The organism is Salinicola rhizosphaerae, from assembly GCF_014652715.1.
Classification (GTDB): Bacteria; Pseudomonadota; Gammaproteobacteria; order Pseudomonadales; family Halomonadaceae; genus Salinicola; species Salinicola rhizosphaerae.
This window is the reverse complement of sequence record NZ_BMZI01000002.1, coordinates 246890-336327: the sequence shown is the minus strand read 5'-3', so window position 1 is coordinate 336327 and position 89438 is coordinate 246890. Positions and strand designations below refer to the sequence as shown.

Sequence of the window (89438 nt, the reverse complement as noted above, 5' to 3'; positions counted from 1 at the left end):
CCCGCCGGCCGTGACAGAACGGTGACGATTACATCGTGAAAATATGACAGCGATATGACAGTCGCGCCAACCTGACCGCTGCGATGGCCGCCGAGCGGTGGTCTACACCACCGGCCAGAGGGTCAGCACCAGCCCGGCGAACACCAGCAGACCGGACCAGAAATTGTTGAGAAAGGCGCGAAAGCAGGGGTCGCGCTGGCGATGACGAATCAGCCACTGCTGATAGACGAAGGTGGCCGCCATGGCGGCTAGTCCGAGCCAGAAGAAGCCGCCCAGCGTCATGCGTACGCCGATCCAGCCGAGCAGCACGAGGGTCACGAGCTGCAGCAGGCCGATGATCAGCTTGTCGGCGCGGCCGAACAGTCGCGCAGTGGACTTGATCCCGATCTTGATGTCGTCATCACGGTCGACCATGGCGTACTCGGTGTCGTAGGCGACGGTCCAGGCGACATTGGCGACCAGCAGCAGCCATGCTTCCAGCGGCACGTGAAGCGTGATCGCCATGAATGCCATCGGAATGCCCCACGAGAAGGCCATGCCCAGCACCACCTGTGGCAGGTGGGTGTAGCGCTTCATGAACGGATAGATCGAGGCCAGCGCGGCGCCGCCAAAGGAGAGCAGGATGGTTTGCCAGTTGGTGAAGCAGACCAGCACGAAGGCGGCGGCGACCAGTGTCACGAACAGGCCCTTCGCCTCGCGCTCGTGGATGCGGCCCGTCGCCAGCGGACGGGCTTTCGTGCGTTTGACGTGTCCGTCGAAGTGGCGATCGGCGTAGTCGTTGACCACGCAGCCGGCGGCGCGCATCAGATAGACACCGATGACGAAGATCAAAAGCGTCGGTCGATCCGGCAACCCCTCGGCAGCGAGCCACAGCGCCCACAGCGTCGGCCACATCAGAAGCCAGGTGCCGATCGGCTTGTCCAGCCGCGTCAGACGCAGGAAGTCGGGCAGGCGAGCGAGGCCGCGGGGCCGGGCGGCTGAATCATCGTCGCCGTGTGAGCGGGCGGCTGAATCGTTGGCGCTGGACATGGCAATCTCCGTGACGGCGGGCGCAGCGACCTTATCGCAGTTGCGCCTCGGCTTCGAGCGCTGCGCGCCGCGTGATGCCGAGCTGGCGATCCAGCCCGAGATCCTCGGCCATTTCGAATCGGAAACACTCCTGGACCAGCAGCTCGATGGCGCCGTGGCGAAACCGCGAGCGACGTATCCAGTCGCCGGCCGCCGCTGGGCCGAGGCGCGCCAGCTCGATCGGACCGCGCTCGAGATCCGGCTGCGCAAACAGCCAGCTTCCCAGCGAGCGTTCTCCCAGCGTGCGCAGTCGCCGCCGCCCGATATGCGTGAGCGGGGCCACCGAGCGCGCGCTGACCCACGCGCGCTCGCCGCTCATCAGCGCTACTTCACGGACCCAAGCGACCCGGTCAGTTGGCATTCCCAGCGCCTGCGCTTCGTCGCGGTAAGGTCGCGCGATGCCCTGGCGCAGCAGACGGACGCTGAACGATGCCGGCGAGGCGGCGACGAGGCGGGCGGTCAGCGAGTCGGTCGAGGCGAGCCAGCGCCACCACGCGGCACTCAGGCGGAAACGCTGCGCCCGTGCCGGTATCCAGGCCGGTGGCGTCGCGCCGCGCGAGCGATGACGCGCTGCCTCATGGGAGGCTGCGTGGTTCGAGGCCGCTTGGTTGGAGGCAGCAGTGGAGAGGGAAACTGATGACACGCAGGGCTCCGCACAGAGAGATTGCCGGACCGCGCGCCTCGGCGGTGGCCTCGTGAATCGGCGCGTAGTGTACCATGGCGGTTCGATTCACCGAGCGACACGACGAGCGACGCATGCCGCGATTTGACGATCGACGAGGAGAGTGGAACCCGCTGGTGATCATCGGCAGCGGGATGGCGGGTATCGGGTTGGCGCGGGCGGTTCGCGCCCGTGACACCGCGCGTGACATCACCCTGATCAGCGCTGACAGCGGTGACGAGTACACCAAACCCCTGCTCTCCAGCGCCTTCGCCAAGCACCAGACGGCAGAGCAGCTGGCATCGCGGGATGCCGTCGGCGTCGCTGAGGCGCTCGACGTGCGAATCCGCACCCACACCCCGGTCGACGCCATCGAGCCCGACAGCCGCTGCCTGCGGATTGGCGCCGAGCGCGTGCCCTACGCGCAGTTGGCGATCGCGACCGGCGCGGCGCCACGCCAGCCGTTTTCTCTGTCGGCCGCCGTATCGACGCGGGTCTTCCAGATCAACGATCTCGACGACTATCGCCGTTTTCGCGCTGTGCTCGACTCGCATCCGGGCCAGCGTGCCCGCGTCGCCATCATCGGTGCCGGGCTGGTCGGCTGCGAATATGCCAACGATCTTCACGCCGGGGGGCACCGCGTAGCCCTGATCGCGCCGGAGTCCGCACCGCTGCCGCGCCTGCTGCCTCACCCGCTCGGCACGGCGCTTGGCGAAGCGTTCGCGCAGGCCGGCATCGACTGTCGCTTCGGACGCACCATCGAGTCGTTCCACGACAGCGGCGAGAGCGTGACCCTCGCGCTGGATGACGGCGAACGTCTCGACGCCGACCTGATCCTGCTGGCGACGGGTCTGGCCCCGCGCACGGCGCTAGCGGCCGCAGCCGGGCTTGCGGTGACGGAAGCCGGCATCGTCACCGATCGCTATCTGGCAACCAGCGATCCGAGTATCTTCGCGCTGGGTGACGTCGCCTGCGTCGATGGGCTCAACGCGATGTACGTGCAGCCGCTGCAGGCGAGTATCAAGGCGCTGGCCGCCACGCTCTGCGCCACGCCGACGGCGGTCACCTATGGCGCCTGGCCCGTGGTGGTCAAGACACCGCTGCTGCCGTGCGTGGCGTTACCGCCGAGAGAGATGCCCGCCCGCTGGCGGATCGAGGGGGAGGCAGAAGACTTCAGCGCCTATGCCGAAGACGAGGCCGGCCGCCTGCTCGGGTTTGCCCTCACCGGGCGCTGCGTTCGTCGTAAAGTCGAACTGGCGCGAGCTGCACCCCCGTTGCTAGGCTAGCGACGGTGGCCTTCGCGGCGTCGGACAGGAATCAGCGGCGTCAGCGACGAACCAGTTGCGTTAGCCATGAATGTCATTCGACGCTGGACAAACCGCGTCCCGAGCTGCGTATCATGCGCTCGGAGGGCAGTTCGCTCTCATCGAGAACAACAACTCGTTACCGATGCGAGGCGTGTCGAGTGACGCTATTGCCAAACCAGGAGGGCTCTATGCGTAAGCCAGAACTCGCTGCGGCGATTGCCGAGCGTGCGGATCTTTCGAAGGACAAGGCCAGTCAGGTGCTCAACGTCATTCTCGACGAGATCACCGGTACGGTTTCCAAGGGTAGCGACGTCACCCTCATCGGGTTCGGTTCCTTCACGGTCCGCGAGCGTGCCGCGCGCACGGGCAAGAACCCGCAGACCGGCAAACCGTTGAACATCCCCGCCAGCAAGACCGTGGCTTTCAAGCCCGGCAAGGCTCTCAAGGACGCTGTCAGCAAGTAACGCGCAGACGCTTCCCGACCGTGGCCGGCCAAAGGCTCGGTTCAGGGCTCGCTCATCCGCCAGTGAGCGACGCAGCGGCCGATCTACCTCCAATGGGTGGGTCGGCTTTCTTGATTCCCCCGCGCGATCACCGAGGTAAGGTGGCATGAAACTCAAGCTGATGCTGTGGTGGCTGGGCGTGCTGCAGAAGCGCGCGTTGAAGCGAAAGGCGGCGTTTCGCGAAGGGGTGGAACGGCTCGAACGCTTCGACTGGGGCGTCGGGACCGAGGATCTCTCGATTGCCCGGCACTATCGCCTCACGCCCAGGGCGGTGGAGAGTCATGCCGGCCTGCCGGTCGACCTGGCCCTCGAGCTCCGATTTCGCGACGCCGACAGCGCCACCCGGTTTCTGCGCAAGCCGTCTCAGCGTGCCTTCCGCGAAGGGTTGTTCGGCGGCAACCTCAGGCTGGTCGGCGATTCCCGTGACCTGGAACGACTGCAGGGCTTGCTCAAGTATCTTTGAGCTACGAGCTACGAGCTACGAGCTACGAGCTACGAGCTACGAGCTACGAGCTACGAGCTACGAGCTACGAGCTACGAGCTACGAGCTACGAGCGCCCGAACGGCAACGCCCCCTGACGGAACGAACTGTCAGGGGGCGTTTTTGCAGGCGGGTGACGTCACCCTCTGAGTCTTGCGTGCGCGCTCACTGTGCGTCGGAGGACTTGGCCGCCTCGGCCTCGCTGGAGAGGCGAATCAGGATATCATCGCTGACACTCGGCACGTACTGATCGAGACCGAACTCGCTGCGCTGGATCGTCGTCTCGGCATCGAAGCCGAGCGCCGGCACCTTCGCCATCGGATGTTCACCGACGTTGTTGAGCGTGGCATGCAGCACGACCGGTTTGGTCACGCCCTTGATCGTCAGGTCGCCGTGAACGTCATAGGTTTGGTCACCGGTCGACTCGATCTCGGTGCTCTTGAAGGTCGCCTCGGGATACTGCGCGACATCGAAGTAGGCCTCGCCCAGAAATTCCTGAGTCAATGCCGGCACCTGGGTATCGACGGTCTTGACCGGAATCGTCACATCGACGCTGGAGTTCTCCACATCGTCGGCGTCGAACTGGATGGTGCCCTTGACGTCCGAGAAGTTCGCGGTCGGGTGGGAGAAGCCGAAGTGGCTCCAGGACATGACGACGCTGGTGTGGGTGGGGTCCATCTGATAGGTGACCGTATCGGCCATGGCCGAGCTGGCGCCGGTGCCGGCAATCAGAGCGACACTCAGGGCCGCGGATCGGATCAGGGGGCTGGAAAACATGGAAAACTCCTTTGGCATTCGCGATTGACGAGTCGGGTGCTGTGCAGATCATCGAGGACGCAAGTCATCGAATGGTCTCGCCGCGCGTTTGGCGGCGAGACCTGTGCTGAAAGGCGTTTTGGGCCTGTTTACTGCAGGTTGACGGTCGGCAGATCGAATACCAGGACCTCGGCATCCTCGCCGCCCGCGAGGGTGACTTCTGGCTCGTCGGCCAGCATCAGCGCATCGCCGGCCTCGAGTCGCTCGCCGTTGACCATGAGGCGTCCGCGGGCGACATGCACGTAACCCTGGCGTCCGCCAGCCAGCGGCACGCTGACACGCTCTTCGCCGTCGATCAGTGCCGCATAGATCGAGGCGTCCTGAGCGAGCTCGAGCGAGCCATCGCGACCGTCTGCCGAGAGTATCAGGCACGGTTTGCCGCGTTTGTCGGCTTCGGTGAAATCCTTCTCGGCATAGTTTGGCGTCAGGTTGCGCTCACGCGGGAACAGCCAGATCTGCAGAAAATGTACCGGTTCGCTGTCGGAGTGGTTGAACTCGCTGTGCTCCACGCCGCTACCGGTCGTCATGATCTGCACGCGTCCCGGGCCGATCGACGAGCCGTTGCCGAGCGTGTCGCGATGGGCAAGCTCTCCGCTCAGCACGTAGGAGAAGATCTCCATGTCGCGATGGCCGTGCTGACCGAACCCCTGGCCGGGCGCGACGCGGTCCTCGTTGATGACCCGCAGCACACTGAAATGGACGTGCTCCGGGTCGTGGTAACCGGCAAAGGAAAAGGTGTGATAGCTCTTCAGCCAGCCGTGATCGGCGTAGCCGCGTTCGTTACTGCGTCGAAGCGTCAACATGGGCTGTCTCCTGTAACGGATCATCGGTTGGGCGAAGCCATCCGATGCGGTGATGGAAACAGTTTAGCGGTTAGATAATCGAACAAAAGCGGCTTTTTACGCACGAATTCGTGCATAAAAACGAATGTATGGAGGCGAAAGGGCTATCACGATCGCGCCTCGCGAACCGCTTTCGCGAGTTCGCGTGTCAGCGCCAGGGCGGCATCGACGCCCTCATCCGCGAGCCGCTCGACCAGGGCGCTGCCGACCACGACCGCATCCGCGATTCTGGCGGCGCCGCTGGCGCTTCCGGCATCGCGCACGCCGAAACCGATCGCGACGGGCAGTGCGCGGTGTCGCCTGAGCGCGATGACCTGGCGTTCGAGCGCGTCTGCGTGGTCGAGATCAAGCGCCCGGCTGCCGGTGACCCCGTTGAACGCGATGCGGTAGACGAAGCCGTCACCCTGGGCCAGCAGCGCCGGCAGACGTTCGCCCGGCGTGGTCGGTGCCACCAGCGGTATGCGTGCCAGGCCGAGATCGCGCGCCTGGGCAGTGAGCGTGGCGCCATGTTCGTATGGCAGATCGACCAGAATCAGCCCGTCGATGCCGGCCTCTGCGGCGGCTTCGAGAAAGCGACGCTCGCCGTAGCGCACGAGCGGGTTGAGATAGCCCATCAGCACCAGCGGCGTTCGATCGTCCTGACGGCGGAAATCACGCACCAGGTCGAGCGTGCGCGCGAGTGTCTGGCCTCCCTTCAACGCGCGCTGGCCGGCACGCTGGATCGCCACGCCATCCGCCATCGGGTCACTGAATGGCATGCCCAGCTCGATGATATCGGCGCCGGCAGCGGGCAACTGCTCGAGCAGCGCGCGACTGGTATCGAGGTCGGGGTCTCCGGCCATGACGTAGGTCACCAGGGCGCCGCGCTGTTGTGCGCGGCATCGCTCGAAGCAGCGCGCGAGGCGAGAGTCGGTCTGAATCTCGGTGTCGCTTACCGTGGGGATCATGCGCGGTTCTCCTCACTGACGAGATGATCGATGATGGTTTTCATGTCCTTGTCGCCGCGACCGCTCAGGCAGACGATGAGCGATTGGGTGGGTGGGCGAGACGCTGCCTGCCGCCCCGCTTCGGCGAGCGCATGGGCGGATTCCAGTGCCGGCAGGATGCCCTCCAGCCGGCAGCAGAGCGCGACGGCGGCCAGCGCCTCGTCGTCCTTCGCGGTCACGTAGCGCGCGCGACCGCTATCGTGCAGCCAGGCGTGTTCGGGCCCGATACCGGGGTAGTCGAGACCGGCGGAGATCGAATGGGCATCCAGGATCTGACCGTCGTCGTCCTGCAGCAGATAGGTGCGGTTGCCGTGAAGAATACCCGGTGAACCGCCGTTGAGACTCGCCGCGTGCCGGCCGCTATCGAGCCCCTCCCCGCCAGCTTCGACGCCGATCATCTCGACCGCATCGGCGAGAAACGGATGAAACAGTCCCATGGCATTGGAACCGCCGCCAACGCAGGCGATCAGCGCCGTCGGCAGTCGACCGGTCTGCGCCAGTATCTGTTCGCGCGCTTCGCGCCCGATCGTCGATTGAAAGTCGCGCACCATGCGCGGATAGGGCGCCGGACCCGCGACCGTGCCGATGACGTAGAAGGTGTCGTCAACACCCGCGACCCAGGCACGCAGCGCCTCGTTCATCGCATCCTTGAGCGTCGCGGTGCCGCTCGTCACGGCAATGACCTCGGCACCGAGCAGGCGCATGCGCTGGACGTTGGGCTGCTGGCGCTCGATATCCGTCGCCCCCATGTAGACCGTGCACCGCATGCCGAGCCGCGCGGCGACGGTCGCCACGGCCACTCCGTGCATGCCCGCTCCGGTCTCGGCGATCAGCCGATTGCGGCCCATGCGTCTGGCCAGTAGTGCCTGACCGAGTGCGTTATTGATCTTATGCGCGCCGGTGTGATTCAAGTCCTCGCGCTTCAGATAGAGGCGCGCGCCGCCGAAATGCTCGGTCAGGCGCTCGGCGAAGTAGAGCGGCGTCGCCCGGCCGACATAGTCGCGCTGCAGCGCTGCCAGCTCGGCGTTGAATTCCGGGTCATCTCGGGCGGCGTCGTAGGCGGCCTCGATCTCACCGATCAGAGGCATCAGGGTTTCGGCGACATAGCGCCCGCCATAACGGCTTCGGGACTCGCCATCGGGGCCAACGTTGCAAAAAAAGCCATTACTATCGGGAAATTCGCGCATTGCGGTCGCTCCAGCGAGATCGATGATCTGAGATTAAGCTGAGCACGCGCCGATAAAAATCGATAAAGTCTCCGTGACAGGTCAGGAAAACTCACGTGAAATCACTGCCACCACTCAATGCGTTGCGCGCGTTCGAAGCGACCGCGCGGCTGGGTAGCGTCGGTGCTGCGGCCGACGAGCTCCATGTCACGCACGGCGCGGTGAGCCGGCAGCTGCGCACGCTCGAGCGCCATTTCGAGACGCGTCTTTTCGACAAGGCGGGACGCGGTATCGCGCTAACCGCCCACGGGCGACTTTTACACACCTCGGTCGGGGAAGCGTTTCGACGACTGGAGACGGGATGCGCGACGCTGTCGCATCAGCTCTCGGATACGCCTTTCACTCTGGCTTGCCCGGGTAGCTTGCTCGCCCGCTGGCTGATCCCCCGCCTTGACCGTCTCAACGCGGATCTACCCGAGCTGCGCCTGCGTGTGATCTCCAGCGAGACCGAACTCGACCCGCGGCGCGAGGACGTCGATGCGACCCTTCGTTTTGCCGCACCGCCGTGGCCCGGGGATCTGCGCGTGATTCCGCTGCTGGCGGAGCGGATCGTCGCCGTGGCCACGCCCGATGTCTGGACGCAGTCCGCGATCCGCAATCCGCTCGCGGCTATCGAATCGCTGACGCTACTGGATACGGCGTCACGACCGCAGGCCTGGAGCCAATGGGCTTCGGCGATGGCAGTCGATGCCGCCATTCTGGACAGCGCCCGGCGCCACGGACGCCGCTTCGAGCACCTTTACTATCTGCTCGAAGCGGCGCTCGCCGGTCTCGGCGTTGCCATCGCGCCCCACTTGCTGGTTGAAAGCGACCTCGCACAGGGCCGCCTGGTGGCGCCCTGGCTGGCCGTGGAGACCGACGCCTGCCTGGGGCTGTGGCTCGCGCCGCGCCGCGACGAGCGCCGGGGTCAACAGCTGGCCAACTGGCTGGAGAAGGCACTGGCTGATGACGCCGCTCGCGAATGACGAGTGACCGTCGCGAGGGGTGAGCTAGTTGAATTTGCGCTACAGTGGTGCGAGACGATCCATCCCTCACGACACCTATCGAAGATGACTCTCTCTCACCGGTTTCATGTCCCGCTCGAGCGCCCCTGTTGATTCTTGATCTGGAGGATCGCCACGATATACCCGCCCTGCGCCGGCCGATCGTTCTGCTCGCCGCATTGGTGGCAGGTTTCGTGCTCGCCCAGCTCTGCCTCAGTCTCAGCAGTGCGCTTCACTGGACGGCCATCGACCCCATCTCGACCCTGCCCTGGCTTGGCTGCTTCTTGGCGACGGTGCTCATCATCCGGCTCGCCCCGAAACCCGCAAGACGCCGAGCCGCCTGCGTCTTCGCTCCTTATCTGGCCTGTCTGGGGCTACTGATCTCGCTGTGGATCGGCGATCTGACCGGGCTGTCGTTATGGGACGGCACGCCCGGGCTGGGCCTGGTCGGCGAAATGCTATCGCTGTTCCTGCTGCTCGCCGTCATCGTGGGGCCGGTGATTGCTCTGCTCTCGGCCGGCTGGCTGGTCTGGACCGACTCTCGGCATGTCAGGCGCAGCCGCTGATGGCGGTCTGCAGGTTTCAAGAGGCGATGAGGCGTGGGTTCATGAGGAAGCGTCTGCCGCGCGTTGGCGGTAGAGGTCGCTGGCACGGTTCAGATGATCGCGCATGGCGCGTTCGGCGCCTGCCGGATCGTTAGCTGCCAGACGCTCAACGATGTCGTGGTGCTCGCGAATGGAGACGTCTTCCGCGCCTCGGAAGCTGACGATGCCGACATAGTAGTCCTTGAGCCAGTGCAGCATGGCCCGCGCCGTGGCCGCGAAGATCGGGTTGCCGGTCATTGCGGCAATGGTGTGATGGAAGGCCATGTCGCGTTCGATGAAGGCCTCGCCGTGCTCGCTGGCCTGCATCTCGTCGATCAGGCGGCGGAGCGTTTCGATGTCGTTCGGCGTGGCTTTCTCTGCCGCCAGACGCGCCATGCCGGTTTCGAAAAAGACGCGGGCCTGCTTGAGGTGATCGATGTTCTCGTCGGAGTCGTCGAGCAGGAACCGCGCCGTGGTATCGAACTGCGAGATCATCGAACCGACGGTGACTTCGCTGACCCGAGCGCGCTCACCGTGGTTGATCGTGATCCGGCCCATCGATGCCAGCTGCTGCATGGCCTCGCGGATCGCTGGGCGGCCGACGCCGTAAAGGCTCATCAGCTCTCGCTCGGGGGGCAGTTGATCACCGGGCTGCAGTCGCTGGGACTGAATCAGCGCCAACAGACGATCCAGCACTTCTTCCGATAATTTGCGCCGCCGAATGGGCCCCGTTGCCTGATCGCTCATGAAATATCCTGTCTTGAGACGGCGTACTCGCCGGTCGCACCAATGGCAAGTGCCTAGGATAGCCGCTTCGACGATCGGGATCAGCTCAACGCTCCCAGCGCTCGGGAACGACCGTCTGATGAATTGCCGCTGCGCGATAGGCGGCCTCGACCAGCGCCAGGGTGTTGAAGTTGTCCTCGCCCCGCGTTTCGACAGAGCGGCCCTGGCGTTGCGCACCCAGCCAATCGCGCTGGAAGGCGAGCACGCTCTGCTGGATCGGCCGCCACGGCGCTTCGCTCCAGGCCGGCGATTCGGGGCGAACGTCGCGAATCTCGCAACCGCCTTCGATGGCGTGAATCTCCAGCGTGAAGTCCTGACGCAGCCGCAGTGATCCGCGCTTGCCGTCGATCTCGATCAGACTCTGCGGGAACGGGTCGTCGGCGAGTCGTGTAGCGTAGCTGCAGTCGACCACGGCGGTGACGCCCGTGTCGTGGTGCAGCATCATCGTGGCGACGTCTTCGCCGTTGATGGCGGGGTTGACCCGAGCGATCTCGCAGCCGAGTCGATCGACCTCGCCGAACAGCGCGCGAGCGATATCCAGCACGTGAATGCCCAGATCCTCGATGATGAAGCGCTCGACCTCGGCCAGATAAGGCTGCGCCCGGTAGACATCGAAGCCGTTGCGGTAGCTGATGCGACCAAAGAAAGGCTGCCCGATCGCGCCGTCGCGCAGGGCTTCGATCGTGCTGCGTACCGCCTGCTGCCAGCGGAAATTTTCGTGAATGCCGAGCGTGACACCGCGCGTTTTGCAGTGCTCGATCAGTTGGCGAGCCGTCTCCAGCGAGCCGGCGAAGGGCTTCTGGCAGATGATATCGACGCCGTGATCGGCGGCCAGCGGGACCAGCGCGGCGTGGGCCTGGGTCGTGGTGGCGATATCGACGAAATCCAGGTCGCTATCTTTGCCGTCAGCACCGCCCCCGGCGAAGGCTTCGAACATCGCGTTGGCATCGGTGAACGTCGCCTCGATGCCGAATAGCGTCTGGAAATGCGCCAGGCGCTGCGGATCGCGATCACACAGCGCGACGATCTCGACCCTTTTCCCGTCGCGCTGAAGCTGTTGCCACGCCTGCATCTGGTTCTCGGCAAAGAAGCCGCAGCCGATCAGCGCGCCCCGCACGGTTCGTTCTTCGGCCATCTGAATCCCTCCCGTGTCCGCTGCTATTGATGGTCTGTCCCGAGCACGGCGCACTCGGGTTGGATGACGTCAGAGCATTAAATCGGCGAGTTGAGATCATGTCATCATACCAAAGGTCGAATGGCGCCCGCCGCCAGAGTCGCCATCATCGATTCGACACGCTTCGCGAATCGCATCGACGAATGGAGACGAGCGCATGGCGGCGAACGAAACAGCGGCATCCCAGCAGTACGGCACGGCGATAACCGAGCCGGCGCTGCGCCAGGTTCGGCTGGGTGATGTGTCGTTTGCCTGGCAATCGGGCGCCCTGCGCTGGCTAACCGTCGGCGATGTTGAAGTCGTACGCGGCATCGCCGCGGTGCTGCGCGATCCGCAGTGGGGCACGCATGCGCCGGTCGTCGATGACGAACGGATGACGATAACGGATCGCCACGCCAGCCTGACTCAGGATTTCCATCTGCCGCCGCAGAACGCTGACGAGGTCGCCAACGCTAAGCCACTGCTGCGTGGGCGGTTGCTTATCGAGGCGAGTGAGCGGCATGTCACGGTGGATCTCGTCCTCGACGCGCTGATCGATTTCACCACCGCGCGTAGCGGCTTGAGCGTGCTGCTGCCGCTCGCGGGTATCGTCGGCGAGGAGATTCAGGTCTGGCACACGGATGGCCGGCAGGAAACGGCTCGGCTGCCTTGGCTGATCAGCCCCTCGCAGCCGCTGTTCGATATCCGACAGCTCCAGCTCTCGCCGGCGCGCGATGTCACGCCTAATTTGACGGTCACGCTCGCTTTCGACGGCGACGTGTTCGAGATGGAAGATCAGCGCAACTGGTCGGATGCCTCGTTCAAGATCTACAACCGGCCGCTGGCCTGGCCGACGCCCTACGTGCTGAAGGCGGGTGAGACGCTGAACCAGCGAGTGACGGTCTCGCTGAATGGTGGGGCGAGAACCGAGCTTGAATTGGGCGAGAGCGAGCCGAGCATCCATGCGCCAACGCCGCTGACCATGCCCTCCATCGGCTGCGGCGTGTGGCTGGATCGCCTGGACGATCTCGAACGCCTGGCCCGGCAGCTCGACGCGGTCGCGCCGCGGCATCTCGATGTACTGCTCGATCTGCGCAAGCCTCGGGCGATCGACAAGCTGGCCGGTCTGATGACAATCGCTGCCGAGCATGACATCGCGGTGTGGTTCTATGTGATCTGCGAGGATCATGAGCCAGAGGCCTCGTTATCGGCGTTGGCGCAGCGACTCGAACGGCTGCCCGACGTGAAGGAGCGCCCGCTAGCAGGAATGTTGGTCACGCCGGCGGCCTACCTCGAGAGCTATCAGCCGGATGGTGACTGGCCGGCGGGCACATCGCCGGCGGAGGCGCTGGCGGCGGCGCGTAAAATCTGGCCGGAGATGACGCTCGGCGGCGGCGTGCCGACCTACTTCACCGAGCTCAATCGCTGCCGGCCCGATCCGGCCGCGATCGACTTCATCACCCATGCCGTCTCGCCCATCGTCCACGCAGCGGACGATCGATCGGTGATGGAGGCGCTGGAGAGCGTGCCGTATCTCGTCGCTTCCTGCCGCGCATTGGCGCCGACCGTTCCCTATCGCATCACCACCACCGTCATCGGCGCCTGGACCAATCCCTACGGCAAGAGTCTCACCCCCAACGATGGCCGTCAGCGAGTCACGCTGAGCGACAACGATCCGCGTCAGCATGGCCAGTTCGCGGCGGCGTGGACGCTAGGCTTCGCCGCGCGTGCTGCCGAGTCCGGCGTCGAGGCGCTGACGTTCTCGTCGCTGGGGCCGCCGTTCGATATCGGCGAGATGCCGCTGCGCCCCGTGGGGCACGTGATCGCGGGGCTGGCGCGAGCGTCGGGGCAGAGACTCTGTCGCAGCCCACTCGAAGAGAGCCCGAACAGCCCCGCGTCTCTGGCGACTCTCGCCTGGCGGATTGGGGCCACCGAGGCGAATCCAACAGCAACCGAAACGAGGGGTATCAGCGAAGGGTGGATGGTCAACCTCGCTGCCGAGCCGGTGATGCTGGGCCTGAAGCGGGTCGATATCGTCGACTTGGCACTGCTCGAAGCGGCGCATGATGGGTTTCAGCCGGCGCCCGAACTCCAGGCTCGACTGGTATCAGGCGAGAGCGTGACGCTTGCGGGATTCGCGGTTATCAAGCTTCGTTGGCGCGATCTCTCGATCTCGACAGACTGAAATCGGGCGCACGATCGGCTCTAAGACGTTTGCCGTATTGTCGAAGTGGTATGATGACCTGATGATCGTATGACAGCCCTAACGAACTCCGAGGGGAAGCGATCATGAGTCAGGCAGCAACATCGACAGTGGAGACGTCGGCCATTCGCAAGGTGGCGTGGCGTCTCGTGCCCTTCGTGGCACTGATGTTCTTCGTCAACTACCTCGACCGCACGGCGATCTCCTTCGCCGCGCCCAATGGCATGAATGCCGATCTGGCTCTGAGTGCGGCCCAGTTCGGTTTCGCTTCGGGGATCTTCTTCCTCGGCTACATCTTGCTGGAAGTGCCCAGCAACTTGGCGCTGCATCGTTTCGGCGCGCGCAAGTGGCTGGCCCGGATCATGGTCAGCTGGGGCGTCGTGGCGCTGCTGTTCACCTGGGTGGATAGCGCCGGCGGCCTCTACTTTCTGCGTTTCTTGCTCGGCGTGGCCGAGGCCGGCTTCTTCCCCGGCGCGATTCTGTTTCTGAGCCTGTGGGTGCCGGCACGCTATCGCAGCCGGATTCTGGCGCTGTTCTATCTGGCCCAGCCGCTGACCACGGTGATCGGAGCGCCGCTGGCAGCAGCGTTGATCCAGCATGACGGGGCTTTCTTCGGGCTGGCGGGCTGGCGCTTCATGTTCTTCGGCGTGGCGATTCCGGCGATCGTGTTGGGCATCGTTGCCTGGTTCTATCTGGTCGACCGGCCCGCGGATGCGCGTTGGCTGACCGCCGAGGAAAAGGCCTGGCTGACCGCCGAACTCGAGGGGGAGTCCCGCGAGAAGAGCGGGACCAGTCACGAGAAGAAAGGTCTAAAGCAGGCGTTTTGCAGCGGTCGGGTCTGGGCGCTGTGTCTGATCTATTTCGGTTTCATCTACGGGCTTTACGCGCTGGCGTTCTTTCTGCCGACGATCATCGGCGGCTTCGAAGCGCAGTTCGGGACCTCGTTCGATTTGATGCAGAAGGGGCTGATCACCGCCATTCCCTACCTGCCGGCCGCCGTCGTGCTCTATTTCTGGTCCCGCGATGCCACCCGCCGCGGCGTACGCAGTTGGCACATCGCCCTGCCCGCGTTCACCGGCGCCGTCAGCGTGCCGCTGGCGCTGTTCATGGACTCGCCAGCCGCCACGGTGGCCATGATCACCATCACCGCCTGTTCGATCTTCGCCGCGCTACCCAACTTCTGGACGCTGCCGACCCGTTTTCTCGACGGTGCCGCGGCCGCAGCCGGCGTGGCGCTGATCAATACCATCGGCAATATCGCGGGCTTCTCGTCCGGCTATCTGACCGGCGCGCTGCATGATCTGACCGGCAGCTACACCCTGCCGATGTTCGTGGTCGGCGGGTTCATGGCGATGGCGGGTGTTTTGATGCTGCTGATCAGTCGCCAGCCGCGACCCGGCGTCTCGGCATCGCAGCGCCCGGCAATGGCGCGGCACTGATGCCTCCCCCATCAACGGATCAGCAGAGGGTCACCATGGCCACGGGATTGAGCACTTACGCCTTCTTCTGGCGCGGATCGGATCGCGTCGCGGAGCCGATGTCGCTGGAAGCGATGCTCGAGGAGACCGCGACACTCGGCGGCGATGTGTTCCAGATCTGCGACTACCCGGCGATCGAGGCCTTCGACGCGGCGCGTCTGGCGCAGCTGCGGGCTCAGGCCGAACGCCTCGGCGTCACGCTCGAGCTCGGCACCAAGGGGCTCGGGCGCGATCACCTCGGGCGCTATCTCGAGATCGCCGAGCGGCTTGGCGTCTCGCTGTTGCGCAGCATGGTGTATGCCGGGGACGACCGGCCGACCACCGAGGAAGCGACTCGGCGGCTGGAAGCGATGCTTCCCCGCCTGCGCGATCAGGGTGTGACGCTGGCGCTGGAGACCTATGAACAGGTCAGCGTCGATGCGCTGATGGGCGTGATCGAGCGCATCGATGATCCGCATATCGGCGTGTGTCTCGATCCGGCCAACTGCGTGGCGGCGCTGGAAAGCCCCGAGTCCGTCATCGAGCGCACCGCGGATCGAGTCGTCAATCTGCACATCAAGGATTTCCACTTCACCCGCGCGGCCGGCTGGGTCGGTTTCCAGCTCATCGGCTGCCCGCTGGGCGAGGGGCAGCTGCCGTTCGACGCCATGATGCGGCGCGTCGATCCGGCGTCTCGCGGTATCTCGCAGGTCATCGAGCACTGGCTGCCCTGGCAGTCGGATGCAGAGACGACCTGTCGGCTGGAGTCCGAGTGGACTCGGCATAACCTGAACTTTCTGAGGAGTCATTCAGCATGACGCAAATCTATCGATCGATCGTGGTCGTCGGTGCCGGCGGCAAGATGGGCATGCGCATCTCGGACAATCTGGCGCGCAGCGACTTCAACGTGCACTACTGCGAGAACGCGCCCGAGGGCCAGCAGCGCGTACGCGACGCCGGGCGTGAGGTGGCCGGCATCGAGGCGGTCATCGGCGACTGTGATCTGCTGATTCTGGCGGTACCGGACATCGTGCTCGGCAAGGTTTCCGAGGCGCTTGTGCCACAGATGAAGGCGGGCGCGACGCTACTGACACTGGACCCGGCAGCGGCCTACGCCAACCTGCTGTTCCAGCGTGAAGACGTGCACTATGCCGTGGCGCATCCCTGCCATCCGTCGGTTTTTCTCGAGCGCTACACCAAGGAGGAGCACGCCGATGCCTTCGGTGGCGTGGCGGCCACGCAGTCCGTGGCGGCGGCATTCGAGAGTGGCAGCGATGCGCAACGAGAGGCGCTGGAGGCGGTGATCCGCGTGATGTACGCCCCGGTCGACGAGGTGCACTGGATTACCGTGACCCAGCTGGCCTACCTCGAGCCGACGCTGGTGGAGACCGTCACCTGCATGTTCGGCACCTTCATGAAGGAGGCGCTGGACGAAACCGTGGCGCGCACCGGGGTGCCGCAGAAGGCCGCCGAGGCGATGCTCTACGGGCATATCCAGATTGCGCTGGCGGTGGCGTTTCGCAGCACCAACCCGTTCTCGGACGCCTGCATGATCGCGATCGATTACGGCCGCGAGAACATCCTGCGCGACGATTGGAAGAAGATCTTCGATCAGTCCGAGCTCGACAAGGTGATCGCGCGGATGCTGAAGATCGATCACGTACGCCGCGACGCGCCGTCACTCGAATCCACGACGTAATCGTCGCGTCATTGGCGCTACTGTTGCGTTTCCTTGGCCTTGGCCTGCATCCGCTCCATGGCGCGACGATAGGAGCCGCTGCGCACCGCCCAGCGCATGACGGGGGCAATGGTGCGGATGCCGGCTCTCACCGCGTGGCGCTCCGGCGTAGACATCTCAAGGCTGAGTAGCGTCGCCGCCCAGGGCGGCAGCAGATCGATCCCGGCGCGCATGAACAGCGCACCGGCCGGGCGGATGATCGGGCTCGGCGGCAGTGCATGCAGCAGCACGTCGATGACATCGCGCGTGCGAGCATCGCAGACCAGATTGCGGCGCTGGCGTTCGAGATAGGCATCGACTGCGGCGCGGCTTCTCGGCAAGTGGCGGGCGCCCAGCGCTTCGGCCACGCGGGCGGTCTCGTCGAAGTAGCGATCCTGATCCGCGAGGCTGAGGCGCGGATTGCGATAGCGCAGATGCGCGGCGAGAAACCGGCTCATCTCGGCGACGTGCACCCAGGTTAGCAGGTCGGGGTCGCTGGCGGCATACGGCGTGCCGTCGGCGGCGTTACCGTGGACACCCTCATGGACTCTGCGCACCCGCTCCAAGATGCGCTCGGCATCGTCACGGGCGCCAAATGTGGTCACGGCGATGAACTGGCTGGTGCGTCTGAGCCGGCCGATCATGTCGTGACGGAAGTTGGAGTGATCCCAGACACCGGCCAGCGCCAGTGGATGCAGCATCTGCAGCAGCAGCGCGCTGACCCCGCCGCACATCATCGAGGTGAAGTCGCCGTGAACCTGCCAGGCGATCGTCTGCGGGCCGAAAAGCCCCGGATCGCCTTTTGGCTGGGTGTAGTCGACGCCGCCGAGCGTGCGTCCGGTCAAATGACCGACGCGGTTCTCGATGGCATCGCGAAGGCGGGTTATCTGGTTCACGTCGTCGGCTCTGCCTCTTTCGTTTGCGCCTTCGGCACACCGTCGCGGATGGCACGCGAAAAGGCTTCGCTTCCCGCATCGTAAGGCACGGCCTGGGCCCGCGGGTTGATATAGCCGCGCTGGCGCAGCGTTTCGAGCGGCAGCTGCGTGTCCAGGCCATCCACGTCGTAGACGTAGGCCGGCAGATAGCCGGAAAGAATCAGCCGGATGTCCTTGGGCAGTCCCGGCACGATCTTGTCGACCATGTCGAAGACGATGGTGGTGCAGTTGCTGGTCAGCGTGTTGTAGAACTCAGGGTTTGCGCGCAGGTCGTCGGCTTCGTCGAGATAGGCCAGAAACAGCTCCCGCCGCGCCTCGGGCGACAGCCCCACGTTATAGAGATAGACATCCTCGCCTCTGACGTTGCTGCGCAGGCGCAGAATGTCGTTTTCGTCGGCGGCGATCAGATTGACTTCGAACTGCTTGAAGAAGCCGCCGCTGATCGAAAACGTTTCATCGCTCTCGCGGCGGATCTCCACCGAAAAGGTCAGATGCCGACCATCGTCGAAGCCGAAGCTGACCAGGGTGTGGGCGATCGCCGGGCCCATCCAGTAGGAGACGATCATGTCGACCGAGTCGAGCTGCGAGAGATCGTATTCGCGCGTTTCCCAGCGGGGTATCGCGATGTCCGGCGTCTGCCACTCGAAGTCGCGCACGTTGTGCAGCGTCACCTGGTTGCCGTTGCGTTCATAGGAGAGCTGGCGGGCGACGTCGGGGGCCCAGTCGCGGTCGTTGCGCGGCATCAAACCCTGCCACCAGGCGACGATGGCGACCAGCGCAATGACGAAGCTGCAGCGTGCCGCCAGCGCGAGATGGGGCCGTGCGCGCTGCCAGAGCGGCGCCAGCAGGGCGATGCCGCCGATGAGGCACCAGACGGCCTGGGTCGATATCATCACGCCGTGCGCGCCGGGTAGCTCGAAGTGGAGCGCGAGAATCCCCCAGCCGATAGTGACGATCAAGGCGACGCCACGCACGCCATGGCCAAGGATTCGAAATAGACGACGAGCCGGACGAACGGGGAAGACCATGGCGCTCCAGAAAACGGTGGCGGTCGGGATCGCAAGCGCCCGAAGAGGGTCGGATACGCAGGCGGAAGTGAGCGATGGTGCCGGACAAGGACGAGGGAATAAAGCGCTGTCGAGCGGATGATCGATCAGCGTGGTGGCGTTATACTAAAGTCTAATCCGTCATGCCGGCTCGGCATGACGAGAACGGATGCCGAGCCCTTGAGTTCGTCTTCGCTCTTCGACTCAAGGTGCCTGTCAACTTCTTGCCTGACAGGCTATCGTGCCCCGATAGCCAAGACCCTGGAGAAGCCGAGATTTCCGATTCGCTGTCTCATTCGCTGCGCCGTCTCTGGACGCTCGACAAGTTCGCCTACAGCTTTCGTGTCTTCCTCGCCTTCAGCGGTGCCATCGCGCTGAGCTGGTCTCTCGATCAGATCGCGCTCGCCATTCCCCTGTTTCTCGGCATCATCGCCAGCGCACTCTCCGAGACCGACGACAACTGGGAAGGCCGGGTGCGCGCGCTGCTGGTCACGCTGATCTGCTTTTTCGTCGCCTCTACCTCGGTGGAGCTGCTGTTTCCCTGGCCCTGGCTTTTCGCGCCGGGGTTGGCGCTCTCCGCGTTCGTGCTGATCATGCTCGGCGCCATCGAGCAGCGCTATGCCACCATCGCTTCCGCCACGCTGATTCTCTCTGTCTATTCGATGATCAATATCGAACAGCATGGTGGCGCCACCGAGGGAAATTTCTGGCATCAGCCGCTGCTGCTGGTGGCCGGCGCGGCCTGGTATGGCCTGATTTCGGTCATCTGGTGTCTGCTCTTCTCGCGCCAGCCGGTCAAGCAGAGCATGGCGCAGCTCTACCGTGAGCTGGGCGAGTATCTGATCATCAAGGCTACCCTGTTCGAGCCACTGCGCGGGCTCGACGTGGAAGCCCGGCGCGTGGCACTGGCGCGTCAGAACGGCCGGGTGGTCATGGCGCTCAACCAGGCCAAGGAGATGATCTTTCGCCGGCTCGAGGGCCAGCGCGGCAGCCGCAAGCTCAACCGCTACCTGCGGCTCTACTTCATCGCTCAGGACATTCACGAACGCGTCAGCGCCTCGCACTACCCTTATTCGGCGCTGGCCGAGACTTTCTTCCACCACGACGTGCTGTTCCGCTGCCAGCGCCTGCTCGATCAGCAGGGCAGAGCCTGCAAGCGGCTTGGCAAGGCGCTGCTGCTGCGTCAGCCGTTCGACCATAGCTTGAGCGAGCAGGCGCTCGAGGATCTGCGCGCCTCGATCGTCTATCTGCGCGCTCAGCGCAATCCGGCGTGGACACCGCTGTTGCGCTCGCTGCAGGCGCTGGCGCGCAACCTGGCCACGCTCGAGGATCAGCTCTCCAGCGCGCACAATCCCGACGCGGTTGCCGATCAGCAGGACGCGAGCCTGTTCAACCGCTCCCCGCGCAGCTTCAAGGACGCCTGGGAACGGGTGCGCCTCAACCTGACGCCGGGCTCGCCGACCTTCCGCCATGCGCTGCGCCTGCCGATTGCGCTGCTGGTCGGCTACGGCGTGCTGCATCTGGTGCATCCGACGCAGGGCTTCTGGATCCTGCTCACGACGCTATTCGTGTGCCGACCCAATTTCGGCGCCACGCGACGCTTTCTGCGCCAGCGCATCATCGGCACGATACTGGGGCTGGTCGTCGGCTGGGCCCTGATCAGCCTGTTTCCCGATCCGCTCATGCAGTCGCTGATCGCCATCGTTGCCGGCGTCGTCTTCTTCGCCAATCGCGAAAAGCACTACGTGATCGCCACCGCCGCCATCACCACGTTGGTACTGGCGAGCTTCAATCAGGTCGGCGACGGTTTCGACCTGATCATGCCGCGCCTGATCGACACGCTCATCGGCGCGGTGATCTCGGGGCTCGCGGTCTTCTTCATCCTGCCTGACTGGCAGGGGCGGCGACTCAACAAGGTAGCCGGTGCGGCGCTCTCCGGCAGCAGCGCCTATCTGCGCGAGATCATCCATCAGTACGAAGCCGGCAAGCAGGACGACCTGGCGTACCGACTGGCGCGGCGCAACGCCCACAACGCCGATGCCGCGCTCTCCACCGTGCTTGCCAACATGCTTCAAGAGCCTGGCCACTACCGCAAGAAGGATGCCGACGAAGGCTTTCGTTTCCTCGTCGTCTCGCACACCTTGCTGGGTTACCTCTCCGCGCTGGGCGCACATCGCGGCACGCTGACGCCGAGCGAGGCCGACGCCGACATCTACGCCGCTGCGCGCCGGCTTGCCGATGCCTTCGACACCATCGCCGCCGCGCTGACAACGCGCCAGACCATTTCAGATTTCAAGTCGGCGCAGAACGAACTGATTGCCGTCTTCGAGCAGGAGCCGACCAGTGCCCAGGACGAAAGCGACGACGAACGTCGCCTGATTCAGGCGCAGCTCGCCCACATCAGCCGCCAGCTCGTGCCGATGAGCGAAGCCGCGGCGCGGTTGATCGAGACACAGACGCAGATGGCCCAGGAGGAGAAGGCCGTCGCGGAGGCGGCCTGAGTACCGACCTCACACCTGCCCATACCGCCCTGCCTCGTCGCCCAGCCAGCGCTGGATCAGCGCCGGTGCGACGTCCGGGGCCTCTTCCAGCAGCGCTTGCGCCAGGGCGGTGACGGTGTCGAGCAGGTCGCGGTCGCGCTCGAGGTCGGCGATCTTCATCTGTGCCAGGCCGGTCTGGCGGGTGCCGAGTACTTCTCCAGGGCCGCGCAGTTCGAGATCCTTCTCGGCGACCTTGAAGCCGTCGGTGGTGTCGCGCAGGATGCCGAGCCGCTCGCGCGAGTGGTGCGAGAGCGGCGGGTGGTAGAGCAGCACGCAGTAGCTGTCGACGCTGCCACGCCCGACGCGACCGCGTAGCTGGTGGAGCTGGGAGAGCCCGAGACGCTCCGGGTTCTCGATGATCATCAGACTGGCGTTGGGCACGTCGACACCGACCTCGATCACGGTGGTCGCGACCAGCAGGTCCAGCTCGCCGGCCTTGAACGCGGCCATCACGTCACCCTTCTCGGCGGCCTTCATGCGTCCATGAACCAGGCCGACGTTGAGTTCCGGCAGCGCTTCGACCAGCGTATCGCGGGTGACTTCCGCCGCCTGGCAGGTGAGCGCCTCCGACTCCTCGATCAAGGTGCAGACCCAGTAGGCCTGACGGCCTTCGGCGCAGGCGTTGCGGATGCGCTGGATCACTTCCGGGCGGCGTTCGTCGGGCACGGCGACGGTGTGCACCGGCGTGCGCCCCGGCGGCAGCTCGTCGATCACCGAGAGATCGAGATCGGCGTAGGCGCTCATCGCCAGCGTTCGCGGGATCGGCGTGGCGGTCATGATCAGCTGGTGCGGCGTCAGACCGCCGGCTTCACCCTTCTGGCGCAGGGCCAGTCGCTGGTGCACGCCGAAACGATGCTGCTCGTCGATGACTGCCAGACCTAGCTTGTGGAAGTGAACGTCATCCTGAAACAGCGCGTGGGTGCCAACGGCAACCTGCACGCGGCCGTCGGCAATGGCCGCCTTGGTATCGAGCCGCGCCTTGCCCTTGAGTTTGCCTGCGAGCCAGCCGACCTCGATGCCGAGCGGTTCGAACCAGGCGCGAAACTGGCGGAAATGCTGCTCGGCGAGAATCTCGGTGGGCGCCATTACCGCCGCCTGGCAATGGCCAGCGATGGCATTTAACACCGCCATGGCCGCTACCACGGTCTTGCCCGAACCGACATCGCCCTGCACCAGCCGCAGCATTGGCACTTCGCGCTCGAGATCGCGGCCGATCTCCTCGAGCACGCGACTCTGGGCGCGGGTGAGCGAAAACGGCAGCTGGGTCAGAAAGCGTGCCTGCAAATGGCTCGCGGCGGCGAGCGCCGGGGCGCCGTCGGTCTGGATACGCAGCCGCACCTGACGCAGGCTCAGTTGATGGGCGAGTAGCTCTTCCAGGGCGAGGCGTCGCTGCGCCGGATGACGACCGTCGGCGAGGCGCTCCTGCGGGGCATCGGGCGGCGGTTCATGCAGGTAGCGCAGCGATTCGATCAGGCTCGGCAGGCGAAAACGCCCGCGCAGCGATTCGGGAATCCACTCCGGCAGCGCCGTCGGCTCCGCCTCGAGGCGCTTCAGTGCCTGCTGAATCAGCGCCCGCAGGCGTGGTTGTGCCAGGCCTTCGGTGGCGGGATAGATCGGCGTCAGATGCTCTTCGACCGGGGCGGAATCGGCCTGAACCAGGCGATATTCCGGATGATAGATCTCGAGCCCCGTGCTGCCGGCGCGGGCTTCGCCGAAGCAGCGCACCTGCACACCCCTGACGAACTGCTTCTGCTGTGCCGGCGAGAAGTGAAAGAAGCGCAGGCTGAGAATGCCGGAGCCGTCCTTGAGCCGCACCAGCAGGCTGCGGCGTCGGCCGCGCACCACATCGGCAGCGCTGACTTCGCCTTCGACGACCGCTTCCACGCCGGCACGTAGCGTGCCGATCGGCGTGATGCGGGTGCGGTCCTGATAGCGTAGTGGCAGGTGGAACAGCAGGTCGGCGACGCGCTCGATACGCAGACGTGAGAGCTTCTCGGCCAGCGCCTCGCCGACGCCGGAGAGCGACGCGACCGATTCGTCGAGGCTCATGCGGCCTCGACGTCGCTACCCTGAATTTGATCGATCGCCTGGATCAGCGCGTCGATCGCCTTGGGCCGCGGGAAGCTGGCACGCCAGGCGAGCGCCACGCTGCGTGTGGGCACATCGCCCTTGAATGGCCGGCTCTCGAGCAGTCCACCTTCATAATGGCTGGTGCCGATGGCGAGCTTCGGCAGCACCGTGATGCCGAGCCCGGAAGCGACCATGTGGCGGATCGTCTCGAGCGAGCCGCCCTCTGCGATCAGCGTGTTTTCGGGGTTATTGAGCTGGGCGCTGATGGCCGGGCAGGCCTCCAGAATCTGATCGCGAAAGCAGTGTCCTTCGCCCAGCAGCAGCAGGCGTTCGGTCAGCAGGTCCTCCTTGTCGATGGCGGTCTTTTCGGTCCACGGATGATCGGCCGGCAGCAGCACCTCGAAGGGCTCTTCGTAGAGCGTCTTGGTGACGACATCGGGCTCGTTGAACGGCAGCGCCACGAAGATGGCATCGAGCTCGCCGCTGCGCAGTTTTCGGCGCAGCACGCCGGTAAAGCTCTCTTCGATATAGAGCGGCATCTGCGGGGCGATGCGCGAGAGTGCCGGAATCAGATGCGGGAAGAGATAGGGGCCGATGGTGTAGATCGCGCCGATCCGCAGCGGACTGATCAACTGATCCTTGCCTTCGGTCGCCATCTCCTTGATCAGCGTCGCCTGCTCGAGGACTCGGTGCGCCTGCTCGACGATACGCTCGCCCAGCGGCGTGACCTGAACCGTGGATTTGGAGCGCTCGAACAGCGCGATGCCGAGCTCGTCCTCAAGTTTCTTGACCGCGACCGAGAGCGTCGGCTGCGAAACGTAGCAGCGCTCGGCGGCGCGACCGAAATGACGCTCTTGCGCCAAGGTTACGATGTAGCGGAGTTCTGTTAGAGTCATGTGGCGGGACCGAAAGGCTCCCCTATTGTCCAGAGACAGGGTTCAGAAGTCTGGGTCAGACAACGTTCCAGCGCAGACTGCAGCGAATTGGCACAGGGTACCGCAAAGCGTGAAGGCAATGCTGGATTGCGCGGCTCGCTTGCACAGCTCGATTGTCTTGACTGACCCGATTGTCTTGATTGATTAGCGCCGGGCGCGTCTTTGACGTGTCCGTCCCGAGATCGTCTCTCGTGGTCGTTCGTGTCTTCACGGGCGAGTTAACAAGGATGTTTTACCAAGAGGCCAGGGAAAGGTGAAGAAAACCACATTAATTCTCGGCTGCGGCGATATCGGCACGCAGCTCGGGAAGCAATTGAGCGATGCCGGTCATCGCGTCATCGGGGGGCGTCGCAACGTGGCGGCGCTCGACGGCACCGGCATCGAGCCGGTCGCTCTCGACGTGACTGATGAAGCGGCGCTCGCCGCGTTGCCGGACGCGGATATCCTCGTCTACGCCGTGACCGCCGACCGCTTCGAGGAGGCGGCGTACGAAGCGGCCTATCCGCAGGGCTTGAAAGCCGTCATCCAGGCATTCAGCGGGCGAGAGAAGCCGCCGCAGCATGTCTTTTTCGTCTCCTCGACCAGTGTCTATGGTCAGCAGGAGGGCGAGGAGGTCGACGAGACCTCGGCTACCGAGCCCAGCGGCTTCTCCGGCACCCTGATGCGCGAGGCCGAACAGGCCCTGCTGGACAATGAGCTTGCCGGCACGGTGGTGCGCTTCTCCGGCATCTACGGGCCGGGTCGCGATCGCTTGATCCGCCAGGTAAGCGAAGGGCGCATCGCCGCCGCCAATCCGCCGATGTACTCCAACCGGATTCACCGCGATGACTGTGCCGGCGTCATGGCGCACCTGATTCAGCGCGCCGTCGACGGCAAGTCTCTCGAGCCGGTCTATCTCGCCAGCGACAGTGATTCCGCACCGCTGCACGAGGTCATGGCGTGGATCGCCAAGCGCCTCAAGGTAGAGGCCAACGAGGTCATTCAGTCACCGCTGCGCCGCCGTTCCAGCAAGCGCTGCAACAACGCGCGCCTGCTGGAGTCCGGCTACGCCTTTCGCTACCCCACCTTTAGGGAAGGCTACGAAGACGTGCTCCAACAGGGCGGTTTTCTCGCCTCGGACAAGGCCAAGGCCTGATCGGACGCGTCAGTCGAAGTCGTGCGCCTGCGGTGCACGGCTTCGTGCCAGCGTTCGATAGCGCGAGCCGCTCTCCCCACGCGCAGACGCCACCAGCGCCAGATGATCGAAGCGCCACTGAATCGAGGTCGCAAGCGACGACCTCGATGCAGGACGCGTGGCCTGACGTACCAGACTGACGTGCGGTGTGAACGCGCGGTGCGGCGGTTTGAAGCCGTGGCTGGAGAGTCTCGACCAGAGCGCCTCATACAGGGCGGATAGCGCGGGAGCGGCCGCGCCGCCTGCCCAGACGATACGCGGCTGAGGGAAATGGCCGAGCCGATCCAGCGTCCAGACGCTTTCCAGCGCTGGCCATGTCTGAGTCAGCTCGAGCAGCGGCGTCAGCCGCGAGGCGTCGACGCTGCCCAGAAACGCCAGCGTGATATGCAGGTTCTCCGCCGGTAGCGGATAGCCGCCGCAGCGAGGTGCCAGGTTTTCGGCCTCGGCGGCCAGGGCCCGGCGACTGGCGTCGTCGGGCCACAGGGCGAAGAAGAGGCGCAGGCTCGTGCTCACGCCCGCTGCTCAGTCGCCAATCACCATGACGGCTTCGGCTTCGACCTGACTGCCCTTGGGCAACTGGCTGACGCCGACGGCGGCGCGAGCCGGGAACGGCGGCTGGAAGAACTCTTCCATCACCTTGTTGACCACGGCGAAGTTGTCGAGATCGGTCAGGTAGAGGTTGAGCTTGACGATATCCTGCAGGGAACCGGCGGCTTCCTGGCATACGGCGGAAAGATTGGTGAAGACCTGGCGCGCCTGGGCCTCGAACTCCTGCGATACCAGCTCCATCGTCTCGCCATCCAGCGGAATCTGTCCGGAAAGATAGACGGTATTGCCGGACTTGATCGCTTGCGAATAGGGGCCGATGGCGGCCGGTGCTTTGTCGGTGTTGATAACGGCTTTGTTACTCATGGCGTACCCTCCAGCGTTATATGGATGCCTTTGCGGCAGTGCCTGCGTGTCATCCTGCTCGCCGATTCATTCGGCACGAATGTCGAAAAATCGGGTGTCGTTAAACAGTCTTTTGAATGAGTTCTTCGTCACATAAACGAGATGACGAAAAAACGACGCCCCGCCGTGGCATGCCACGGCGGGGCAGTGGTTCAGCAATCAACTTCTGGCGCGAACGATGCGTCCGATGTGATTCAGATTCCGCAGGCGCTTGATGATCCGTGCCAGATGGATACGGCCCTTGACCATGATCGTCAGATTGACGATCGAGAGTCGGGCGCCGCGCTCCTCGATGCCGATGCGCTCGATGTTGGCATCGGCGTCGGTAATCAGGCTGGCCAATTCGGCGATCAATCCACGCCGCGTCTCGACCTCGATGCGCAGCGGCACCGGAAAGTCCTGGTCGATCTGCTTCGACCAGGTCAGCGAGACCAGCTTGTCGGGATCGTCGCGCAGCTCTTCGAGATTACCACAGTCGTGGCGGTGCACCACGATTCCCTTGCCCATCGACAGATGGCCGACGACAGGGTCGCCCGGTAGCGGATAGCAGCAGCGACCGAAGCTGATCGCCATGCTTTCCGAACCGTTGATGACGATCGGCCCGCTGTGGGGCGAGTCGTCATGCTGCGAGGTCTCGGCATCCGTGGAATCGGCGGCACTGTCGATCAGGCGGCGCGCCGTGGCGTGTGCCAGCCGCGTGCCGAGGCCGATGCTCTCGAGCAGGTCGTCTTCGGCCTTCAGGTCGAGCTCGGTGAGCAGCGCCGCCAGCCGGCCCTCCGGCAGCGTCTCGAGGCTGGATTCGAAGCCGCCCAACGCGCGATTGAGCAGGCGTCGACCGAGCTGAATCGCCTCGCTGCGCTGCTGATTCTTCAGCGCGTGGCGAATCGCCGAACGCGCTTTGGCCGTGATCACGAAGTTGAGCCAGGCCAGATTGGGCCGCGCCCCGGGGGCGGTGATGATCTCGAGCGTCTGACCACTCTCCAGCGGCGTCGATAGCGGCGCCAGGTGCCGATCGATGCGGCAGGCGATGCAGCTGTTGCCGATATCGGTGTGCACGCTGTAGGCGAAATCGACCGCCGTTGCCCCCTGAGGCAGCTCCATGATGTCGCCTTTGGGGGTGAAGATGTAGACATCGTCCGGGAAAAGGTCGTTCTTGACGTGCTCGATGAACTCCAGCGAATCGCCGGCGTGGCGCTGCATCTCGAGCAGTCCGCGCACCCATTCGCGGGCGCGGGCGTGGCTGCCGGCCGCGATCGGGCGCTCGGTCTGGCCCGCCTTGTAGAGCCAGTGGGCGGCGATGCCGTTGTTGGCCATCGCTTCCATCTCGCGGGTGCGAATCTGCACCTCGATCGGCATGCCGCTCGGGCCGAACAGTGTCGTGTGCAGGCTCTGGTAGCCGTTCGCCTTGGGGATGGCGATGTAGTCCTTGAAGCGCCCCGGCACCGGTTTATAGAGGTTATGGACCGCGCCGAGGATGCGATAGCAGTTGTCGACGGTGTCGGTGATAATGCGGAAACCGAACACGTCCATGATCTCGGCGAACGGTTTGCGCTGGTCGTGCATCTTGCGGTAGATCGATAGCAGGTGCTTCTGCCGGCCGACGACGCTGCCGACCAGGTCATCCTCGTCGAGACGGCGCTGCAGGCTGTCCTGTATCTGGCGCATGGTCGAGCGGCGGTTGCCGCGGGCGCGCGCCACGGCGCGCTTGATGCGCTCGGCGCGCATCGGGTGGATCGCCTGGAACGAAAGATCCTCGAGCTCGACCCGAATGGTGTTGATGCCCAGGCGGCCGGCGATACGCGCGTAGATCTCGAGCGTTTCGCGGGCGATGCGGCGCTTCTTGTCCGGGCGCAGCGCGCCGAGCGTGCGCATGTTGTGCAGACGGTCGGCGAGCTTGACGATGATCACGCGGATATCCTGCGACATCGCCATGACCATCTTCTGGAAGTTTTCGGCCTGGGCGACCGCCTTGTCCTCGAAGGTGATCTGGGTCAGCTTCGAGACGCCGTCGACCAGATCCGCCACCGCCTCGCCGAACTGGCCCGCCAAGGCATCCTTGGTAATGCCGGTATCCTCGATCACATCGTGCAGCATGGCCGCCATCAGGCTCTGATGGTCCATGTGCATGTTGGCAAGGATGTTGGCGACAGCGAGCGGATGGGTGACGTAGGGCTCGCCGGAGCGGCGGGTCTGGCCGTCGTGGGCCTGCTCGGCGTAGTAGAAGGCGCGCCTGACCTGCTGTATCTCCTCCACGGGGAGATAGCCACCGAGGCGATCGGCCAGGTCATCGATGGTGAACATGCAGCGCGCCCGTTGTCGAGGATCGATACGTCAAGGACCGAGTATCGTGGATCGGAGGTTGCGGATCGAGAGATTCGTGTCCTCGGAAACCGTGAGTCTCGGCGAGATCGTTCTCGGTCCGCCGAGACGGTTCCGGCGGCCTTGAGGGAGGCCGCCGGAGTCGGAGTCAGATATCGAGGTCGTGGCTCGGCTCAGGGCGCGGACGCGGCGGCGCGGCTTCGACCGGCTCGTCGAGAATACTCTCGTCGATCTGGCCGGTGGCGATCTCGCGCAGCGCCATGACGGTCGGCTTGTCGTTTTCCCACGGCAGCAGCGCATCGCGGGAGCCGCGAGAGAGCTGACGTGCACGCTGGGAGGAGATCATCACCAGCTTGAAACGGTTCTCGATGTGGTCAAGACAATCTTCGACGGTCACTCGTGCCATGGTGATAACCCTGCTGCGAAAGTGAGGCAAATGCCCCGGATCCGGCCGACGCTCGGCGGATCGATTCAGGGACCTTTGCGGGACCGTGCAGTCTACTGGAGTCTCGTCACGACTGACAAGCGTTCGGCACGGCGAGGTCACGTCACTCCACGCCGTGAAGCAGTTCTGCCAGCAGCGGGGCGTAGCGCTCTCTGACCTTGTCCAACCGCGAGCGCCGAGCGTGAACGATGCACTCGAGCTCGGTCAGCGCATGGTCGAACGTGTCGTTGATGACGACGTGCTCGTACTCGTCGAAATGCGACATCTCGCTGACCGCGTCGCGCATGCGCCGCTCGATCACCGAGTCGTCATCGGTACCGCGCCCGGAAAGGCGCTCGCGCAGCGCCGCCAGCGAGGGCGGCAGGATGAAGATCGACTCCGCCTCCGGTGCCAGCTCCCGGACCTGCCTGGCGCCCTGCCAGTCGATCTCGAGAATCACGTCCTCGCCGACTGCCAGTCGCTTCTCGACCTCGACCCGCGAAGTCCCGTAGTGGCGATCGAACACCCAGGCGTGCTCGAAGAACTCGCCACGCTCGACCATGGCCTCGAACGCCTCCGGTGTAACGAAGTGGTAATTGACGCCATCTTCCTCACCCGGGCGCATGGCGCGGGTGGTGTGGGAGACCGAGACGCCGATGGCGGCGTTGCGCTCGAGCAACGCTCGCACCAGGCTGGTCTTGCCCGCGCCGGAAGGGGCGGAGACGATGTAGAGCGTGCCTTGCGCGCTGGGCGTCGGACTGGCGCCGCCGAGAGGCTGGGACGACGGATGAGCGGAGTGACGAGGCGTCGATGAGGCTTGCGACATGACAGAGCGGCCGTTCGGCAATGCGTGAAGCCGCCTAGTATGTCATGGAAAGCGCATGACACGGAAAGCGCCGTGGCAGGAGCGCCGCCGTGACAGGCGATTCGTGACGAGGGAGAACGCTGGCGAACGGGATTTCCGATGCGCCGGGGCGCACGGCCGCGGTCACGCGTTACCGGCGGCTCGCCCTCGGAAGCGGCATTTCGATGGCATCGATCAATCACGCCAGTACGAAAGTCTATACTGGTACGCTGTACATCGAGTGTTCACCACCGAAGTCTCGTCGAGACGGAACGAGCCTGACTCTACCTCGGATTTCGCGCCGGCGAGATCCGACGACCGGCAAGGATGCTGCTCACCATGACCGATTCCCAAGGCAACGACTCGCGCCGCGCGGGAACGTTTCTCGGCGCCGCGCTCGCCTTCGCGACCACGATGATCGGCACCACGCTGCCGACGCCGCTCTATCCGCTCTACCAGCAGACATTCGGCTTTTCCCAGCTGATGATCACGGTCATCTTCGCAGTCTATGCTGCCGGTGTGATCGCGGCGCTGCTGATCACCGGGCGCTGGTCGGACCAGCTCGGCCGCCGGCCGCTGCTGTTCGCGGGCCTGGTCGCCTCCGCGCTCAGTGATCTCGTGTTCTGGCATGCGGACGGCCTCGGCATGATTCTGGCCGGCCGCGTGCTTTCCGGCGTCTCCGCGGGCATCTTCACCGGAACCGCGACCGTCGCGGTGATGGAGCTGGTGCCCGCCTCCTGGGAACGCTACGGCACGCTGGTGGCGACCGCCGCCAACATGGGCGGGCTGGGTCTGGGGCCGATCCTCGCGGGCGTCCTGGCTGCGCTCTTTCCCATGCCGCTGGCGTTGCCGTTCATCGTTCATCTGATTCTGGCCGTCGTCGCGGTGATCTGCGTCTGGCGCGCGCCGGAGACCGTCGACCGGCCCGAGCGCATCCGGCTCAGCGTGCAGAAGCTCAAGGTACCTGCGGAAGTGCGTGGCGTCTTCGTGCCGGCGGCGATCGCCGCCTTTGCCGGGTTCATGGTCTGCGGGTTCTTTACCGCCGTCGCACCGGCGTTTCTGGGCGATGAGCTGGGCTATACCAACCATGCCCTGATCGGATTCGTGGCCGGCGTGCTGTTTCTAGCCTCCACGGTCGGCCAGATGGTCCAGGGACGTCTGCCGGAAACCGGTCGGCTGCCGATCGGCTGCGCGATTCTCCTCGTCGGCGTGGTCATCGTCGCCTGGGGTATTGCCGGGGCACAGCTGGCCGGCTTTCTGCTGGGGGCGATCGTCGCCGGCGTCGGCCAGGGCATCGCGTTTCGCGCGGGGCTGGGCGCGGTGGCGGCTGCCAGCCCCGACGAGCACAAGGCGGCCGTGGTCTCGACCTTCTTCGTGGTCGCCTACGTTGCCATATCCGTCCCGGTGATCGGCATCGGGCTGGTCGGTAGCGTGTTGAGCCTCAACGCGACCGGGCTTGCGTTCGACGGCCTCGTCGCTCTGCTCTGCTGTGTGGCGCTGGTGCTGTTGCTGAAGCGGAAAAAGGGGCAGGCAGCGTAACGATCGGCCGGTGCGGGAAAGGATGCGGCGATTTCCCCGGGGTTCGCGGTTTGCCAGCTCTGGTATCATGGGCGCCCGCCACGACAATCCGCTTGCTTCAGGAGTGACCGATGACCGCCTCGCCCGATACGCTCACCATTCGCCGACCCGACGATTGGCACCTGCACCTGCGTGACGGCGCGGTCACCGAAACGGTGTTGCCTTACACCAGTGCCATTTTCGGCCGCGCCATCGTCATGCCCAATCTGGTGCCGCCAGTGACGACGATTGAAATGGCGCAGGCCTATCGGGCGCGGATTCTTTCGGCCTTGCCGGCCGGGCATGACTTCACGCCGCTGATGACCTGCTATCTCAACGAGAGCGTGAGTCTCGATGCGCTGACCCAGGGCCACGCCGAGGGTGTGTTCACCGCCGCCAAGCTCTACCCGGCCAACGCGACGACCAACTCCCAGCACGGCGTCAAGCGCGTCGCCGATATCTACCCGCACCTGGAGACGATGCAGCGCATCGGCATGCCGCTACTGGTCCACGGCGAAGTGACGCGCGGCGAGATCGATATCTTCGACCGCGAGAAGGTCTTCATCGACGAGGTAATGAGCGATATCCGCCGTCAGTTCCCCGAACTGAAAGTGGTGTTCGAGCACATCACCACCGCCGATGCCGCCCAGTTCGTGCTGGAAGGCGACGAATTCCTCGCCGCCACGCTGACCCCCCAGCACCTGGCGCAGAACCGCAACGACATGCTGGTCGGCGGCATTCGCCCGCACCTCTACTGCCTGCCGATCCTGAAGCGCCAGGAGCATCAGCGTGCGCTGCGCCAGGCCGTCGCCAGCGGCCATCCGCGTTTCTTCCTCGGCACCGACTCCGCACCCCACGTCACCGCCGCCAAGGAGACCGCCTGCGGCTGTGCCGGCGTCTTCAACGCCGAGGCCGCGCTCTCCGTCTACGCCGACGTGTTCGAACAGGAAGGTGCTCTTCAGCACTTCGAAGCGTTCTGCTCGGAGAACGGCCCGCGCTTCTACGGCCTGCCGCTGAACGAGGGCACGGTCACGCTGACGCGCCAGCCGACGCCGGTGGCCGCGTCGGTCGGTACGGGCGATAACACCTTCGTGCCCTACCAGGCCGGTGAGTCGCTGACCTGGCAGGCGACGCGCGACGACTGACGTTTGGTCGTCGGCCCGGAGACGCCACGCCGATAACGCCTGTCCAGATAAGCCAACGGCCCGCCAACATCGCGTTGGCGGGCCGTTCGTTTTTGCCAGTGAACCGTTTTGGCGGTCGTGGCGTCCGTCAGTTCGCAACGCCGATCAGTTCGCGGTGGCCTCGGTGAGCGTCGCGCCCTTGCGTAGATGCTCGGGCTCGCGGACCAGCGTCGAGCCGGCGAGACTCACGACGGCGGCAAACATGACGTAGAACGCCGGCGCCATCGGGTTGCCGGTGACATCGATCAGCCAGGTGATGATGAAGCCGGCGAAACCGCCGAACAGCATTACCGCCAGGTTATAGGCGATCGAGAGCCCGGTGGAGAGCACCCGTGGCGGCAGGATCTCGGAGAAGGTCACCACCACCACGCCGGTGTAGCCGGAGATCGCGATCCCCAGGATCAGCTCGCAGAGCAGCAGCGAGCCCAGACCGGGGAAGTGGTTGATCATCGCGAACATCGGATAGATCAGCACGAGGATGGCGAGCGACGAGCCGATCAGCCACGGCCGACGGCCGGTGCGGTCGGCGAGATGACCGGCGATCGGCGTGCATAGCGCGAGTACGCAGCCGCCGAGCATGCCGCCGGCAAAGCCGACGCTCTCCGGTAGATCGAGAAAGCGCTGCGAGTAGCTTGGCAGGTAGAAGAGAATCGCGTAGGAGCAGACCGTCCACAGCGCCACCAGCGAGAAGCTGACCAGCGTCTCGCGGGGATAGCGGCGCACGATCTCCGCCAGCGGCGAGTGCGATCGCTCGTCGGCCTTGAGCACGCCGGGCTCCTTGAGCCGCCGGCGGATATAGAATCCGAGCGGCCCGGCGAGTGCGCCGAGGATGAACGGCACGCGCCAGCCCCAGGCGTGCAGCGACTCGGTCGACATTGCCAGGCTCAAAAGCGTCCCGCTGGCCGCGCCCAGCAGGATCGCCACGCCGATGCTCGACTGGATCCAGCTGGCGTAGAACGCCTTGCGCTTGAGCGGGGCATGCTCGGTCAGAAACGCCGCGGCACTGCCCATCTCGCCGCCTGCGGCGAGCCCCTGGGCGAGACGCGCGATGACGATCAGGATGGGCGCCCACACCCCGATCTGTTCGTAGGTCGGGGCGATACCGATCAGCAGCGTCGCCCCCGCCATCAGCATGATGGTGAGCATCAACGCCGGCCGGCGTCCGACGCGGTCGGCATAGATCCCCAGCAGAATGCCGCCGAACGGGCGGATTACGAAGCCGACGCCAAAGGTGCCAAGTGCGAGCAGCAGCGAGGTCATCTCGTCGTCGCTGGGGAAGAACTGCGTCGCGATGATCGCGGCAAAGAAGCTGTAGACGGTGTAGTCGAACCACTCGAGACCGTTGCCGATCACGGTGGCCACGATCGCGCGGCGGCGCTGGCTGGTGTCGGCGTCGTGGGAAGAGGCGGCTTCGCGCATCAGGAGCTCCGAGTCGAGGTTGAGAGATCGCCGAGGTCGGCTGCGGGGTTGGCGCGCGTCGCCTCGAGAGGCGTCAGCGTAGTTTCCAGCGAGGTAAGCGCGGCTTCCAAGCGTGACGCGGCGTACGTGAGTGCATCGTCTGTCGCGACTTCGCGAGGAAAGGCCGACGGCAGTTCGGCCAGCGCGGCATCGAGGACGGCCTGACGGCTCGACCGACGCTGGGCTGCCGGCAAGGCGAACAGCGCGTGGTGCAGGCGATCGAGCCGCGCGGGCGAGAACACGGCATCCCAGTGCTCGCGTTCGGCACCGAGGGCACTCGGCGTCGGGCGTTCGCGACGCAGCGTTTCGGTGGCATCGGCGTCGAGTGCGGCGCGGCCCGCGGCATCGTCGACGACGGCGATTCCGTAGTCGCGGCGCGCGGCGTCCCGCGAGACCAGCCCGCGGCGCACGTCGGCCAGCACCGCCTCGGGTTCGCGGTCGAAAGGATGCCCCCAGCCGCCGCCGCCCGGCGTGTAGAGCGCGATCTCGTCGTTTTCGGCCACGGCGAGCATGTCGATCTTGCCGAGCGATCGCGGCGCTTCGCCGGCCCGGTACAGCTCGAGCCGCGCGGGTTCGCCGGCGCCACCGCCCTGGGTGCCCCAGGGGCGGAAGGTCAGGCGTTCCATGCCCCGCGCGAGCACGTGCCCCTGCGCGCCACGGATGCGAAAGCGCAGCATCTGGCCGCTGCCGCCACGCCACTGGCCCGCACCGGCGGAGTCTTCGCGCAGGCCGTAGCGCACGATCTCCAGCTCGGTTTCGGCTTCCACCGTCTCCACCGGATTGTTGGAGAGGTTCGAGATGCTGCTGTCGCGGCCGTCGGCGCCGTCGAAGCCCGCGCGGCCCCCGGTGCCGCCGACCATCGGCTCGACCACCTGGACGTTCTGGCCGCCCCCGTGGCGCGCCGGCTCGGCAATCACCACCGGAATGATGGTACCGCCGCTGGCCGCCGGCATCGTCTCCGGCAGCGCCTGGCCGAGCACGCCGTTGAGCGCATCGTTGACGCGAACAGCGGCGGCGTGGCGAACCCCGACGGCGGCGTTCGGCAGCGGATTGACCAGACTGCCTTTGGGGGCGGTGACGTCGATCGGCGCCAGCAGCCCGCCGTTGATCGGAATGCCCGGATCGAGCGTGACCATCAGCGCAAGGACGCGCAGCGTCAGCCAGGCGTGCGGCCGGCCGTGGCTCGGAATATTGATCGCCGCGGCCACCTGCGGGTCGCTGCCGGTGAAGTCGAGATGGATACGGCCGTCGGTCAGCGTCACCGCCAGCGCGATACGCACGGGCGCGCCGCTGCCGGCCTCGTCGTCGAGAAAGTCGCTGAAGCGGTAGGTCCCTTCGGGCACCTTCGTCAGCACCGCACTGCCGCGCCGCGCCGCGTACTCGACCAGGTCGCGCTGGACGTCGAGCAGGGCGGCGACGCCGTGCTGGGCGATGGTCTGGCGAAGCCGCTCGCGGCCGGTGCCGACAGCGCCGATCATCGCGCGCAGATCGCCCATATTGGCCTCCGGCGTACGCGAGTTGGCGCGCAGCAGGGCGGCCACGTCCTCGTTCAGCTCGCCGGCACGCATGATCTTCACCGGCGGGATCTGCAGGCCTTCCTGATAGATCTCGTGGTTGGTCGGCGAGATGCTGCTCGGCACCTTGCCGCCGACGTCAGACGCGTGCAGGAAGCCCCAGCCGTAGGCGACGATCTCGCCGTCATGGAAGAACGGCTCGAGAATGTGCAGGTCGGGCAGGTGCGTCGCCAGGCCGCCGGAGCGCGCGGGATCGTTGGTCAGGATCACGTCGCCGGGCGCGAGATCGCCGTAGCGTTCGCGCGCGGCCGCGAGCGTCGCCGTACAGTCGAGGCCGACGAAGCCGGAGACGCCGAGCGCCCGCGGGTAGGCGAAGAAACGCCCGTCGAGGCCGACCAGCGCGCAGCAGAAGTCGGCGGTCTCCTTGACGTAGAGGGTGCGCCCGGTGCGCTGCAGCGTCAGGCACATCTCCTCGGCGATGGCGGTCAGCTTGTTGCCGAGGATCTCCAGCGTGATGGGGTCGAGTTTCATGCGCGCGGCTCCTCGTCAGCGAAAGACTCGTCGGCATCGGCGGCGAGATGCAGGTTGCCCAGGGCGTCGACGCGGGCGTGCCACCCGTGCAGGATCACCACGGTGGTATCGTCCTGTTCGACGATGGCCGGCCCGTCGAAGCGATCATTGGCGCCCAGCTCGGCGCGGGCGTAGATGGCGGCCTCGTGCCACTCGCCCTGCAGGAAGAGACGACGGTGCGTGCGCGGCGTGGCGCCTTCGCCGGCGAAACGCGACGGGCTGGTCGCGTCGACCAACCGGCCGACCACGGCCAGACGGATGGTCGAGACGTCGATCGGCGTGGGCTGGTCGTGGCCCTCGTCATTCCCGAAGCCTTCATCACGAAAGCCCTCATCTCGAAAACCATAATGAAGCTCGTGCTCGCGGTGGAACGCTTCGCGCAGGGTGGCGGCATCGAGCTCGGCCAGGCGGTCGGCGGCGAAGGCGACATTGAGCTCGTAGGCCTGGCCGGCGTAGCGCATGTCCAGCGCGGGCAGCAGCTGAACATCGTCGCCGTCAGCGCTCTCGAAGCCCTGATCGGCCAGCCAGTCGCGGGCCTCGTCGATCATCGTCGCCCAACGGCGGGTAATCTCACCGGCGGCACGATCATCCAGCGTCACGCGCAGGCTGCGTACGAAGTCGCGGCGTAGGTCGGCGGTCGCCGCGCCTAGGGCGCAGAAGGTGCCCGGCTGCAGCGGCACCATCACGCGCGGCAGGCCCGCTTCCGCCGCCAGCCAGTTGGCGTGAGTCGGACCCGCGCCGCCGAACGGCACCAGCGTGAAATCGGCCGGGTCCAAGCCGCGCTGGGCCAGCCCCTTGCGCAGCTCCGCGGCCATCTGCGCGGTGGCGATCTCGAGCGCGCCGGCGGCGGCGCGCACGCCGGCGTCTTCGCCGCTCATCGCCAGACGCGCGGCGACCGCTTCCAGCGCCTGCGAGACGTCGCGGGTGTCGAGCGTCATGGTGCCGCCGGCGAAGACCTCGGCATCGAGCACGCCGAGAGTCAGGTAGCAGTCGGTCACCGTCGGTTCGGTACCGCCACGGCCGTAGGCGATCGGACCGGGATCGGCGCCGGCGCTCTCCGGGCCGACCTTGAGCACGCCGAGTTCGTCGACCCAGACCTTGGAGCCGCCACCGGCGCCGATGGCGGAGACGCCGACCACCGGTACCACCAGCGGCATGCCGCCGATTTCGGTGCGCGTGACCATCTCCGGCGCGCGCGCCTGTGAGACCGCGATATCGCTGCTGGTGCCACCCATGTCGAAGGTGACCAGGCGCGAGACGTCCGCCTCGTTGCCCAGGCGAATCGCCGCGACCACGCCTGAGGCGGGTCCGGAAAGCACGGTGTCGATCGGCCGCGCCAGCGCCGTTGCCAGCGACATCGAGCCGCCGTTGGAGGTGGTGACCAGTAGTGGGGCGTCGATGCCGAGCTCGCCGATCAGCTCGGTCAGGCGAGCGAAGTAGCGATCCATCAGCGGCTGGATATAGGCGTTCAGCACCGCCGCCATGGTGCGCTCGTATTCGCGAATTTCCGGCCAGGTCTGGGCGGCGGAGAGCACGCTGATCGTGTTGCCGTGACGCGCAAGCGCGGCGGCGAGTTCGGCTTCCTGCTCGGGCTGGAGATAGCCGTTGATCAGCATGATCACGGCGGCATCGACGTCGAGCGCGGCCAGGTCGGCGGCGACGCGCTCGATCTCGGCGGCGTCGGGCCAGCGCGTGATCGCGCCGTCGCGGTCGAAGCGGGCGCCGATCTCGAGCACGTTCTCGCGCGGGATCAGCGGCGTCTCGCGGGTGGCGTGGAAGTCGAACGACGACGGCATGCGCGCGCGGCCGATTTCGAGAATATCGCGGAAGCCTTCCGACACGATCAGCCCGACGCGGGCGCCGCGACGCTGGATGATCGCGTTCAACCCGATGGTCGTGCCGTGCTGGATCGCGGCGATGGCCGACGGCGGCAGTGCCTGCTCGGCGATCAGCCGGGCCAGGCCGTTGCCCACGGCCTGCGCCGGGTCGGACGGCGTGCTCGGCTCCTTGTGGAAGATCGGCGCCTGTCGCCCGCTGGGGTCGAACAGCACGAAATCGGTGAAGGTGCCGCCGACATCGATGCCGACGCGGAAGTTGTTGTCGTTCTGGGCCATGTCAGAAGGAGCCAAGTGTCATCTTCGGATTGGACTGTCGCGGCGCGCGCGTGGCGCCGTCGCCGGTCGTCGAGTCGGGTGTCGGCCAGCGCGATCGGGCCGGTCGTTCACGGGAGCGTCATTCTACCTTAGTCATGTAGTTGTTTGTCTCTTCCGCACTCGTGACGCGAAAGCGGGCGGTGCGGGAATCCCCAACGTAGTGCTCGGCCCAGTGGCTCGCCTCGCGGGCGAGGGTGGCCACGCCGTCGAGTATCCGTTCGACCTGATCGTCGCCATGCAGATAGTGCAGGCTCAGCCGCACCCAGCCCGGCTTGGCCAGCTCTTCGCCGTTCTCGAGCCTGGCCAGCAGCGCCTCGGAGGCATCGTCGTCGATCGCCATCAGGCGATGGGCATAGGGCCCGGCGCAGGCGCAGCCGCCACGAGCTTGGATGCCGTAGACGTCGGAGAGCATGCGGGTGAAGAGCTGATGGTGGATCGGCGCGCCGTGTGCGTCTTTCACCTGGAACGAGAAAATCGGCAGCGCCGGGGCTTCCGGATTGCCGAGCAGGCGCAGGCGCGGCTCGGCCTGCCAGCGTGCCAGCGCCCGTTCGCGCAGGGCCGCGTCGCGCTCGCGAATGAAATTGCCACCCACGGCGGCCTTGACCAGCAGTGCCAGCGCGGCGCGAATATCGCCGATCACGTTGGGCGTACCGCCCTCCTCGCGCGCTTCGACCCGCCCGCTATAACGGTGCTGCCACGGCGAGACGAAGCTGACCGTGCCGCCCCCCGGCTGGGTCGGGACGTTGCCGTGGACCACGCTGTCGCGGAACACCAGCACGCCGGAAGCGCCCGGTCCGCCGACGAACTTGTGCGGCGAGAAGACGATGGCGTCCTTCTCGCAGCCCGCCGCCGGCGCCATGTCCATCGGCAGGTAGGGCGCGCCGCCGGCGTAGTCCCAGATCGCCAGCGCGCCGTGACGCTTCAGGCAGCGCGTGACCGCGTCGACGTCGGTGAGGGTGCCGGTGACGTTGGAGGCGGCGGAGAAGCTGCCGACGATCAGCGCGCTGCCGGCCGCGGCCGTGAGCGCCGTTTCCAGCGCCTCGAGATCCGGTCCGCCCGCGGCGGCTTCGGGGATCTCGACGAGATCGGCGCCGCTCTCGCGCCACGGCAGCAGGTTGGAGTGGTGCTCGTAGGGGCCGATCAGCACGGTGATCCGTTCACCGGCGCGTACCCGCGCGGCGATGCCGAGCAGCGCCACGAGTCGATTGAGCCCCGCTGTGGCGCCGGCGCCGTTGAAAACGACATGACAGCCCGCGCCGTTGACCTCGTCGCGCACGATCTCCCGCGCCTCGGCGCGCAGCCGGGTCATCGTCTGGCCGCAGAAGGAAGCCTCGGTGTGCGAGTTGGCATAGAAGGGCAGCACCTGTTCGGCGATAAAGCGCTCGACCTGGCGCAGGGCGCGTCCGGAAGCGACGTGGTCGGCGTAGAGCAGGCGCCGGCGGCCGAAGGGCGTGTCGAATTCGACGTCGTCGCCGATCACGCCGGCGCGCAGGCGGGCAACAACGTCGGGATGGGCCAGGGAGTCGCGGAACGCGTGCAGCGCGGACATGGTGTCTCTCTTGTCAGTCGGTGAAATCGGCCGGCGAAGCCGATCGATGCGACCTTAATGATACGAGAGCTGCCGTCGTTCACAGGTTGTAAGATTGACGACGAATCATGCCGATTGTGGAGAATTTGAACGAATGACAGGCGTTAAGATGGATCATTACAACCTCGCCATTCTGCGAACGCTGCAAACGCATCCGACGCTTCCCCAGCGCGAGCTCGCCGAGCGCATCCATCTCTCCCAGAACGCCTGCTGGCGGCGGCTGAAGCAGCTCGAGTCAGCCGGCGTGATCCAGGGGACGCGGCTGGTGATCGGCCGTGAGGCGCTGGGCATCGATCTGGTGGTGTTCACCATGATCCGCACTCGCAGCCACTCGGCCGACTGGCTCACCGCCTTCCGCGAGCATGTGCTCGGCATCGAAGAGATCAGCGACTTCTACCGCATCAGCGGCGACTACGACTATCTGCTCAAGATCGTCACCCGTGACATCGCCGGCTTCGACCGGGTCTACCAGCGGCTGATCGACGGCTTCGAGATCGATACCGTCACCTCCTACTTCGCCATGGAGGCGCTGGCCGAGAATCGCCCGCTGGCGCTGTAGCGGGGCCGCCCCTGGTTGCCGCCCTCTCGCCGCTGTCCTAGAACGACACGCTGGCGCCTAGCGTCACCTCCAGCGGTTCACCGACGACAACACGCGTATCGCCGCCGCTCGACGGGTAGTAGGTGGTGTCGAAGAGGTTCTTCACGTTGAGCTGTAGATGGGTCTTATCGCCCAGCCAGTGCGTATCCCAGCCGACAAAGGCGTCGGCGACGGTATAGTCGTCGAGCGTGAAGCTGTTGTCATCGTCGCCTTCGCGCGAGCCGACGTAGCGCACGCCGCCGCCGACGCGCCAGCGGCCATATTCAGGATTCACCGCAAGATCCTGTGCCAGCAGCAGTGATGCCGTGTGTCGGGCGACGTTCGGTAGCTCGTTGCCTTCGGTGTCGCCGTCGGCGTCATCGAGAATCCTGGCGTCGGTGTAGGCGTAGCTGGCGAGCAGCGACAGGCGCTCGGTCAGTTGCCCCTGCAGCGCGAGCTCCACGCCCTGCGAGCCGCTCTTGCCGATGGCGCGGGAGACGCCGTTGTCGCTGACCACCACGTTCTCCTTGGTAATGTCGAACCAGGCCAGCGAGGCTTCCATGCGCTCGTCGAGCAGCCGTCGCTTCAGCCCGACTTCCCAGCCGCGCCCCTCCTCGGGGTCGAAGGTCTGGCCGCTGTCGCTGTCCGGCGTGTTGGGCACGAAGGATTCGCTGTAGCTGGCGTAGACCGAGGTCAACGGATCGATGCGGTAGAGCAGGCTGGCATGCGGCAGGAAGACGGTATCGTCGGTATCGGTCTCGACCACGAACGGCCGACCCTGGCCGCCGTACTGTTCGGTGTACTGATAGCGCCCGCCGAGGCCTAGAATCCAGCGCTCGCCCAGATGCACGTTGTCGTCGACGTAGGCGGCGGTCGAGTTGATTTCGTCGAGCCGGTGGCTGCGGCTGGTCTGGTAGGTGGCGCCATCCAGACTCAGATCACCGTCGTCCGGATCGTAGATCGAGATCGTATCGGTGTCGCCGCGATAGCGGTCGGCGAGGTAGTCGCGACGCCGCTCGTGATCGACGCCCAGCGTCATCTCGTGACGCAGACCGGCAAGATTCACATCACCCAGCAGCTCGGCCGCAGCGTAGATCACCCGCCGATCGTAGCCGTGATTGGCGTCGGCGCGACGCGTCGCGATGCCGTCGCCATCGACGCTCAGCACGCGAGGCTGGCCGTCGTCGTACTGGCGTCGGTTCCAGCCGTAGGTGAGCCGGCTGGTCCAGGCAGTCGAGAGATCCTGCTCCCAGCGCGCGGTGACGGACTGGTCGTGCCCTTCGACGCCGGACCAATCCTCGTCCAGCCGTCGCGTACGCGGGATATCGACCGCCTTGCCGTCGACGAAGGCCGTGCCGCGGTCGAGCGTCAGATCATAGTCGCGATACTCGTAGGCGAGCCACAGCCGGGTGTCGTCGTCCTCCCAGGCTAGCGACGGGGCGATCACCGTCTGGCGGTTGTTGCCGAAGTCGCGCCAATAGTTTTCGTCCTGCTGACCGACGATGAAGCGGAAGGCGCCGCCGGTGTCACCCAGCGGCCCGGTGACATCGACGCTGGCATCGCCGCCGCCGAAGGAGCTGCCCTTGCCGCTGATGCTGCGCTGCCAGGTGTATTGCGGCTTCTTGCTGACGATATTGATCACCCCGCCCGGCTCCTGGATGCCGTAGCGAAACGATCCCGGGCCCTTGAGAACTTCGACGCGCTCGGTGGTGAATAGCGGAAAGGTGTTGCGTGGCTGGCGGATGCCGTCGCGCAGGATGGAGCCGTCGCTGTTGCTGCCGAAACCGCGCTTGATGAATCCCGCTTCGGTGCCGCCCATGGTGTTGCCGAGCGTCACCCCGGGCACGTAAGCCATGGCGTCCGTCAGCGAATCCGCGCCGCTGTCGCTGATGACCTGCGACGTCAGTGCGTCGACGGTACGCGCTTGGGCCAGAAAGTCCGTACGGCGGCCGGTCGCCATGTCGGAATCGCCCGGTCGATAGCCCTGTGCCTTTGTTGCCACCTTGGCCGCCGTGACGGTGAGCGGTTCCAGCGTTGCGTCGTTGTCGACGGCGGCGAATAGCGGCAGGCCATGGAGGGTGGCGAACGCCGCGGTGATCAGGGTGAGCGAGTGGCGAGAAGGCACGAGGAGAATTTCCGTTAGGTTCGATTAGGGATGTGTGATCGGCGTAGCGGCCAGGATGCTTGTGCCGACGCTATCGGATTGGGCGCCAGGTGCATCGCGCAACCTGTCTCCGGGCTCTGCCGGAGCCTCGGCGCTGGCCGCGGCTTTGGACGTGTCACCGGAAGTGGCTTCGGACGTATCACCGGAAGTGGCTTCGGACGTATCACCGAAAGTGGCTTCGAACGTGCCCCGGGGCGAGATCGGCAGAAAATCCGCGAACAGCGCTCGGCGCGTCGTTGCGGGATCGAGCGCCGCGCACTGTCGAGGATGCAGCCACTTGGCGATCGCCTGCAGCGCCACCGCCGAGAACGGCCCCTGGTGATAGCCGTGCCACAGGGCGTGAAACCGTCCTTCGTTCACCGCCGAGAGCGATGCCCAGCCCGGCCTTTGCGACACGATGCGGGCCATGTCGCGCTGTGTCGTCTCGGGCGCGACACCAAACCCCTCGCGAATGGAGCTACCGCCGGGCCAGCGCGCCGCGGTGGCGATGATCACGTCTGGATCGCGGGCCAGAATACGTTCGGGATTGAGCACGTTCTCGCTGCCGGGCGTCAGGTTGGCGGCCAGATTGTCACCCCCGGCACGGCTCACCAGATCGGCGATGCCGCTGTCGAAGTTGCTGCGACAGCAGTCGACCTTGAGCCCGGGCGCGATATCGATCAGTACGCTGGGCGCCTCGAAGCGTTCCGGGGCGTTGTCGATGCAGTCGTCGACGGCATCGACGGCGCTCTCGAGCCGGCTGACGAGCGCGCGAGCGCGGGGGTCGACATCCAGTACGCGACCCAGCAGCGTCAGAGACGGCCCGGTATCCGCAAGCGGGTGCTGCTGAAAGTCGATGAAAACCACCGGGATCTCGAGTGCCGTGAGCTGATCCAGCAGCGGCGACTCCCGCAGTTCGGCATAGCGGGCCAGGTTGATGACGACCAAATCGGAATGCAGCGTGAGCAGCGACTCGGCGCTGAGCCTGGCATTGCCGCCGCCGAGCGACGGCAGGCGGGCGAGTGCCGGAAAGATTTCGGTGAAGCGTGCCTGTGCCTCGTCGTCGAAGCCGGCGAGCGAGCCGTGCCAGCCGCTCATCCGGGCGACCGGGTCGGGCAGTAGCGCGGCGAGTGCGAACAGGTGTCTAGGGTCGTCGAGGAATATTCGCTGCGGTACGTGATCGAGCGTGACCTGCCGGCCGGCGAGGTCGGTGACGGTCAACGGTGGCTCGGCAGCATTGACCGGCACCATCGACATTGCGGCGAGTAGCAGCACGGCCATCAATCGCAGCATCAATGCCGGTTGCCGCAATGTCTGTCGCGCAGCGAAGCAAGAGAGGGTGACAAGCCGGTGGACGCGGTGGCCGTTGGCGAGCATCGGGCAGTTCTTGTAGTTGATTAAGTATAATCATTATCATTCTTGTTCAAGAAGGGGTCAACAACCGAAGAGGCCAGCAACCGGAGGATCAACGATGGGCGGGGCAGCAGCGAGACCGTCATGATGGAATGCACCGATGAGCATACCGACACTGAACGTGTCAGCGTTGGCGGTGCGTGAGAGGCGTCGGCGCCCCTGACGCCATCATCTTTTATGATGCTAAAGACCAATGCCCGAAATTTGTTCCTTGCGACGATTTGGGGCCACACTGGCGTCACTCGTCAAACATCATACAAATACGCCGATAACGTTATCGCGTACGCCCCGCGCGTCACGCAGACCATCGATCAGGAGCCGACATGACCGATTCGACCGCCCCGCTCAATATCCATATCTACACCGATCCCGAGTTTCGCCAGTCGCGAGACTTCGCCGATGAGCGGGTGCTCGGCATTCGCGACGAGTTCGACGGGCTGGCAGCGCGCATCGCATTGAGCTTCAGTCATGACGAAGCGAGTTTGAACGCGGCGCTCACCGATGCCGAGGTACTGATCCTGGTCGGTAGTCTGGATCTCGCCGATGTCGCTGCCCGAGCGCCGAAGCTACGCTGGATTCACATCACCAGCGCCGGCGTCGATCGCATCCCCCTGGATCGCCTGCCCGAGCACGTGCTCGTCACCAACGCCAAGGGCAATCATGAAGTACGCACGCGCGAGTTTTCGATGACGGCGCTTTTGATGCTCAACAATCGCCTGCCGGACTTCGTGACGCAGCAGCGCGAGAAGCGCTGGGCGCAGACCGCGCTCGAGCCGATCGATGGCAAGACGGTGGTGATTCTGGGAATGGGGGCACTGGGCAGCGGGGCGGCACGCGCGGCGAAGCATCTCGGGCTCAAGGTCATCGGCGTCAGCCGCTCCGGACGGGAGCACGAGCTTGCCGATATCAGCATGCCGCAAAGCGAGCTGAAAACGGCGCTGGCGGAGGCTGACTTCCTCTTGATCACGCTGCCTCTGACGCCGGAAACGCGTCACGCGGTCGGCGCCGAGGAGCTGGCGGCCATGCCCGAGCGCGGCGGCGTGATCAACATCGGCCGCGGCCCGGTGCTGGATGTCGCGGCGCTGGCCGAGCGACTGGAAGCCGGCAAGCTGCGCGGCGCGGTACTGGATGTGTTCCCCGAGGAGCCGCTACCGGCGGACTCCCCCTACTGGACCACGCGCAACCTGATCGTCACTCCACACAGCGGGCTCTACGATGCCGACTACGTGCCACGCTGCCTGCGCTTCTTCTTCGCCAATGTCGAGCGCTATCTCGACGACCGGCCGCTGGAGAATCGCGTCGACACGGCGCTGGGATACTAGGCCTTGCCTTCGTACTGCGCGTCCTCGACCTTCTCCATCCAGGTCACCGGGCTGCCGTCGATCGACTCCTGAATGGCGATATGGGTCATGGCGATGTCGGGCGCCGCGCCGTGCCAGTGCTTTTCGCCAGCGGGAAACCACACCACGTCACCGGGGCGAATCTCTTCGATGGGTCCGCCTTCACGCTGGACTCGGCCGAATCCTGCGGTAACGATCAGCGTCTGACCTGCCGGGTGCGTATGCCAGGCGGTTCGCGCGCCGGGCTCGAACGTCACCGCGGCACCGCTGGTGCGCCCTGGCGCTTCGGCGGTAAACATCGGGTCGATGCGAACGGTGCCGGTGAAGTAATCTTCCGGGCCCGGCGCGGAGGGCTGCGTGCCTGCGCGATTGATTTTCATGACAACCTCCTGATGGGTGGCGATAGCGCTATCGGTGATAGCCTTTGCAGGTTAGCAATCCCCTCGCGATTGATAAGGGGCGCACACCGGCAGCACCTATGAGAGGAGTTCATGAATGCTGAGAGAGAACATGACCGGCCTGGTGGCGTTCGCGACAGTGGCCAGGGCAGGTACGTTTACCAAGGCCGCGGCGCAGCTTGGCGTCTCCCAATCGGCGCTGAGTCATACGGTCCGCGATCTCGAGGCGCGGCTCGGTATCAAGGTGCTGGCCCGCACCACCCGCAAGGTCGCGCCCACGGTGGAGGGGCAACGCCTGCTCGAGCGGGTGGTGCCGATGCTCGAAGAGCTCGAGAGCGAGCTATGGTCGATCATCGACACCCGCGACAAGCCGGCTGGCAACTTTCGCATCACCACCACCGACTACGCGGCCAACACGCTCGTCTGGCCCAAGCTGCGCCCGGTCTTGAGCCAGTATCCGGACATTCATGTCGAACTGGTCACCGACTATCAGCTCACCGATATCGTCGAGTCGCAGTTCGATGCCGGTATCCGGCTGGGCGAGCAGGTCGGTGAGGGCATGATTGCGGTGCGCGTCGGGCCGGATTTCTCGATGCGTGCCGTGGCGTCGCCCGACTACTTTCGCACTCATGGCAAACCGCAGACGCCGCAGGCGTTGACCGAGCACCGCTGCATCAATCTCAGGCTGCCGACCCACGGCAGTCTCTACGCCTGGGAGTTCGAGAAGGAGGGGCGTGAAATTCGGGTCAAGGTGCAAGGTCAGCTCACGTTCAATACCATCGAGCCGGTGCTGCAGGCCGCCATCGACGGCTACGGTATCGGTTACTTGCCGGACGGCCTGGTGGCGGATGCCATTGCCGCCGGCAAGCTGGAGCCCGCGCTGGAAGCCTGGTCCCCGCCGTTCACCGGTTATTTCCTCTACTACCCGCATCGCCGGCAGTCCTCGCCGGCCTTCTCGATCCTGGTCGAGGCCCTGCGCCAGGTGTGAGTTCCCGGTGGCATCGCACGACAGGCCATCGGCGATACCCTTCTACCGCCGATAAAGACCTCCTCGGTGCGCTCGGGCGTGGACGCGGTATCGGTTCGCGGTTTCTGGATTCATGAGTTCGTTTCATGGCTGCTTGCGGCTGTACGCCATGGTTCGATGACTCGTGCTGTGCAAAGGTTTGCCGTCGATAGATGTTGTTTCTCGCTCGATCCTGTCGATTCGACGGTGATCGCGACTATCGACCTTGACGCCAAGCCGAGGAGGCCATGATGAAAGCGCCATATCTGATCGCCATGTTGGGGCTAGTTATGACCGCGGGTACCGCTCAGGCGGATAGCACGCAGATCAGCCATCTTCAGGACCGGAATACGGTGGTAGGCAGCGAAGCGCTCTTCGCAGGCCACGCTCTGATCGATCCGCTCTTCGACAGCAACGATGTTCGCCACATCACCGGCGGCAAAGTCACGTTCTCGCCGGGTGCCCGCTCCAACTGGCACACCCACCCCGCCGGTCAGACCCTCGTCGTCACCGATGGCAGCGGCTGGATCCAGGAAGCGGGCGGGGAGAAACGCGTGATCAAGGCGGGCGACGTGATCTGGATACCGCCGGGCATCAAACACTGGCATGGCGCATCCGATACGCATTCGATGACGCACGTCGCCATCCAGGAGCAGATCGATGGCAACGCGGTCGAGTGGCGGGAGCCGGTCAGCGACGAGCAGTATCGGAACTGATCCGGCGATACGTTCTACCTCGAGCCCTTGTCTCATGCGCAACTGCTCGAGTGATGCACCGTTCTTCCACCGCCGCTTTCTGGAGCTCTACATGCGCACCACGCATTTTTGTACGATCCCTCTTTTGGGCTTGCTGGCGGCCTGCGGCCAGTTGCCGGAATCCCAATCGTCTCGGGACTTCTCGCCCGCTCCGAGCGAGGCCGAGACAAAGCGGGTTTCCCCGGCATTCGCACATTACACCGATGACAAAGTCATCGATGATCTGTGGCATCGAGCCGACCTGAGCCCCAGGGATCGCAGCATCGTGACCCTGTCGGCGCTGATCACGCAACAGCAGGCCGCCGAGCTGCCCTATCATTTCAATCTGGCGCTCGACAACGGTGTCACCGCCGACGAGCTCTCCGAAATCATCACGCATCTGGCGTTCTACACCGGTTGGGGCAACGCCACCGCTGCGGTGGCGATTCTGGCCGATGTCTTCGAGGCGCGTGGCATCGACAATTCCTCATCGCCCGCTATGCCCATACAGCGCTTGCCGCTGAACGAAGAAGCGGAAGCCAAGCGTCAGCAGCTGGTCGCGGAGCGCTTCGGGGATGTCGCCCCAGGTGTGGTCGAGTACACCACCGATGCCCTCTTCCTCGATCTCTGGCTGCGCCCCGGCCTGGCCGCGAGAGATCGGAGCCTGGTCACCGTCAGTGCCCTGGTCGCCGCCGGCCAGCCCGAGCAAGTCACCTTCCATCTCAATCGCGCCATGGACAACGGGCTGTCGAAGGCCGAAGCCTCCGAGACGCTCACCCAACTGGCGTTCTACGCCGGCTGGCCCAAGGTATTTTCGGCCATGCCGGTGTTCAAGTCTGTGTTCGAGTCGCGCGGACTGATTGCGGGTTGACCTTCCCTGCATCATCAGAAGACAGAGCTGCGATTGACGCACGCGACGAGTGGATTCACGAGGATACTGACGCGATTCATGAGAAAAACGACTAGGTCTTAGCGCGGTAGAGCGCTTATCAATCCCCATAGTCGCCTCTAGGCTTTTCGTTTCATTTCTCGTCTGTACGAATCGTCAAGGAGACAGCCCGATGTCAGCCGATTTTACTCATAAAGTTGCCCTCGTCACCGGCGCCGCCATGGGCATGGGTTTCGCCACTGCCCGAGCCTTTGCGGAAGAAGGCGCCAAGGTCGTGCTCTCCGACATCAGTCAGGAATCTCTCGACGAGGCTGTCCGGACACTCGAGAACGAGGGGCATGAGGTGACCGGGATTCGCTGCGATGTCGCCCAGGAAGCCCAGGTCGCCAATCTGGTCGCGCAGACCGTATCCACCTATGGCCGTCTCGACGCCGCCTTCAACAATGCGGGCGTTCAGAGCGATGCCACGGAAACTGCCGATGCCACCAGCGAAGAGTTCGCACGCGTCAATTCGATCAATCTGTTCGGCGTGTGGTGCTGCATGAAGTACGAGCTCGCCCAGATGCGTAAACAAGGCAGCGGCGCCATCGTCAATTGCTCTTCGCTGGGCGGCCTGGTCGGTCTGCCGGGCCGCTCGATCTATCACGGCACCAAACATGGCGTGGTCGGAATGACCAAGAGCACGGCGCTGGAATACGCCTCGCGCGGCATTCGCGTCAATGCCGTCTGCCCCGGCACGATCGATACACCGATGGTGCAGAAGATGGTCGAGAGTGGCGATCTAGCGCTCGAAGACATCTTCCGGGAGCAGCCGATCGGCCGCCTGGGCCGTCCTGAGGAGATCGCCTCCGCCGTCCTCTGGCTGTGTGGTCCGGGTTCCACTTTCGTCATCGGCCACGCTTTGCCGGTCGACGGCGGCTTCACCGCGCATTGAACGCCGGGGTCCGCCGTCCGACGCTCTTCTCCCCCTTGAAGTAACCGCACTGTCAATAAACCCCGAGGAGTCTCCATGCCCCATCTCACTCTGAAACTGGCCTCTGGCCGTTCCGAGGCCGTGAAGCAGCAGCTGGCGGAGGCTTTCACCCGTGATCTGGTCGAGATTGCCGGCGCCGAGCCTGGGCAGGTCTCTATCGCAATCGAAGACGTCGACATTCAAGACTGGCGCCGCCTCGTCTACGAGCCGATCGTTGCGCCGGTATTGCCGGTGCTCTACAAGCAGCCTGGCTACGGTTCCGAAGACCTGCTCTGACGTGACGGCCATCACCAACCTTTACCTGGACGCCAACTTCCCATGCGGATTCTCTTCGTTATCGGCGGCTGCCATCTCGGTGCCGTGCTCGACGAGACGCCGGCTGCTCGCGCCTTCGCCGATCTCCTGCCGCTCCAGTTATCGCTAAGCGATTTCGGTGGCGGCGTGGAGAAAGTCGCTGACTTGCCTCGTTCTCTTCCCGTAAGCGAGGCGCCGGACGGCATGGCGCCGCAAGTAGGTGATATTGCCTACTATGCCCCTTGGGGCAATCTGGCGATTTTTCGCCAAACGTTCGGGTATGCCAAGGGATTGGTAAGGCTAGGGCAATTCGCCTCGCACTTTGCCGAGCTGGATCGCAGCGGTCGGATCGTCGTCACCATCGCGTTGGATGAATAGCCCTTTCCTACCCGCCAGGAGCGTGCAGCTCTGGCGATCACCAGACATGCATGAGCGAGCGACATGTCTCAAGACGCGATCACACCGTCTGCCACAGTAGCGGGTCAGGGTCGCCTAATGTGTCGGCGATGATCTCGAGCGCACGCTCCAGCGCTTCGCGGCTTTCGGCGGCACTGATGCAGACGCGGATCGCCTGAGGCGCGCTCACGGCGCCCAGGCAGAAGCTTTCCGCGCTGCTGACGTTGACGCCCTGCGCCTGCAGCTGGCCGACGACCTGGCTGGTACGCAGCTCGCCGGGCAGGGCCAGCCACAGATAGAACCCACCACGCCGGCCGCGAGGCGAGAAGTCACCCAGCTTCTGCATGGCGCGATCGAAGCGCCATTCGAGCTCCTCGCGCTGCCAGGCGAGCAGCGCATCCGCGTCGCCATTCTCGATCCAGCGGCACACCAGCGAGGCCATCAAGGGCGGCGGCATCCAGCTCTGCGCACGCAGTGCCGCCGTCAGCCGCGGATGCAGGCTCGGCGGCGCGCGCATGGCACCGACGCGCAGCCCCCCGCCGAGCAGCTTGGAGACCGAGAACAGCGTCACCGTGCATTCCGGCGCCAGTCGGTAGAGCGGGGTGACGGGATCGTCGTCGAGCCGGGGATGAATGTCGTCCTCGATCAGCCAGAACTGACGTTTGCGCGCCAGCGCCACCAGCGCGTGGCGGCGCGCCTCGCTGAGTCTCGCAGTAGTGGGATTGTGGCAGTCCGGCATCAGGTAGAGGGCGCGAAACGGCTGCTGATCGTGGGCGCGCGCCAGCGCCTCGACGTCGATGCCCTCCTCATCGAACGGAAGCGCCACGCTCTTCAGCGAGAGCTGCTGCAGCGCGCTGATCAGGCCGGGATAGGTCAGTCGCTCCGCAGCCACGCGCTCCCCCGGCGCGAGTAACGCGCTGAGACTCAGAAAAATGCCGTGCATCCCGCCCTGGTTGATCACCAGATCTTCCGCCGCTACCGGGCGGCCCAGTGTCGCCAGCCAGCGCGACAGCACCTCACGCTGCCAAGCCTGTCCCGCTTCCGGCTGATAGTCGATCGCCGCGCGCAGCAGCTCGGGGTCGTGCTGAACCGACGCCATGGCGCGCGCCAACGAGGCCGCGCGCTGCGGATGTGGCGGCGGCAGGGAGAGGCTCAGGTCGACGACATCACTCTCCGGCGAGAGCTGACGTACGTGACTGAAGGCCACCGTTTGGGGGCTCGATTCGCGTACGTAGGTGCCGCTGCCGACACGGGCGGTGACGGCGCCGCGCTGTTCCGCCAGCGCATAGGCGCGGGTCACCGTGCCGACGGTCACACCAAGCGCATCCGCCAGCCGTCGCTGCGGCGGCAGTTTGGCGCCGGCAGTCAGGTCGCCGTTGGCGACGGCATTGGCGATGGCATCGGCCAGCTGGCGGTAGCGCGGGCCCTGCCCGGAGAGTTCGGGAATCCAAATTGTCATGGTGACAAAAATCGCGTTGACCGCGTCAATTAACGGTTTATGCTCGGATTGTTTGGCTTTTACGCCGCAATGTCAATAAATTGTACCCATACGATTTTAATCCAACTGATGAGGTGTCCGATGGCGACCGCGCTGACGTTCCGTGATCTTCCCCATACTCGTGAAAGCCTGGCGACGGTGGTGATGGTTGCCGAGGATGGCGTGGTGATCACCGACGCGACGCTGTTCTATCCGCAAGGTGGCGGGCAGCCGGGTGACCGTGGATCATTCATTACTGCCGATGGCCGCGAGCTGGCGGTACACGACACACGCAAGGGTGAGAATGGCACGGTTCTGCACCGGCTCGATCCGGACCATGGCCTGGTTGTGGGTCAGAGCGTGACGCAAAAGCTCGACTGGCCGCTACGGCACGCCCACATGCGCATGCATACCGCGCTGCATCTGCTATCGGTCGTGGTGCCGCACGGCGTCACCGGTGGCAGCATCGGCGCTGATCGTGGCCGGCTGGACTTCGATCTGGGTGACGCCAGTTTCGACAAGGATGAACTCACCGCGCGTCTCAGTGGGCTGATCGAGGCCGACTATCCCGTAACCAGCGAATGGATCGCCGAGTCCGAGCTCGATGCCCATCCCGAACTGGTGAAGACCATGTCGGTGGCGCCGCCTCGAGGGGCGGGCGACGTTCGCATGGTGCGTATCGGCGATATCGACTATCAACCCTGCGGCGGGACTCACGTGGCCTCGACCGCAGAGATCGGGGCGGTTCGGATCGCCAGCATCAAGAATCGCGGGGCACGTAACCGCCGCTTCACGCTCGTCTGGGCATCCGAATCGGGAGGTGGGCAATGATGTCGCTTGGCTGGTGGTTCTCGGTAGCACTCTTCTCCGTCTCGATGACCGGTACGCCAGGCCCCAACAACGTGATGCTGACGGCGTCCGGTGCGCTCTACGGCTATCGCCGTACCCTGCCGCATATCTTCGGCATCATGGCGGGCTGTTTCGCGCTGTTCATGGCCGTCGCGCTGGGCCTTGGCGTACTGTTCGAGCGCTTCCCGCTGATCCAGCAGGGGCTGAAGATCGTCGGTGCGGTCTATCTGCTCTATCTGGCGTGGAAGATTGCCACCGCGCCGCCACCGGATCTCGCCGCCAGCGAGGGCGGCCGGCCGCTGACCGCCTGGCAGGCCGCGACCTTCCAGTTCGTCAATCCGAAGGCGTGGGTGATGGGCATCGCGCTGATCGCCGGCTTCATGCCCGCCGACGGTCCGCTGCTCATCAACGCTTTAGTGCTTTCGGCGTTCATGGAGGTCATCGGCTTCTTCTGCATCTCCTGCTGGGCCGGCTTCGGCATGGCCATCGGCCGGCTGCTGAAGACACCGCGCGCCTGGCGGGTTTTCAACGGCCTCATGGGGCTCGCCACCGCCGCCTGCGTCGGTTTTATCGTGACGTGAAGCGACTCATCTTTCTATTCAGATCGAGAAGTGATTAGTCCATCGGCGAGCGGGATGCAGCGTGAGGCGCGCGGCGCGCAGGCGTTCGAGCCTATGGGGTATAGGTGAAATCGTCGAGCACCGCGCAACGAAGCGCAGCGCCCGCGCAGCCATGGAATCATCGCTTTCTCAGCGTGTGGCCCAGCCCTGGCTATGCAGATACTCCAGCATGAACGGCCGCGACTCCTTCACGATCAGCCGCTGTATCAGTTCGCTCCAGGTTTCCACGCGCTGGTTGCTGCCGCGGCTCTGGTAGTAGGCGCGCATCTCGTCGTCGTAGGCGGCAAGCGCGTCACGGTCCAGCGGCTGGTAGCGGTTCTTGTGGACCAGCATCGAGAGCGGCAGACGCGGCTTGAGATCGGGTTCGGCATCCGGCCAGCCGATGCAGAAACCGAACAGCGGCAGCACGAATTTCGGCAGGTCGAGCAGCTCGGTCACGGCGGCGATATTGTTGCGCAGCCCGCCGATGAATACGCCGCCGAGTCCCAGCGACTCCGCCGCGACCATGGCGTTCTGCGCCATCATCGCCGTGTCGACCGAACCGAGCAGCAACTGCTCGGCCAGCCCCAGTTCGGCTTCCGGGCAGATCTCGAGATGACGATTGAAGTCGGCGCAGAAAACCCAGAACTCCGCTGCCTGGGCGACCCATTTCTGACCGCCGGTGAGTTCGACGAGCGTGTCGCGCATGGCGGCATCGGTGACGCGCACGATGGACGAGCATTGGAGAAAGCTCGAGGTCGAGGCCGACTGGGCCGCCGTGAGAATCGACTCGCGCTGTACATCGCTGACAGGCTGTTCGGTGAAGGCGCGGATCGAGCGGTGACTCTTGAGCAGATCGATCGTGGGGGTCATGGGTTGACTCCTGAGGAATTCGAGAGGCGCATGATCGCGCGTTTGACGGCGGAAAAGAAAGTTCGCCTGCTCAAGAATCGCTAGAACGACGAGCCCGGCTGCGTCAGGAATGCGGACTCCTCGGGCGTCGAGCGGCGCCCGAGAATGGCGTTGCGATGTGGATAGCGCCCGAAGCGCTCGATGATGTCCCGGTGGCGCTGCTCGAAGCGAAGCTGCTCCTCCATGCCCGGCTGGTCGAACAGCCGTACGGCCTCGCCGTGAATCAGCAGCGACTCGCTGTGCATGAACGGCATGTAGAGGAAAATGCGCTGCGACACCGGCAGGGCCATGTCGTGACCGCCATCGATCGCTGCCTGCGCGAGACCCAGTGCCAGTGGGTCCTGGGCGAAGGCCTGCGGTTTGTCGCGGTGGATGTTGCGCGAAAACTGGTCGAGCACGATCACCTCGGCCAGCCGGCCCTGCGCGGACCGGCGCCATGTCCACATCTCGCCGCTGGCGGCTGCTGCCAGCGTGGCGCCGAAGCGCTCGGCGATGGTGCGATCGAGCGCGGCGTCCTTGGCGAACCACTGCTTCGGCGTGAGTTCATCGAACCAGAAATCGAGGACGGGCTGATGATCGATACATTCGGGGGCAGGCATGGCGTGGTGGGCTCTCCATTCGGGGTGGCCGCATGTCGTTGGCGTTTCGCGCTGTCGGGTGACGCTGGCGGCACAGCATAGCGCGGCCCGACAGCGGGAAGCATCAGCTCGGTTCGATCGACTGGTCGTGTAGCGGCACGCGTGAGAGCTGTGCCATCGCCTTACGGTAGGCGTCGACGTTGGCGGGATACTTGACGCCTTCGACCAGCGAGAGGTGCCGTAGCACCGGATAGAGCGAGATGTCATCCAGCGAGAGCACCTGGTTGACGGCTTCGGGCGATTGGATCAGCGGCTCGAGTTCGTTGAGCCAGCGCTCCAATTCCACGAGCAGCGGCGCAGTCTGTTCCTGCAGCGACTCGAGATCACCCACCATCTTCGTCATGTGAGCGCGGAACTGGCTGGCAGCTTCCGGTGTTGCCAGCTCGCCCAGCGGGGCCTCCACGACGCGCGGCGCGAACAGCTTGAAAATGGTGGGGCTCGCCGCCTTGACCCAACGCTCGATCTCCGGATTCTGCGGGCCTTCCATCACTTTGACGCCTTCGGCCTGGTCGTCGATGCCGCGCACGATCTGCTGCGTATCCGACAGCGTGCCGCCGTCGTCGAACTCGAGAATCGGCGCATCCTTCTGGCCGACCAGGCGAGTCGGCGTCTCGACGTCATCGAACAGCATCGTCTGCACGTCTATCGGCACGTCGCGCAGGCCGAATATCATCCTGGCGCGAGCGCAAAAAGGGCAGTGATCGTAGATATAGAGGCGCATCTTCCTTTCTCCCTGGATAACGGTTTTCCGACTGTCTCTACCTGACTCAGCGTAGAAAAGCGGGCGCGAATTCGCAGAGAGAAATGGCAGCCTAACCGGCAACCTCCGCCACCATGGCTTTCTGACGCCGACGAATTTGCTTTGCAAAGCCGAAAGCGACCGGCAGCACGCCGACGGCGGCCAGCGCCAGGGTCGGTGTCGTGCCGTAGAAGCCGATGATGGCGCCGCCGATACCCGTGCCTACCGACTGGCCGGTGAAAAAGGCGGTGGCGAAGAGCGAGACGGCGGCGCCGCGACGTTCGGGGGCCATCTGCGTGGCGGTCGTCTGCAAGGTGTTGTGCAGCATGTAGAAACCGAGCCCGAACAGATAGCAGCCGATGACGGCCACCAGCGGGGTCGGCCGCAGCGCGATGGCGGCAATCGCGATCGCGATCAACACGCCGCCGATTCGGCACAGCCCGGCCTCGCCAAGCCGGGGTACCAGTCGCCTCGCCAGCAGTGCGAAGCTGAGCCCGCCGAGTGCGAAGACGGCGAGAATCATGCCGGCTTCGGCCAGCGGCAGATGGCCGACCACGTGCAGATGACTGGCGACGAAGGCGAAACCGCAGAACACGACGGCGCCCTCGCAGAAGACGGCCATCAGTACCACGCGTGGCCACGGTTGGCTCAGCACGGCGCGCAGACTGACGGTCAGTGACTCGTCTCGGCGGCCCTTGGGGCGCTCGTGACGAGCGGCGCGAAGCCACAGCAGGCCGCTCGCCAAGGCAAACAGCAGCGTGTAGGCGAGAAACGGCCACTGCCACCAGCTCTGTTCCGCTGCCAGACCACCGAAGGTCTGGCCGCAGGCGAGCCCGCAGATCTGCCCGATCAGAAATCGCGCCAACACGGCTTGACGCTGCTCGTAGGGTACGTTGTCGCCGATCCACGCCATCGCCAGCGGAATGACCGCGGCACAGCCGACGCCGGCCAGCATGCGCGCCGCGATCAGCGTGGCGAGGCTGCCGGATAGGGCACAGAGCAAGCTTGCGACCGCGGCCAGCAGAGAAAACAGCGCAATCACTCGGAGCTTGCCGTAGCGGTCGCCGCTCGGGCCCAGCACCAGCTGCAGGCAGCCGTAGACGATGGCGAATGCCGTGATTGCCCATGACGCTGCCGCGAGCGAGGTGGTGTACACCTCGGCGACCTTGGGCAGCATCGGGTCGAGGATGCGCTGTGTAGCGGCAGCACAGAAGGCCGTGAGCGCCAGCAGCACGATGGTAGGCCATGGCGTGGAAGGCGTCGTCTCGTTAGCGGCGATTGTCACGGGTGGCGGTCCGTCGAGAGAGAAGGAGATTGGATGGGCGATATTAGCATGCTAAACGGAGACACCACTTTCACAATTAGTGAACACTGTTTTCCAATTTTTGGTTCATGCTGTGTCTCATCGCCAATCAGGGCTGACCGTCAGGAGGTCGACATGAAAACACGCACATTGATTGCATCTTTGATCGTCGCGACGCTGGGCACTGCCGGCGTCGCTCAGGCCAACCCCGGTCAGGGAGGCCCCGGCAACGGCCAGGGACCGCAGCACCAGCAAGGCCAAGGCGGCCCTCAGGGTCATGGCAATGGCCATGACCCAAGACAGGAACAGGGCGGGCCCGGTAACGGCCGCGGCGGACCGCCCAACTGGCATGAAGGCGACCATGTGCCCGATCGCTATCGTGACGACGGCCATTGGGTGCAGAACTGGCGCGGTCATGATCTGCCGGAGCCGCCGCATGGTCATCGCTGGCTCGAGATCGACGGTGACTATGTTCTCGCCGCCGTCGCGACCGGTGTGATCACCTCGATCATTCTCGGCCACTAGCCACCGGAGCACGAGGCTGATTCGACGCCTCGTCCTATTTATCGTTGTCGCCCGGTCGATGATCGGGCGTCGCCGCGCTTCATCGACACGCATCCTCTCATTTCCTCGTCGCACGCCAGTGCGGCGGGCAAGGAGATCGACATGAAAACGCAGCGCTGGATCTTTCCGCTTCTGATGGCATCTTTGGGACTGTCCGGAGTCGCCCAGGCCAACCCGGGCCATGGCAACGGACACGGTAATGGACATCATGGCGGTGGACCGCCGGGCCACCAGGGCCATGGTGGCGGTCACCATCATCAGGCGCATCATGGTGATGATCACCGGGGACATGGTGGACGTGATTTCGATCATCACGGCTGGCACGAAGGTGGCCATCTCTCCCGGCACTACTATCACGATGACCGCTACTGGGTGCGCGACTGGCACGATCGCCACCTGCCACGGCCGCCGCAGGGCCATCGCTGGTTGCACATCAACGGAGACTACGTGCTTGCCGCCGTCGCCAGCGGCGTCATCACTGCCATCATCCTGGGGCATTGAGCGTGGCGATCCCCGTTCCCCGGACACTGATCGGGAGCGGTGTTGGCGTCGCAGATCGCCCAGTCGGAACGCCACCAGGGCGAGCGGGCACAAAGAAAGGACCTGCCATCGATGATGGCAGGTCCTTTTTCGATATCGTGAAGATTACACCTCGACGTTGAGCGTCACGTCGATATTGCCGCGCGTGGCATTGGAGTACGGGCAGACCTGGTGCGCTTTCTCGACCAGCGCTTCGGCTTCCGTGCGATCCAAGCCAGGCAGGCTGACGGTCAACGTGGCTTCGATACCGAATGCGCTGCCGACGGGGCCGATTCCCACTTCGCCAGTGATGGCGGTGTCAGCCGGCAGCTTGGCTTTCTCTTGCGAGGCGACGAGTTTCAGTGCGCCCAGAAAGCAGGCGGAGTAGCCCGCGGCGAAAAGCTGTTCAGGGTTGGTGCCGTCACCGCCGGCGCCGCCAAGTTCCTTGGGCGTGGACAGTTTGACGTCCAGCGCCTTGTCGTCGGACGTTGCACGGCCGTCGCGGCCGCCGGTGACATTGGCTTGGGCACGATAAAGGACTTTTTCCAGAGACATCGACTTTCTCCTGATTTTGATCGCTAGCGATTGAGTCGTGCGCGATCTTTATGGTCGAACGCAGTTGCGGCTGCGTCCACGGGGCAAGCATGATTTCAGTTCAGCGACGCCATTCGGGCGGGCCAGCTTATTGTCGGCTGGCGCTGACGCCGCGTTTGATGCCGAGATTCTGTCCTACGAAGAACCGAGTTCACGGCGCAGCTTGTGCAACTGGTCGCGCAGCGATGCCATCTCCGCCGGCGAGCAGTGGCTGGCACAGGTCACGGCCTCCGGGATCGACGCCGCTTTATCGTGAAGCGCACGGCCGCGCTCGGTCAGTTCGACATCGACCCGGCGCTCGTCCTCGCGGGAGCGCCGACGGCTCAGTAGCTCGGCCTTCTCGAGTCGCTTGAGCAGCGGCGTCAGCGTGGCGGAATCGAGGAATAGCTGCTCGCCGATTTCGGAGACGCTCCGGTGGTCCGACTCCCACAGCACCAGCATGACCAGATACTGGGGGTAGGTCAGGCCGAGCTCGCCCAGCAAGCCGCGATAGAGCTTGTTCATCGCCAGCTGCGCCGAGTAGAGCGCGAAGCAGAGTTGAGAGTCGAGCGACAGAGCGTTCTCTTCGTGATTCGTCATGAGCGGCCGTCGGGTGGCTAAGTAAATCGTAATTTATGTCGTGCACGATTTAATCGCTAATTAACTATGACTATTGGGACGATCGCTGCCAGCGGTCCCAAGGCGGCTGGGGCTGCAGCTCATCGAAGAGGTAGTCCATGAAGGCACGCACCTTGCGTGCACTCATGCGGCGCTCGGTGGTGAGCACGTGGATATCGCGGCGCTTCGGCACGACCTCCGCTTGCCACGCTGGTAGCAGTGGTACCAGTGCACCGGTCGCGAGCGACTCCGCGACCAACCAGGTCGGAAAGAGGATCAGGCCTTGGCCGAGTAGTGCGGCGCGCAGGAGGCTTTCCGCGTCGTTGCTGTAAAGACTGCCGCTGACTTCGTACGGCGTCGCCGCACTCGCACGCGAGGCATCGCCCGCCGGCAGGGGCTGGAAGTACCAGCGTTGGCGCCCCATTTCGCCCTGATAGATCAAGCAGTCGTGCTGATCCAGCGCCTCCGGGCTGTCCGGTGCTCCGCGACGTTCGAGATAGGCGGGCGCAGCGGCGACGACGTAGTTCATCGGTGCCAGGCGGCGAGCGACCAGCGAGGAGTCGGTGAGCTCGCCGACGCGGAAAGTGATGTCATTCCCCTCTCTGACCGGGTCGATGACGCGGTCGTCGAGCTGCAGTTCGACCTGAACGCTGGTGTGTCGCTGCTGGAACCTGTGTAACAGCGGCACGATCTGATGTTGGCCGAAGGCGACCGGCGCGTTGATACGAAGCACGCCGCTGGGTTCGGCACCGGGATGCGCCAGTGCCTCGGTGGCAAGGTCGAGCCGTTCGAGGATCTCGCGAACTTCATCGTAGTAGCGCCATCCCGCTTCCGTCAGCGTAACCGCCCGCGTGTGGCGATAAAGCAATGGCTGACCGATGGCGTCCTCGAGACCGCGAATCTGACGCGAGACCGATGAGACGGCGCGATGGAAGTGATGCGCGGCAGCGGTGAAGCTACCCGTAGCGGCGACTCGCTCGAAAACACGCAAGGCATTGAGGTCCAGGTGGCTGATCGTCATCGAGTTGCGCCTCATGCAATAAAGATTTGCGAACTTTGTGATTGTAGCAATAGTGAGGCGTGTCCAGACTGCATTCATCGCTTCGGCGCGACCGAAGCCAATTCGCAATGACGTACTTGTCACGGAGGCAATCATGCAAAAGGGCACTGCACTGGTCGTTGGCGCGACCGGCATCACCGGCGGCAATTTGGCCGCTTACCTGGTCGCGAGCGGCTGGACGGTTTACGGACTGTCGCGCCGGGCGACCGAACAGAGCGGCGTCATTCCGGTTGCCGCCGATCTGCTGGATGCCGAACAGACGAAGCAGGCGCTTGCCGAGCTGCCGATCAGTCACGTCTTCTACTGCACCTGGATTCGTCGCGACAATGAGAAGGCGAATGTCGAGGCCAACAGCCAGATGATGCGCAACCTGTTCGCCGGGCTTGAATCGGCGCCGCTAAAGCACGCCTCTCTGGTCACCGGCACCAAGCAGTATCTCGGTTCGTTCGAGGCTTATGGTAGCGGCCGCATCGAAACGCCGTTCCGTGAGTCCGAGCCGCGCGTGCCGGGTGACAACTTCTATTACGCGCTCGAAGACGTGCTGTTCGAGTCGGCCGAACGGCAGGGCTTCAGCTGGAACGTGCATCGCCCGCATACCGTGATCGGCTATGCTCGCGGCAACGCCATGAACATGGGCACGACGATCGCCGTCTACGCCTCGATCTGCAAGGCGACCGGCCAGCCGTTCGTCTTCCCTGGATCGACCACGCAGTGGAACGTGCTCACCGACATGACCGACGCGCTGGTGCTGGCTCGCCAGATGGAGTGGGCCGCGACCACGCCGGGCGCGGCCAATCAGGCCTTCAACACGGTCAATGGCGATGTCTTCCGCTGGCGCCGCATGTGGCGCGAGATTGGCGAGTATTTTGGGCTACAGGTAGCCGACTGCCCGAAGACGCCGCAGCCGCTGGACGAGCAGATGGCGGGCGCCGAGTCGACTTGGCGCGAGATCGCCGAGAAGCACGGTCTGGTCGAGCCGGACGTCGGCAAGCTCGCCTCATGGTGGCATACCGATGCCGACCTCGGTCGCGATCAGGAGTGCGTCAACGACACCACCAAGTCGCGTGACTTCGGCTTCGACCACTTCCGCGAGACGCGCGGCGCCTTCTTCGATCTGTTCGATCGCCTGCGTGCCGAGAAGATCATTCCCTGATCGGCTCGGGCGGTCCGATGGCCAATAGCAGAAAAACCGGCGCCCTGGGGGCGCCGGTTTTTGTCGTTCTGATCCGAGGTCAGACCAGAAAGGCGAACTTCTCGCGCAGCGCTTCCCAATGCGCTCGCGAGCTGGCGGCAAGCACCGTGCCCTGATGAATCGTCGGGTTGTAGGGGGTGCCGTCGAGCAGCGCCGAATAGCCGCCTGCCTCCCGGTGGATCATCAGCCCGGCGGCGTGATCCCACGGCATCAGCTTGCCGGTGAGCATGAAGTCGACGAAGCCGAACGCCATGGTGCGGTACTCATGGCAGGCGCAGCCGAACGACATCATGCGCTGGAAATCGGGGAAGGTGGCGGCGAGTTGATACTGCTGCGGCTTGGGGAAGAGCCGGATCGAGGTCGAGCCGACCATCTGGCCGAGATCGGTCGTGTCCGAGACCTGCAGGCGCCGTTCGGTGCCGTCTGGACGACCGAACCAGGCCCCCTCGCCGTGACGAGCCGCGATCCAGTCGTCCGCCAGCGGGTCGTAGAGCAGGCCGGCGATCGTCTCGCCGAAGCTCGTCACCGCTAGAATCACGCCGAACTGGTTGAGGCCGCGGGCAAAGTTCCAGGTGCCGTCGACCGGATCGATGATGAAGGCCAGCTCGGCACCGGCGATGGTCTCCAGTCGAGCACTACCGTCCGCCACGGCCTCTTCGCCGATGATCGCGGCTTCCGGCCAACGCTCGCGGATTGCCGCCGTCATCAGGCGTTCGGCGCCCTGGTCGGCGTCCGTGACCAGGTCGTCCGGCGCGCTCTTCGAGCGAATCGCGTCTTCCGAGAGATTACGAAAGCGCGGCAGGATTTCGGTCTTCGCGGCGTCGCGGACGATCTCGATCAGCTCGTTCTGCTCGGCGGGCGTTAGGGCTCTGGCAGGCATGAGGCGCTCCTTCGGGAATGAAACTCGAGGATAACCGAATTGACGAGCCCTCGCGTTGCTGCCCGAAGACGCGGCCCGGCGAGACGCTTCGCCCGCCGAAAGATGTTCCATGATGCCCCGATCATGATGAACCGGCGCCCTTGGCTTTCGGGGAATCTCATTCACCCGAAGATTCTTTGAGGTTCAGTTTATTTAGGATGTCTAATTTGAATGAGCCTGCCGTTAGAGAGCCATTTTAATCATTGAATTAGCGTATTTATTATGTCTGGTTTGGACAATTAGTGATTTATAAGAATTTCCTGAATTTATTTTATCGGTGACGTTATTTTAAAACTTGATAACACTCGGTGTCGCGGTGGTATGCTACTTTTCCATGAAGCGTTTCATGTTTTCCAGCAGGCGCCTCGTGGTCTCGAGAAAGCATTTTTTGCTCTCTCGAGAAGCGCCTCTCGACGCGCGGTACCGGCATTCTTGAACGTTTGCGAGGCGTGTTCGACCGCGGGTAATGACAGTGGCGACGTTACGGAAAAGACCAGGGCGGACGGCCGGGTAGATAGCTCTGCGGTAACGATCAATAACGAGACGATAACCCTTGGTTAAATACGGGCTATAAAGAGGTTGTTGGGGCGCTTTCACCCGCCGATGAGTGTGCGGCTTGAATGGAGCCGCCGGGTATATCCGTCAATAGCGACAGAGCGCGCTTGTCGGCAAGGATGGCCAAAGGTCGGGATTCCATCCAGATATCGGGGGTCAACTCGAGTGTCGGGGTTCAACTCGAGTCACGGGGTTCAACTGGTTCAACTGGTTCAACTGGTTCAACTACAGGAGTCGAACATGTCCTTACGTCATGGCGGCTACGCCGCAACTCTCCTTGCCAGTCTGGCAGGCCTGACTTCCACGTCGGCGCTCGCTCAGGATCTGACCGGGACGATCGATGTCTCTCTCGAGCTGACCGAGGCTTGCAGCGTCAATGGCTCGACCGAGACCACCGGTCTGGATTTCGGGGCGCTCGACTTCGGCACGCAGACCACGCTGTTCGAGCAGGTCGACAGCGAGGTGCAGAGCGGCGGTGGCTCGATCGAAGTGCTCTGCTCGCCCGGGACCGAGCCGGCAGTCGCCGTGACCGGTGGGGCCAACGACGCCGAGAGCGGATCGGCCACCCATGCGATGACCAACGGCACCAGCTTCGTGCCGTATTCGCTCTATACCGATGCCGGTCGTACCACCGAACTGGGCTTGAACAACCCGACCGCGCTGGCCGGCGAGCCGGATGGCGTCAACCCGCAGACGCTCGATCTCTACGGCCGCGCTTTTGGCCAGGAAGGGCTGACGCCCGGCACTTACAGCGACACGCTGAACGTCGTGCTGACGTTTTGAACGGGCGGGCCGGCTGCCGCGCCGCGACGCCGTGGTCTATCGGTGCGGGCATCATGGCGGCGTGGCTGGGCGCCGACGAACTGGCGTTCGCCGAGACGCAGCGCAGCTTCCAGGTCTCGGCGACGGTGAGCGAGGGTTGCCTGGTCAGCGAGACGGGCGAGACCAGCGGCAACGTGGGAGAGTTTGGCACGCTCGATTTCGGCACGGCGTCTTCGCTCTCCAGCGATGTGCTGACCAGCGCGGTGGTGCAGGCCGGCGCGGTGTCGCTCGAGTGCACGCCCGGCATCGAACTGACGATGCGCATCGATGGCGGGCTCAACGCCGCGAGTGGTTCTCGTCAGGTGAGCCGTGTCGACGGCGATCAGGCGCTGGCCTACGCGCTCTATGCGGATGCCGGTCTGCAGCAGTCGATCGGCATCGACGAGGCGGTCGCCTTTCAGCTCGATCCCAGTTCGTCGTCGATCTCGCTGCCGGTCTACGGTCGGCTCGCGCTGCCCGGTAACGCGTACGCCGGCACGTACACGGATCGTCTGACGGTGACGCTGGCATGGTGATGATGACATGAGGCTGAACGGCGCGTTCTGGCAGGGCAAGACGTTGAGCGTCGGGTGGGCAGCGCTGGCAGCGCTGTGGCTGGCGGTCTCGATGAGCGGCACGGCGCACGCCGCCACGCTGCTGCTCTGGCCGGTGCATCCGGTATTCGCCCCCGGAGAATCCGCGGCCGCGCTGTGGGTCGAGAACCGCGGCGATGCCGCCACCTGGCTGCAGGTGCGCGTCTTCGCCTGGCAACAGGCGAACGGCGAAAACCACTACCGCGAGCAGCAGGACGTGATCAGCAGCCCGCCGATGATGCAGGTCGGCCCCGGCGAGCGGCATCTGGTGAGGTTGATGCGGCAGACGCCCGCCGCGCCGGGCACCGAAACCGCGTGGCGCGTCATTCTTGATGAGGTGCCGCAGCGCAGCGACGCGCGCACCGGCGGGCCCACGCGAGCCGGCATCAATCTCCAGATGCGCTACTCGCTGCCGCTGTTCGGCTATGGCGAGGGGCTCGAACCGGTACCGCCGGAGCCGAGCGGTGAAGTCCGCGCAAAACTCGCCTGGCGCGTGATTCAGGAGGGCGGCAAGACGTACCTGGAAGTCGCCAACCGCGGCGACGTGCACGCGCGGCTGACCGATGTCTCGGCCGTGGGGGCTGGCGGCACGATCGAGGTCGCCGACGGGCTGCTCGGTTACGTGCTGCCCCACTCACGCCAGCGCTGGCCGCTGCCGGCGGCGTCGGTCGATTCGCTGACCGCGCGGGTCAACGGACGGGCGCCGGCGCTCGTCGCTCGGGCGACCGATGCTCCCTGAGCGGGTACCGAGTGATCACGGCGCATACGGCTTTCTGGCTTCGTTCTGGCGTCACGCTGTCGATTGCGGCATGCGCGGCCGGCGTCACGCCGCTGGCCGCGCAGTCGCTGCCGCCGCCGCCGGATGCCGCCGCCGTCACCGGCCAGCGCTCGGCGCAGCTCTATCTCGAATTGATCGTCAACCAGCGCACCACGGGCCGGGTGATTGCCGTGCGCCAGCAGGGTGAGGCGCTATGGGTGCGGCGGGATTCGCTTTCGGAGATCGCGCTGCCGACCGCGGTCACCGACGCCGCCGAGATCGACCTGGCCGCGCTGGCAGAGGCGCAGACGCGCTACGACGCGGTCCATCAGCGCCTCTATCTCGACGTGCCGAGCGCCTGGCTGCCGCCGCAGATGCTCGATGCCCGGCGCGATACCGAGGCGCCCCGCGCGGTCAGCACGCCCGGGGCGCTGATCAACTACGACCTCTACACCAGTCATGCCGAACGGGGCACCAGCTATACCTCGCTGTGGCACGAGCTCAGGGCCTTCGGCATCGGCGGCAGTTTCAGCACCACCGGACGCGTCCGCTACCGGCTCGACGGTGGCCCCGGCGCGGAGGAGAACGATGGCTACGTGCGCTACGACACCACCTGGCGCCATTTCGATCAGGCGGCGCTGCGAACCTGGGAGTTCGGCGACGTGATCACGCGGCCGTTGAGCTGGACGCGCGCGGTGCGGCTCGGAGGCGTTCAGCTGTCGCGCAACTTCGCCATTCGGCCTGACCTGATCACCTATCCGCTGCCGCAGTTCGCCGGCAGCACCCAGGTGCCGACGACGGTCGATCTCCTCGTCGACGGCACGCGCGTGGATCGTCGCGATATCGCGCCGGGGCCTTATACCTTTGCCGATATTCCGATTCTGACCGGCGCCGGCGAGGCGACGCTGGTGACGCGAGATGCCTCCGGCCAGCAGGTGGTGACCACGCTGCCGTTCTACGTCACCAACGAGCTGCTCAAATCGGGGCTATCGAGCTATAGCGTTGGGGCTGGCGCACTGCGCGAGGATTACGCCCAGCGCAATTTTGCCTACGGCGCCGCCGCTGGCGATCTCTCCTGGCGCTACGGCGTCAGCGACTGGCTGACACTCGGCACCCACGCCGAAGCGGCCGAGGATCTGTGGCTCGGCGGTCTCGGCGCGACCACCCGGCTCTGGCGGCTCGGGGTTCTCGAACTGGCCGCGCAGCGCAGCCATTATCAGGCGTGGCGCGGCAGTGCGTGGAGCAGTGGCTACGAGTATCGCGCGGCCGCCTACAGCTTCGGCGTTCGCTGGGAGGAGCGCGGAGCCGGATTCGTCGATCTCTCGCGGCTGTCGCTGGCGGATTTCGACAGTGGCATGAACGACGGGGCCGAGCGCCGGGCCCAGGTGACCGCCAGCGCCTCGCTGGGCGAGATGGGCAGCGTCGCCGCGGGTTACTTCGACATCCAGGGAGACGATTACGACTCGCGGCTGCTCAACCTCTCCTGGCAGCGTTCGCTCTGGACCGGGGTGCAGCTGGCGCTCACGGCCAGCCGCGAGCCGGGCGAAGATTGGGCCGGACTGGCGCAGCTCACGTTCTCGCTGCCGGGCGTCGGCGGCGTGGCCTCCATCGGCAGCTACCGCGAGGCGACCGGCGAGACCAGTCAGCAGTTGCGCTATGCCCGCGCCGCGCCACTGGTCGGCGGCTGGGGCTGGGACGTCGGGCTGGAGCGTGGCGATGGCAGCGGCAACGACGATCTCGGCAGTCAGGCGGAGGTGGAGTATCGCCACCGCGTGGTCACCGCCAGCGCCGGTTATTACCAGTATGACGACGATACGCTCTATTACGGCGATTTCGCGGGTTCGGTCGCGCTGATGGACAACCATCTCTTCGCGGCCAACGAGGTGCGCGATGCCTTCGTCGTGGTGTCGACGGATGGGCAGGGCGACATTCCCGTGCAGTACGAGAATCAGCGCGTCGGCGTCACCGACGATGACGGCTATCTGCTGGTGCCCTGGGGCAGCGCCTGGTATCCCGGCAAGTACGCGATCAACACGCTGTCACTGCCGCCGACCATTGCCACATCGCGGGTCGAGCAGCATGTCTCGGTGACCTCCGGCAGTGGCTATCTGCTCGATTTCCCGCTCGAGCGGCATGTCGCCACCAACGCCAAGCTGGTCGGCCTCGACGGTGAGGCGCTCCCGGTGGGCACGGCGGTCGTGCTGCCCGATGGCAACACGACCGTGGTCGGCTGGGATGGCATGGCCTATTTCGACACATTGACGGGGGAGACGACGGTCGAGGCGCGATTGCCGCAGAGCGGACGCTGCGCAGCGACCATTCCGGTAGATCTCGAAGCCGAGACGATTCTCCAGGCGGGGCCGGTCGTCTGTCGGCCGCTGACGACCGGCGAGAGACGACCGGCGCAGCGCGTCGACCGCGGCTGGTTCGACCAGCTGCCGCAACGGCAGGTGACGCCATGACGACCCGGTCACGCTCTGGCTGGCGCCTGGCAACACGCGCCCTGGCGCTGCTGGCGGGTTTCGCGGCTTGCCTGCTGCTGTCTCGCCCCGGCTGGGCCTGCTCGGTCGTGACCGCCAACCCGAGCGCCAGCTTCGGTTCGGTCACCTCGCTCGTGGTCGGCACGACCCAGCAGCAGACTCAGGCGCTGCCCAGCGCCGGGCTGCGCTGCCCCGGCAGCACGCTGGGGCTCATCGTGACCGGCGACCGCGTCAACGCCACGGTCTCCAGCGCCAACGGCGCGGGCCTTCGCAACAGTGCCGGCGACACCATCGGCTACACGATCTTCGCCGATGCCGCGGGGCAGGCGCAGATCACGCCGGGTACCGCCTACAACTACTACAACAGCTATATTCTCGGCCTGCTCGGGTTGCTTGGCGGCCAGGCCGCGAACCTGCCGATGTACTTCCGCACCCAGCCGGGCAGCGCGGGCAACGTCTCCGCCGGGACCTACACCGACACGCTGACAGTCTCCTGGAACTGGAGCATCTGCACGGGAATCGGTGTGGCCGGCGTCTGCCTGGGGCGCAATTCCGGCACGGCCACCACGGTCATCTCGCTGTCATTGACGATCTCGCCGGACTGCGCGATCGACGCGCCGAGTCTGGATTTCGGCTCCGCGCCGCTGGTGAGCGGGTTCGATGCGGTGACGCAGACGATCTCGATCCGCTGCACCAAAGGATCGAGCTATACCGTCGGTATCAATGATGGGCTCAACGCCTCGGGCACCCAACGACGCATGGCGGCGGGGGGTAACTTCCTTGCTTACGAGATCTATCAGGGCGCCAGCTCGCAGACGCGCTGGGGCAGCAGCGGCAGCGCGCGGCGAAGCTCAGCCACCGCTGACCTTCAACCCGGCAACACCGACGGCGTCAGCTGGCAGGGATTCACCTATCGTGCCGAAATTCTGCCTGCGCAGGCGACCCCGCCACCGGCGACCTATACCGACACGCTAGTCGTCGATGTCGCATTCTGAGCCCTAAATAGCCAGCTGAAACAATGTTCTGTGGAGAAATCGCCAGCCAGTGCGACAACCTGCCACTGACGATATGTCGCAGGGTAAACCCCCGCTTTGTCGTTGTGCCGCGACGCCCATCGGCGGATCATTACCGTCCTAACTTTACCGATGCGTCGCCGGTTCCTGGCGTGAACCAGACGCAGATTTCCGGCAAGCAGGACCTGGCTGGCTAGTCTCGGCGGTGATCCCGCCGGATGAGGAGGACGCAGTGAACGCGGCAGACCTTTCCACACTGATCTCGCGAATTGACTTCGCCTGGATCACCACCTTTCACATCATCTATCCGCCGCTGACGATCGGGCTGGCGATGCTACTGTTCTTCGCCGAGTGGCGCTGGGTGCGCAGCAACGACGAAGGCTGGTACCGCCTCTGCCGCTTCTTCGAGCGACTGTTCATCGTCAACTTCGGCGCCGGCGTTGCCACCGGTGTGACCATGGAGATGGCCTTCGGCATTCTTTATGGGCCGTTCTCCCAGGCCGCGGGGCCGTTCTTCGGCCAGGTGTTGGGCTACGAGACGATCACCGCCTTCATGTATGAAGCCGGTTTCATCGGCCTCATGATCTTCGGCTGGGGGCGCATCAGCAAACGCATGCACCTCTTTGCCACCGCCAACGTCGCGATCTCCTCGACGCTCTCGGCAATGTGGATCCTGTGCGCCAACTCCTGGATGCAGTCGCCGACCGGGGTCGAACTGCGCGACGGCGTTTTCCACGTGGTCGACTGGGGTGAGGCGATCCTCAATCCGCACTTCCTGACGGCCTTCCCGCACATGCTGATCGCCGCCGTCGAGCTGTCGATCTGCTTCGTGGCTGCCGTCTCTGCGTGGTTCCTGCTCAAGCGCCGTCACGTGGCGCTGTTCCAGCGCGCGCTGAAGTACTCGATTCTCTCGCTGGTGTTCGTGGCCGCCCTACAGGTTTGGGTCGGTGACGAACTCGGTCAGACCGTGGCCGAAACCCAGCCGGCGGCGCTGGCGGCAATGGAAGGTCACTACGAAACCAACAACCCGGACGGCTCGGTCAACACGAGCTGGAACGTGGTCGGCTGGCCCAACGCCGAGAACGACGGCATGGCCTGGTCGATCGCCATTCCGCACGTGCTGAGCATGCTCGAGACACATACCCTGAACGGGGCGGTGCAGGGGCTCAACGAGTTCCCGCAGAACGAGCGCCCGCCGGTGGCGCCGACCTTCTACTCGTTCCGCGTGATGGTGGCAATCGGCGGCGTGCTGCTGCTGCTGGCGCTGTGGGGCGCCTGGCTGGCCGCTCGCGGTCGTCTTTCCGTCGAGCGCGTCACCGAGAATAAGTGGTTCCTCAAGGCGGTCGTGATCGCCGGCGTGCTGCCCTATCTGGGCGTCTGGACCGGCTGGTGGACGCGTGAAATCGCCCGTCAGCCGTGGGTCGTCTATGGCCTGATGCGCACCGAGGACGGGGTCAGCCACATGTCGCCGGAACTCGCGATCTTCTGGTTCGTCGGCTTCGCGATCTTCGAGATCGGCGTCACGTTCGGCACGATCTACTTCCTAGCCAAGATCTGCCGCCACGGCCCCGACATGAACTCGCCGGTCGCGTTCGATCCGCACGACAACGATGGCATGGCGCCTGCCGCCAAGGCTGACACCACCGCCAACGCCCAGACCGCCTGAGTCATCGGACAGATTCGAGGAATTCATCGATGCATACGTTTTCCGCTTCACAGCAGGTCCTGATCTTCGCGTGGTGGTTTGCGCTGGGCCTGAGCGTGCTGATCTACATTGCGCTGGATGGCGCCGATCTCGGCGCCGGCATCTTCTCGCTGTTCGTTCGCGATCACGACGAGCGTGGCGCGATCATGACGGCGATGGCCGGCACCTGGGATGCCAACGAGACCTGGCTGATCGTCGCCGGCGGCATCCTGTTCGGGACCTTTCCGTACGTCTACGGCTCGGCCTTCAACTACCTCATGGTGCCGCTGGCCTTCGTGCTCTGGGGCATCATGGCCCGTGCCGTGGCGCTGGAGTTCCGTCATCTCGCCTCGCCGTTCTGGCAGCGCTTCAGCGACGGTGTGTTCGGCGTCGCCAGCCTGACTGTCACCTTCTTCGGCGGCATGTCGGTCGGTGCGGTGCTCCACGGCTACCCGATGACCGATGAAGCCGGTCGCGTACCGACCTACGTCGGCGGGGCTTTCGCCTTCATCACGCCGTTCTCGATCTGGGTCGGCATTGCTTCCACCATTGCCATGACGCTGGCCGGCGTGCTGTTCGTGCGGGCACGCTTCGAGAAGGATGAGCCGATCCGTCAGGATGCGGCCAAATGGACCGCGACCATCTTCTATCTCGCCATTGCCGCCGTCGCCGTGACCACTGCCTGGAGCGCGCTGATCTTCCCGTGGGCCGCCAACCGCTGGTTCGGCTCGGAAGTCTGGATCTGGGGCATTCTGTTCATCGTCAGCCTGTTCGCGATCATCCAGATGCGCCGGGCAACCAATCAGGACCGCGATCTCGCGGCGGTGCTGTGGTTCAACAGCGCGGCGGTGATCATGGGCCTGGGCATGCTGGCGACGATGTTCCCCTATCTGATCCCGGGCACCTGGACGATCTGGGATGCGGCGAGCCCCGAAGTCTCGATCACCACCTTCACCATGACCATGGGTGGCTTCATTCCGGTGATGATCCTCTACAATGCCTACCAGATCTGGGTGTTCCGCGCGCGCGTCTCCAAGCTGGCCGCGCACGCCCACCACTGATCACGGCGAGTTATCCGATCGTCGCTGCCGTCTACGGGTAGCGACATCACTGCCGGAAGCCTCGTTTACGTGACGTAAACGAGGCTTCTTGGGTTTCGTCTTCACGGCCCGGCTTTCACGGTTCAGTCCTCACGCCCCGGCCTTCTCTACGCTCTGGAATCCTCATGGCACTCAGCAGCACTCCGACACACGATGGCAGCGCCAAGCGCCACGAAGCCTGGCTCAAGCAGAAGTCTCGCGCCGTGCGCGGCGCGCTCTCGCTGACGGCGACCTCGGGATTGATCGGCGGCGTGCTGCTGATCATTCAGTGCTGGCTGGTCGCGCGGGTGATCGACGCCGCGATCATCGAGGGCGCCGAGCTCGATGGCGTGTGGCAATGGCTGTGGCCGCTGCTCGGCATCTTCCTCGCCCGGGCGCTGATGTCGACGATCACCGATCGGCTCGCGTTCGAGGCGGCCAGCCGCATCAAGCGCACGCTGCGCGAACAGGTGATGGCGCGTTTCGCCGCGCGCGGTCCGCGCTGGATGGAAGGCCAGCGCAGCGGCGAGATCGCCAACGCGCTGGGCTCGGCGGTAGAGGGCGTGCACGACTATGTCAGCGCCTACCTGCCACAGAAGCAGCTCGCCGCGATGATCCCGGTGGCGATTCTGGTCGCGATCTTCCCGCAGGACTGGGTTTCCGGGCTGATTCTGTTGATCACCGCGCCGATTCTGCCGCTGTTCATGATCATCGTCGGTCGCGGCGCCGAAGCGCTGAGCCAGAAGCAGTGGCGGCGGCTGGCGCTGATGGGCGCGCACTTCTTCGATGCCATCGAAGGACTGACCACACTCAAGCAGTTCGGCGCCAGCCGGCGCGAGGCGGAGGCGGTCGCACGTATCTCCGAGGATTACCGCAGCGCGACGATGAAGGTGCTGCGGGTCGCGTTTCTCTCCTCGCTGGTGCTCGAGTTCTTCGCCACGCTCGGTGTCGCCATGGTCGCGGTCTATATCGGCTTTCGGCTTTATTATGGCCAGCTCGACTTCCTGCCGGGCCTGTTCGCGCTGCTGCTCGCGCCGGAGTTCTACCGCCCGCTGCGCGACATGGGTGCCAATTACCACGCCCGGATGGAAGCGATCGGCGCCGTCGGCGAACTGATGCCTATTCTGAGCGAGGACAGTGGCGAGCCAGACAACGAACAGCGCGAGGGCAGTGGCGAGCCGAACGAGGGCAGTGGCGAGCCGAACGAGGGTAGCGGCGAGCTAAAAAAAGCCCAGGCGCTGCCGGATCGCCCCATCGCGCGCGTTCGCTTCGAGCAGGTCAGCTTCCACCATGGTCCAACGGCTGGAGGTGAGGAAAGCCACGGCGACGGTGTCGAGGCGATCGATTTCACGCTCGCGCGCGGCGAGTGCGTGGCGCTGGTCGGCCCCAGCGGGGCGGGCAAGACCACGCTCGGCAAGCTGCTGCTCGGGTTCTTGCCGGTCAGCGACGGCGTGATTCGTATCGACGAGATCCCCCTTCCAATGCTCGCCCCGGATGCCTGGCGCCAACGCCTGGGCTGGATGCCGCAGCGCCCGACGCTCTTTGCCGGCACGATCGGTGAAAACCTGACGCTTGGCGCACCCGAGTCGACGCGGGACGACATCGAGGCCGCGCTCCGTGCCGCCGACGCGCTCGATATCGTGCATAAGCTGCCAGACGGTCTCGAGACCTGGCTCGGCGACGGTGGCAGCGGACTTTCCGGCGGTCAGATTCAGCGTCTCGCGCTCGCTCGCGCGCTGCTGGGGCGCCCGGACGTGCTGGTGCTCGACGAGCCCACCGCCTCGCTGGATGCCGGTACCGCCGCGCGCGTGCTCGCCGGGCTGGATCGCGCCCGCGTTGACACTGCCACGCTGCTGATCACGCACGATATCAGCGCGGCACGCCGGGCAGATCGCATCCTCTTTCTCGATCGCGGGCGCATCGTCGAGCACGGCACGCCCGCCGAACTCGAAGCCGCCAGTGGCGCCTTCGCGCGCTTCGTCGAACTCGCCGAGCGAGGTGTTCTATGAAGACCGGCATGAACGACATGCGGCGCCTGATGCGGCTGTTTCGCCCCTATCGCATCTGGGTCGTCGGCGGTATCGCACTCGGCTGCGTGGTGATTCTCGCCAATGTCGCGCTGCTCGCGCTCTCCGGCTGGTTCATTGCCGGCATGGCCCTGGCCGGGTTGGGGCCGCAGTCGATCTCCTATTTCGCGCCGGCGGCGCTGATTCGCGGACTGGCAATCCTGCGCACCGGCGCGCGCTATGGCGAACGCCTCGTCACCCACGAAGCGACGCTGCGCTTTCTCGCCGAACTGCGGGTCTGGTTCTACGAGCGTCTCGAACCGCTCGGGCCCGCGGCGATGGATTCCTGGCGCGGCGGTGACCTGCTCGCCCGCATCCGCTCGGATATCGACAGCCTCGACAACTTCTACCTGCGCATTCTGGCGCCGGTGATCAACGCGCTGATCTGCTCGATCGTCATCGTCGCAGGCCTTGCGCTCTATGACGGCCGCGTCGCCGCGCTGGACCTCGTCGCGCTCCTGCTCGCCGTGCTCGTCATTCCGCTAATGGTGCAGAAGTTCGCCGCCAGCGCCGGGCGCGGGCTGACAGAGATTCGAAGCGCTTTGGACTCCGCCGCCACCGACACCACGCGCGGGCTTGGCGAACTCTTCGTGCTCGGCGCCTTCGAGCGTCAGCGTGCGCGCGTGCTCGAACTCGGCGAGCGCCTGATCGCCGCCCAGCGCCGCCAGATGTGGGTCGGCGCCATCGGCCGCGCGCTCTCCGGGCTTGTCGGCAACCTCGCCATGTGGGGCGCGCTGGTGCTGGTGATCCCGCTGGTGGCCGCCGGAGACATGCCCGGCCCGCAGCTCGCCATGCTCGCGCTCTGGGTGCTGGCGAGCTTCGAAGCCGTCGCGCCGCTGCCGATGGCGTTCGCTGCCTTTGGTGAAACCGCCGCTGCCGCCCGCCGCATCTTCGAGATCGCCGATGCCACACCTGCCGTGCGCGCCCCCGATGCCGCCATCGCCAAAGTGCCGGCATGTTTCGATCTGACGCTGACGGATGTCAGCATGCGCTACCGGCCCGAGAGCGACTGGGCGCTTCAAGACTTCTCGCTGTCGCTTGCCGAGGGCGAATCCGTCGGCCTCGTCGGCGAGAGCGGCGCCGGCAAGAGCACGCTGCTCGCGCTCGTTCAGCGCTTCCGCGAATTCCAGTCAGGCGAGATCACCATCGGCGGCGTCGACCTGCGCGAGATCAGTGAGGCCACGCTGCGCCAGACGATCTCCGTCGTCGCCCAGCGCACGCATCTGTTCAACGCCTCGATCCGCGACAACCTCCTGCTCGCCAAACCCGATGCCAGCGACGATGAACTCCATCACGCACTCAAACTCGCCGGCCTCGAAGACGAGATCAGTAACTTCCCCGACGGACTCGACACGCTCGTCGGCGAAGTCGGCACCCGCCTCTCCGGCGGCCAGGCAAGACGCGTCGCCATCGCCCGCGCGTTTCTCCGCGACGCCCGTATCCTCCTGCTCGATGAACCCACCGAAGGCCTCGATGCCGACAGCGAAGCCCGCGTGCTGGAAGCCCTCGGCAAATTGATGCAAGGCAAGACCACGCTGCTCGTCTCGCACTGGCCGCGCGCGCTCGCGTTCGTGGGCAGAGTGGAGAAGGTGGGGCATGAACCTCTCCACGAATCGCGAAGTTAAAATAAGGCCGATAGCTATTTTAAGTTATCGCCGAAAATGAAATAACAGTGATCAGGTCGCACTAGTGGCTGGTGTCGATGGTGTCGACATGACTATCGGGTCATGTCGATTTTTTTGCGTATCGTGAACATGACTCGCCGGGTGGGGCGCGGGTGGGGTGATAGTCTCGACACAAGCTAACTGGAACTGTCTTGAGAATTCCCTATGCCCTGGCAGTGATTTTACTGACCACTAACGAATACCTGCCCGATAGCTATTGGGCTCAAGGCACAAATAATCGCTCATATCCCCCTGCAAGCAGAACATTCTCGGTTTATGGCGAAACGTGAATAGGCGGAAAAGATGATAGCGCTCGGCGTTGTCGCGTGAGCAAGCGAGTTCGTTGGGTGTGATGAAAAATGCGCTCTCTTTAGCAAAGGCTGTCGTTTTGACCTCAATCCAGCGCTCACGTCCATTCGGCTCGAAAGAGAGTACGTCGAATCCGGCGCCGTCGCCCTGTGTTTCAGCAATGTGCTCTACCCGATCCGCGAGTCGAGATTCGCCTGCTTGACGCAAGCGGCGCTGCTCGAAGCTAACGACAAAGCGCTCACCAGAAAGGCCGAGTTCGCGGTTATGCGCTTCACGGGCGAGATAGTCACGCTTGATTGGGCGTCGTTCGTAGGCGGCGGGCCTTTCGTTGATCTCGTGATGGGACTGCGATGCCTCTGGTGGCATCACAATGACACCATCATGGGCTGGCTCGGCTGAATCGACCGCTGGCCGCTCGGCGGCGGAGCGGGCCGCGCGATCGAATATTTCGCTACCCAACAAGACCCGCTCTACGGCTTCGACGAGCATTCCTTGGTAGTTGCCCAAGGGTTTGTAGCCGTCCACATAGGGGCAGTCGGCATCGCGTAGTACGGCGCTGATGTTGCGGTGTTTATATTCGATGGAGGACCTAGAGCGGTCTTGGAGACGTTCCATCAACGCTTGATTGAGCTGACTCTTGTTGTAGCGCTGTCCACTTAGTTCGGCGACGAGCATCTGCCGATACGTTGCAACGATGGCTTCGACTTCGAGAACGCTCCAATGCGATTGGGGCATGGTAATCACTCAAGGATGATTCGATTGATTTGCAATGAGTGCCTAGTCATTCTAGACCCGCCGAATCGGCCCCGGGTAACGCGCCACCAGCTCATCCGCCGTCAGCAGCAGAAAGCCTTCAGACTCGGCCTGGGCGACCAGGATGCGATCGAACGGATCTTTGTGAATATCCGGCAAGTGGCTGACAGCCAGCGTGTGTGACGCGGCGATGGGTAGCTCAAGGTATCCGTTGTCGATCAAACTGCGGCGGAAGAGGTGCGGGTCCAACTGGAAGTCGGGACGCTGGAGCCCGTTCTTGATCACGATCTCCCACAGACTTGCCGCGCTGAAATGGAGAGTGTTCCCGGTATCTTCGATCAGCGCGACGGCTTCGTCGGACAGTCGTTCTGGCTCTGCGGCGGCCCACAGCAAGACGTGAGTATCGAGTAAAAGATTCACGTCAAGCCCCGAACATGTCAGCGATCTCTTGCTCGCCCATGCGGTCGAAGTCCTCGGGAACCTTGAACTGGCCCTTCATGAAGCCAAGCCGTTTCTGCTGACCGGCGTCCGGGCTATCGATAGCCGTGACCTTGGCAATGGGCTTGCCGGCCTTGGCAATGACAAAACCTTCTCCCTGCGCGGCTTTGGCAAGAAGCTGAGAGAGCCGGGTCTTGGCTTCGTGGATGTTGACGGATTCCATGGTGGTTTCCTGGACTTAGTTTAATGGGCCTAGTCTATGCGCTTTCCGTTGAACTGACATCAAGATTCGACATCGCTCTGCCAGTCCTGAGCTTTCCGACCGCCGTGCTATCCAGCGAAGACGATCCCATACCACCCCGGCATGCACCACCACACAACGGCATTGGGCAGCCGTTCGCGGCGGCGTTAACGTAGCGTCACTGAATCACCGAACCGCGTCGCCCTGGGCGGCGCGGCCTTTCTCCCCCCGCTGCGAAGACGACTGCAACCATGATGGCAACACCGGACCACGGCTTTGACGCCGATGCGATCCTCACCCGTGAAGAAAAAGACCTGCTGGGCGTGCTGCCCGTTCCCCTCACTGCCTATTACGGCATCCAGACGCAGCGGGCGCTGGATAACTTCCATCTGAGCGGCGTGCCGCTGTCGCACTATCCCAAGCTGGTGATGGCGCTGGCGATGGTCAAGCAGGCGGCGGCGGAGGCCAACCACCAGCTCGGCTATCTCGACGAGACGCGGCTCGGGGCGATTCGTCACGCCTGCCAGCAGCTGGTGGGCGGCGAGCATCTCGACCAGTTCGTGGTCGACATGATCCAGGGCGGCGCCGGCACCTCGACCAACATGAACGCCAACGAGGTGATCGCCAACCTGGCGCTCGAGCATCTCGGCCACGCCAAGGGTGACTACGCGCACCTGCACCCCAACAACCACGTCAACATGGCGCAGTCGACCAACGACGCCTACCCGACGGCGATCCGCCTCGGTCTGCTGCTGGGCCACGATGATTTGTTGATGAGCCTTGCGCGCTTACGCGATGCGCTGGCGGACAAGGGCGAGGCGTTCTCCGGCGTGTTGAAGATGGGCCGTACCCAGCTGCAGGACGCGGTGCCGATGACCCTCGGCCAGGAGTTCCACGCTTTCGCCACCACGCTGGGTGAGGATCTCGGCCATCTGGAGTCGCAGATTCCGCGCCTGCTGTGCGAGGTGAATCTCGGCGGTACGGCCATCGGTACCGGCATCAACTCCGACCCGCGCTATCAGCATCTGGCGGTGGAGCGGCTCAGCACGATCAGCGGCCAGCCGCTGGTGCCGGCGAAGGATCTGATCGAGGCGACCTCGGACATGGGCGCCTTCGTGCTCTTCTCGGGCATGCTGAAGCGCCTGGCGGTAAAGCTCTCCAAGATCTGCAACGACCTGCGCCTGCTCTCCAGCGGGCCGCGCGCCGGGCTCAACGAGATCAACCTGCCGGCGCGTCAGCCGGGCAGCTCGATCATGCCGGGCAAGGTCAATCCGGTGATTCCGGAGGCGGTCAATCAGGTCGCGTTCGAGGTGATCGGCAACGATCTGGCGCTGACCATGGCCGCCGAGGGCGGGCAGTTGCAGTTGAACGTGATGGAGCCGCTGATCGCCTACAAGCTGTTCGACTCCATTCGGCTGCTGACCCGCGCCATGAACATGCTGCGCGAGCACTGCATTGTCGGGATTACCGCCAACGAGGCGCACTGCCGCGAGATGGTCGAGAAGTCGATCGGGCTGGTCACGGCGCTGAACCCGCATATCGGCTACGACAACGCCACGCGCATCGCGCGCGAGGCGCTCGCCACCGGGCGTAGCGTGCTGGAACTGGTGCTGGAAGAGAACCTGCTGGATGAAGCCTCGCTCGCCGATATCCTGCGCCCGGAGAACATGATCGCACCGAGGCTCAAGCCGCTGGGGCGCTGAAAGGGCGGCTCAGGTCAGTACTCGGCTACGGCTCTGCGGTGCCGGCGGTAATTCGGTCTCGCCCAGCGCGTCGAGAATCTCTCGCTCGATGGTACGCGCTATGGCGCTTGTGGGCAGGTCGTTCTCGTCGTAGCCGAACGGGTCTTCCAGTTCTTCCGCGATGGCATCCAGGCCGAAGAAGGTGTAGCTGACGATGGCGGTAAAAACCGGCGTGATCCAGCCGAGCGGCTGCGCCATCGCAAATGGCAGCAGGATGCAGAAAAGAAAGATGGTGCGGTGCAGTAGCAGCGTGTAAGGAAAGGGGAGTGGTGTCTGCTTGATCCGCTCGCAGGTGCCCTGGGCCGTTGCCAGCGTGTGCAGGCGCTGTTCCAGAATCGTGTAGCGCCATTCGTTGATTGCCGAGTCGCTGGCAAGTTTTGCGCACTGGTTGCCGACCCGGCGCAGAATCGCATCGCTGACGTTGATGCCATAGGCAGCGCGCGTCTCAGGCAGCCAGGCGCGGGCGGCAGCGTATTCATCCTCGCCGCGAAGCCGCGCGTTGAGCGCATGGCTGAAGCCGCACAGCTCGCGCAGCAGGGAGGCTCGGGTGGCAGTGTTCTCCAGCGCCACGCTGGCGCGGATGAACGAGCGCGTTTCGATCAGTACGTTGCCCCAGGCGCGGCGTCCCTCCCACCAGCGGTCGTGACAGGCGGTATTGCGAAAGCTCATGAAGATCGAGAGCGATAGCCCGAGCAGAGTAAACGGCGTCGCGCTGACCGGCGCGAACCAGGCCGGATAGCGCCTTTCGATCAGAACGATCAGGCAGGCGAGCAGCGTGATCATCAGGCAGCGTAGCGCGATGCGCTTGATGATCGAGCCCTTGAGCGTGACCAGCGCCCCGATCCAGCTTGGGTTTTGGTTGACGATCATGCGGCGAATGCCCCGAGTGGATGGAAGAACAGACCCACGACCTGTGGCCTCAGGAAACGGCCTTCACTCCAGATTCTGAATCTGCTCCCTCATCTGCTCGATCAGTACCTTCAACTCCACCGCGCAGCGGGTGGTGTCGGCGACGATGGCCTTGGAGGAGAGGGTGTTGGCTTCGCGGTTCAGCTCCTGCATCAGGAAGTCGAGGCGCCGGCCGATGGGGCCTTTCTGCTTGAGCTGGCGTTCGACCTCGGTGACGTGGGTTTCGAGCCGGTCGAGCTCTTCGGCGACGTCGGCTTTCTGCGCGACCAGCACCATCTCCGCTTCCAGGCGCTGGGGGTCGAGCTCGGCCTTGGCCGTCTCCAGTCGCTCGAGCAGCTGCGTGCGTTGGCGCTCGAGAATCGCCGGCAGATGCTCGCGCACCATGGCGACCTGTTCGCGCACGCCGGCGAGGCGCTCGCGGATCAGCTCGGCCAGGCGTTCGCCTTCGCGGGCGCGGCCGGTTTGCAGGTCGGCCAGCGCGGCCTCGAACAGTTCGAGGCCTGCGGCCTTGACCGCTTCCAGGTTCATGCGCTGGGTCGCCATCACGCCTGGATGGGCCAGCAGTTCCAACGCGTTGGGCATCGGCGCTTCCGGCAGGCGGTCACGCACCTGCGTCAGCACCTGAGAAAGTGCATCGAGCTGGCCGGCGTTGATGCCTGGCGCGGCGTCGGCTTCGGCGGGGTCGAAGCGCAGAAAGCACTCGACCTTGCCGCGTGCGAGCCGCGAGCGCAGCGCCTCGCGGAAGTGGGGTTCGAGATCGCGCAGGCTGTCGGCGAGGCGAAAATGCGGTTCCAGATAGCGCTGATTCACCGAGCGCAGTTCGAGCTGCAGGCTGCCCCAGTCGGCCTCGACGGTCTGGCGGGAGAAGGCGGTCATGCTGTGAGGCATGGGGATTCCTTGAATCGACGATCAATCGCTCGAGTGTAACGCATCGTCAGGCGCGTTGGCCGCCCCGTTGTCGCTGGTTCGTCGGGCGATGAATTCGCACGCAGGATCGGTAGAATGGCGCTCTTTGTGCCGCGCTTTCTATCTACACACTTCCCACGCACTTCGATTCGAGAGGCTTTCATGCGCCCGAGTGGACGACAACCCGATCAGCCCCGCGAGGTCACGCTGACCCGCGGTTTCACGCGCCACGCCGAAGGTTCGGTGCTGGTCACCTTCGGCGATACCCAGGTGCTGTGTAACGCCAGCGTCGAGGCTGGCGTGCCGCGCTGGCTGCGCGGCAAGAATCAGGGTTGGGTCACGGCGGAATACGGCATGCTGCCGCGCGCGACCCATACTCGCGGCGGCCGTGAGGCGGCCCGTGGCAAGCAGGGCGGGCGCACGCTGGAGATCCAGCGCCTGATCGGTCGCAGCCTGCGTGCGGCGGTCGATCTCAAGAAGCTCGGCGAGTTCACCATCACGGTCGACTGCGACGTGCTGCAGGCCGATGGCGGTACGCGCACGGCGTCGATCACCGGTGCCTGTGTCGCGCTCGTCGAGGCGATCCAGTACATGCAGCGCAAGAAGATGATCAAGACCGACCCGTTCCGCCAGCTGGTCAGTTCGATCTCGGTCGGTGTCTTCAAGGGCACGCCGGTGCTCGATCTGGACTACCCGGAAGACAGCGCCGCAGACACCGACATGAACGTGGTGATGACCGAGGACGGCAAGCTGATCGAGGTGCAGGGCACGGCGGAAGCCGAAGCGTTCTCCCGCGCCGAGCTGAACGGCATGCTCGATCTCGCCGAACTCGGGTGCAATGCCCTGTTCGAGAAGCAGCGCGAAGCGCTGGGCGTGCGTCGCTGAGACTGTCTTGGTGATATGAACGACGATGGCGGCCGTTCGCGCCGCCATCGTCTTGACTTCCTGCCTCTCATCTTTCGCCTTTCGCCTTTCGCCTTTCGCCTTTCGCCTTTCGCCTTTCGCCTTTCGCCTTTCGCCTTTCGCACGATTGTCGACAACGATGCGGCAAAGCCACTCACGGCGACTAGACTAGAGGTTCATGTCATCGGGCTGGACGCCCATCGGGCGTGGCGAGCCCATTCAACGTCAGGGAGACACTCATGGCTGAAGTGACCGTTGCCGATCTCTTGGTCGAGACGCTTGCCCGTGCCGGCGTACGCAATATCTGGGGGCTGCCGGGCGACTCGCTCAACGGACTGACCGAGAGCCTGCGTCGCCAGGAGCAGATCCGCTGGCGCGGCGTGCGCCACGAAGAGGTCGCGGCGCTGGCCGCCAGCGCCGAGGCCGACGCGACCCGGCAGCTTTCCGTCTGCGCGGGCTCCTGCGGGCCGGGCAATCTGCATCTGATCAATGGCTTGTATGAAGCGCAGCGCGCCAATGTGCCGATGCTGGCGATTGCCGCGCAAATTCCCTCTAGCGAGAGCGGCCTGGGTTATTTCCAGGAGACCCACCCGGAAAATCTGTTCCGCGAATGTAGCGACTACTGCGAACTGGTGTCGTCGCCGGAGCAGATGCCGCGTGTGCTGGAAACCGCCATGAACACGGCGGTCACTCAGCGTAGCGTGGCGGTGATCGTGATTCCGGGCGATGTCGCTCTGCAGCCCGCGCCGGTCAAGGCTTCGCGCTGGTCGGAGCCCGTACGCGCCGTGGCGGTGCCGCCGGCGCCAGCACTCGAAGAACTGGCCGAGCTGATCAACGGCGAGCAGCGCATCGCGATCCTCGGTGGCTACGGCTGCGACGGCTATCACCAGCAGGTGGTGGCACTGGCCGAGCGGCTGAAAGCGCCGGTGATTCACGCCCTGCGCGGCAAGCAATCGCTGGAGTACGACAACCCCTATGATGTCGGCATGACGGGCCTGATCGGCTTCAGCTCTGGCTATCACGCGCTCAAGGATTGCGATTTCCTGCTGATGCTCGGCACCAATTTTCCCTATCGCGATTTCTTCCCCGACCACGGCAAGATCGTGCAGATCGACGCACGCGGTCCGCATCTCGGCCGGCGCAGCCCGCTGTTGAAAGGGCTGGTCGGCGATATCGGTGCCACTATCGAAGCGCTACTGCCGAGACTCGAGGAGAAGCACGACCGCGACTTCCTCGACGACGCCCAGAAGGATTATCGCAAGGCGCGTCAGGGGCTCGATGATCTCGCTGCCCCGCGGGAAAGCGGTCAGCCGTTGCATCCCCAGTATTTGACCGCGCGAGTCAGCGAGCTGGCGGCCAGCGATACCGTCTTCACCTGCGACGTCGGCACGCCGACGGTGTGGGCGGCGCGTTATCTCGCCATGAACGGCCAGCGGCGGCTGACCGGCTCCTTCATGCACGGTTCGATGGCCACGGCGGTTCCGCAGGCGATGGGTTGGCAGGCGGCGTTTCCCGAGCGGCAGGTCGTCGCGCTGGCGGGTGACGGTGGCATCAACATGCTGATGGGCGATCTGATTACGCTGGTAGAGCATCGGCTACCGGTGAAGATTGTGGTCTACAACAACCAGACGCTCGGCTTCGTCGCGATGGAGATGAAAGCGGCGGGCTTCGTCGATGAAGTCACCAACCTGCCGACGGCGGATTTCGCCAAGGTGGCGGAGTCGCTGGGCATGTTCGGCGTTCGTGTCGACTCTTCCGATGCTATCGACGATGCCCTTCGCCTGGCATTCGCTCACGACGGCCCGGCGCTGATCGACGTGCGCACCGCCAAACAGGAGCTGTCGATTCCTCCGCGCATCCAGGCCGAACAAGCCAAAGGCTTCAGCCTCTACACCGTGCGTGCGGTGATGAGCGGTCGCGGCGATGAAGTGGTGGATCTTGCCAAGACCAATTGGCCTTGGCGACGCAAGAAGTAATCTCCTGCCGAGGAAGATAGAACGCCATGAAAAAGCCCCGATCCACAGCGATCGGGGCTTCGGTTTGGGGCTGTCCTGTCGAGAGTTCATCCTGTCAGGGATCGGTCGGCAGGACGACTCCGGGATTGCAGGCTTTCAGCGCGCGATCAGGATTTCTCCTCGATCATCTTTTCGCGCTCGAGGCGTGCCTGCTCTTCCGGGTAGGTCGGGAAGTCGATGTAACCGCGAGCGTCGCCGCCGTAGAAGGTGTTCGGATCGAACGGGGTCAGCGGCCAACCGTTGCGCATACGCTCGACCAGATCCGGGTTGGAGGTGAACGGACGACCAAACACCGGCAGGTCGATAGTGCCCTCGTCGACCAGCTTCTGCGCTTCCGCCTGGTCGAGGTTACCGGCAAGCAGCAGGTTGCCGTCGTAGACATCGCGGAACTGGCGCAGGTAGTCGCGCGGCATCGGCGGCATCCCCTGGCCACCCTGGTCGTGCAGGTGGACGTACGCCAGCCCACGCTTGTTGAACTCGCGCGCCAGATGCAGATAGGTCTCGCCGTTATCGTCGTACTCCGGCATATCGAACAGAGTGCCGAACGGCGATAGACGCACGCCGACGCGGCGCGAACCGATCATGCGGCTGACCTCGTCGACCACTTCCAGCAGCAGGCGGCAGCGGTTTTCGCGTGAGCCGCCGTACTCGTCGTCGCGATCGTTGACGCCCGGATTGAGGAACTGCTCGAACAGGTAGCCGTTGGCGCCGTGAACCTCGACACCGTCGAAGCCGGCTTCGCGAGAGTTGACCGCGGCCTGGGCGAAATCGCGCACGATCTGGCGCACTTCACGCGTTTCGAGGCGGCGCGGCTGGCTCGCCTTCATCATGTCCGGCTTGCCATCTTCGTTGTAGCCGAATGCCATGCCGCCTTGCTTGTCGCTGGGGCCGACCGGCGACTGTCCGGCGATCTGCACGGAAGTGTGCGAGACGCGACCGACGTGCCAGATCTGTGCGTAGATGACGCCATTGCGCTCATGAACGGCGCGTGTTGCCTTGGCCCAGCCGGCGATCTGGTCGGGACCGAAGATGCCCGGGTTGTAGAGATAGCCCTGGCCCTGACGCGAGACGGGCGTGCCCTCGGAGATGATCAGTCCGGCACTGGCGCGCTGGCGGTAGTAGAGCGCGCCCATCTCGGTGGGAATGTCCTCGACGGCCCGAGAGCGGGTCATCGGTGCCATGATGATGCGGTTGTCGAGGCGCGTGCCGTTGAGATCGAACGGTTCGAATAACGAAGCCATGAAGCGATTCCTTCTGCTGACAGGCATTGCCGTGAATGGATGTACGAAAGTCTAGTTAACGATTAGCAAGGCAACAATCAATCCCGTTCAACGGTGTGATAATTGCCCTCTATCGCGACTGTTCACCGCATGCGGCACGTAAGAGACGCCGTTCCGCTGGCGCGAAGTGGTGTTTGAACAATCCGCTGGCGCGGCCAACACTGATGTGGATGTTTCGCAAACCATGGATGGATCGAACATGCATCGCCAACTTTTCTATCTGGTCGCCGTCGCGCTGCTGGCGGGCATTCTGGTCGTCGGCGTTTTCTGGCCCGCCGAGCTTTGGCTACTCGTGCTGTGGATACCGCTAGCGCTGGTCGGCTGGCGCGATTTAAGTTCGTCTTCCAACGTGCTCTACAACTATCCCGTGCTGGGCCATCTGCGCTACCTGCTTGAGTTCGTGCGCCCGGAACTGCGCCAATACTTCTTCGAGTCCGAGACCAGTGGACGGCCCTTCTCGCGCGAGCAACGTAATCTGATCAACGCGCGAGCCGACGGTGGTGGCGACACCTCGCCGTTCGGCACCATCCGCGATGTCGACGCGCCTGGCTACAACTTCTCCTATCACTCGATCCAGCCCGGCGAAGTGCCGGCTTCCGAGCGCTGGATCACCATCGGAGGGCCGCAGTGTGCGCGGCCTTATCGCTCGTCACGACTGAATATCTCGGCGATGAGTTTCGGCTCGCTCTCCGGGCCGGCGGTGGAGGCGATGAATCTCGGCGCTAAGCAGGGGGGCTTCGCGCACGATACCGGTGAGGGCGCGATCAGTCCTTACCATGAAAAACATGGCGGTGATCTGATCTGGGAGCTGGGTACCGCCTACTTCGGCTGTCGCCGTAAAGACGGGCGCTTCGATGCCGAAACTTTCCAGGAAAAAGCGCGCCGCGATCAGGTCAAGATGGTCGAGATCAAGATATCTCAGGGCGCCAAGCCGTCACACGGTGGGCTGCTGCCGGGGGCCAAGGTTAATCAGGAGATCGCCGAGACCCGCCAGATCGAGGCCGGACAGGACTGCGCTTCGCCCTCGGCGCACCCCGAATTTTCAACGCCGCGGGAGCTGATGGCCTTCGTCGCCCGGCTGCGTGAACTTAGCGATGGCAAACCGGTCGGTATCAAGCTCTGCCTCGGCGTGCGCAGCGAGTTTCTTAGCATCTGCAAAGCGATGGTCGAGACTGGCACGCTGGTCGATTTCATCGTCATTGACGGCGCCGAGGGCGGTACCGGTGCGGCGCCGCAGGAGTTCGCCGATAGCCTCGGTGTCTTTATCGATGAGGCCATTCCCTTCGTCGATAGCGCGCTGCGCGGCGCGGGTCTGCGCGACAAGATCCGGCTCGTTGCTAGCGGCAAGGTGGCGCTGGGTTACGATATGGTGATGAAGACCGCGCTCGGTGCCGACATGTGCAACGCGGCGCGGCCGTTCATGTTCGCGGTCGGCTGCATACAGGCGCGGCGCTGCCACACCAATAAGTGTCCGACCGGCGTCGCTACGCAGGACCCCAAACGCTCGCGAGCAATCAACGTACCGGAGAAAGCCGAGCGAGTGGCCCGCTATCACCAGGCGACGCTGGATGGTTTCTCCGCCATCGTCGGGGCCATGGGCCTATCGAGCATCGACGCGCTGACGCCCGGTCACATCCGCCATCGCAGCAGTTATGCGCCGGCCCGCGGCTACGCCGACTTCGAGCTGCCCCGGTTGAAGGCGGGCGAGCTGCTGAGCGACGAAATGCCCGAGCCGTGGCGAGTGCATTGGGAAATGGCCTCGATCGACCGTTTCTAGGTGTCGTATGACCCTCGCCGACGCGTGCTACGCTCGAGGGCGGTCGATCTTTCCATCATCTGTTACCGAGGCTCGCATGCGCCGTTTCCCGCTGTCTTCCTACTGCTCATCCGATGACGTCGGCGGCCGCGCCGGCGTTGGCGGTGATCCCTATCGCTGGCTCGAGGCGGTCGAAAGTACCGAAGCGCTCGAGTGGGTACAGGCGCAGAACCGGCGCACGCTGGAGTCCCTCGAGGATGGCGATTTTCGCGCGCTGGAAGCGGGGCTTCGCGAGATTCTCGATGCCGACGATCGCATCCCGTTCGCGGTCAAGCGCGGTGAGCACTACTACAACTTTTGGCAGGACGCGGAACATCCGCGCGGGCTGTGGCGGCGCACGAGCTGGGCTTCCTATCGTCAGGCCGAGCCCGAGTGGGAAGTGCTGATCGACGTCGACTCGCTCAACGCTGCCGAGGACGAGAACTGGGTCTGGCACGGCGCGCGCTGTCTCGAGCCGGAGGTACGCAATGGCCGGTGGGAGCGAGCGCTGATCGCGCTGTCGCGCGGTGGTGCGGATGCCGACGTGACCCGCGAGTTCGATCTGATCGAGAAGCGCTGGATCGACGACGTAGAAGGCGGCTTTGCGCGCGCCGAAGCCAAGGGTGGCATGAGCTGGATCGACCGCGACACGGTCTTTGTCTACACCGACTTCGGCAGCGATTCCTTGACCACTTCCGGCTACCCACGCCAGGTCAAGCGCTGGCGACGCGGCGAGCCGATGGCTGCGGCCGAGACGGTATTCGAGGCGGTGCCGACGGAGCTGATGGCGGTTGCCTTCCGCGATACCACGCGCGGCTTCGAGCGCGATTTCGTTCACCATGCGCTCTCGTTCTACGAACAACGGCTGATCGAGCTGACGCCGACGGGAGAGTTCGTCATCGACGTGCCGCTCTCGGCTCAGGCTTCGGTGCATCGCGAGTGGCTCACGGTGCACCTGCGCGACGACTGGACGCCTGGCGAGACGGGCGCGACCTACGCTAGCGGCACGCTGCTCGCGATCGATTACGACGCTTTCAAGCGCGGTGGGCGCGATTTCACGGCGCTCTTCGTGCCAGATGCGCACCGTTCGCTGGAGGGCTTCGAGTGGACGCGTCACTTCCTGGTGCTGGACGTTCTCGAGGACGTGAAGCATCGCCTGCAACTGCTGACGCCGGGCGAGGGTATCGACTGGTCGCCGCGCGCGATGCCCGGTCTTCCGGAGGTGGGTGAGGTCGGTGTCGCCGCCATCGACGACGAGGAGAGCGACGAGGTCTTTCTCACCACGACTGACTATCTGACGCCGACCACACTGTCGACGCTGGATCTGGCCGACGGGGCGCAGGCCACGCCCGAGCCGATCAAGCGCGCGCCGAGTTTCTTCGACGCCGCGGGCATGCGTGCCGAGCAGCGCTTTGCCACCAGCGCCGATGGCACTCGGATTCCCTACTTTCTGGTACTGCCGGCGGGCGTCGAGGGCGACAAGCCCGACGCGCCGTTGCCGACGCTACTCTACGGTTACGGCGGCTTCGAAATCTCGCTGACGCCGCACTACATCGCCGGTGCCGGACGTAGCTGGCTGGCGCGCGGCGGCGCTTACGTGGTCGCCAACATTCGTGGCGGCGGCGAGTACGGCCCGCGCTGGCATCGCGCCGCCCTCAAGGGCGAGCGCCACAAGGCGTTCGAGGATTTCGCCGCCGTCGCCGAGGAGCTGGTCGCCACCGGCATCACCACGCCCGCGCGCCTCGGCATTCAAGGGGGCTCCAACGGCGGTCTGCTGGTCGGCAACATGATCACGCGTTATCCGCATCACTTCGCCGCCGCGGTGTGCGAGGTGCCGCTGCTCGATATGCAGCGCTACCACGAGCTGCTGGCGGGGGCTTCGTGGATGGCGGAGTACGGCGACCCGGAGAGCGACGACTGGGAGAACTTCCTCGAGGCCAATTCGCCGTATCACAACCTGCGTGAGGGTGTGGATTACCCGGCGGTGCTGTTCACCACCTCGACCCGCGACGATCGCGTTCATCCCGGCCACGCGCGCAAGATGATGGCGAAGATGCAGGCGGCCGGTTGCGATGTCACGTACTACGAGAACACCGAAGGCGGCCACGGCGGCGCGGCGGACAACGCCCAGCGCGCGCGCATGAGCGCGCTGACGTGGCGTTTTCTGTGGGCGCGGCTCGCCGGCGAATCGTCATGATCGCGACATCCACGCGACCGCCGATGCCTTGGTGGTGTCGGTCGCGCTGCGTCATACTGCGGCGCATTCAATCTCCCTTTCGGAAGGCCTGACCAATGAGCCAGAACACGTTAAATCCCGGCACCGTCAAGCTCGGCGTGGTGATGGACCCCATCGCCGACATTACCTACAAGAAGGACACTACCCTGGCGTTGCTATGGGCGGCGAAGGCGCTGGGCTGGTCACTTTTCTACCTCGAGCAGGAGGATCTCTATCTCTACGAAGGACGCGCCATGGGCAGCGTGCGGGCGCTGGACGTGCATCGCGATCCGAATCACTGGTTCGATCTCGGCGAGCGCGAGGCGGTGCCACTCGGCGAGCTCGACGTCATCCTGATGCGCAAGGACCCGCCGGTCGACGAGCACTTCCTCAATGCAGTGCATCTGCTCGGATTCGCCGAGCGTGAAGGCGCACTGGTGGTCAACCCGACTCGCGCGCTGCTCGAGTGCAACGAGAAGCTCTTCGCCCAGCAGTTCGCGCACTGCATTCCGCCGACGGTGGTCTCCTGCCGCGACCCGGTGCTGCGCGCCTTCCACGCCGAACATGGCGATACCATCTTCAAGCCGCTCGACGGCATGGGCGGCAGCGGCATCTTCCATATCGGACCCGAGGGTCGCAATCTCGGTTCGGTGATCGAGCAGCTCACCCAGCGCGGTCAGCGTCAGATCATGGCGCAGCGCTACCTGCCCGAGATCAAGGACGGCGATACGCGCATCCTGCTGGTCGATGGCGAGCCGGTGGAATATGGCCTTGCCCGCATCCCGAGCGCCGGTGAGACGCGCGGCAATCTCGCCGCTGGCGGCCGGGGAGTCTCTCGCGAACTGACCGAGCGCGACCACTGGCTGATCCAGCAGGTGCAGCCGATGATCCGCGAAAAAGGCCTTTTGTTCGTCGGCCTCGACGTGATCGGTGACTACATCACCGAAATCAACGTGACGAGCCCCACTTGCGTACGTGAGATCGACGATCAGCGCGGTACCGACATCGGTGCCACATTGATGGCAGCGATCGCCAAACGGCTCGACGCTCGCGTCTGAACGTCGGCGAGCACGGGGCTGG

General features: G+C 64.8%; 80 protein-coding genes. 41 read left to right on the top strand and 39 right to left on the bottom strand.

Annotated features, from left to right (window positions below; all coding sequences use genetic code 11):
* Positions 1 to 102 precede the first annotated feature (102 nt).
* Complete coding sequence (ubiA, locus tag IE125_RS05005) at positions 103 to 1029, bottom strand: 4-hydroxybenzoate octaprenyltransferase (protein WP_189443535.1); 927 nt, start codon at positions 1027 to 1029, stop codon at positions 103 to 105.
* Between the two features lie 31 nt (positions 1030 to 1060).
* The gene (locus tag IE125_RS05000; RefSeq protein WP_229808929.1) at positions 1061 to 1711 is read right to left on the bottom strand and encodes a chorismate--pyruvate lyase family protein; all 651 of its coding nucleotides are present in this window, start codon (positions 1709 to 1711) and stop codon (positions 1061 to 1063) included.
* Positions 1712 to 1824: 113 nt separating this feature from the next.
* Between IE125_RS05000 and IE125_RS04995 the strand changes: the two genes are divergently transcribed.
* The 3 genes from IE125_RS04995 to IE125_RS04985 all read left to right on the top strand — a co-directional run bounded on the left by IE125_RS04995 (position 1825) and on the right by IE125_RS04985 (position 4002).
* Entirely contained in the window at positions 1825 to 3015 is a 1191-nt protein-coding gene (locus tag IE125_RS04995) for an NAD(P)/FAD-dependent oxidoreductase (RefSeq protein ID WP_189443534.1), read from the top strand.
* A 209-nt stretch (positions 3016 to 3224) separates the two neighbouring features.
* A complete protein-coding gene (locus IE125_RS04990; protein WP_035472794.1) occupies positions 3225 to 3500 on the top strand; it encodes an HU family DNA-binding protein in 276 nt (91 codons plus the stop codon).
* A gap of 145 nt (positions 3501 to 3645) precedes the next feature.
* Positions 3646 to 4002, top strand: a complete 357-nt coding sequence (locus tag IE125_RS04985) for a hypothetical protein (RefSeq protein ID WP_189443533.1) — start codon at positions 3646 to 3648, stop codon at positions 4000 to 4002.
* 183 nt (positions 4003 to 4185) lie between these two features.
* Here the strand turns inward: IE125_RS04985 and IE125_RS04980 are convergent, their stop codons facing one another.
* The 4 genes from IE125_RS04980 to trpB form a co-directional block, all read right to left on the bottom strand.
* A complete protein-coding gene (locus IE125_RS04980) occupies positions 4186 to 4797 on the bottom strand; it encodes a YceI family protein (protein WP_189443532.1) in 612 nt (203 codons plus the stop codon).
* A 128-nt stretch (positions 4798 to 4925) separates the two neighbouring features.
* Positions 4926 to 5639: a pirin family protein gene (locus tag IE125_RS04975; protein ID WP_189443531.1), complete on the bottom strand. Its 714-nt coding sequence runs from the start codon at positions 5637 to 5639 to the stop codon at positions 4926 to 4928.
* A gap of 146 nt (positions 5640 to 5785) precedes the next feature.
* Positions 5786 to 6625: a tryptophan synthase subunit alpha gene (gene trpA / locus IE125_RS04970; RefSeq protein ID WP_189443530.1), complete on the bottom strand. Its 840-nt coding sequence runs from the start codon at positions 6623 to 6625 to the stop codon at positions 5786 to 5788.
* On the bottom strand, positions 6622 to 7851 hold the full coding sequence (gene trpB, locus IE125_RS04965; protein WP_189443529.1) for a tryptophan synthase subunit beta: 1230 nt from the start codon (positions 7849 to 7851) through the stop codon (positions 6622 to 6624). Before trpB ends, trpA begins: the two co-directional genes overlap by 4 nt.
* A 95-nt stretch (positions 7852 to 7946) precedes the next feature.
* Between trpB and IE125_RS04960 the strand changes: the two genes are divergently transcribed.
* Together IE125_RS04960 and IE125_RS04955 are read left to right on the top strand one after the other, a co-directional pair.
* The gene (locus IE125_RS04960) at positions 7947 to 8855 is read left to right on the top strand and encodes a LysR family transcriptional regulator (RefSeq protein WP_229808928.1); all 909 of its coding nucleotides are present in this window, start codon (positions 7947 to 7949) and stop codon (positions 8853 to 8855) included.
* A gap of 128 nt (positions 8856 to 8983) precedes the next feature.
* Entirely contained in the window at positions 8984 to 9439 is a 456-nt protein-coding gene (locus IE125_RS04955; protein WP_189443528.1) for a hypothetical protein, read from the top strand.
* Between the two features lie 39 nt (positions 9440 to 9478).
* Here IE125_RS04955 and nanR read toward each other — a convergent pair whose 3' ends face one another.
* Positions 9479 to 10204, bottom strand: coding sequence for a transcriptional regulator NanR (gene nanR / locus IE125_RS04950; RefSeq protein WP_189443527.1), 726 nt, complete (start codon positions 10202 to 10204; stop codon positions 9479 to 9481).
* A gap of 85 nt (positions 10205 to 10289) precedes the next feature.
* Positions 10290 to 11378, bottom strand: a complete 1089-nt coding sequence (locus IE125_RS04945; protein WP_189443526.1) for a Gfo/Idh/MocA family protein — start codon at positions 11376 to 11378, stop codon at positions 10290 to 10292.
* A gap of 196 nt (positions 11379 to 11574) precedes the next feature.
* On the opposite strand from IE125_RS04945, the gene IE125_RS04940 reads away from it, so the two are divergent.
* The 4 genes from IE125_RS04940 to IE125_RS04925 all read left to right on the top strand — a co-directional run bounded on the left by IE125_RS04940 (position 11575) and on the right by IE125_RS04925 (position 16755).
* A complete protein-coding gene (locus tag IE125_RS04940) occupies positions 11575 to 13581 on the top strand; it encodes a D-apionate lactonase family protein (protein WP_189443525.1) in 2007 nt (668 codons plus the stop codon).
* 104 nt (positions 13582 to 13685) lie between these two features.
* The gene (locus IE125_RS04935) at positions 13686 to 15038 is read left to right on the top strand and encodes an MFS transporter (RefSeq protein ID WP_189443524.1); all 1353 of its coding nucleotides are present in this window, start codon (positions 13686 to 13688) and stop codon (positions 15036 to 15038) included.
* A gap of 35 nt (positions 15039 to 15073) precedes the next feature.
* The gene (locus tag IE125_RS04930) at positions 15074 to 15874 is read left to right on the top strand and encodes a sugar phosphate isomerase/epimerase family protein (RefSeq protein ID WP_189443523.1); all 801 of its coding nucleotides are present in this window, start codon (positions 15074 to 15076) and stop codon (positions 15872 to 15874) included.
* The gene (locus tag IE125_RS04925; RefSeq protein WP_189443522.1) at positions 15871 to 16755 is read left to right on the top strand and encodes a phosphogluconate dehydrogenase C-terminal domain-containing protein; all 885 of its coding nucleotides are present in this window, start codon (positions 15871 to 15873) and stop codon (positions 16753 to 16755) included. Before IE125_RS04930 ends, IE125_RS04925 begins: the two co-directional genes overlap by 4 nt.
* A gap of 17 nt (positions 16756 to 16772) precedes the next feature.
* Here the strand turns inward: IE125_RS04925 and IE125_RS04920 are convergent, their stop codons facing one another.
* Both IE125_RS04920 and IE125_RS04915 read right to left on the bottom strand, forming a co-directional pair.
* Positions 16773 to 17669 carry an oxygenase MpaB family protein gene (locus tag IE125_RS04920; protein ID WP_229808927.1) on the bottom strand — a complete coding sequence of 299 codons (897 nt, stop codon included), beginning with the start codon at positions 17667 to 17669 and terminating at the stop codon, positions 16773 to 16775.
* Positions 17666 to 18736, bottom strand: coding sequence for an Lnb N-terminal periplasmic domain-containing protein (locus tag IE125_RS04915; RefSeq protein WP_189443521.1), 1071 nt, complete (start codon positions 18734 to 18736; stop codon positions 17666 to 17668). The genes IE125_RS04920 and IE125_RS04915 overlap by 4 nt, the downstream gene beginning before the upstream one ends.
* A 293-nt stretch (positions 18737 to 19029) precedes the next feature.
* Between IE125_RS04915 and yccS the strand changes: the two genes are divergently transcribed.
* Positions 19030 to 21255 carry a YccS family putative transporter gene (yccS, locus tag IE125_RS04910; RefSeq protein WP_229808953.1) on the top strand — a complete coding sequence of 742 codons (2226 nt, stop codon included), beginning with the start codon at positions 19030 to 19032 and terminating at the stop codon, positions 21253 to 21255.
* Between the two features lie 9 nt (positions 21256 to 21264).
* Here the strand turns inward: yccS and recG are convergent, their stop codons facing one another.
* Together recG and IE125_RS04900 are read right to left on the bottom strand one after the other, a co-directional pair.
* Positions 21265 to 23343, bottom strand: coding sequence for an ATP-dependent DNA helicase RecG (recG, locus tag IE125_RS04905; protein WP_189443519.1), 2079 nt, complete (start codon positions 23341 to 23343; stop codon positions 21265 to 21267).
* Positions 23340 to 24260 (bottom strand): hydrogen peroxide-inducible genes activator, encoded by a 921-nt coding sequence (locus tag IE125_RS04900; RefSeq protein WP_189443518.1) that lies wholly within the window; start codon positions 24258 to 24260, stop codon positions 23340 to 23342. The genes recG and IE125_RS04900 overlap by 4 nt, the downstream gene beginning before the upstream one ends.
* A gap of 292 nt (positions 24261 to 24552) precedes the next feature.
* Here IE125_RS04900 and IE125_RS04895 point away from each other — a divergent pair, with 292 nt between their 5' ends.
* The gene (locus IE125_RS04895; protein WP_189443517.1) at positions 24553 to 25434 is read left to right on the top strand and encodes an SDR family oxidoreductase; all 882 of its coding nucleotides are present in this window, start codon (positions 24553 to 24555) and stop codon (positions 25432 to 25434) included.
* Between the two features lie 9 nt (positions 25435 to 25443).
* Here IE125_RS04895 and thpR read toward each other — a convergent pair whose 3' ends face one another.
* The 5 genes from thpR to gmk all read right to left on the bottom strand — a co-directional run bounded on the left by thpR (position 25444) and on the right by gmk (position 29993).
* The gene (gene thpR, locus IE125_RS04890; protein WP_189443516.1) at positions 25444 to 25986 is read right to left on the bottom strand and encodes an RNA 2',3'-cyclic phosphodiesterase; all 543 of its coding nucleotides are present in this window, start codon (positions 25984 to 25986) and stop codon (positions 25444 to 25446) included.
* A gap of 9 nt (positions 25987 to 25995) precedes the next feature.
* Positions 25996 to 26385, bottom strand: a complete 390-nt coding sequence (gene ridA / locus IE125_RS04885) for a deaminase RidA (protein ID WP_189443515.1) — start codon at positions 26383 to 26385, stop codon at positions 25996 to 25998.
* 198 nt (positions 26386 to 26583) lie between these two features.
* Positions 26584 to 28725 (bottom strand): RelA/SpoT family protein, encoded by a 2142-nt coding sequence (locus IE125_RS04880; RefSeq protein WP_189443514.1) that lies wholly within the window; start codon positions 28723 to 28725, stop codon positions 26584 to 26586.
* A 166-nt stretch (positions 28726 to 28891) separates the two neighbouring features.
* A complete protein-coding gene (gene rpoZ, locus IE125_RS04875; protein ID WP_189443513.1) occupies positions 28892 to 29149 on the bottom strand; it encodes a DNA-directed RNA polymerase subunit omega in 258 nt (85 codons plus the stop codon).
* 142 nt (positions 29150 to 29291) lie between these two features.
* Complete coding sequence (gene gmk, locus IE125_RS04870; protein WP_189443512.1) at positions 29292 to 29993, bottom strand: guanylate kinase; 702 nt, start codon at positions 29991 to 29993, stop codon at positions 29292 to 29294.
* Between the two features lie 357 nt (positions 29994 to 30350).
* Between gmk and IE125_RS04865 the strand changes: the two genes are divergently transcribed.
* Entirely contained in the window at positions 30351 to 31550 is a 1200-nt protein-coding gene (locus tag IE125_RS04865) for an MFS transporter (RefSeq protein ID WP_189443511.1), read from the top strand.
* 110 nt (positions 31551 to 31660) lie between these two features.
* The gene (gene pyrC, locus IE125_RS04860; RefSeq protein ID WP_189443510.1) at positions 31661 to 32713 is read left to right on the top strand and encodes a dihydroorotase; all 1053 of its coding nucleotides are present in this window, start codon (positions 31661 to 31663) and stop codon (positions 32711 to 32713) included.
* 144 nt (positions 32714 to 32857) lie between these two features.
* Here pyrC and IE125_RS04855 read toward each other — a convergent pair whose 3' ends face one another.
* The 4 genes from IE125_RS04855 to IE125_RS04840 all read right to left on the bottom strand — a co-directional run bounded on the left by IE125_RS04855 (position 32858) and on the right by IE125_RS04840 (position 39996).
* Positions 32858 to 34171, bottom strand: coding sequence for an MFS transporter (locus IE125_RS04855; protein WP_189443509.1), 1314 nt, complete (start codon positions 34169 to 34171; stop codon positions 32858 to 32860).
* On the bottom strand, positions 34171 to 36255 hold the full coding sequence (locus IE125_RS04850; protein WP_189443508.1) for a hydantoinase B/oxoprolinase family protein: 2085 nt from the start codon (positions 36253 to 36255) through the stop codon (positions 34171 to 34173). The genes IE125_RS04855 and IE125_RS04850 overlap by 1 nt, the downstream gene beginning before the upstream one ends.
* Positions 36252 to 38423 (bottom strand): hydantoinase/oxoprolinase family protein, encoded by a 2172-nt coding sequence (locus tag IE125_RS04845; RefSeq protein ID WP_229808926.1) that lies wholly within the window; start codon positions 38421 to 38423, stop codon positions 36252 to 36254. The genes IE125_RS04850 and IE125_RS04845 overlap by 4 nt, the downstream gene beginning before the upstream one ends.
* 103 nt (positions 38424 to 38526) lie before the next feature.
* Positions 38527 to 39996: an aminotransferase class V-fold PLP-dependent enzyme gene (locus IE125_RS04840; protein WP_189443507.1), complete on the bottom strand. Its 1470-nt coding sequence runs from the start codon at positions 39994 to 39996 to the stop codon at positions 38527 to 38529.
* A gap of 148 nt (positions 39997 to 40144) precedes the next feature.
* Between IE125_RS04840 and IE125_RS04835 the strand changes: the two genes are divergently transcribed.
* Positions 40145 to 40594, top strand: a complete 450-nt coding sequence (locus IE125_RS04835) for an Lrp/AsnC family transcriptional regulator (protein WP_229808925.1) — start codon at positions 40145 to 40147, stop codon at positions 40592 to 40594.
* 37 nt (positions 40595 to 40631) lie between these two features.
* On the opposite strand, the gene IE125_RS04830 is transcribed toward IE125_RS04835, so the two are convergent.
* Positions 40632 to 42737, bottom strand: coding sequence for a TonB-dependent siderophore receptor (locus IE125_RS04830; protein WP_229808924.1), 2106 nt, complete (start codon positions 42735 to 42737; stop codon positions 40632 to 40634).
* Between the two features lie 24 nt (positions 42738 to 42761).
* Positions 42762 to 44132, bottom strand: coding sequence for an ABC transporter substrate-binding protein (locus IE125_RS04825; RefSeq protein ID WP_189443505.1), 1371 nt, complete (start codon positions 44130 to 44132; stop codon positions 42762 to 42764).
* Between the two features lie 359 nt (positions 44133 to 44491).
* Here IE125_RS04825 and IE125_RS04820 point away from each other — a divergent pair, with 359 nt between their 5' ends.
* Positions 44492 to 45490 carry a D-2-hydroxyacid dehydrogenase gene (locus IE125_RS04820; protein WP_189443504.1) on the top strand — a complete coding sequence of 333 codons (999 nt, stop codon included), beginning with the start codon at positions 44492 to 44494 and terminating at the stop codon, positions 45488 to 45490.
* On the opposite strand, the gene IE125_RS04815 is transcribed toward IE125_RS04820, so the two are convergent.
* Positions 45487 to 45888, bottom strand: coding sequence for a (R)-mandelonitrile lyase (locus IE125_RS04815; RefSeq protein WP_189443503.1), 402 nt, complete (start codon positions 45886 to 45888; stop codon positions 45487 to 45489). The genes IE125_RS04820 and IE125_RS04815 overlap by 4 nt on opposite strands.
* Before the next feature lie 115 nt (positions 45889 to 46003).
* On the opposite strand from IE125_RS04815, the gene IE125_RS04810 reads away from it, so the two are divergent.
* The 6 genes from IE125_RS04810 (at position 46004) to IE125_RS04785 (ending at position 50180) form a co-directional block, all read left to right on the top strand.
* A complete protein-coding gene (locus IE125_RS04810) occupies positions 46004 to 46894 on the top strand; it encodes a LysR family transcriptional regulator (protein ID WP_189443502.1) in 891 nt (296 codons plus the stop codon).
* Between the two features lie 269 nt (positions 46895 to 47163).
* The gene (locus IE125_RS04805) at positions 47164 to 47628 is read left to right on the top strand and encodes a (R)-mandelonitrile lyase (RefSeq protein ID WP_189443501.1); all 465 of its coding nucleotides are present in this window, start codon (positions 47164 to 47166) and stop codon (positions 47626 to 47628) included.
* 34 nt (positions 47629 to 47662) lie between these two features.
* Positions 47663 to 48517, top strand: a complete 855-nt coding sequence (locus IE125_RS04800) for a carboxymuconolactone decarboxylase family protein (RefSeq protein ID WP_229808923.1) — start codon at positions 47663 to 47665, stop codon at positions 48515 to 48517.
* 190 nt (positions 48518 to 48707) lie between these two features.
* Positions 48708 to 49469: an SDR family oxidoreductase gene (locus tag IE125_RS04795; protein WP_189443500.1), complete on the top strand. Its 762-nt coding sequence runs from the start codon at positions 48708 to 48710 to the stop codon at positions 49467 to 49469.
* A gap of 75 nt (positions 49470 to 49544) precedes the next feature.
* Positions 49545 to 49784: a tautomerase family protein gene (locus tag IE125_RS04790; protein ID WP_189443499.1), complete on the top strand. Its 240-nt coding sequence runs from the start codon at positions 49545 to 49547 to the stop codon at positions 49782 to 49784.
* A 42-nt stretch (positions 49785 to 49826) separates the two neighbouring features.
* Positions 49827 to 50180 (top strand): cyclophilin-like fold protein, encoded by a 354-nt coding sequence (locus IE125_RS04785; RefSeq protein WP_189443498.1) that lies wholly within the window; start codon positions 49827 to 49829, stop codon positions 50178 to 50180.
* Between the two features lie 79 nt (positions 50181 to 50259).
* Here IE125_RS04785 and IE125_RS04780 read toward each other — a convergent pair whose 3' ends face one another.
* Positions 50260 to 51657: an aminotransferase-like domain-containing protein gene (locus tag IE125_RS04780; RefSeq protein WP_189443497.1), complete on the bottom strand. Its 1398-nt coding sequence runs from the start codon at positions 51655 to 51657 to the stop codon at positions 50260 to 50262.
* 120 nt (positions 51658 to 51777) lie between these two features.
* Between IE125_RS04780 and IE125_RS04775 the strand changes: the two genes are divergently transcribed.
* The gene (locus IE125_RS04775; RefSeq protein ID WP_189443496.1) at positions 51778 to 52506 is read left to right on the top strand and encodes an alanyl-tRNA editing protein; all 729 of its coding nucleotides are present in this window, start codon (positions 51778 to 51780) and stop codon (positions 52504 to 52506) included.
* Complete coding sequence (locus IE125_RS04770; RefSeq protein WP_189443495.1) at positions 52503 to 53105, top strand: LysE family translocator; 603 nt, start codon at positions 52503 to 52505, stop codon at positions 53103 to 53105. The genes IE125_RS04775 and IE125_RS04770 overlap by 4 nt, the downstream gene beginning before the upstream one ends.
* A 168-nt stretch (positions 53106 to 53273) precedes the next feature.
* Here IE125_RS04770 and nfsA read toward each other — a convergent pair whose 3' ends face one another.
* The 4 genes from nfsA to IE125_RS04750 all read right to left on the bottom strand — a co-directional run bounded on the left by nfsA (position 53274) and on the right by IE125_RS04750 (position 56697).
* The gene (nfsA, locus tag IE125_RS04765; protein WP_189443494.1) at positions 53274 to 53996 is read right to left on the bottom strand and encodes an oxygen-insensitive NADPH nitroreductase; all 723 of its coding nucleotides are present in this window, start codon (positions 53994 to 53996) and stop codon (positions 53274 to 53276) included.
* Between the two features lie 80 nt (positions 53997 to 54076).
* Entirely contained in the window at positions 54077 to 54634 is a 558-nt protein-coding gene (locus IE125_RS04760) for a DUF924 family protein (protein WP_189443493.1), read from the bottom strand.
* A gap of 103 nt (positions 54635 to 54737) precedes the next feature.
* Positions 54738 to 55394 carry a glutaredoxin 2 gene (gene grxB, locus IE125_RS04755; RefSeq protein ID WP_189443492.1) on the bottom strand — a complete coding sequence of 219 codons (657 nt, stop codon included), beginning with the start codon at positions 55392 to 55394 and terminating at the stop codon, positions 54738 to 54740.
* Between the two features lie 91 nt (positions 55395 to 55485).
* The gene (locus IE125_RS04750) at positions 55486 to 56697 is read right to left on the bottom strand and encodes an MFS transporter (RefSeq protein ID WP_189443491.1); all 1212 of its coding nucleotides are present in this window, start codon (positions 56695 to 56697) and stop codon (positions 55486 to 55488) included.
* Positions 56698 to 56850: 153 nt separating this feature from the next.
* Here IE125_RS04750 and IE125_RS04745 point away from each other — a divergent pair, with 153 nt between their 5' ends.
* Together IE125_RS04745 and IE125_RS04740 are read left to right on the top strand one after the other, a co-directional pair.
* Complete coding sequence (locus tag IE125_RS04745) at positions 56851 to 57240, top strand: RcnB family protein (RefSeq protein ID WP_189443490.1); 390 nt, start codon at positions 56851 to 56853, stop codon at positions 57238 to 57240.
* 141 nt (positions 57241 to 57381) lie between these two features.
* The gene (locus tag IE125_RS04740; RefSeq protein ID WP_189443489.1) at positions 57382 to 57780 is read left to right on the top strand and encodes an RcnB family protein; all 399 of its coding nucleotides are present in this window, start codon (positions 57382 to 57384) and stop codon (positions 57778 to 57780) included.
* 144 nt (positions 57781 to 57924) lie between these two features.
* Here the strand turns inward: IE125_RS04740 and IE125_RS04735 are convergent, their stop codons facing one another.
* The 3 genes from IE125_RS04735 to IE125_RS04725 form a co-directional block, all read right to left on the bottom strand.
* A complete protein-coding gene (locus IE125_RS04735; protein WP_189443488.1) occupies positions 57925 to 58353 on the bottom strand; it encodes an organic hydroperoxide resistance protein in 429 nt (142 codons plus the stop codon).
* A gap of 174 nt (positions 58354 to 58527) precedes the next feature.
* On the bottom strand, positions 58528 to 58971 hold the full coding sequence (locus tag IE125_RS04730) for a MarR family winged helix-turn-helix transcriptional regulator (RefSeq protein WP_189443487.1): 444 nt from the start codon (positions 58969 to 58971) through the stop codon (positions 58528 to 58530).
* Between the two features lie 70 nt (positions 58972 to 59041).
* Complete coding sequence (locus tag IE125_RS04725; protein WP_189443800.1) at positions 59042 to 59995, bottom strand: LysR family transcriptional regulator; 954 nt, start codon at positions 59993 to 59995, stop codon at positions 59042 to 59044.
* Between the two features lie 148 nt (positions 59996 to 60143).
* On the opposite strand from IE125_RS04725, the gene IE125_RS04720 reads away from it, so the two are divergent.
* Entirely contained in the window at positions 60144 to 61202 is a 1059-nt protein-coding gene (locus tag IE125_RS04720) for an SDR family oxidoreductase (RefSeq protein WP_189443486.1), read from the top strand.
* A 79-nt stretch (positions 61203 to 61281) separates the two neighbouring features.
* Here the strand turns inward: IE125_RS04720 and IE125_RS04715 are convergent, their stop codons facing one another.
* Positions 61282 to 62121, bottom strand: coding sequence for an inositol monophosphatase family protein (locus tag IE125_RS04715; protein ID WP_189443485.1), 840 nt, complete (start codon positions 62119 to 62121; stop codon positions 61282 to 61284).
* A gap of 834 nt (positions 62122 to 62955) precedes the next feature.
* On the opposite strand from IE125_RS04715, the gene IE125_RS04710 reads away from it, so the two are divergent.
* The 9 genes from IE125_RS04710 to cydC all read left to right on the top strand — a co-directional run bounded on the left by IE125_RS04710 (position 62956) and on the right by cydC (position 74813).
* Positions 62956 to 63498: a Csu type fimbrial protein gene (locus IE125_RS04710; protein ID WP_189443484.1), complete on the top strand. Its 543-nt coding sequence runs from the start codon at positions 62956 to 62958 to the stop codon at positions 63496 to 63498.
* Between the two features lie 53 nt (positions 63499 to 63551).
* Positions 63552 to 64052, top strand: coding sequence for a Csu type fimbrial protein (locus tag IE125_RS04705; protein ID WP_189443483.1), 501 nt, complete (start codon positions 63552 to 63554; stop codon positions 64050 to 64052).
* 7 nt (positions 64053 to 64059) lie between these two features.
* Positions 64060 to 64848 (top strand): fimbrial biogenesis chaperone, encoded by a 789-nt coding sequence (locus tag IE125_RS04700; RefSeq protein WP_189443482.1) that lies wholly within the window; start codon positions 64060 to 64062, stop codon positions 64846 to 64848.
* Positions 64849 to 64859: 11 nt separating this feature from the next.
* The gene (locus IE125_RS04695; RefSeq protein WP_189443481.1) at positions 64860 to 67328 is read left to right on the top strand and encodes a fimbria/pilus outer membrane usher protein; all 2469 of its coding nucleotides are present in this window, start codon (positions 64860 to 64862) and stop codon (positions 67326 to 67328) included.
* On the top strand, positions 67325 to 68341 hold the full coding sequence (locus IE125_RS04690) for a Csu type fimbrial protein (protein WP_189443480.1): 1017 nt from the start codon (positions 67325 to 67327) through the stop codon (positions 68339 to 68341). Before IE125_RS04695 ends, IE125_RS04690 begins: the two co-directional genes overlap by 4 nt.
* Before the next feature lie 250 nt (positions 68342 to 68591).
* The gene (locus tag IE125_RS04685; protein WP_189443479.1) at positions 68592 to 70025 is read left to right on the top strand and encodes a cytochrome ubiquinol oxidase subunit I; all 1434 of its coding nucleotides are present in this window, start codon (positions 68592 to 68594) and stop codon (positions 70023 to 70025) included.
* A 29-nt stretch (positions 70026 to 70054) separates the two neighbouring features.
* Entirely contained in the window at positions 70055 to 71104 is a 1050-nt protein-coding gene (locus tag IE125_RS04680; RefSeq protein WP_189443478.1) for a cytochrome d ubiquinol oxidase subunit II, read from the top strand.
* A gap of 164 nt (positions 71105 to 71268) precedes the next feature.
* Positions 71269 to 73131, top strand: coding sequence for a thiol reductant ABC exporter subunit CydD (cydD, locus tag IE125_RS04675; RefSeq protein WP_189443477.1), 1863 nt, complete (start codon positions 71269 to 71271; stop codon positions 73129 to 73131).
* Positions 73128 to 74813, top strand: a complete 1686-nt coding sequence (gene cydC, locus IE125_RS04670; RefSeq protein WP_229808922.1) for a thiol reductant ABC exporter subunit CydC — start codon at positions 73128 to 73130, stop codon at positions 74811 to 74813. The genes cydD and cydC overlap by 4 nt, the downstream gene beginning before the upstream one ends.
* A 231-nt stretch (positions 74814 to 75044) precedes the next feature.
* Here cydC and IE125_RS04665 read toward each other — a convergent pair whose 3' ends face one another.
* From IE125_RS04665 to IE125_RS04655, 3 genes are read right to left on the bottom strand one after another with little or no spacing between them, the layout of a single operon-like run.
* Complete coding sequence (locus IE125_RS04665; protein ID WP_189443476.1) at positions 75045 to 75896, bottom strand: protein NO VEIN domain-containing protein; 852 nt, start codon at positions 75894 to 75896, stop codon at positions 75045 to 75047.
* A 51-nt stretch (positions 75897 to 75947) separates the two neighbouring features.
* Complete coding sequence (locus tag IE125_RS04660) at positions 75948 to 76334, bottom strand: type II toxin-antitoxin system VapC family toxin (RefSeq protein WP_189443475.1); 387 nt, start codon at positions 76332 to 76334, stop codon at positions 75948 to 75950.
* A gap of 1 nt (position 76335) precedes the next feature.
* A complete protein-coding gene (locus IE125_RS04655; RefSeq protein WP_189443474.1) occupies positions 76336 to 76575 on the bottom strand; it encodes a type II toxin-antitoxin system Phd/YefM family antitoxin in 240 nt (79 codons plus the stop codon).
* Positions 76576 to 76844: 269 nt separating this feature from the next.
* Between IE125_RS04655 and IE125_RS04650 the strand changes: the two genes are divergently transcribed.
* Positions 76845 to 78296 (top strand): aspartate ammonia-lyase, encoded by a 1452-nt coding sequence (locus IE125_RS04650; protein ID WP_229808921.1) that lies wholly within the window; start codon positions 76845 to 76847, stop codon positions 78294 to 78296.
* A gap of 9 nt (positions 78297 to 78305) precedes the next feature.
* On the opposite strand, the gene IE125_RS04645 is transcribed toward IE125_RS04650, so the two are convergent.
* Together IE125_RS04645 and IE125_RS04640 are read right to left on the bottom strand one after the other, a co-directional pair.
* Positions 78306 to 79205 carry a bestrophin family protein gene (locus IE125_RS04645; RefSeq protein ID WP_189443473.1) on the bottom strand — a complete coding sequence of 300 codons (900 nt, stop codon included), beginning with the start codon at positions 79203 to 79205 and terminating at the stop codon, positions 78306 to 78308.
* 63 nt (positions 79206 to 79268) lie between these two features.
* Positions 79269 to 80132, bottom strand: coding sequence for a YicC/YloC family endoribonuclease (locus IE125_RS04640; RefSeq protein WP_189443472.1), 864 nt, complete (start codon positions 80130 to 80132; stop codon positions 79269 to 79271).
* A 180-nt stretch (positions 80133 to 80312) separates the two neighbouring features.
* On the opposite strand from IE125_RS04640, the gene rph reads away from it, so the two are divergent.
* Positions 80313 to 81035 carry a ribonuclease PH gene (gene rph, locus IE125_RS04635; protein WP_189443471.1) on the top strand — a complete coding sequence of 241 codons (723 nt, stop codon included), beginning with the start codon at positions 80313 to 80315 and terminating at the stop codon, positions 81033 to 81035.
* Positions 81036 to 81292: 257 nt separating this feature from the next.
* Positions 81293 to 83029 carry a ubiquinone-dependent pyruvate dehydrogenase gene (gene poxB, locus IE125_RS04630; RefSeq protein WP_189443470.1) on the top strand — a complete coding sequence of 579 codons (1737 nt, stop codon included), beginning with the start codon at positions 81293 to 81295 and terminating at the stop codon, positions 83027 to 83029.
* A 146-nt stretch (positions 83030 to 83175) separates the two neighbouring features.
* Here the strand turns inward: poxB and IE125_RS04625 are convergent, their stop codons facing one another.
* Entirely contained in the window at positions 83176 to 84309 is a 1134-nt protein-coding gene (locus IE125_RS04625) for an alkene reductase (protein WP_189443469.1), read from the bottom strand.
* 238 nt (positions 84310 to 84547) lie between these two features.
* Here IE125_RS04625 and IE125_RS04620 point away from each other — a divergent pair, with 238 nt between their 5' ends.
* The 3 genes from IE125_RS04620 (at position 84548) to gshB (ending at position 89416) form a co-directional block, all read left to right on the top strand.
* Complete coding sequence (locus IE125_RS04620; protein ID WP_189443468.1) at positions 84548 to 86125, top strand: FMN-binding glutamate synthase family protein; 1578 nt, start codon at positions 84548 to 84550, stop codon at positions 86123 to 86125.
* Positions 86126 to 86201: 76 nt separating this feature from the next.
* Entirely contained in the window at positions 86202 to 88340 is a 2139-nt protein-coding gene (locus tag IE125_RS04615; protein ID WP_189443467.1) for a prolyl oligopeptidase family serine peptidase, read from the top strand.
* A 95-nt stretch (positions 88341 to 88435) separates the two neighbouring features.
* Positions 88436 to 89416 carry a glutathione synthase gene (gshB, locus tag IE125_RS04610; RefSeq protein ID WP_189443466.1) on the top strand — a complete coding sequence of 327 codons (981 nt, stop codon included), beginning with the start codon at positions 88436 to 88438 and terminating at the stop codon, positions 89414 to 89416.
* The last annotated feature ends 22 nt before the right edge of the window (positions 89417 to 89438 follow it).

Coding starts and splice junctions, on each gene's coding strand:
- poxB (WP_189443470.1), top strand. CDS start 81,293: ATGGCTGAAGTGACCGTTGCCGATCTCTTGGTCGAGACGCTTGCCCGT.
- ridA (WP_189443515.1), bottom strand. CDS start 26,385: ATGAGTAACAAAGCCGTTATCAACACCGACAAAGCACCGGCCGCCATC.
- IE125_RS04700 (WP_189443482.1), top strand. CDS start 64,060: ATGAGGCTGAACGGCGCGTTCTGGCAGGGCAAGACGTTGAGCGTCGGG.
- trpA (WP_189443530.1), bottom strand. CDS start 6,625: ATGATCCCCACGGTAAGCGACACCGAGATTCAGACCGACTCTCGCCTC.
- IE125_RS04705 (WP_189443483.1), top strand. CDS start 63,552: ATGGCGGCGTGGCTGGGCGCCGACGAACTGGCGTTCGCCGAGACGCAG.
- IE125_RS04915 (WP_189443521.1), bottom strand. CDS start 18,736: ATGGTCTTCCCCGTTCGTCCGGCTCGTCGTCTATTTCGAATCCTTGGC.
- nanR (WP_189443527.1), bottom strand. CDS start 10,204: ATGAGCGATCAGGCAACGGGGCCCATTCGGCGGCGCAAATTATCGGAA.
- IE125_RS04640 (WP_189443472.1), bottom strand. CDS start 80,132: ATGCCTCACAGCATGACCGCCTTCTCCCGCCAGACCGTCGAGGCCGAC.
- nfsA (WP_189443494.1), bottom strand. CDS start 53,996: ATGACCCCCACGATCGATCTGCTCAAGAGTCACCGCTCGATCCGCGCC.
- IE125_RS04980 (WP_189443532.1), bottom strand. CDS start 4,797: ATGTTTTCCAGCCCCCTGATCCGATCCGCGGCCCTGAGTGTCGCTCTG.
- IE125_RS04900 (WP_189443518.1), bottom strand. CDS start 24,260: ATGACTCTAACAGAACTCCGCTACATCGTAACCTTGGCGCAAGAGCGT.
- pyrC (WP_189443510.1), top strand. CDS start 31,661: ATGACCGCCTCGCCCGATACGCTCACCATTCGCCGACCCGACGATTGG.
- IE125_RS04925 (WP_189443522.1), top strand. CDS start 15,871: ATGACGCAAATCTATCGATCGATCGTGGTCGTCGGTGCCGGCGGCAAG.
- IE125_RS04940 (WP_189443525.1), top strand. CDS start 11,575: ATGGCGGCGAACGAAACAGCGGCATCCCAGCAGTACGGCACGGCGATA.
- IE125_RS04615 (WP_189443467.1), top strand. CDS start 86,202: ATGCGCCGTTTCCCGCTGTCTTCCTACTGCTCATCCGATGACGTCGGC.
- IE125_RS04760 (WP_189443493.1), bottom strand. CDS start 54,634: ATGCCTGCCCCCGAATGTATCGATCATCAGCCCGTCCTCGATTTCTGG.
- IE125_RS04740 (WP_189443489.1), top strand. CDS start 57,382: ATGAAAACGCAGCGCTGGATCTTTCCGCTTCTGATGGCATCTTTGGGA.
- IE125_RS04780 (WP_189443497.1), bottom strand. CDS start 51,657: ATGACAATTTGGATTCCCGAACTCTCCGGGCAGGGCCCGCGCTACCGC.
- IE125_RS04790 (WP_189443499.1), top strand. CDS start 49,545: ATGCCCCATCTCACTCTGAAACTGGCCTCTGGCCGTTCCGAGGCCGTG.
- IE125_RS04995 (WP_189443534.1), top strand. CDS start 1,825: ATGCCGCGATTTGACGATCGACGAGGAGAGTGGAACCCGCTGGTGATC.
- IE125_RS04985 (WP_189443533.1), top strand. CDS start 3,646: ATGAAACTCAAGCTGATGCTGTGGTGGCTGGGCGTGCTGCAGAAGCGC.
- gshB (WP_189443466.1), top strand. CDS start 88,436: ATGAGCCAGAACACGTTAAATCCCGGCACCGTCAAGCTCGGCGTGGTG.
- IE125_RS04840 (WP_189443507.1), bottom strand. CDS start 39,996: ATGTCCGCGCTGCACGCGTTCCGCGACTCCCTGGCCCATCCCGACGTT.
- IE125_RS04975 (WP_189443531.1), bottom strand. CDS start 5,639: ATGTTGACGCTTCGACGCAGTAACGAACGCGGCTACGCCGATCACGGC.
- rpoZ (WP_189443513.1), bottom strand. CDS start 29,149: ATGGCACGAGTGACCGTCGAAGATTGTCTTGACCACATCGAGAACCGT.
- IE125_RS04770 (WP_189443495.1), top strand. CDS start 52,503: ATGATGTCGCTTGGCTGGTGGTTCTCGGTAGCACTCTTCTCCGTCTCG.
- IE125_RS04945 (WP_189443526.1), bottom strand. CDS start 11,378: ATGGCCGAAGAACGAACCGTGCGGGGCGCGCTGATCGGCTGCGGCTTC.
- cydD (WP_189443477.1), top strand. CDS start 71,269: ATGGCACTCAGCAGCACTCCGACACACGATGGCAGCGCCAAGCGCCAC.
- cydC (WP_229808922.1), top strand. CDS start 73,128: ATGAAGACCGGCATGAACGACATGCGGCGCCTGATGCGGCTGTTTCGC.
- IE125_RS04835 (WP_229808925.1), top strand. CDS start 40,145: ATGGATCATTACAACCTCGCCATTCTGCGAACGCTGCAAACGCATCCG.
- IE125_RS04850 (WP_189443508.1), bottom strand. CDS start 36,255: ATGAAACTCGACCCCATCACGCTGGAGATCCTCGGCAACAAGCTGACC.
- IE125_RS04680 (WP_189443478.1), top strand. CDS start 70,055: ATGCATACGTTTTCCGCTTCACAGCAGGTCCTGATCTTCGCGTGGTGG.
- IE125_RS04785 (WP_189443498.1), top strand. CDS start 49,827: ATGCGGATTCTCTTCGTTATCGGCGGCTGCCATCTCGGTGCCGTGCTC.
- IE125_RS04655 (WP_189443474.1), bottom strand. CDS start 76,575: ATGGAATCCGTCAACATCCACGAAGCCAAGACCCGGCTCTCTCAGCTT.
- IE125_RS04735 (WP_189443488.1), bottom strand. CDS start 58,353: ATGTCTCTGGAAAAAGTCCTTTATCGTGCCCAAGCCAATGTCACCGGC.
- IE125_RS04810 (WP_189443502.1), top strand. CDS start 46,004: ATGCTGAGAGAGAACATGACCGGCCTGGTGGCGTTCGCGACAGTGGCC.
- IE125_RS04730 (WP_189443487.1), bottom strand. CDS start 58,971: ATGACGAATCACGAAGAGAACGCTCTGTCGCTCGACTCTCAACTCTGC.
- rph (WP_189443471.1), top strand. CDS start 80,313: ATGCGCCCGAGTGGACGACAACCCGATCAGCCCCGCGAGGTCACGCTG.
- trpB (WP_189443529.1), bottom strand. CDS start 7,851: ATGCGCGAATTTCCCGATAGTAATGGCTTTTTTTGCAACGTTGGCCCC.
- IE125_RS04745 (WP_189443490.1), top strand. CDS start 56,851: ATGAAAACACGCACATTGATTGCATCTTTGATCGTCGCGACGCTGGGC.
- grxB (WP_189443492.1), bottom strand. CDS start 55,394: ATGCGCCTCTATATCTACGATCACTGCCCTTTTTGCGCTCGCGCCAGG.
- IE125_RS04720 (WP_189443486.1), top strand. CDS start 60,144: ATGCAAAAGGGCACTGCACTGGTCGTTGGCGCGACCGGCATCACCGGC.
- recG (WP_189443519.1), bottom strand. CDS start 23,343: ATGAGCCTCGACGAATCGGTCGCGTCGCTCTCCGGCGTCGGCGAGGCG.
- IE125_RS04815 (WP_189443503.1), bottom strand. CDS start 45,888: ATGAAAATCAATCGCGCAGGCACGCAGCCCTCCGCGCCGGGCCCGGAA.
- IE125_RS04620 (WP_189443468.1), top strand. CDS start 84,548: ATGCATCGCCAACTTTTCTATCTGGTCGCCGTCGCGCTGCTGGCGGGC.
- IE125_RS04855 (WP_189443509.1), bottom strand. CDS start 34,171: ATGCGCGAAGCCGCCTCTTCCCACGACGCCGACACCAGCCAGCGCCGC.
- IE125_RS04805 (WP_189443501.1), top strand. CDS start 47,164: ATGAAAGCGCCATATCTGATCGCCATGTTGGGGCTAGTTATGACCGCG.
- IE125_RS04935 (WP_189443524.1), top strand. CDS start 13,686: ATGAGTCAGGCAGCAACATCGACAGTGGAGACGTCGGCCATTCGCAAG.
- IE125_RS04775 (WP_189443496.1), top strand. CDS start 51,778: ATGGCGACCGCGCTGACGTTCCGTGATCTTCCCCATACTCGTGAAAGC.
- IE125_RS04645 (WP_189443473.1), bottom strand. CDS start 79,205: ATGATCGTCAACCAAAACCCAAGCTGGATCGGGGCGCTGGTCACGCTC.
- IE125_RS04800 (WP_229808923.1), top strand. CDS start 47,663: ATGCGCAACTGCTCGAGTGATGCACCGTTCTTCCACCGCCGCTTTCTG.
- IE125_RS04665 (WP_189443476.1), bottom strand. CDS start 75,896: ATGCCCCAATCGCATTGGAGCGTTCTCGAAGTCGAAGCCATCGTTGCA.
- IE125_RS04930 (WP_189443523.1), top strand. CDS start 15,074: ATGGCCACGGGATTGAGCACTTACGCCTTCTTCTGGCGCGGATCGGAT.
- IE125_RS04795 (WP_189443500.1), top strand. CDS start 48,708: ATGTCAGCCGATTTTACTCATAAAGTTGCCCTCGTCACCGGCGCCGCC.
- IE125_RS04710 (WP_189443484.1), top strand. CDS start 62,956: ATGTCCTTACGTCATGGCGGCTACGCCGCAACTCTCCTTGCCAGTCTG.
- IE125_RS04650 (WP_229808921.1), top strand. CDS start 76,845: ATGATGGCAACACCGGACCACGGCTTTGACGCCGATGCGATCCTCACC.
- IE125_RS04820 (WP_189443504.1), top strand. CDS start 44,492: ATGACCGATTCGACCGCCCCGCTCAATATCCATATCTACACCGATCCC.
- gmk (WP_189443512.1), bottom strand. CDS start 29,993: ATGTCGCAAGCCTCATCGACGCCTCGTCACTCCGCTCATCCGTCGTCC.
- IE125_RS04625 (WP_189443469.1), bottom strand. CDS start 84,309: ATGGCTTCGTTATTCGAACCGTTCGATCTCAACGGCACGCGCCTCGAC.
- IE125_RS04880 (WP_189443514.1), bottom strand. CDS start 28,725: ATGTTCACCATCGATGACCTGGCCGATCGCCTCGGTGGCTATCTCCCC.
- IE125_RS04825 (WP_189443505.1), bottom strand. CDS start 44,132: ATGCTCGCCAACGGCCACCGCGTCCACCGGCTTGTCACCCTCTCTTGC.
- IE125_RS04865 (WP_189443511.1), top strand. CDS start 30,351: ATGACCGATTCCCAAGGCAACGACTCGCGCCGCGCGGGAACGTTTCTC.
- IE125_RS04690 (WP_189443480.1), top strand. CDS start 67,325: ATGACGACCCGGTCACGCTCTGGCTGGCGCCTGGCAACACGCGCCCTG.
- IE125_RS04715 (WP_189443485.1), bottom strand. CDS start 62,121: ATGCCTGCCAGAGCCCTAACGCCCGCCGAGCAGAACGAGCTGATCGAG.
- ubiA (WP_189443535.1), bottom strand. CDS start 1,029: ATGTCCAGCGCCAACGATTCAGCCGCCCGCTCACACGGCGACGATGAT.
- IE125_RS04990 (WP_035472794.1), top strand. CDS start 3,225: ATGCGTAAGCCAGAACTCGCTGCGGCGATTGCCGAGCGTGCGGATCTT.